Raw genomic sequence first — 113,432 nt, forward strand, 5'->3', positions numbered from 1 at the left:
CTCCGAGCCCCCCCCCCGCGCCCCGCCCCCCCCCCGCCCCCGGCCCGCCCCCCCCCGCCCCCCCCCCCCCCCCCCCCCCCCCCCCCCCCCCCCCCCCCCCCCCCCCCCCCCCCCCCCGCGCGGTGCGGGAGGAGGCCCCAGGCGCACGGTGAGGGACGACGCCGACCCGAGCCGGCAGGACGCCGTCAGAGCATCGACGGCGGGCGCAGCGCCTCCGGGACGACGGCGGTCTCGCCGGTCGCCGTCTTCGCGCTGGGCACGCCCTTGAACCGGTAGGGCACGGTGCCGACGCCGGGCTGGATGACGTAGGCCGCGCCCGCCTCGCCGGACTCCCACGCCATGACCATCGCGTCGGCGACCTCCGCGGCCGGGATGACCGGGAAGCCCGCGGCCTCGAACTGGTCGCGGATGCGGTCGATGATCGCGGTGTCGGCGAAGCCCGGGCAGATGGCGGAGATCGTGATGCCCTCGCGGGTCAGCCGCGGCGCCATCGACCGCACGAACGCGATTGCGCCGCTCTTGGCCACGCTGTAGCCGGGGTCGGTGGGCATGGGCGACAGGCCCGCGAGCGAGGCGGTCACCACGATCGCGCCGCCGCCGGCCCGCGCGATGGCCGGGCGGGCGGCGACCGCGCCGTAGACGACGCCGAACAGGTCGATGTCGACCACGCGCAGGAACTCCTCGAGGTCGAGCGCGTCGTCGCTCTTGGCCGCGGAGATGCCGGCGTTGAGGTAGGCGGCGTCGAGCCGGCCGTGCTCGGCCTCGACCTGCGCGACGACGGCCTCGTTGGCCGCCCGGTCGGTGACGTCGAGCGCGGCGAACGGGCAGCCGAGCTCCTCGGCGACCGACCGGTTGCGCTCGGTGTCGAGGTCGGCGAGGACGGCCGTGACCTCCCGCTCGCGCAGCTTCGTGGCGAGGGCGCGGCCGAAGCCGCCGGTCCCTCCGGTGATCAGGGCGACGGAACCGGGGCGCAGGCGCGTGGGAGAGGTCACCCCGGCATCACACCACGAGCGCCGACGGCGCCAGCGCGGCGTCGACGGCGGCGGTGGCGTGCAGCCGCGCGGAGGGCAGGAGCGGCACCGGCGAGTCCTCCGGCCGCAGCAACAGCTCCAGCTCGGTGCACGACAGCGCGACGGCGTCGGCGCCGCGTGCGGCCAGCCGGGCGGTCACCGCGCGCAGCTCCGCCCGGGTGCCGTCGGACAGCACGCCGCGGCACAGCTCGCCGAAGATCGCGTCGTCGACCCGGTCGACGTCGTCCTCCGGCGGCACCAGCACCGTGAGGCCGGCCGCCGCCAGCCGCTCCCGGTAGAACGGCTCCCGCACGGTGCCGGCCGTCCCGAGCAGGCCGACCACCGGTCCGGGCGCGGCCGCGGCCACCGCGTCGGCGATGTGCAGGAAGGGCACCGACAGGGCGGCCTCCAGCGCCGGGGCGACCTTGTGCATGTAGTTCGTGCAGAGCAGCACCAGGTCGGCGCCGGCGGACTCCAGGGTCCGCGCCTCGGCGGCGAGCAGCGCCGCGGCGTCGTCCCACCGGTCCTCCACCTGGCAGGCCCGGACCTCGCGGAAGTCGAGGCTGCGCACCAGCAGCGAGGCGCTGGCCAGGCCGCCGAGCCGGTCGCGGACCAGCTCGTTGGCGACGCGGTAGTACAGCGCGGTCGACTCCCAGCTCATGCCGCCGAGCAGTCCGATCGTCCTCATGGGTCCCAGCCTCGCCCCGGCCGACCTCCCCCACCAGACCGCGGGGTCGACCGGCGGACCCAAGCGCTGCTTGGATGTGGCCGTGGACTCCCGCCGCCTGCTCGTCTTCCGGGAGGTCGCCCGCGCCGGGTCGCTCGCCGGCGCGGCGCGCGCCCTGGGCTGGACGCAGCCGGCGGTGAGCCAGCAGGTCAGGCGGCTGGAGGCCGAGGCCGGGACGCCGCTGGTGGTGCGCGAGGGGCGCGGCGTCGTGCTCACCGAGGCCGGCCGGCGGCTGCTGCGCCACGCGGAGGCGATCGCCGACCGGCTCGCCGCGGCCGAGCAGGACATGGCCGCCCTGACCGGACTGGCCACCGGGGTGGTCCGGGTCGCCGCGTTCCCGACCGCGGCCGCGGTGCTCGTCCCCCCGGCACTGGCCGCGCTGCGCGACCGGGCGCCGGCGCTGGAGGTCCACTTCGCCGAGCTGGAGCCGCCGGAGGCCGAGGCGGCGGTGCGGGAGGGCGCCGCGGACCTCGCCGTCGTCTTCCGGCACGAGGACGACGACGACGAGGTGCCCGGCGACCTGCTGCGCGAGCCGCTGGCCCGGCACCCGGTGCAGGCGGTCGTGCCCGCCGGGTCCCCGGTGCCCGCTGCGCTGGCCGACCTGCGCGACGAGCCGTGGATCGCCGGGTGCCTCCGCTGCCGCCGGCACCTGCTTCGCTGCGCGCGCCGCGCGGGCTTCGTCCCCGACGTGCGGTTCGCCACCGACGACCACGTGGTGGTGCAGCGGCTGGTCGCGCGCGGGCTCGGGGTGGCGCTGCTGCCGGCGTGGGCGTTCGCGGTCGGCGCCCAGCCGGGCGTGGCCGCCGTCGAACTGCCCGACGTCGACGGGCGGGTGGTCGAGACCCTCGTCCGTCCCGACGCGCGGCGGGTGCCGGCCGTGGCCGCGGCGCTGGAGGCGCTGCGGGCCGCCGGCTGAGGATCAGACCGCGCGCAGGAACCGGTCGAGCACCCGGACGCCGAAGCGCAGCGACTCCACCGGCACCCGCTCGTCGATGCCGTGGAACAGCGAGGCGAAGTCGAGGTCGGCGGGCAGCCGCAGCGGGGAGAAGCCGAAGCAACGGATGCCCAGGCGCTCGAAGCTCTTGGCGTCGGTGCCGCCGCTCATGGTGAACGGCACCGGCCGCGCGCCGTCGTCCTCGCTCTTCAGGGCGGCGACCATCTGGTCGACCAGCGGGCCGTCGAAGGTGGTCTCCACGGCCTGGTCGTGGACGATCCACTCCCGCTGGATCCCCTCACCGATCAGCGAGGCGAGCTGGCGCTCGAACTCCTCGGCCTGACCGTGCAGGAAGCGGCCGTCGACGGTGGCACTGGCGGTGCCGGGGATGACGTTGGTCTTGTAGCCGGCGTCGAGCATGGTCGGGTTGGCGGTGTTGCGCAGCGCCGCGCCGATCATCCGGCTGATGCTGCCGAGGCGGGCGAGGGCCTCCTCGGGCTGGTCGGGGTCGATCTCGATGCCGTAGGCCTCCTCGACGGCGGCGAGGAACTGCCGCATCGGCGGGGTGAGCACGGTGGGCAGCCGGGTCGAGCCGATCCGGGCGACGGCCTGGCACAGCCGGGTGACGGCGTTGTCGTCGTGGACGAACGAGCCGTGCCCGGGCCTGCCGCCGGCGGTCAGCCGCATCCAGGCCAGGCCCTTCTCCGCCGTCTGCACCAGGTAGAGGCGCAGGTCGTCGCGGACGGTGATGCTGAAGCCGCCGACCTCGCTGATCGCCTCGCTGCAGTCGGCGACCAGGTCGGGGTGCTCGTCGACCAGCCACCGCGCGCCGAGGGTGCCGCCGGCCTCCTCGTCGGCGAGGAAGGCCAGCACGATGTCGCGGGGCGGCCGGACGCCGGTGCGGGCCCAGTCGCGGACCAGCGAGAGCACCATCGCGTCCATGTCCTTCATGTCGACGGCGCCGCGGCCCCAGACGTAGCCGTCGCGCTCCTCACCGGAGAAGGGGTGCACGCTCCACTCGGCGGGGTCGGCGGGGACGACGTCGAGGTGGCCGTGGACCAGCAGCGGCGGCCGCGAGCGGTCGGTGCCCTCGATGCGCGCGACCAGGCTGGCCCGCCCGGGCTCGGACTCGAGGATCTGCGAGCCGATGCCGACCTCGTCGAGCTTGCCGGCCACCCACTCCGCGGCGACCCGCTCCCCGGCGCTGGTGGCGGTGTCGCCGGTGTTGGTGGTGTCGATCCGGATGAGCTCGCTCAGCAGTTCGGCGACCTCGGCCTGGGCCTGGACGGGACCTTCGACGGGACCTTCGCTCTCCACCCGGCGAGCGTAGGGCTCCCCGGCCCCGACGCGACCCGGCGCCGGGCCCTCCTCCGGACCGGGCCGGTGGGTTGCTATCGTGGTCCCGCACTCGTCCGGGTGGCGGAATGGCAGACGCGCTAGCTTGAGGTGCTAGTGCCCTTTATCGGGCGTGGGGGTTCAAGTCCCCCCTCGGACACAGATCGGCGGCAGGGGGCGGCGGACCGTCGGCTGTGATCAGCGTGACACGCACGTTCGGGTCCTCCGACAGACGGGCCGCGATCACCGCACCAGCGGATCCGGCCCCGACGACGACGAAGTCCACGCTGCTCGGCACGCGGCGAACCCAGCGCCGGTGGACCAGCGAGGAACCTGACGGATCCCGGGCGGATCGGCACTGTGACGTGGGTCGACGGGTCAGCCCCAGACCTCGCCGGCGGTCTCCACGATCAGAGCCAGCTTCGCGATCTGCTGGTCGCGGGTGAGCGTGTTGCCCTCGACGGTCGAGGAGAAGCCGCACTGCCCCGAGAGGGCCAGCTGGTCCAGCGGCACGAACCGCGACGCGTCGTCGATCCGCCGCTTGAGGTCGTCCTTGGACTCCAGCTCCGGCCGCTTCGTCGTGACCAGGCCCAGGACGACGCGCTTGCCCGGCGGCACGAAGCGCAGCGGCTCGAAGCCACCGGACCGGGCGTCGTCGTACTCCAGGAAGAAGCCGTCCACCTCCAGCCCGCCGAACAACGCCTCCGCCACGAAGTCGTAGCTGCCCTCGGCCACCCACGATGACCGGAAGTTGCCCCGGCACATGTGCGTGGTGACGGTCAGCCCGGCGGGACGGCCCGCCAGCGCCTCGTTGATCTGGCGGATGTAGCGCTCGTGCAGGTGCTCGGCGTCGCGGCCCTGGGCGGCGATCTCGGCCCGCTGGGCCGGATCGTTGAGGTAGGCGAGGCTGGTGTCGTCGAACTGCAGGTAGCTGCAGCCCTGCGCGGCGATGCCCCGCACCTGCTGGCTGTACGCCGCCGACAGGGCCTCCCAGAACTCGTCCTCGTCCGGGTAGACCTGCGGATCGATCGCCGCGGCCCCGCCGCGGTAGTGGACCATCGACGGCGACGGGATGGTCAGCTTCGCCGTCTGCCCCTCCCCCACGACCGACTGCAGGAAGGCGAAGTCCCGCCCGAAGATCGGCTCGTCGATGCGCAGGGGACCGTCGACGTGCAGCCCGGCGGGCGTGAAGTCGATGGTGCCGTCCTGGTTCTTGAAGTGGACGACGATGTTCTGGTCGCTGACCTTGGTGATGCCGCCGATGGCGTAGATGAAGTCCATGTGCCACGAGGCTCGGCGGAACTCGCCGTCCGTGGCCGTGCGCAGGCCGACGTCGGCCTGCATCCTCACCACGTCGCGGATCGCCTCGTCCTCGATGCCCCGCAGCTCCTCGTCGTCGATGTCGCCGGCCGCGTGCTTCGAGCGGGCCTCCAGCAGGTTCGCGGGGCGCAGGAGGCTGCCGACGTGGTCCGCGCGGAAGGGCGGTCCGGACGCATCGCTCATGAGCACAGCATCGTGACTGCTGCTGCACGGCGCAGCCCCTGGGCCAGGACCGCGCACCATCGACAGTGGCCGAGCTCCCCCGCGAGCGCGGGGGACGAAGGCGTGTGCGGGAGTACCGTGTCGCCCCTCGGACCCGCGATCGCCCCAGTGCTCCTGCAGGTCAGGAGCCCCGGGCGGGTGCGTTCCCGGACCAGCACGGTCTCGCCGGGGATCAGCCGGCCAGGGTCAGCACGCGCTCCCCGCCCTCGGCCCGGAAACCGGTCCGGGCCAGGTAGGCGTCCGCGGCCCGCACGTCGCGCGGGGCGAGGACCCGGCGCACCCCGCTCACCGCGAAGGGACCGTCGGGGCGGTACACGAACTCGCCGGGTGTGAAGTCCCGGTAGCGCGGCAGCACGTAGTCCACGTCGATGCGCGCCGTCGCGGGCTCACCGGTGCGGTGTGCCAGGACGACGCCCGCCGTCTCCCCGTCCCCGTCGCCGACCGCCAGCACGAGGAACGCCAGCGGCTCCCCCTCGACCGGCGGCCACTGCACGTCGGGGTGGAAGCGCCGGATGTCCTCACCGTGGCGCTGCAGGACGTGGCGCAGGTAGGGCTCCTCCGCGCCGATCGGGACGACGTCGTACCGGCGCACGTCGTGCCGGCCGCGCTGCATCCGCCAGATGACCCCGGCGTTGATGGCCGCGATGACGACGTTCATCGCGACCATCGGCCACACCGCGATGACGGCGTTGTAGCCGACGAGGACCAGCGCCGCCAGCAGGTTGAGGATGCGGAAGCGCAGGACCCGCGTCTGCAGCAGCGAGTAGACGAGCAGCGCCGACCCGGACCAGCCCACGAGGTCGATCACACCCACGCTCAGAACCCCTCCGGCACCCTCAGGACCCCGGACGGGACCGTCACGGGGAGCCGCCGACTCGACGGGCGCGCGAGCGCGGACGAGCCCGGCGGGAGGGCCGGGACGCCCGGATCCCGCGGCGGACCGGTCGGACACCCCGCAGGGTAGTCGTGGCCCTCCGAGGTCCGTCGCGGCGACCGCACCCCGGTCCGGGGCGCGGGCGACCTCACTCGTAGTAGAGCTTCTGCGGGCCCGGGTAGATCCAGGACAGCGCGTCGCGGAGCCGGTCGCGCCAGTTCTCCCAGGAGTGGCCGTCCCGGGCCTCGGTGTAGCGGACCTGCATCCCGGCGTTCTCGAACACGTGCACCATCGACCGGTTGGGCACGATCAGCTGCTCGTAGACGCCGCAGGACATGAAGATCCGGTCGGCGACCGCACGCGGCTTCGCGCGGTAGCGGTTCACGAACTCCACGACGGGGTCGAAGACCGGCCCGCCGCCGTGGTCGCTGCCGATGTCGGTGAACACGAATGACCCCGACAGCAGCACCAGCGACCCGTACGTGTCGGGCGAGCGGTACGCGGCCGACAGCGACGCGACCCCGCCGAACGACGAGCCCAGCAGGCACCGCCCCGAGCGCTGCCCGACGAGCGGGAGCGAGGACTCCAGCTCCGGCAGCAGCTCGGAGGTCAGGAACCGGGAGTGGGCTGCAGAGTTCGCGTACTCCTCCAGCCGCTCCCCGGGGTGGGTGAAGGCGACCACGGTCTCGGCGACGTCGAGCCGGTGGATGAGGTTGTCGAGGACGGTCTTCATCGACGCGTACTGCAGGAAGTCCGCACCGTCGTGCACCACCAGGAGGGGGTACGACGCGGTCGGCCGGAACCGGGCCGGGAGGTACAGCGTCACGTGCGCGTCGCGCCCGAGGGCCTCGCTGGGCAGGACGAGATCCCTCAGCTCGCCCTGCCGGGCCTCGGGATCCGGGAGCACCCAGTCCGGGGTCCGGTACCCGACGCCGAAGGCCAGGGACGACGACCCGACGGGACCGTGCGACCGCTTCTCGTTGAGCGGGTCGTTGAAGCGGTCGTGGTGCTCACCGCGCCGGATCTCGATCTGGTACTCGACCCGCGAGCCCTCCGGCAGCTCGAGCACGAGGTACCAGAGGTCGGTGCCGTGCAGGCGGCGCATGGGGATCCGGTCGGGCAGCCCGACGATCCGCTGGCAGACCCACGCCTCGTCCGCCTCGCCCCGCCAGAGGAAGGTGCACCGCGCCCCCTCGACCACGGGCACCTCGTGCCGGTCGAGGAACGCCTGCACGGCCTCCGCGTCCAGCGGCTCCGTGGCCTCGAGCCGGTTGATCGCGAGCTCGCCCTGGGCGGCGGTCACGCCGTCGCCCAGGCGATCAGCCCGTTGGTACCGACCACCCGCGCGTCGGGCGGCAGGGCGCCGCCGGCACCCAGGTCGACCCGCACACCGTCGTCCAGGACCAGGCAGGGAGCCGGCGCGAACCGGCGGGCCAGCGCCGACATCCGGAGGACGTCGTCGGTCAGCAGTCGCCGCCGCGCGTGCGGCAGCAGGACCAGGCCGGGGATCACACCGATCCCGGCGTCGAAGACCTCGGTCGGCGAGGCGCCCTGCGCCGCCCGGTCGTGGAAGAGCACCACCCGGTCGGTCAACGCCATCGCGCCCGCCGACCACGCCACCACCGTCGGCGGCAGGTGCGGCGCCAGGTGGAACAGGTGCACGAGGCGCACCAGCTCGCCGACGTGCCCACCGGCGACGACCAGGCACTCCGCCGTCGACAGGAGGTCGCGGACCTCCGCGCGGTGCCCGGCGATCGGCCCGCGCGACTCGAGCTCCCAGGTGCCGTAGAAGGTGTCGTGGAGCTCCTGCACCCGGGCGAGGTGGGTCGCGTCGAGCAGCCGGACCGCCTCGAGCGCGTCGGTCGCCGCCATGGCCAGGGTGTGCGCGTGCCCGTCGGTGCGCGCGGTCACCGCGGCCTCCGCCTGCAGCGCGTGGTCGAGCCGGATCAGGTAGAGCTGCCGGAGCTCGTCGAGGAACTGCCGGTGCTCGCGCTCGGCCTCGGCGTACTCGGGGTCGGCCCGCAGCACGTCCACCCAGCGGGTGAACAACCGCAGGTTCGTCGCCCGCTCGCCGGCCAGCGCGAGGATCTCGGCGTCGTCGGACTCCCGCTCCTGCCAGCCGGCGTTGACGACGGCCACCGGGCCGGTGACGCCCAGGGAGGACAGCACCCGGTCGAGGGTCGGCCGCCGCTGCGGGCCGAGCAGGGTGATCGAGGGGGCCACGGGCGTCAGCCGGCGTGGACGTGCACGGTGCGCCCGACGTCGTCGAGCATCCCGCGCAGCGTGTCGAAGTCCGGGTGCCGCATGCGCACGTAGGCGTTGGCCATGTACCCGGCCGCCACCGGCTGGGTCGGCGTCCCGGGCGGGGGCAGGTGGGCGTCCAGGACCCACTGGCCGTGGCGCGCCTGGACCTCGTCGACACCGGAGTACCCCGAGATGGTGCCGTCACCCTCCGGGCGCAGCGCCACGATGCCGGCCGAGTACTGCCGCGACGGCCGCCCCCAGACCTGCCCGTGCACCACCGAGTCGGCCCACTGGCGGTAGACGTCGAGGTCGTTGGCCGCCGAGTAGAGGTCCCACGCGCCGACACCGGGCGGCCGGCAGCCGATCTCGCTGAACCGCAGCCCCTTGGGTCCGAAGAACCACTCCATGTGCGTGGCGCTGGTGCCGATCCCCAGCGCCTCGTTGACCCGCCGGCCCATGTCCCGCAGCTCCTGGTAGTCGGCCACGGCGTCGATCCGGTTGGTGGCGACGAACTGGGGCGAGATCCAGCGGGTGCGCATCGCCTCGAGCACGTTCGGGAAGTAGTGCGACACGAAGTCCAGCGCCGGGACGCCGTCGACCGACAGCGTGTCGTAGAAGCCCTCGTGCCCCTCGACGAACTCCTCGACGGCGATCGAGTCGACCTGCTGCGCGCCGAACGCCCCCAGGGCCGCCTCGAGCTCGCCGTCGCCGTCGACCCGGGTGGTGTCCAGCGCGCCTGCGCCCGTCCGCGGCTTGAGGATGAGCGGGTAGCCGATCTCCCGCGCGAAGGACCACACCTCGCCGGCGGTGGACGCCGCGGTGGACGCCGCCGTCGGCACGCCGGCCGCCCGGAGGACCTCCTTCATCGACGGCTTGTCCCGGCACAGCCACGCCGTCCGCACCGACGTCCCGGGGATCGTGCAGTTCTCCCGCACCTGCGCGGCGGCCAGGGTGTGCGACTCGATGGTCGCCTCGAGCCGGTCGACCCAGACCCTGTCCTGGATCCAGCGGACGGCGTCGGTCATCACGCCGACGTCGGTGACGCTCGGGACCTGGTGGTAGTGCGCCAGCCACGACCGCAGCTCGTCGTCGAGCCACTCCCCCGGGCGGTCCCCGACGCCGTAGACCGACGCCCCCACCTCGGCCAGGGCGCGCACGAAGTGGCGTTGCGTCGACGGGAAGGCCGGATCGACGAACACCACGTTCATGGGCGGGAGCCTAGGAGCGCCCCGGCCTCCTCGCTGGACTGCCCCTTCCGGCCGGTGGCAGTAGCGTCCGCGCATGGTCGTCGCCGCCTTCGTCGCGCCGTACCTGATGGAGGCCACCACCCGATTCGTCTCCGTCGCCGCGGAGCTGCCCGGCGTCCGGCTCGGGCTGGTCACCTGCGAGCCCGTGGAGCGGGTCCCGGCGCACCTGCGCGAGCGGCTGGCCGGTCACTGGCGGGTGGAGGACGCGCTCGACCCGCGGCAGCTGGCCTGGGCGGTGGCCGGCCTCTCGGGACAGCTGGGCCGGGTGGAGCGGCTCGTCGGGGCGCTCGAGCAGCTGCAGGTGCCGCTGGCGCAGGTGCGGGAGTCCCTCGGCATCGAGGGCATGGACGTGCGCACCGCGGTCAACGTGCGGGACAAGTCGCGGATGAAGGAGACGCTGCGGGCGGCCGGCATCCCCTGCGCCCGGCACGCGCTCGTGCGCTCCCCCGGCGAGGCCGTGGCCTTCGCCGAGCAGGTCGGGTTCCCGCTGGTGGCCAAGCCGCCGGCGGGGGCGGGGGCGCAGTCGACGTTCCGGCTGGACGACGGCGACATGCTCCGCGGCTGGCTGGCCGCGGTCCCGCTGGGCTCGCACGACCCGGCGCTGCTCGAGGAGTTCCTCACCGGCGAGGAGCACACGTTCGACAGCGTCACGATCGGCGGGTCGACCGTGTGGTCGTCGATCGCCGACTACCGCCCGCCGCCGCTGGAGGTGCTCCGCACCCCCTGGATCCAGTGGACCGTCCTGCTCCCCCGCGACACCAGCGGCCCCCGGTACCAGGGCATCCACCGCTGGGGGCCCGCGGCGCTGGAGGCGCTCGGCGTCACCGACGCGCTCACGCACATGGAGTGGTTCGCCCGGCCCGACGGCTCGGTCGCCGTCTCGGAGGTGGCCGCGCGGCCGCCCGGGGCGCAGCTGAGCTCGATGCACGGCTACGCGCACGACTTCGACCTGTACCGGGCCTGGACCGAGCTCGTGATCCACGGCCGGTTCGACCCGCCGGAGCGCCGGTACGCGGCCGGTACCGCCTACCTGCGCGGCATGGGCTCCGGGCGGGTGCGCGCGGTGCACGGCCTCGACGCCGTCCAGGAGCAGGTCGGGCACCTGGTCGTGGAGGCCCGGATCCCGCAACCCGGGCAGCCGGCCGCCACCGACTACCTCGGCGAGGGCTACGCGATGGTGCGCGACCCCGACACCGCGGTGGTGGAGGACGCGCTGCACCGGATCGTCAGCGGGGTGCGCGTCGAACTGGCCGAGGCCTGAAGGAGGTCCCCGTGGACGTCGTCGTGCTCTCCCCCGGCTACCCGGCGGAGATGGCGTACTTCACCCGGGCGCTGGCCGGGGTCGGCGCCCGGGTCATCGGGGTGGGTGACCAGCCGCCGGACGCCCTGCCCGAGGCCGCCCGCTCGTCGCTGGCCCACTACGAGCACGTGGACCTCGCCGACGAGGGCGCGGTGCTCGGTGCGCTGCGCGGGCTGTCGCGGCACGTCTCGATCGACCAGGTGGAGTGCCTGTGGGAGCCGTACATGCTCCTGGCGGCGCGCATCCGGGAGGTCTTCGGGTTGCCCGGCATGACGGTGGAGCAGACCCTGCCGTTCCGCGACAAGGAGCGGATGAAGCGGGTCCTCGACGCCGCCGGCATCCGGACGCCGTGGCACGTCAGCGCGCGCACGGTCGCCGAGGTGTGGGCGGCCGCGGAGAAGGTGGGCTACCCGCTGATCGTCAAGCCGATCGCCGGCGCCGGCTCGGCGGACACCTACCGGGTGGACTCGCCGCAGGAGCTGAGCGAGGTCCTCCCCCTGCTGCGGCACGTGCCCGAGGTCAGCGTCGAGGAGTTCGTCGACGGCGAGGAGTTCACCTTCGACACCATCTGCGCCGACGGCCGGATCCTCTTCGAACACGTCCTCTGGTACCGCCCGCGGCCGCTGCAGATGCGCATGCACGAGTGGGTCAGCCCGGTGTCGATCTCGCTGCGGGACCTGTCCGTGCCGCACCTGGCAGACGGACGGCGGATGGGCGAGGCGGTGCTGGCCGCGCTCGGCTTCCGGTCCGGCTTCACGCACATGGAGTGGTACCTCAAGGCCGACGGCGAGGCCGTGTTCGGCGAGATCGGTGCCCGCCCGCCGGGCGCCCGCGTCGTCGACCTGATGAACTTCGCCACCGACGGCGACACGTACGTCGGCTGGGCGCAGGCCGTCGTCCACGGGTCCATGCAGCCCCTGGAGCGCCGGTACAACGCCGGCGCGGTCTTCAAGCGCGCCCGCGGCTCCGGGCGGATCACGCACTCGGAGGGCCTCGACGCGCTGGTGGGCCGGTACGGCGAGCACGTGGCGCTCATCGACCTGCTCCCGGTGGGCGCGCCGCGCCGCGACTGGCGCTCGACGGTCACCGGCGACGGCATGGTCGTCGTCCGGCACCCGGAGCTGCAGCAGGTGATCGAGATGACCGAGGCGTTCGCCCGCGACTTCCAGATGTTCGCGGGCTGAGTCCGGTCGGCGAGGTCTCGCTCCGTCCTCCGACCGAGACGGGGACACCACGTGCGTTCGCGGTCACGTGACGCGGGATGACCGCATCGATGCGCCTCGGTGCGAGACCCGGTCACCGCTCCCATCGGCCGCCTCAGCCGGACGGACGGCGAGTGTCCGTGAGCGGCCCGTCCAGGGACAGCTGCCGCGCTGCTGACCGCACGGACGCTCGTGGGCAGGGTGGCTCGGCTCGTCACGTCGGCGGGCGCACCCGCTCGGTGTCCGGTGCCTCCACGATCCGCTCGAGCAGCCGGCACAGCGGTGCTGGGACCTCCTCGGGCTCCAGCGCTGCGGCGAGCGCAGCCGCCAGCAGGGCCTTGCGCCCGGACGCGATGCCCGCGAACCGGTGCAACTGGTGCTCCACGGAGCGGCCCCGCCAGGTCAGCTGGTTGCAGAAGGCCGCGAACCTCCCCCGCAGGCCCACCCGCTCCAGGACGTCGAGGACACGGTCCGGGCCGCAGGCACGGATGAGCTCGTCCTCCAGGTCGGCGTCGCAGACGGAGAACCCGTGGCCAGGCAGTTCCCGTGGGCCATCGAGGCCGAGCGCCCGGACGACGACGTCCGCCTCCCCGGCGTCGCACATCCCGACGACCCGGACGGGCACCGGCCGGGCCCGGGAAGCCACCAGGTGGCGGTGGACGTTGGTGACACCTCCCATGTCGACGAGCCGGTACCGGTGAGCGCTCTCGAGCAGGCCCCGAGCCGCCGCGACCGTCCGGACCGCGGCCACGTCGCTCCGGCCCTCGAGCAGGACGACCGTGTCGACGGTGTCGCAGCGGTCGGGCAGCATGCACGGACTGTCGCACCGTCGTCGTGGTCCCGTCGCCGCGATCGCGGCACCGGCGCGTGCGGCAGTCTCGTTCGCCCGGGTGGCCCCCGGTGTCGTCCGACGCGAACCGGCGTGTGCCGCGGCGGCCACACGCCGGTCGAGGCCGACGCGCCACGTCGGACACGTCAGCAGACGGGGCCGCCGGCGGGCAGACGGGCGCTCGACGCAGCTGACCGTTCGTCCGGAGGCCGCCCTCCGCGCGACGTAGGTCGCTCAGGTGCCCCTCGGGGACAGTCCTCGTTCTTGCCGGGATGGCCGTCCGTGATCCGAGTGGGGGCAGTGACGGTCCCCGTCGACGGCCCTGGACTCAGCAGAGCTCGTCGAGGTACTGCGGCAGCATCCGCTGCCAGGTCTGCCAGTCGTGCGGCCACTCCGGGCCCCAGACGTCGACCCGGTTGGGCACGCCCTTGCTGCCGAGCACGTCGCCGGCGTCCCAGGACGCGTCGACGTCCTCCCACGCCCCCCGGCCGGTGGCGATGACGGCGAACCGGGTGCGCAGCAGGTCGAGCTGCTCGCCCTCCAGCCCGGGGAGGAAGTCCAGCGGCGAGGCGAAGAAGAGGTCCGGCGAGGACCGGTGGTCGAGGAACTTCTGGATCCGGTAGGTGCCGCTCATGCCCACGGCGGCGCGGAACACGTCGGGGAACCGGCAGAGGACGGCGAGGGAGTTGAACGCCCCGATGGAGGCGCCGGTGACGACGATCGGCGACTCGTCCCCGCCGGAGTCGGCCCGGATGGCCGGGACCACCTCGTGCCGGATGGCGTGGTGGTACTGGTTGAACAGCCACATCCGGTACTCGGGCGGGCCTGCCTTCGCCACCATGGCCTGCCCGGGCACGCTGTCGCAGGAGTAGAGCTTGACCCGGCCGCTCTCGATCAACGGCCAGCAGGCGCCGACCACGCCGTTGCGCTCGATCTCCTCGGCGTCGCCGCCCGCCGTGGGGAAGACCAGGACGGGCGTCCCGTAGTGGCCCCACCGGGCCAGACCGATCGGCTGGTCCATCCGCTCGGAGTGCCAGCGGTCGGTCACCTTCACGCCGGGAACCCTGACACGGCCCCCCGCCGGCGACAAACGCGGCAGGCCAGCGCGTTCTGTGCCAACCTGGCCGCACGTCGGCACCGATGGGAGGCGACCGTCGTGGGGCAAGAGGTCGAGGCCCGGACGTTCTCGCGCGCGGACCGCCTGCGCTACCGGGAGAAGCTGCGCCGCTGCCTGGACGTCTTCGGCCGGATGCTCAACGAGTCGAAGTTCGACTTCGAGCGGCCGCTGACCGGCACGGAGATCGAGTTCAACCTGGTCGACGCGCAACAGGACCCGGCGATGCGCAACGAGGAGGTCCTCGCCGCGATCGCCGACGAGGTCTTCCAGGCCGAGATGGGCCAGTTCAACATCGAGATGAACGTGCGGCCGGCCACGCTGGCCGGCACGGCCGCCGCCGAGCTCGAGACGGAGTTGCGGGAGAGCCTCAACGCCGCCGAGGAGCGCGCGCGGTCGGTCGGCGCGCACATCGTCATGATCGGCACGCTGCCGACCCTCGGGCCCGAGCACGTCACCGGCGCGGCGATCACCGCGCACCCGCGCTACGCGCTGATCAACGAACAGATCTTCGCCGCCCGGGGCGAGGACCTGCACATCGCCATCTCCGGGCCCGAGCGGCTCGACGTGCACGCCGACACGATCGCGCCCGAGGCCGCCTGCACCAGCACCCAGTTCCACCTGCAGGTCAGCCCCCAGGACTACGCGGCCACCTGGAACGCCGCGCAGTGCATCGCCGGCGTCCAGGTGGCGCTCGGTGCCAACTCGCCGTTCCTGTTCGGTAAGGAGCTGTGGCGGGAGACCCGGATCGCGCTGTTCGAGCAGGCCACCGACACCCGCCCGCTCGAGCTCAAGGAGCAGGGCGTCCGGCCCCGGGTCTGGTTCGGGGAGCGCTTCATCACCTCCGTGTTCGACCACTTCGAGGAGAACGTCCGGTACTTCCCCGCGCTGCTGCCGGTCTGCGACGAGGAGGACCCGGTCGCCGTCCTCGACCGCGGCGACATCCCGCAGCTGTCCGAGCTGCGGATGCACAACGGGACCGTCTACCGCTGGAACCGCCCGGTCTACGACGTCCACCGGGGCCGGCCGCACCTGCGGGTCGAGAACCGCGTGCTGCCCGCCGGGCCCACGATCGTCGACGTCTTCGCCAACGGCGCCTTCTACTACGGCCTGCTGCGCGTCCTCGCCGCCCAGGACCGGCCGGTGTGGTCGCAGATGTCGTTCGCCACCGCCGAGGAGAACTTCGAGGAGGGCGCCCGCAACGGCATCAACGCGCAGCTGTACTGGCCCGGCCTCGGCACGGTGCCGGTCACGGAGCTGGTGCTGCGCCGGCTGCTGCCGATGGCCCGGCAGGGGCTGGCCGAGTGGGACGTCGACACCGCGGTCAGCGACCGGCTGCTGGGCGCCATCGAGCGACGCTGCACCGCCTACCGCAACGGCGCGGAGTGGCAGGCGGAGGTGTTCCACCGGATCGACGAGCAGCGGCAGCCGCTGGACCGCCGTGACGCGCTGCGGGAGATGCTGCGGCGCTACAGCGAGCTCATGCACGCCAACGAGCCGGTCGCGGACTGGCCGCTCGACTAGGGCCTGTCCTGCGGATCTCGTGCGCCGCCCACGTCCCTGGAGGCGGCCCATGGGACAGAGGATCTCTGCACCATGGCGGCAGCATGGCGACGGTGACCCGCGGCGCAGAACGCCTGAGCCACGAGCGCCCACCCGCAGCGAAGGTGGTCGGTCGGCGACAACAAGGACTCGTCGACTGCTTTGATGACGATCTCGTCATGGCTTGACTGCAGCGACCAACCTCCTGGGTCCCGTGTCTGTCATCGGGTCGTGGTGCCACACCTGTGTCAGCTTTCCATCCGCCACTTTGGCTATCACGCTTCCCAGCTCTGATCCGTCGCGTGTCTGGAGGCTGTAGACGGCGACCGCGTATTCGTCATCGGCCAGGACGGTGATGAGCCGCGTCGCCGGGTCCTTTGAGTGTCTGGGAGCCTCCTGGTCCAGTTCATGTAGCTCGGCGAACGTATTGCAAGGGATCCAGTCCTTCGCACCCTTGCCGAAGGAGTCACCTGATACGGGACCCTGCCCGTGGACACGCGCCCTGACGTCGTCGGCCTGGTTGTCCCAGAAGGTAGCGGTGTCACGCGCCATGACGGCTTCGGAGGTCTCGCGCATCACAGTTGCGTTGGATTCGGCGAGGTCGGTCACGGTGCCTCCACGTGCGAGAACTACGTGAGAGTCGGTGCCCGCCGGTACAGCAGGACCGCGTCATCGCTGCGTCATGGCTGCGTCACCCGCTGCGCCCGCGCGGGATCAACCTCCCATCCAGCGCTCACCCTCGAGGCGAGTAGCCCTGGACCCCACGTCGCTCGCCCCTCGGTGGGCCGCCGTGGGGCAGCACCTCGACCGACCGCCGTGAGAGGGGCCGAGGGACATCCGAGTGACGCTGCGGTGACGCCAGGCGGGTGTACTGAGGGAAACCGGCACAGAGGCCGGTGCAAGCGGGCCAACGGACTGAGGACCCGGATCGTGACCAACAGAATGATCGAGTCGCGGAGTCCGCATCTGGTGCTTGCCGGCGCGCCCGCTTCTCCGCTGACATCTCGAGGAGGGCGACATGCCAACTCTGAACCACTACACCTACGACTACTACGAGGGCGGCACCCTCTTCCAGCCGGGACAGACCAGGACGTACTTCTACGGCGGCCCCCTGGGTAGCGACCCGGACGGTCCCTGGTTCGACTGGTTCCGGAAGGCGGTCGTCGCGTCGGCCCAACCCTTCGATGCGACTGGCCAAGACCGGACATTGGTTGTCGAGCAGATCCGACACCGGTCGATCGACGCCGGTAAGCGTTACGTCTCCATCACCATCCGCAACGTCGGCGTCCATGCGGCCGTCATCTGGTACGTCACGCTCGGCGTCGTGTCCGCCTAGATAGGGAGAGCACCATGGCGACCTATGCCATCCGCACCACGAGCGGCACGCTCGTGGCGCTCGTCAAGACGCAGGACGACGCTCCGCCGCCCGCGGTTGGTGGCGAACCCGGATACGTCCTTGCGACGGTCGACGTGGGCGACGACGCGGTGGACATGTCCCAACAGCAAGCCGAGAGTGAGACCCAGAGGCTGTTCGAGGACCTCGGCGCTTCGGATACGTGATGACGATTTCGGCGCGGCCGCTGGCGACGGACGACCCAGGCCAGAGGCAGTCGCGATCAGCCGGTGTCCCTGGTGGGCCACTCTGAGACGAGCGGATGCCCCACCACGGAGTCGCTTCGAAGCCCTCGACCTCCAGGTAGGCGTTCCCACGGGAACGTCGTCAAGGGCACGGGCTTGCGCACGTTCCCGCGGGAACGCCTCCGCACCGAGCCGTCCCCGAGTACGCCGCTGAGGGACACCGGCCGACTCGCCTGGCAGGTGCGCCCGGCCTGGGCATCCACGTGGTCCTGGTCGACACGGCCACCGGAGGACCCCGCCGCTTCCCGGTGCCCCTGCTCGTCCTCCTGGAAGAGGACGACGTACCCGTGGTCGCCGTCGACGGACAGGTCCACCGCCGCCCGCTCGGTGGAGACGACCACCGCGTCGACTCGGGCGTCACCTGTCTTCGGCCAGTCGGACAGAGCGACGAGCGCCGGCTGCTGCCGCTCGGCACCACCGAGGTCGCCGCGGCCCACCTCCGGAGGCCATGGCGACCGTCGTCCGTGGGCCGGGCAGACCTGTCCCGTGGTGGGCCGATCGGGGATGCCGGCAGCCGTCGCGGCGCACGCGATCCGCAGGACAGCCCTAGGTGCGGCTGAGCCGGTTCTCCTCGTCGCGCGTCCACATCCCGAGCAGCCCGCGGTAGTGCCCGATGAAGTGGTCGTGCTCGTGCGGGGGGAACGTGGACCGCACCGTGTCGACCAGCAGCCGGTCGAAGTCGGCGCTCTGCACCCACTCGAGCACGACGGCGTCGAGGTGGGCGAGCCGGCTGGCGCAGAAGTCGGAGTAGGCCTCGACCTGGAAGTAGTCGTCGGCCAGACCCCGGTAGGCCCTGAGCTTCTCGTCGTAGCCCAGGTCGTCGCGGTCGGCGATGTCGAAGTACCGGCGCGTGTCGAGGTCGTAGCGCGGCCGTCGTCCGGTGGCGGTGCAGTACACCGACCACCGGACCAGCGCCTTCAGTGCCCACGGGAAGTAGTAGTGCAGGCTGGTCAGCGCGATGTCGGGGCAGGCGTTGGCGTAGTCGATGGGGTGGACGACGCCGTCCTTGATGAGCGTCTCGCAGGAGTTGAACTCCCAGCGGAAGAACGCGTTGACCAGCCGGCCGATGCTGACCGTCTCCTCGCCCGTGGCGGCGTCGAGGAAGCCGTGGGCGACCGAGTACCGGCCGTGCATGGGCTGGTCGGGGTCGAACTTCATCACCATGGTCTCGGGGCCGATGGACAGGCTCCGCGCGAAGACGTCGTACCCGGCGACGGCCTTCTGCAGGTGCATCAGCCGCTGTCCCGAGGCGTCGTAGGCCCGCTGCAGCTCCTCGGCGTCGCGGATCATCGTGACGCCGACCCACGCGCCGCCGTCGTAGGGCTTCATGAACAGCGGATAGCCCATCCGCTCGGCGATGGCCGTGAGGTCGAACGGCCGGTTGTACTTCTCCGCCGTGTAGGCGTACTTGGCGTGGTCCGGCGGGTTCTTGTACGGGATGAGCACCGTGTCGGGCACGCGCAGCCCCAGCCGCAGCATGGCGCAGTACGCCGCGTGCTTCTCCATGCTCTGGAAGGTGAAGGGGCTGTTGAGGAGGTAGACGTCGTCCATGAGCGCGGCCTTCTTCAGCCACTCACGGGGGTGGTAGTACCAGTAGGCCAGCCGGTCGATGACCAGGTCGTAGCGCGGCTTGGCGCACAGGTCGAACGGCTCGACCGTGATCCGCTCGACGTCGTAGTGGTGGGCGGCGCCGGCGCCGTCGTGCACGGTGCCGAGGCGGCGCACGATCGCCTCGAAGGCGGTGGGCCAGTCCTCCTCGGTGCCGAGCAGCAGCCCGATGAGGTGCCGGGAGTCGGACATCGACGCTCCTCCAACGATGGCAGGGCCTCCCGCGTCGCTCCGGTGACCTGGGCGGACGCGGACGGAGCCTATGACCGGCCGGGGATCCCGGCGAGTTCGCGCCACAGGTGCGCGGCGGCCTCGGCCCCGCGGTGCAGCATGGGCAGCAGCACCCGCTCGTTCGGTGAGTGGATCCGGTCGGTGGGCAGCATCGCGCCCAGGAACAGCAGGGGGGCGCCGAGCCGCTCGACCAGGGCCGCCTCCGGTCCGCTGCCGCCCTCGCGCAGGTGGAGCACCTCGTCGGGATCGCCGTCCCAGGCCCGGGCGAGCGCCCGCCGCAGGGCGCCCATGCCGGGCGAGTCGAGGTCGCTGGCGCACGGGGCGACGCCGGCCTTCTCGGCGCGCACCTCGGCGGTGATCCCCGCCGGCAGCCGCTGGTCGACCCAGGCGCGGACCTGGTCGGCGACGTCCGCGGGCGCCTGGTCGGCCACCAGCCGGAAGCTGATCTTCGCGTGCGCCTCGGCGGGGACGATCGTCTTGTGGCCCGGGCCCCGGTAGCCGCCCCACACGCCGTTGACCTCGGCGGTGGGCCGGGCGCCGATCCGCTCCAGGGTGCTGAACCCGGCCTCCCCGTACGCCGCGGAGCCCGCCGCCGGGCCGGCCAGCCACGCCTCCTCGTCGAAGGGCTGCCGGGCCATCAGCTCGCGCTCGCGGTCGCCGAGGGGCCGCACCTTGTCGTAGAAGCCGGGCAGGGTGACCCTGCCCTGTTCGTCGTGCAGGCCCGCGAGCAGGGTCGCCATCGCGTGCAGGGGGTTGGGGACGGCGCCGCCGAAGGACCCGGAGTGCAGGTCGACGTCCGGCCCGCGCAGGGTGATCTCCGCACCGGCCAGCCCGCGCAGCGAGACGACGGCGCCGGGCACGTCGGGAGCCGCCGTGCCGGTGTCGCTGACGACGACGACGTCGCAGTCCAGCCGGTCCCGGCGCTCGTCCAGCAGCGCGGTGAGGTGCGGCGACCCGGACTCCTCCTCACCCTCGACGAGCAGCTTGAGGGTCACGGCCGGGGTGGACCGGCCGGTGGCGGCGAGGTGGGCGCGCACGCCGAGCAGGTGCATGGCGACGTTGCCCTTGTCGTCGCTCGCGCCGCGGGCGTGCAGCTCCGGGCCGTCCGGTCCGTCGACGGCCGTCGGCTCGAACGGCGGGTGCACCCACAGCTCGAGCGGGTCCACCGGCTGCACGTCGTGGTGCCCGTAGACGAGCGCGACCGGGGCGTCGGCGTCGTCCGAGGGCCACTCGGCGAAGACCGCGGGCGCGCCGGGGGTCGGCCAGACCTCGACGGTCGGGAAGCCGACCCCGCGCAGTGCCCCGGCCAGCCACTGCGCGCTGCGGGCGACGTCGGGGGCGTGCGCGGGATCGGCGGAGATCGACGGGATGCGGAGCCAGGCGTCGAGATCGGCGCGCAGGTCGTCGCGGTGCGCGGTCACGAACGCGCGCTCGGGGCTGGTCACGACCCCCGACCGTAGCCCGCCGCCAGGGCGTGTCCGACGGACCCGTGCCGATGGGAGCGCCGGTCAGGTGCTTGCTCCGCGAGGCCGAGGAGCCGCCGCCGGACACCGGGTCGTGTCCGGCGGCGCCTCGAACGCAGCGGAGCGCCGCCTGGGCGGTGCTACCGAGGCTGGAGGTCCGTCGGACACGCCCTAGGACTGCCAGCGCGCGCGCACGTCGTCGGCGAAGGCGGCGTACTCCCGGACCGGGAGGACCTCCTCGAGGGTGAGGTGGTGGCTCATCGGCAGGGCACCCATCACGATCTGGTCGAGCTGGTCGTGCGACTCGACCTCCACGATGCCGATGACCCGGCGCTGCCCGGCGACCTTGTACAGGCTCTTGATGACCCCGGCCTCGATCGCGCCGAGCGCCGCCTGCGTCTCCCGCTCCCACTCGTCCCAGAACTCGTCGCGGTCGAGCCGGGTGTGTTCGACGCGGAAGCTGACGTGGAACAGCATGGGGGCGCTCCAGGGACTCGGGCGGCGCCCGCCGACGCCGCGGCTGGTCGATGGCCGACAGCGTGCCCGCGCCCCACCCGGGGGACAAGACGTCGCGGGCCCCGCAGGTGCCGACCGCGGGGCCTTCGGCGTTCCCCCGGCCGACCCGACGTCAGCCCTCCCTCCGGGCCGTCACCCCCCACCCCGCCAGGCGGTCAGGACCGCTCTGGCGGCCCGGTCGACGTCCGCCTCGGTCGTGGACCAGTTCGACACGGAGACCCGCATGAGCCGCATCCCGTGCCAGGTCGTGGCGCCCATCCAGCACTCGCCCGAGCGCTGCACGGCCGCCACCACGGCATCGGTCCTCGCGTCGTCGTCCCCGAACCGGACCAGGACCTGGTTGAGGACGACGTCGTTGACCACCGCGACGCCGTCGACGGCGGACACCTGGGCGGCGAACCGCCGGGCCAGCGCGCAGCAGCGCTCCACGAGGTCGGCGACGCCCGCACGCCCCAGCTCGCGGAGGGCCGCCCACGTCGCGAAGCCACGCGCCCGGCGGGAGGACTCCGGGACGTGGTCCCCGGGCGCGCGCAGGTCTCCCTGTCCCTGCCCGGTCAGGTACGCGGCCGTGTACGCCATCGCGGCCCGGTGCGCCTCCGGGTCGGCGCAGAACACGTAGCCGCTGTCGTAGGGGACGTTCAGCCACTTGTGCCCGTCGGTGGCCCAGGAGTCCGCGGCCGCGAGGCCCTCGACCAGGGACCGGGTGCTCGGGGAGGCCGCCGCCCACAGCCCGAAGGCACCGTCCACGTGCACCCAGGCCCCGTACCGGTGAGCGAGGGGGACGGCGGCGGCGAGGTCGTCGCAGGCGCCGCTGTTCACGTTGCCCACCTGCAGGCTGACGACGAGCGGTCCCGGGGGGCCCTCCTCCAGGGCACCGGCGAGAGCGGCCAGGTCGATCCGCCCCTGCTCGTCGGTCGCCACGGGGCGCAGGACGCCCGCACCGAGCCCCAGCAACCGCAGCGACCGGTCGATGGTCGCGTGCCGCTCCCCCGTCGCCAGCACCCGGATCGCCGGGGCGCCCCCGAGCCCGTCCTGCTCCACGTCCCAGCCGGCGTCGGCGAGCACGCGGTGCCGGGCAGCGGCCAGACCGACGGTGTTCGCTCCCTGGGCGCCGGTCACGAACCCGACGGAGGTCGTGTCCGGTAACCCGAGCAGGTCCTTGAGCCACGCGCCCGCCACGTCCTCCACGACCGCTGCCGCCGGCGACGTGACCGCGTTGAACGCCGGCTGGTCCCACGCCACGGCGAGCATGTCCGCGGCGGTGGCCGCGTCCAGGGCACCGCCCACCACGAAGCCGAAGTACCGCGGCCCCGTCGTGGCCACCAGCCCCTGCTCGACGGCCGCCGTCAGCTCCGCCAGGACGACCGCCGGGTCGGTGCCCTCCTCGCGCAGCCGGCCCAGCCCGGCGCGCACGGCGCCCGCCGCCTCCTCCCGGGGGAAGACCACGGCGTCCCGGACACCGGCCCGGTAGTCGGACGCCCGCACCGCCACGTCGCTCAGCAGGGTGTGCAGATCGGTCATCCCCGGATGGTCACAGACCACGACCCGGCGGACACCCCCCTCGCGGCCGGGGACCCCGCGGCCCGGCGGCCGGGCCGACCGAGGTCACCGGCTCCGACGGGACGCCTCCCTCACCGGTGCGACCGTGCGTCCGGCGCCAGGCCCTGCCGCAGCTCCTCGAGCGCCTGGGTGAGGCCCACCCGCGGCGCCCAGCCCCACCGGCGCGCGCGGTCGGTGCGCAGCTGCCCGGTCCAGACCGGCTCGTCGATCCACTCCGGCGCGACGCCCAGCGCGTCGGTGACCGTGCCGAGGTAGTCCCGCCACGTCGCGGGCTCCCCTGCCACGTCGACCGCGGTCGTCGCGCCGGCGACGGGGCCCTGCTCCGGGTCGTCGGCGGTCGCGATCGCGCCCGTGGCGAGGTCCGCGACGAAGCCCGCGAGGTCCTCGACGTGCACCCAGGCCCAGGTCTGCGCCGGGTTCGCGCGGCGGTCCCCGTCGCGGACCTCCCGCGGCCGCAGCGTGTTCCACACCGACGTCTCGCCGGCACCCAGGATCGCCGGCGGGCGCACCAGCACGGTCGTCAGCCCGCCGACCCGCGCCAGCGCGGCGTCGGTGGCGTTCTTGGTGTCGGCGTAGTCCCCGCTCCCCTCGGGCAGGAAGGGACCGTCCTCGGTCACGTCGCCGACGCCGGCCGAGCGGTCGTAGACCCCGGCCGTGGACAGGTGCACCAGGCGGGACACGCCGGCGTCCCGGGCGGCCCGGGCGAGGACCGGCGTGCCCTCGACGGCGACCCGGCGCTGCACCTCCCGGGGCGAGCCCATCGGGTGGACCGTCGTGACGACCGCGTCGGCGCCCCGGGTCACCGCGCGGGCGAGGGACTCGTCGGCGAAGTCGCCGACGTGCTCGGTGACCCCGTCGAGCGCCGGCGCGCTGCCGGCCCGGCGGACGACGGCGCGCACGCGCGCCCCGCGCTCGACGAGCGCCCGGCAGACGGCGCTGCCGACCAGTCCGTTCGCACCGGTCACCACGACGACGGGAGAGGAGTCGGCCACGCCGTCCACCCTGCCAGCGGCACCCCGACGGCGCCGCCGGGAGGCGTCAGCGGGACGGGTCGACGATCGTCATGCCGGCCACCGGTGCGCGGTCGAACGCCGGCAGGAGCGCCGCCGCCTCCTCGAGCCCGATGGTGCGCTCCACCAGCCGCTGGGGCTGCAGCGCGCCCTGCTCGACGAGCCGCACCATGCCGGGGTAGTCGGCCGCCGCCATCCCGTGGCTGCCCAGCACGTCGAGCTCCCAGCCGATCACCCGCTCCATCGGCACCCGCGGGTGACCACCGACGGGGGGCAGCAACCCGACCTGCACGTGCCGACCCCGACGGCGGAGGCCGAGGACCGCGGCGGCGCAGGTCTGCTCGCTGCCCACCGCGTCGACGGCGACGTGGCTGCCACCGCCGGTCAGGTCCGCGACGGCGGCCGGGACGTCGGCGCCGTCGGCACGGACCACGTGCTCGGCGCCGAGGGCGGAGGCGACGGCGAGGGCCTCGGGGTTGCGGTCCACCGCGACCACCCGACCGCCCAGCGCGCGGGCGATCATCACGGCGCTCAGCCCGACACCCCCGGCCCCCACCACGGTGACCCACTCCCCCGCGGTGAGCCGGGCGCGGGCCACCAGGGCGCGGTAGGCCGTGGCGAACCGGCAGCCGAGGCTCGCCGCAGCGGTGAGGTCGACCTGCTCGGGGACGGCGACCAGGTTCGCGTCCGCGGCGTGCAGCGCCACGTACTCGGCGAAGGACCCCCAGTGGGTGAAGCCCGGCTGCTGCTGGTCGGGACACACCTGGGCCTCACCGGCCCGGCACCACTCGCACCGGCCGCAGCCGCACACGAAGGGGACGGTGACCCGGTCGCCGACCCGCCAGCGGCCCACCCCCGCACCGAGCTCCGCGACCACGCCGGCGAGCTCGTGCCCCGGGACGTGCGGCCACGCGACGCCGTCGTCGTGCCCGGCCCAGGCGTGCCAGTCGCTGCGGCACAGCCCCGTGGCCACCACCCGCACCACCACGCCGCCGGGCGGTGCCACCGGGTCGGCCACCTGCCGGACCTCGGGCCGGGCCCGGACACCGTCGACGACGAGGGCACGCATCCCGGCATGGTGTCAGCCGCCGGCCGGCCGGGGCGCGCCCGGCACCGACCCACGTCAGGCCACGCCGTCGACGTCGCCGCACCGGACGGAGGCCGCCGCACCCGGGAGCAGCTGCGCCGTCGTCGTCCGCACCGCGGTCCGGAAGACCCGGCGGTGCCGGCCGGCGTCCATCCAGTCGGTGCCCATCGCCGCGAGGTCCTCGGGCGTCGGCGCCAGGACGCGGACGCTCGTCCCGGCCTCGATCAGCCGCCACACCTCCCAGCGCAGCCGCTGGGACAGCAGCGGGCGGCGCCAGTGCCCGAGCCGGGCGGTGGTGGACGACCGGGGAGCAGAGGCGGGCGGGGCCATCGGTGCGACGACCAGCACCTCGTCGAGGCCCTCCCCGGCCAGCAGGTCGGCGTTCGTGACGGAGACCGCGCCGCCGTCGACGTACCGGCGGCCCCCGATGGGCCGGGGCGGGAACCGGCCGGGCACCGAGCAGGAGGCCATGACCGCCTCCGCCGGTGTCGTCACCGGCTCACCCGGCGCCCCGAAGGCCACCCGCTGCCCGGAGTCGAAGTCCATCGCCACCAGCCAGGTGCGGGGACGGACGGGCCAGCCGCGGTCTCCCCAGAACCCGCCGACCAGCTCCCCCACCGGCGCGAGGTCCCCCCGGCCCCGGGGTGCGAGCGCCGCCGCCGCGGTCCGCACGGGCCGGCGGCCGGGCTGCCCCAGGGTCCGCGCCGCCAGCCGCAGGTTGCCCGGGAGGGGCACCGGCCGGGGGATGTCGCCGAGCGTGGCGCGCACCCGGCCCGACACCTCCGGCGGGACGGGGGCGGTGCCGTCGAGCGGGGACCCGTCGTCGGGGAACAGCCCGAGCATCTCGGAGGTCGGCACGCCGGCGGCGACGAGCACGGCGACCAGCGACCCGGCCGAGGTGCCCACGACGACGTCCGCCTCCGTCACCGGGAACGTCCCGGTCGCCTCCAGCGCGCACAGCGCGCCCGCGGCCCAGGCGCCGCCGACGGCACCACCCGCACCGATGACGAGACCCCGGCGCCGGGTGCCGCGGCGCGCGACGGGTCGGGGGTCGAGGTCGGGGAGACGGTGGTCCATGCCGGAAGGGTCGACCCGGGCTCGACCGCCGCGCCTCACCACCGGTGGGTGAACGCGGTCTCTGCCGGTCGCGTCAGGCGAGGGACTCCTCGATGTCCCGGCCGTGGACCAGCAGTCCGTAGATGACGAGGACGTCGAGGGCGAGGACGAGGATCGACGACGCCGGGTAGGCGCTCATGTAGGTGAACTGGGCGAGGGCGTTGATCCCGGCCAGGACGACCGTGCTCAGCCGGACCGCGCGCGTCGGCCGGGTGACCAGCAGGACGCCGAGGGCGAAGAGGGCCACCCCGAGGACGAGGTGCACCCAGCCCCAGACGGTGAGGTCCCAGACGAGCACGCGCCCGGTGCGGGTCACCGAGTAGTACGAGTCGTCGTAGATGGCGATGAGGCCGCTGATGGCGGTGGCGAAGCCGCTGAGCATCGCCATCGCGCCGGCGAACCACGCGACACCGACCCAGCCGGGACCGGTGGAGGTGCCGACCGGGGGCGGCCGCGTCGCGAAGGTGCCGGTGTCCGTCCGCGGGCCCGAGGGGGAACTGGTGGTCATGCGGCCCATCGTCGGGACCGGGGCCGCCGGCGCCTCACCCCGCGCGGGCGATCGCGCGCCGACGGCCGGGGACCTCAGCGCAGGACCGGCGGCTCCCCGACCGCGACCGCCTGCGCCACCCAGGCGCGCACCGGCGGTTCCATCGGTAGGCCCGGGATCTCCGCGACGGGGACCCACGCGGCCTCGCTGGTCTCGTGCCGGTCCCCGTGTGGCACCCCGTCGAGGTGGCGAGCCCGGAACAGCAGCGCGAACGGCTGGTGCACGTCGCCGTCCGCCGAGCGGACCACGTGCCCCGGATCGCTGAACAGGCCGGCGAACCCGGTGACCTCGACCCGGACACCGGCCTCCTCGGCGGTCTCGCGCACCGCGGCCTCGGCGGCGCTCTCGCCGACGTCGACGTGCCCGCCCGGCAGCTCCCAGGCGCCGCTGTCGCAGCGCCGCACGAGGAGCAGGGCGCCGTCGTGCCGGCGCACCGCGACGAAGACCGAGGGGACGACCCGGGTCGCCGCCGGGGCCAGGGGATCGTGGAAGTACACCTGCCGCGTCACTGCTGCGCGGTCGGTCGTGGTCATGGCGGTGCCCGTCTGCGTGGTCCGGAGCCTGCTCCGGACCAGCCTGCCGCGCCCGGGCGTCGCCGGCATCCTGCGCGCAGGGTGAGCCGGGGACACCCCCTGGTGCGCCCCGGCTCACCTCCGGCGGCGACGGCGCGGTCGGGGCCCACCGCTCACCGGCGACCACCGTCCGACGCCCCGGCGACGGCCGGGGCCTCCCACGCCGGGACCCGGCGCTGGTGCCGGAGCTGGAGGTACTCGTCGACGGCGACGACCGTCGGTGCGAGGAGGGAGAGGCCGAGCACGACCAGCCACTGCCCGCCGCTGAGGGACGTGGTGTCCAGCAGCCGCTGCAGCATGCCGAGCTCCCGGCGGCCCACGTCAGCACCCAGCCCAGCGGGGACCTGGCCACGGTGCGCGTGTGGTTCGAGTTCGGCGAGCCGGCGCCGACCCGGCAGGCGCTGGAGCTGGCCGTGGCGACGCTGCTCGGGATCGTCCGGGAGCTGCTCGGCCGCACGTGGGAGCCGCTGTCGCTGTGCTTCACCCACCCGGCCCCGGCGTCGCCGTCGGCCCACCTGGCGGTGTTCGGGCCGCGGCTGCGGTTCGGGCACGACTTCACCGGCCCGGTCTTCCACGCCACGGTGCTCGACGCCGCGAGCACGACGTCCGATCCGCTGCTGCGGCCCTACGCCCGGCAGCTCCGGCAGGCGATCGGCGCTCCCCCGGCGGAGACGGTGACCGGCCGGGTGACCCAGCTGGCGGAGATGCTGCTCCCGCTCGGCCGCTGCTCGACGCAGCAGGTCGCCCGGAGCCTGGGGATGACGCCGCGGACGCTGCACCGGAGACCGGCCGCGGAGGGGCACTCGTTCTCCTCGATCGTGCACGGCACCCGCGAGGCGATGGCCGAACGCCACCTCGCGACCGACCGCTACTCGCTGACCGACGTCTCCGAGCTGCTCGGCTTCACCGCGCCGAGCGCCTTCTCGCGGTGGTTCCGCCAGCGTCGCGGGGTGAGCCCGACGGAGTGGCGGGCGCGGGCCGGCCGCGCCGGCCCGGGGTGACCTCCCCGGCCGCCGGGGAACCGGCGCAGCACCGGGGCCCGGCTGCGTCGGCAGCCGGGCCCCGGGTCGCCGGAACGGTCAGCTGGTGGCGGTGGCCCGCTCCTCGTCCTCGGAGAAGACCGCGCGCAGCTTGTCCTCCTGCTCGTGGCTCAGGTTGGTCTCGACGAGCACCATCTGCTGGCCCTCGAAGGCCTCCCGCACCTTGTCGGTGACCGCGCCGGAGGACAGGACGAACAGCGCGGAGGTACCCGGCTGGATCTCGTCCCGCATGCGGCGGATGAACGAGTCGTCGATGCCGACGTCGGTCATGCTGCCGGTGAGTGCCCCCATGCCGGCGCCGATCGCCATGCCGAGCAGCGGCACGAAGAAGATCAGCCCGAAGAGCATCCCCCAGAACGCGCCGCCCAGGGCCCCGGCACCGGCCATGCTGGTGAGCTGACGGGTCTTCGGCTTCCGGGCGCCCTCGGGGTAGGTGACGATGGCGGCGTCGTGGATGCGGATCAGCTCCTTCCGCTGCAGGTCCTTGAGCGTCTCCTCCGCGATCGCGGCGCCGTTCGCGGTGGGGAACTTCCAGACGGTCATCGTGGCCATCGATCTCTCCTCGGGTGTGCTCGACCGAGCCGAACGGCTCGGGGTCCTGGGACGGGGGTCACGAGTTGAGGATCTGGCTCTTCTGCAGCTCGAACTCCGCCTCGTCGAGGACGCCGGAGTCCCGGAGCTGCGCCAGTTCGCGCAGTTGCGCCAGCTTCGTGTTGGTGTCGGTGCGCTGGGGTGCCGGCTGGCCGTACTGGGGCTGGCCGTACTGGGGTTCCGGCGGCGCGGCGGCCTGCTGCTCGGCCCAGCGCCTGCCCTGGCGGCGGGAGACGCGGTTGGAGACGGCGGTGGCCGTCCCGGCGACGATGGCGGTGCGGGCCATCCCGCGGAGCAGGGGCATGTCGACTCCTGTCTGGGTCGGTGGGGGGGGGGGGGGGGGGGGGGGGGGGGGGGGGGGGGGCGGGGGGGCTGGGGGGGGGTGTGGGGGGGGGGGGGGCCCGGGGGGGGGTGGGGTGGGGGCGGCCCTCCCGGGCCCCCCCCCCCCCCCCCCCCCCCCCCCGGGGACGGGTCAGCTCACGGCAGGGGTGGCCGCGCGCCCGCCGGGGTGCCAGAAGGCCGCGACGAGGAGCAGCACGCCGAAGATGGCGACCTGGGCGCCGAGCGCCAGGGAGAGCACCAGCACGGTGGCCTCGGGCCAGGAGACGGCGAGGACGCCGACGAACACGTTCACCGCACCGGCGAGGGCGAGCCACCCCCAGCCGGGGATCTCGTGGCGGCCGACCACGGCGACCCCGACCCGCGCGCCACCGTGGACGATCAGGGACAGCCCGGTGATGAGGGCCAGGGAGAACAGCGTGATGCCGGGCCAGGCGATCGCGAGGAGGCCGCCGACCACCAGGACCGCGCCGAGGACCACCGAGGACCACCGCCGCTGCTCGCCGGCCCACCCGAGGGCGGCCTCGAGCAGCCCGCCCAGGATGAACGAGAGCCCGACCAGCAGGGCCAGGGTGCGCGCGGCGGCGGCCGGCTGGAACAGCAGGACGACGCCGAGCACGACGGCGGCGAGGCCCAGCAGGCCGACCACGACGCGCACGCCGGTGTGCCTGCTGGGGGTCGCGCCCGCATAGCGGCTGGACACGTTCGCGGTCATGCCGGCTCCTCCCCCGGACCGATCCGTCCGGGCCGACCCTGCCGTCCGGGACCCCGGCCGACCTCATCCCCCGGGGATGACGCAGGGCGGGGCCGGCCACCGGCACCGTCTGCGGCATGAGCAGGTCTGGTGGCGGTTCGGCGGGAGTCGGGTCGAGGTGCGCGACGGCGGTGGTGGCCGTGGTCGTGGGAGCGGGACTGGCCTCCTGCTCCTCGGACGCGGAGTCCGGGACGGCCGCGGGGACCACCCCGGCCCCCGACGTGTGCGGGTCGGCCGACGCCCTCCGGACGTCACTGGCCGCGCTCGGGGACGTCCAGGTGGTCCAGCAGGGCACCGGCGCCCTGGAGGAGGCCTGGGCGACGGTCCAGGACGACTGGGCGCGGTTCGCCGACGCCGCCCGCGCCGAGTACCGCGACGAGGTCGACGGCGTGCAGGCCGACGCCGACGCGGTCGGGGACGCCGTCGACGCGGCGCAGGGCTCCCCCTCCGCCGACACGCTGGGCGCGGCGGCCACCGCCGTCGGGACCTTCCTGCAGGGGGCCGGTGCCCTCGTGGACGAGACGAGCTCGACGTGCTGACCGCCGAGCGCCCTGGACCGGCGGCTCCGGTCGACACCCCGCACACCCGGCGGCCGACCCCGCGGGAGCGGCGGGCCGCGGGCAAGGCCCTCCGGGCCGGTGCGCCGCTCGCCGCGCACGCCGTCCTCTCCCGCACCCCGGCCTCGCCGGACCCGCTGACGCTGCTGGAGGAGCAGGCCGCCGACCGGCTCCCGGAGCTCGCGCCGATCCGGTACGGGCGGATGCTGTCCTCCCCGTTCGCGTTCTACCGCGGGGCCGCCCGGGTCATGGCCGCCGACCTCGCCGGCGCCCCGGCGTCGGGCCTGACCGTGCAGATGTGCGGGGACGCGCACGTGTCGAACTTCGGCCTGTACGGCTCGCCCGAACGCCGGCTGGTGTTCGACGCCAACGACTTCGACGAGACCCTCCCGGGGCCGTTCGAGCACGACGTCAAGCGGCTCGTCGCCAGCCTGGTCATCGCCGCCCGCGGCAAGGGCATCGGCCGCCGGCAGCGGCGTGCCCTCGCCGTCGCGGCCGGCGCGCGCTACCGGGAGGCGATGACGCAGTTCGCCGGCATGCGCGACATCGACGTCTGGTACTCCCACATCGACGCCGACGACCTCCAGCAGCGACTGGCCCCGCAGCTCGACGACAAGCCGCGCCGTCGACTGGCCCGGGCGCTGGAGAAGGCGCGGACCCGGGACACGCTGCAGGCCTTCGGCAAGCTCACCGAGGTCGTCGACGGCCGGCTGCGCCTGCGCGCCGAGCCGCCGCTGCTGGTGCCCCTGCGCGACCTGGTGCCGGAGCCGGAGGAGCAGCAGCTCGCCGCGGCGTTCGGCGGGCTGATCGGCCAGTACCGCCGGTCCCTGCAGTCCGACCGCCGCACGCTGCTCGAGCGCTACGCGTTCGTCGACATGGCCCGCAAGGTCGTCGGCGTGGGCAGCGTGGGCACCCGCTGCTGGGTCGTGCTGCTCGTCGGCCGCGACGAGGACGACCCGCTGCTCCTGCAGGTGAAGGAGGCCGCGCCGTCGGTGCACGCGGAGTTCGTCGGCCGCAGCCGGTACTCCAACCAGGGCCAGCGGGTCGTCGCCGGGCAGCGGCTGATGCAGCAGGCCAGCGACGTGTTCCTGGGCTGGCAGCGCAGCGCCGGCATCGACGGGGTCGAGCGGGACTTCTACGTCCGGCAGCTGCGGGACTGGAAGGGCGCCTTCGAGATCGACGAGCTGCGCCCCGCCGGGCTGCAGAGCTACGGCGAGCTGTGCGCCTGGTGCCTCGCCCGGGCCCACGCGCGGTCCGGGGACCGCATCGCGATCGCCGGGTACCTGGGGTCCTCCGCGGCGTTCGAGGAGGCGCTGGCCGACGTCGCGGAGGCCTACGCCGACGTCAACGACGGCGACCACGGCCGGCTGGCCGAGGCCGTGAGCGCCGGCCGCGTGCAGGCGACCACCGGCGTCTGAGCTCACCCGGGCCGGATGACGCCTCGCGGGCCGGGCCGGGCGGAGCATGCCGCGCGTGGACGCCGCCTCCCGCGACAGGCCCGACCGGCACGGACCGGCGCGGGACGACCCGCGCGAGCCGCGGCTCGCGCCCGTGCCCGGCCGGCGGGCGCTCGTGGTGGCCCTCGGCCGGACGCTGCTCAGCGTCGCCGCCGTCCTGGCGCTGTACGCCGTCCTCCCCCTGACCAGCCGGCCCGGCCTGGAGACGCTGCTCGCGCTCGTCGCCGGCCTGCTGGCCTTCGGCCTGATCGTGACCTGGCAGGTGCGGGCGATCCTGCGCTCCCGCCACCCCGCGCTGCAGGCGGTGGAGGCGGTCGCGGTGTCGATCCCGCTGTTCCTGGTCGTCTTCGCCGGGGCGTGCCTGGTCGTGGCGGCCGGCGACCCGGACGCGTTCTCCGAGCCGCTGAGCCGGATCGACGGGCTGTACTTCGTGGTCACGGTCTTCGCCACGGTGGGCTTCGGGGACATCGCGCCGGTCAGCGACGCCGCGCGGGTCCTCACGACCGTCCAGATGGTGGGCGACCTGGTGCTCATCGGGCTGGTGCTCCGGGTCATCCTCGCCGCGGTGGACCGGCGCCGGCGGGAGGAGCCGGCGGGCGCCGGCCCCTCCTGATCCGGACGGTCACACGCCCAGGAGCCGGTCCTTCTCGCGGCCGAACTCCTCGTCGGTGAGGACGCCGGCGTCGCGGGCCTCCCCCAGCCGCACCAGCAGGTCCAGCCGGCCGCTCAGGGTCGTCATGGTCTCCGGCGTCAGGCCGGCGGGCACCAGCGGTGCGGTTCCGGGCGCCGCGGGGGCCACCGTGTCGACGAGGGTGGCGGTCGACGCGCCGTTCGGGCTGGCCTCCGGGGACGGCACCCCGACCGACCGCGGGGCCGGCACCGCGACGGGGACCTCCGCGGGCGGCACCGCCGCCGTGGAGCCGGCCACACCCGCGGGCGCCTCCCCCGGCTCGCCGGCGGCCGCCTCGGGGGCCTGGTCGACCAGCCACGACAGCGCGCCGAGGTAGAGGCCGACCAGCGCGGCGGTCCAGATGAGCACGGACAGCGTCGGCTCCGGCCAGAACAGCAGGAGGAGCACCCCGACGGAGATCCCCGCCCAGCGGGCCGCGACCAGGTGGTCGCGCAGCACCGCGCCGAGGCGGGCGCTGCGCCGGCGCAGCTCCAGGCCCTCGGTGAAGGCCCGCCACCAGGCCTCGACGCGCTGCGTCCAGGACTCCCGGGTGGCCGCGACGGCCTCGCCCGGTGCGGCGCCCTGGGCGGCCAGTGCCCGGGCCTCCTGGCGCCGGCGCAGCTGCGCCCGCGCCGACGCCAGGCCCGTCCGGATCCCGGCGACGATGCCCAGCCGCCCCCAGACCAGGGTCAGCACGAGCACCAGCAGGACGGCGGCCAGCAGCCACAGCGTCCAGGACCGCAGGCTGGCGGCCAGCACGTCGTACACCGCACCCACGGCGTCCCGGTTCTCCTCGCGCACCTGTGGGAGCAGCAGACCGCGGGTCACGCGCAGCGTGGCGAGCAGCAGCAGGAGGAGCACGGTCGTGGTCACCGCCCAGGCCCGCAGCGTGCCGCGGCGGCGCCGGGAGACCCCGAGCGCCCCGGCGAGCGCGGCCAGCGCGACGAGGCCGAGCCACCACCACGCCGAGTCCAGCAGGTCGATGGCCGTGTAGACCTGCGGGGCGTCGGCCGGGGTCAGCAGCGTGACGCCCGCGTCGTCCGGCAGCAGGTCCAGCACCTGGCCGGCGACCCCGTCGCGGGCGGAGGCGGGCACGAGGGCCTTCGCCTGTCCGAGGGTGTACTGCACCGGCTCCCCGGCGACGAGCTGCTCCTGCGCGGAGGTCAGCGCGGCCCGCGTGAGCGGCCGGAACGGGTCGTTGGTCAGCAGCCGCTGCACACCGGCGGCGACCACCGACTGCACACCGCTCTCCACCGTGGGCCCGAACCGCTGCAGCCTCTCCGGCAGCACGGCCACGGCCTCGTCGACGGCGTCCTGCACCGCCGGCTGGGCCATCACCGTCTCGGTCACCCGCTCGTTGACGCGGGACTCGACCTCCGGCAGGTCGACGATCGTCTCGACGTTGGACACGAACGCCTCGGTGTCGATCACGTTCTGGCGCGTCCACAGCGACACACTCGCCAGGACCAGCGCGACGGCGCTCACCACGATGAGCAGGCCGGCGACCAAGCGACGCATGGGTTCTCCCCTCCCGCGGCAGGCGGGCGCGGCGCCCAGCCGACGCCGGTCAGCCTGGTCCCGGGCGGGCAGCCGCTCATCATCCCCCGGGGATGAGGACCGGCGCCGTCCGCTCTCCGACGCTGGGCGCCGTAGCCACCAGCCCTCCAGGAGGAACCATGACCCAGACCGCCCCCGACAACGCCCTCGGCCGCATCGCCCAGGGTGAGGCCCCGGTCCTCGAGACGCTCCTCGCGATGAACCTCGACGCGCTGGAGCGCTCCGGTCTCGACGACGAGACCTACCTGCTCGTCCGGCTGGCCGCGCTGGTGGCCATGGACGCCCCGCCGGTCTCCTACCTGATCACCCTCGGGGTGGCCGAGGAGGCCGGGCTCACGGTGGAGAAGGCGCAGGCGGTCCTGGTCGCGATCGCTCCCGTGGTCGGCAGCGCCCGGGTCACCGCAGCGGCCGGCGCGATCGTGCGGGGCGTCCTCGGTGCCGCGGCCCTCGGCGACGGGATGATCCCGGAGCAGCGCAGCTCGTGAGGCGCCCGCCGTAGCCGCTGCGGCCGGCCCCGCAGGCGCAGCGCACCGCCGCCCCCCGTTCCCCGGTGCCACCGGGGGACGGGGAGCGGCGCTGTGGCCCACCGCTGGTCGGACCACCGCTGGTCGGACTACCGCTCGTCGATCTCCCGGCCGTGGACCGTGAGGGCGTGGACGGCCACGACGGACAGGGCGATCACGACCGTCGACCACGCGGGCGAGGCGGCGAGGAACCCGAGGTTCACGACGGCACAGGCCACCGCGAGGCCGATGCCCGAGAGCCGGGCCCACCGGTGCCCGCCCTGCAGGATCCCGGCCCCGGCCGCCACCGCGAGCAGCCCACCGAGCAGGTGCACCCAGCCCCACGCGGCGTACCCCTCCACGACGAACAGCTCGTTGGCCCGCTGGCCGAGGTCCTGCTCGTCGAGCAGGGCGACCAGCCCGAGGAGCGCCCAGGACAGGCCCAGCAGCACCATGAGCACGGCGCTGAACCAGACCCACTCCGGCGCCTCCGGCGACGGTGTCCGGGCCGGGGACGACGGGACGGTCCCCTCCGGCGCTCTGGGATCGGCCCGGGACGGGGACGGGACCTGGGACATGACGGGTCCTCCGGAGGCGACGGCGGGATCGGGACGGCCCGACGGGCGGGGAACGGGCCGCGCGGCCGGGGTCAGGCGCGCGGCGCGGGGACCATCTGCTGGTACTCGGCCGGCGTGACCGCTCCGCTCTGCAGCAGGGCCCGGGCCTTCTGCAGCTGCTCGGCCTCCGCGTCGGCCGCCACGGACCGGATGTAGGCCTCGGTGGCGCGCTGCTGCTGCTCCACGGCCCGGATCTGCCGCTCGGCCATCCCCCGGCCCTGCGCGATCAGGTAGACGAGCACGCCCACGACCGGCACCAGCAGCGTGACGACGACCCAGGCGGTCTTGACCCAGCCGCTGATGTCGCGGCGCGTGAAGAGGTCCCCGTAGACGCGGAACAGCAGCATGAACCACAGGACCCAGCCGAAGACGATCAGCGTGGTCCAGAACAGGTCGAGCAGGGGCATCGGTCCTCCTCGGGACGGGTGTGGGGGGATGGTGGCCAGGCGGCTCCCGGGCGCTCATCACCCCGCCGGGGTGACCGGGTCGCGACGAGGGGTCAGCCGTGCCCCCGTGGCGTGTCGGACGGCCGCGGGGGGCCGGCGGTGTCGCCGTGCCCCCGCGGCTCCTCTCCCGGGGCCGCCCCGACGACGCGGGGCGCCGTCGCTCACGCAGGGGTGGTGTCGGACGGCTCCGGACCCGCCGTGCGGACCTCCAGCAGGTCCAGGCCGAGGCTGCGCAGGCGTTGCAGCATGCCGTGCAGGCCGGGCTGGTCCGTCGGTTCGGTCCTGAGGATGGTCAGGGGTGGTTCCTCGCCGAAGTCCTCCGCGCCGATCTCCTCGAGGAGGTCGGCGGGGACTCGTCCACGCACTCGGAGTTCGTACACCCGACGTCCCATTCTCCGTGCTCCCTCGTGATCGGTGCGGACACCGTCCTGCAGGGGCCCTCCCCCGGAGCCACTCGACCGTCGACTCGCCCGGACGCCCGGGCCCCGAGACGCTCGGCGGGTCCGATCCGATGCGCCGAGCCTCGTCCTGCGCGGGCGCCCGCGGCCTCCTCCCCCCTGGATGAGGCGGGCACCGGCCGCCGCGTCGCCGCCGCGGGTCGCCGCCGGCGCCCGGCCGTCCCGTGCGGTCGCCGGGGTGGGAGGGGTGCACGCGCGTCCTCGCCGGGCCGGGCGCCGCCGTCCCGCCTGCAGTCATCCGGGCGGGGGGATGGGCCTCCCCGGGCCGGCCCCCACCCTGGTCCCGACGACTCCCCGCACGGAGGTGGGCCATGGCCGCGGCCGCCGACGACTACCCGCTGGTCGACCTGATGTGGACCTTCGTCCTCTTCTTCGCCCTGCTGGTCTTCTTCTGGCTGCTCATCACGGTCTTCGGGGACCTGTTCCGGCGGCACGACGTGTCCGGGTGGGGCAAGACCGGCTAGGTCGTGTTCGTCCTCGTGCTGCCGCTGATCGGCTCGATCACCTACCTCGTCACGCAGGGACGTGCGCTGGCCGACCGCGACGTGCGGCAGGCCCAGCACGCCCGGCAGCAGACCGACGACTACATCCGCTCGGTGGCGGCCCCCGGCTTCCGCGGGGTCGACGAGATCACCCGCGCCAAGCAGCTGCTCGACCAGGGCGCGATCAGCCAGGAGGAGTTCGAGCAGCTCAAGCGGCGGGTCCTGGTTTGACCCCGCGAGCCCGCACCCCGGTCCCGCCTGGCCCCACACCCACCCGACCACGGACCGGAGGGCCGCCGGATGACCGAGGAGCGGGACACCCTCGCGCGCCGGTCGCTGCGCCGCTTCACGCTCGGCTCGGGGCCGCTCAAGCGAGGCTCGGACCGGATCCAGGTCGCCGGCCGGATCGTCGTCGTCCTGTCGTTCCTCCTCGCCCCGCTGCTCGCGGTGGTCGTGTCGACCGCCACGGCGGCACACCTCTCCGCGGTCGCGGCGGCGGAGGCCGCCGAGCGCTCCCGGACCCAGGCCGTCCTCCTCGAGGAGGCGCCGGGACCGGTGCGGCGCGGCGACGGCACCGGGGGCGACGGCACCGGGGGAAGCACCCTCGCCACCACGGTCCCGGTCCGGGCGACGTGGCCGGCACCCGGCGGTGCGTCCCGGGTCGGGCCGGTGCCGGTGCCGCCCGGGACGCCGGCCGGCACCGCCGTGCCGGTGTGGGTCGACCGGGAGGGCGACCTCGCCGCGGCACCCCGCGACCGCTCGGGCATCCCGACCTCGGCGGCGACGGCAGGGGCCGTGCCGCTGGTCGGGGTGCCCCTGGTCGCCTGGACCCTCCACGTCCTGCTCGGCCACGTCCTGGACGTCCGGCGCGAGCGCGCGTGGGAGCGGGAGTGGGCCACGGTCGGGCCGGACTGGCACTCCCGGCTGCTGTAGGCACCCTCCGGCCCCGGCGGGGGATCCGGAGCCGGAGGGCGACCCTCAGCCGACCGGTGCGGCCGGCTCGGACGGGGACCCGGCGCGGGCGCCCTGCTCCTCGCCCTCGAGGGCCTCGAGGGCGTCGAGCGCGGCGACCAGGGCCTGGACCGGGACGTGGCCGGCTGCGACCAGCTGGCCGCCGGAGCGGCGCAGGGCGGTGGCGAACGGAGCTGCCCAGGCGTTCTCGTAGACCAGCACGCCGGCCGCGGTGCCGGGCTCGAGCGCGGCGGCCGCCTCGGCGACGTCGTCGGGACCCAGCAGGCCGGAGGCCGCGCCGTCGAACAGTGCCGCCTCCAGGACCCGCATGCGGTCCAGGTCGACCTGGGTGAGCGTCGTGACGGTGCCGTCCTCGTCCTTGCGCAGGAACACCAGGTCGAGGATGCGGATGATCCCCTGGTCGACGAGGTCGACCAGGAGCGGCAGCGCCTCACCGGTCATGCGGTCGGTCGGGAAGGCCACCACCAGGTAGTCGACGGGACCCATCTGGGCCAGGTCGGGGGCCTGCTCGAGGTCTGCGGTCACGGTCTCCCCCTGCGGGCGGTCGACGGGAACGGACACCGGTCACCGTCCCCGGTCACCGGGCGGTACACGTCACCCGGGGCGGACGATCCCGCCCGATCCCCCGAGAGCCCCTCGGGGGCGTGCGGTTCCCCGGCCGCGCGCGACGGCACCCGCCCGGACGTGCTCGACCGGGCGGGTGGGGCTCCCTCGTCCCCCGCTGGACGCCGGGGGTGCGGCGCTGGTCAGCGCAGTCCCTTGACCTCCCGGCCGTGGACGATGATCGAGAAGATCACGATGACGTCCAGGGTGATCATGATGGCCGACCAGATCGGGTAGGCCGAGATGAACACCAGGTTGACCAGGGCGCTCAGCGCGGCGATGCAGACACCCACCACGCGGGCCACCATGTTGCCCGCCAGCAGTCCCAGGCCGGTGAGGATCGCGACGACGCCGATCGCCGTGTGGATCCAGCCCCAGGTGTTGTAGTCCACGTCCACCACGAGCCCCTCCGACGTGACGGCGTAGAAGCCGTCGTCGAAGAGGGCCACCAGCCCCTGGACGATCTGGAAGGCGCCCAGCGTGATCAGCATGACGGCGCCGAAGACCACCCAGCCGGCCCAGGCTGTCGGCGGCTCGTCGTACGGGACGCCGGTCTGCGTGGATGAGCGGTGCGAGGTGTCGGTCATGAGCCTGTCCTCCGAGGTCCGCCCCCGGCTGCGGCCGCCCCTCGCGCGGGACCGGTCGGCGGGGTGTCCGATGGCGTGCGCCGCCATCGTGGGACCCGGCGGGCGGCCCGGCATCGTCCGTCCTGCATGAGACGGGCGGGGCGACGGCGGGCCGCGGCGGACGGCGGGCCCTCCGCCCGGGGGGATCCCCGCGGCCGTCCGGGGGTGTGGGCTGCACCCACGGCCGGGGCCGCCCAGCGGGGACGGTGCCCCCTGCGCAGGAGGACGGAGGCGGCCCGTGGCGTCCACCGATCCCGCGGGGCGACCGGGTGAGCCGGCGTCCGGCCCGGCCCCGGCGGGGCCGCCCCGGCGCCTGCCCGAGGTGCTGGCGCGTGCGGCCGTCGCCGCGGAGCGCGGGCGGGACCGGACCGCGGCCGTGGCGGAGCGGGCGCGGTCCGGGGACGTCGGCTCCGTGCGGACCCGGATCCGCGAGCTGGGGACGACGCACCACGCCCTCGTGTTCAGCGCCCTGGGCATGGTGCTCTTCGTGCCGGCGCTGATCACGCTGGCCGCCGCGGTGCCGATCGGCAGGGAGCACGGCCTCGCCGACCGGTTGGCCCACCACATGGCCCTGTCCGCGGAGGCGCGGGACGCCGTCCGCGAGCTCTTCGCCACCACCGACACGATCAGCTCGACGACGTCGGCGCTGGGTGCGGCGTGCACGGTGCTCGCCGCCTACGCCTGGCCGGCGGAGCTGCAGCGCTTCTACGCCAGCGTCTGGGAGCTGCCGCAGCTGGGCCGGCGGCACGTGTGGCGACCGCTGGTCTGGCTGGCGTCGTTCCTGGCGGTCGTGGCCACGGTGGCCGTCGTGGGCGGCCTCGCCGGCGGGGTCGCCGGTGCCGTCCTGACCGCCGTGCTGTGCTCCCCGCTGGTCCTGCTGTGGTCGTGGTGGACGCAGCGGCTGCTGCTCGCCGGGCGGGTGACCTGGTCGGCCCTGCTGCCGGCGGCGCTCGCGACCACCGCCGGGCTGGCCGCGGTCAGCGTGGCGACCAGCGTCCACCTCTCGGGCGCGGTGGTCTCGAACGCCGAGCGGTACGGCCCCATCGGCGTCGTCTTCGTGCTCATGACCTGGCTGACCTGGTTCAGCGTCGCGCTGCTCGGCGGTGCCGTGGTCGGCCACGCCCTGCACCGCCGGCGCGGCGGCTCAGCCGGCTGAGGGACCCTCCGCGGGACCCGCGCGCCGGCGCCGGCGCCGCGGTGGGTCCTCCCCGCGCCGCCCGGTCGCCGAGGCCGCCCGGAAGGGCACGACGACGCCGTCGCCGTCCGCAGGTCCGGTCCCCGCCGGGACCTCCGCCGGCGCCTCCGCCGGCCTGCCGGGCTCCGGTCCGCGGCCGCGGCCCGGCGGCTCCGGGCACTGGCGGATCTCCAGGACCTGCACGTCCCGGCTGATCAGCCGGTCGAGCACCTCGGTGAGGTCGCGGTCGGCGGGGACCCGGAACCGGTACACCGTCTCGCGCGGCACGGCGGTCGGCGTCACGGGGACGCGGAAGGTCGAGATCGCCGCCGTGCTCAGGTGGGTCCCCACGCGGACCTCGTACCGGTTCCGTGCCGCTGCCATGGCCATCGACCTCCTGACTGCTCTTCGGTGGCGGAGTCCCGGCCGGGGACCCTCCTGGATCGGGGTGTCGGCCGGACCCGGTCTGTCGTGTGCACTTCCGCGGAAGTGCCCCGCTCCCGACGCTGCCGGAGTGGGCCCGCGCCCGCCTCCTCCACCGCGCGTGATGCGCGGCGCTCACAGCAGCCCGCGTTCGCGCGCCCTCCTGACCGCCTGGTTGCGCCGGCTCACGGCGAGCTTGCGCAGGATGCTCCGGATGTGGGTGCGCACCGTGTTCACCGAGATGAACATGGTCGCCGCGATCTCGGCGGTCGAGAGCATCTCGGCGAGGTGGCGGAGGACCTCCAGCTCGCGGTCGCTGAGCTCCTGCACGACCTCGCCGGCCGCCGTCTCCCGCGGCCCGTCCTCGGCGACGGGCGCCCCGGCCCGGCTGGACGGGTTGAGCCACGCGCCGAGGGTCTGCAGCCGGGGGTGCGTGCGCAGCAGCCGGCGCGCCTGCGGCGGCGTGTCGACGAACGGCCACCGGAGCTGCTCGGGGCGGGCGCGGTCCAGCGCCACGGCGAGCTCCTCGGCCGCGACGTTCACCTCACCGCGCTCCAGCAGCTGACAGGCCCGGACGATCGTGGACTCGACGAGGTCCGACAGCGAGCCCGGGAACTCCTCCTCGGGCGGCAGCTCGGCGTCGGCCGCTCCTCCGGCGAGGTCCACCGCCGCCTGCAGGCGCCGGCTCCACGGCTCGTCGCGGCCCCTGTCCCGGAGGATCGCCAGGCCGTCGTCGACGTGCCCGCGCGCCACGGCCAGCCGCACCACCTCGGTCACCACCTGCTCGGCCACCCACCGCGGCAGGGGCGCCCCCTCCAGGTGGGGCCGCAGGACCCGCTCGGCCAGCCCGTACTCGTGCCGCATGCGGAAGTGCTGGCTCTGCAGGACGGCCTGCAGGGGCTCCGTCCCGACCGCCCCCGGGCCGGTCGGGCGTCCCCGTCCCCGGGCCCGGCCCAGCCACTCCCGCGACTCGACCAGCGCGTACCGCCGCAGGTGGACCCAGGCCAGCGCCGTCGCGGCGGCCGGGTCGCGCGCTGCCTCCTCCAGGCCCTGCTCGGCGAGGAGACCCTCGGCCTCCTGAGCGAGCTGGGCGGCCCGGCCCAGGTGCCCCTCGATCGCCTCGAGGAGCGCGAGGGAGCCGATCGCCCGGCACCGCAGCCCGCGCGACCCCGCGGCGTTGGCCGCCGCGGCCGCGGTCCGCAGGACGGCCACCAGCTCCCGGGTGGGGGCACCGGTCCGGAGGGCGGCCACCGCGCGCAGCTGCTCGACCACCGCCATCCCCTCGCTGCGCGCCCGGTGCTCGCCGTCCGGGAGCTCGGCCACGAGCGCGGCAGCGGCGTCGGCGCGGTCGAGGAGCGAGGCCGCCGCGGGATCGGACCGCGCGCTCGCCGTGAGGCAGGCCAGCGTCGCCGAGACCCGCAGCGGCAGTCGCGTGCCCTCCTGCGCGCTCGTCGCCGCGGCGAGGTCGGACGCGGCCGGGGTGCTCCCCGCGGCGAGGGCCACGACCGTCCGGACGACCGCGGCCTCGGCGCCGTCGACGCCCGGTGGCAGGGACTGCAGGCCGGGGACCGCCGCGCCCGCCCCGTGCACCAGCAGGCGGGGGACGAGCAGGTCGTCGACGAGCAGGCGGCTCACCGAGCCCCAGTCCTCGGCGGCGACGGCGTGCCCGACCGCCTCCTGGGCGCGGCCGGCCTCCGCGTACCACGCGGCGCACGTCCGGTGCAGGGCGGCGAGCTCGCCCGGGTGCTCGTACCCGAGCTGGGCCTGCAGCATCTCCCGGAACAGGGGGTGGACGCGGAACCCGCCCGGAGCGCTCGGGGACTCCTCGACGAACGCGTTGGCGTGCGCGAGGCCCGCCAGCACGCGCCGGGTGTTGCGGCGGCCGCAGAGCCGGTCGACGAGGTCGGGCCACAGCTCGGGGGTCACGCTCGTGCGGAGCAGGACGCGGCGGATGCTCGCCGGCTGGCGCTCGAGCACCTCCGCGAACAGGTACTGCGCCACGCTCCCGTCGTCGTGCGTCAGTGACGTCACCAGGCGCTCGGGCGGCACGCCCTGCTTGAGGGGTGCCGCGGCGAGCCGGAGGCCGACCGCCCAGCCCTCCGCCTCGGCGCACAGGGCCCGCGCGACCTCCGCCGTCACCGGGACGCCCATCGCCGCGAGCAGGTCGCGCGTCTCGTCCGGGGTGAAGGCGAGCTGGTCGCCGCGGATCTCCGACAGCGTGCCGGCGAGCCGGTACCGGTGCAGCGGGAGCAGCGGGTCGGCGCGCGTGCACAGCACCAGCCGCAACCGGCTGCCGGCGTTGCGGATGAGCAGGTCGAGGCCGGCGGTGATGGACCGGTCGGTGACGTGGTCGGCGTCGTCGAGGACCAGCACGACGGGGTGGGGACAGGCGGCCAGGTCGCCCGCCAGGCGGGGGATCAGCGAGGCCCCCGGCGGCTCCCCGGGGACCAGCTCGGGGATCTCCGACCACCGGACGCCGGCACGGGACAACGCCTCGACGATGTAGCCCCAGAACGTGGCCGGGTCGTCGTCGTAGGAGTCCAGGGTCAGCCAGGCGACCGGTCGCCCCGCGCCCTGGGTCTGCCGCCACGAGGACGCCAGCACGGTCTTGCCCGACCCCGCCGGGCCGCTGAGGAGCGTGAGCGGGGACCGCTGCACCTGTCGCGTCAGCAGGTCCAGCAGGCGCCGGCGGAGCACGGTCGCGTGGGCCGGTTCGGGAGGCGCGAGCTTCGACTCCAGCAGCGCCACACCGCGGTGTCCGGTCGGAACGGCCCGGCCCACCACCGGGACGGGAGTCCTCGCTGTCGACGATCTCGTCATACGTGGCTCCCGCGCTGTTCGAGCACCCGCGTCCGGACTGTCGTGGACGGCGGTCGGCGGTGTCTCCTGTCGTCCAGTTCCCCACTCCTCACCGCAGCCTGGCCGAGCGGACGTCACCGCGGTCAGGGGCGAAGGTCACGGCGCGCACGGACTCTCCCGGGGTGGCCGGCTCGGGCTCCGGGGTGATCGTGGCCCCGGGACCCCACGGCCCGGCTCACCCGCAGGGGATGAGGGCTGCCCGTCCCGGCTCGACGATGCTGGCGGCTCCGACGGACCGGGAGGCCGCATGAGCGAGTCACAGGCCGGCGGTCCCCCGTGTCCGTGAGCCGCCTGCCTCCGTCCGCGGGCGACCCCGCGGCGGGGAGCCCGCCCGACCTCCGCCCGCCGGCCGCGGGCGGCGCGGTGGAGGACACGGTGCACGCCGCCTTCGCCGTCCTGGCGGTCTCGGTCGCGCTGGGGAGGTGGGCCGCGGAGACGGCCGTCGTCGCGGGTCGCCGCGCCCTCCCCCGCCCCCCGTCCGGCCCGCCGGGCGGGCTGCGCCGGGCGGTGCGCGGGCAGGTGCTGCGGATGGTCACGCGCCCGGCGTCGGCCGCGGTGCGGGTCCTGTCCGCGGCGGCCGACGAGCTGGTCCCCGACGTGGCCCGGGCGGTGCTCGCGCGGCTCGACGTCCCGGGGCTGGTCCGCGACTTCGTCGACCTCGACCGGCTGGCCGGGATGCTGGACGTGGACGCCGTCGTGGCCCGGGCCGACCTCGACGCCGTGGCCACGCGACTCGACGTCGACGCCGTGGCCGCCCGCATCGACCTCGACGCGGTGCTGGACCGCATCGACCTCGACGCCGTCGTGGACCGGGTCGACATCGCCCGCGTCCTGGACCGGGTGGACCTGGACGCCGTGGCCGCGCGGCTGGACATCGACGCCGTGGCCGCCCGCATCGACCTCGACGCGGTGCTGGACCGCATCGACCTCGACGCCGTCGTCGACCGGGTGGACGTCGCCCGCGTCCTCGACCGCGTCGACCTCGACGCTCTGATCGACCGGGTCGACATCGGCCGGGTGCTCGACCGGGTGGACCTCGACGCCGTGGCCGCGCGGCTGGACGTCGATGCCGTCGCCGCCCGCCTGGACCTCGACGCGGTGCTGGACCGGGTGGACCTCGACGCCGTCGTGGACCGGGTGGACGTGGCGCGCGTCGTGGACCGGGTGGACCTCGACGCCGTCGTGGACCGGGTGGACGTGGCGCGCGTCGTGGACCGGGTGGACCTCGACGCCGTCGTGGACCGGGTCGACGTGGCCCGCGTCGTGGACCGCGTCGACCTCGACGGGACCGTGGACCGGGTGGACGTCGACCGCGTCATCGCCCGTGCCGACGTCGCCGGCCTCGCCCGCTACGTCGTCCAGGAGATCGACCTGCCGCGGCTGCTGCGCGACTCGACGGGCTCGGTCACAGACGAGGTGGTGCGCGGCGTGCGCGACCAGGGCGTGGACGCCGACCGCGCCGTCGAGCGGGTCGTGGACCGGCTGCTGCACCGCAGCGGCCGGCGCACCCGGACCGGACCGGTGGACGGCCGTGACCCGGGGAGGAACCCGTGACCCGCGCACCGGAACGCTCCCCCTACCCGTGGCACGAGCCCCCGCGCCCGGCGGGCGAGGCGGACGCGGTGCGGGCCGCGGTGCGCGGCCGCCGCGCCGGGGTGGTCACCCGCTGCCTGGCCAACGTCGTCGACGCCGCGGTGGTGCTGCTCCTGCTGGCCGGGGGCTACGCCGTCGTCGCGGCGACCCGGTTCCTGCTGTCCCCGACGAGCTTCCGCTTCCCCGCCCCCTCGCTGGGCCTCCTGGTCGTGCTGGGACTCGGGCTGCTGACCGTCTACTTCGCCGTCACGTGGGCGGTGGCCGGCTGCACCTACGGCGACCGGCTGCTCGGGCTGCGCGTGGTCGACGACACCGGTGCGCCTCTCGGCTGGCGTCGGGCGTGCACCCGGGCGGTCCTGTGCACCGTGTTCCTCGTCGGGGTGCTCTGGGTGGTGGTGAGCAGGGAGAACCGCTCGGTGCAGGACCTCGTGGTGCGCTCCTCGGTCGTCTACACCTGACCGACCGGGACCGGTGGCGCACGGCGTGGACGGCGGGGACGGACCGGCGCCCCGCGGCCCGCTGCCCATCTGGCTCACCGTGGTGCTGGGGGTGGCAGGGACCGCCGTCGCGCTCTGGGGCGTGCGCGCCGCCTCCCCGGTCCTCGGCCCGGTCGCCCTCGCGTTCGTGCTGGCCGTGGTGGTCCACCCGCTGATCGGTGCGCTGGTGCGCCGGGGGGTCCGGACGAGCGTGGCGGTCGCCGCCGCCGTCGTGGTCGTCGACGGCGGACTGGTCGTCTTCGCCGTGGCCCTCGTCGTCTCGCTCGGTCAGTTCGCCGCCGTGCTGCCGCAGTACGCCGACGAGTGGCGGGCGCTGCTGGACGACGTCCGCTCGCTGCTCGTCTCGGCGGGCACCCCACCGGAGCAGGCGGCGGACGTGGTGCCCCCGGTCGAGCTGCAGACGGTCCTCGACGCCGTCCGGACCCTCCTCGCGGGCGTCGCCGGCGCGCTCGGCGCGCTGTTCCTCGTGCTCGCCACCGCGGTGTTCATGACCGCCGAGGCCGCCGGGCTGCCGGAGCGCCTGGCGGCGGTCCCCGGGACGGCGCGCCTGCGGGCGGCGCTCGGGGACTTCGCGCGCAACACCCGTCGCTACGTCGTCGTGACGACGGTCTTCGGTCTGCTCGTGGCCGTCGTCGACACCGTGGCGCTGGTGGTCCTCGGGATCCCGCTGCCGCTCGTCTGGGGCCTGCTGTCCTTCCTGACCAACTACGTGCCCAACATCGGCTTCTTCCTCGGGCTGGCGCCGCCGACGGTGCTGGCCGTTCTGGTCGGGGGCCCCGGACTCGGGCTGCTCGTGGTGGTCGTCTACACGGTGGCGAACTTCCTGCTGCAGTCGGTCCTGCAGCCGGTGGTGGTCGGGAGCGTCGTCAACCTCTCGGTCACGGTCTCGTTCCTCTCCGTCATCGTCTGGACGGTGGTGCTGGGGCCCGCGGGGGCGATCCTCGCGGTGCCGCTGACGCTGTTCCTGCTCGCGGTGCTCGTCGCGCAGGACCCCGACCGCCGGTGGGCGAGGACCCTCCTCGCGGGCTCGTCCGGTGCCGCTCACCCCCGTGACCCGGCGGACGGGCGGCGGCCGGCGTGGCGCCGCCCCGGGCGGGAGGGCCGCCCCGGCGCGGGCACCGGCCCGGCGGGGTGAGCGGCCCGCCGCCGTCCCGTGGAGGGGCCCGGCCCCGGCGGGCACGACCGCACCGGTCGTCTGCCCGGGACGATGCCGCCGGTCCGGCGCGGCGGCACGCTCGGGTCCTGGGAGCGGCACCGACACGACGACCGGCGGGAGGCCCGCCATGACAGCGACCGCGCCACCCCTGGACGGCTTCGTCGTCCTCGACCGGCTGATCACGGAGGCCTTCACCGACCTCCGGGCGGCCCGTGCCGCGGCGGCGAGGACCGGGAACCGCGAGAACCTCGACCTCCTGACCCGGGCCGAGGAACACCTCAACGCGCTGCTCGAGTACCGCCACGCCGTCCTGCGCCGGTCGTCCCTGACGACCGCCGGCCCCGGGGGCCGGCCGGACGGCGGTCCCGGGTGGCCGCGGTGAGGACCGCAGGCGTGACCGTCCTCACCGCGAGGAGGGAGCAGCGGCCGTGAACGGGTCCACGCCCCACGGGATCGTGACGATGCCCGCGCCGGAGTCGATGCCCGTGCTGGGCCGGGGCAGGCACCGGAGCCCGTCGCAGGGCGCGTGCTTCCTGGAGTACACGGCCCTGCTCGCTGGTGAGGCGTTCACCGACCGGCCACGCTGCGTGGACGGCGAGCTGGCCGCCGTCCTCCGGAACGCCAACGACCGGCTCTCCGACGCCGACCGCCCCCTGCTGGTGCCGTTGCTCGGGCGGGCGATCGGCCTCGGGGTCGAGCCCCCGCCACCCGGCGACGGGGGCTTCCGGCGGGCCGCGCTCCGCCGCCGCCGCGAGCGGGCTCCGTACCGGGAGGGCGCGGCCCGGCTGCGCCGGGAGGTGACCCGGCGGTTCGTCGCTGCGCTGGGACCGGTGTCCGCACCGGCTCCGAGGGCGTGGTCGGGGCGCAGCGGGGAGCTCGCACAGCTCTTCTGGGACACGATGAGCGAGCCGACCCCGCTGTCCACGTCGCCGGCCTACGTCCGGCGGCTCGTCGAGCGGCTGTCCCTCCTGCACGAGTGCTACGAGCGGGCGATGGCCGAGCTCGGGGTCGTCCGCACGCCGTCGGCCGCGCCGCTGCCGGCCGTGCCGGGCCCGGTCACCGGGGCGTGAGGGCCCGCCCAGGACGCACCACGACCGGCGCCGGTGGCCCTACGCGGGTCCTGGGGCGTCCGGGTCCCCGCCGTGCCCGTCCCGGCCCCTGCGGCCGAGAGCACGGCGGTAGCGGGAGGCGAGGGGAGCGGCGGTGAGCCCGTGCGCGACGACGCTGAGCAGCACCGTGACGGCGATGACCGCGACGGCCCGGTCGGCGGCGTCCCCGAGTTCGTCGAGCGCGATGAGGGCGAAGACCAGCGAGGCCAGACCGCGGGGCCCGAACCAGCCCACGAACAGCACGGTGTCACGGTCGAGGCCGGACCCGGCGCAGGCGACGGCCACGGGCACCATCCGCACCACCGTCAGGCTCAGGACCGCGTAGAGCACGGTGACGAGGTCGACCCGCGCGACGGCGATCGGGAGGGCGAGCGCGCCGAACGCGAGCCAGACCAGCAGGGACACCAGCCCACCGGCCTGGTCGAGGAAGGCCCGCTCGGCCGGCCCCTGCCGGCCCGCTGCCGCGCCGAAGCCGAGGCCGCCGCAGAAGGCGGCGACGAAGCCGTTCGCGGAGACGGCCAGCGCGCCGGCGTAGGCGACGAGGGTGAGGGCCAGGACGGCGGCGCCGACGGACTCCTCGCCGGCCCAGCCCCGGCCGCGCGCCCACCGCAGCAGCCCGCCGCCGCCCAGACCGATCCCGGCGCCGGTGAGCACGCCGAGCCCCAGCTCGAGGAGGGCCTCCCCCAGCCACGAGCCGTTCCCGGCGGCCTGACCCGCCGTCGCGCCGGCGAGGGCGAACAGGACCACGGGCGTGACGATGCCGTCGTTGAGACCGCTCTCGACGGAGATCAACTGCCGGATGCGGGCCGGCACGGCGGGGTTGGTGACGACCGGGAGCCCCAGCGCGGAGTCGGTCGGGGCGAGTGCGGCGCCCACCAGCAGAGCCGTCCAGGCCCCGAGGCCGGGGACGAGCCCGTACGCCAGCAGCCACCCGGCTGCGACGGTCAGCGGCAGGCCGACGCCCAGCAGTCGCAGGTACCGGCCGAGGTCGCGGCGCACCCGGCCGAGGGGGACCGCCGAGGCGTCGGAGAACAGCACCCAGACCAGGGCGACCTCGACCAGCGGGAGGAGCGCGTCGGGCGCCGAACCGGCGTCGACCAGGCCGACGGCGGCCAGCGCTCCACCGACGCCCACGAGGACGAGAGGCGCGGTGAGGTCGGCGTGCTGGAGCCGGGCCGACGAGAGCCCCCACAGGAAGACCACCAGACCGGCGATCGCCACCGTCTCGACGGGCACGGGGCCTCCCGGAGCACCCGGACGGAGTGGCGCGAGGCGTACCCCGCGGCACGGGGACGGCGTCGACGGTCAGCCGGGTGCCGGGTCCCCGGGCCCGGTCTCCTCCCCGTGCAGCACGTGTCGGTCGAGGCGCAGGAGGGTCAGCGTGTGCCGGAGGGCCGGCGACGCCCCGCGCAGGGTGATCCGCCGGCCGTGGCGCACCGCCCGCCGGTACGCGCCGAGCAGGACGCGCACCCCGGCGTCGTCGACGTGGGTGAGCCCGCCGACGTCGACGGTCCAGGTCGTGTGGGGCGCCGTGAGCAGGGCCGAGACCGCGTCGTAGAGCAGGTGGGTGGTGCGCACGTCCAGCCGGCCGGTCATCACCAGACGCCCGGTGACCAGGTCGACGTGCACCTCCGAGACCGGCGGGTCCGACGCGGGCCGCGGGCGCGGGCGGGCGGCGGCGGACGCGGCGGTCACCCGGTGCCGCGGTCGGCGGGCGGTGGGACCACGAACGGTCGACCGCGGCCCGTCGCCGGGTGTCGCGTCGGGTTCGATCGCCACCATCGCCCCCTCGGTCCGCCGGCGGGACCGGCCCGCGGCGGCAGCTTGCCAGGGCAGACGGGCCGGGGCCTCCCCCGCGGGGGACGAGGTGTCCGGCGCGGGACCCGGGGACGACGGACGGGCGCGGCCGCGGGAGCCCCGCCAGGCGACCGCGCCACGGACCCGCAGGCCCTCTGTCGTCCGCCTGGCGGGGGTGCGGTCAGTGTGGCATCCGGAACTCAGCCGTGCGATCCGGCGGGACCGTCGGTGAGTGCCCCCAGGTCCCGGGCGGCCCGCACGGCCGCTCCCCGGTCCTCGACCCGCAGCTTGTGCTCCACGCGCCGGATCCTCGTGCGGGCGGTGTTGCTCGACACGGCGAGGACCGTCGCCACCTGGGCCGTCGACCCGCCGGAGGCCAGGCACGAGAGGAGCTCGAGGTCGCGGCCGTTCAGGACGGGGGCCGGGGTGCGGATCACCGGTCCCGGTGGGCGGCGGGGCACCGGCACCACGCCTCCTGCGAGCGCGGTGGGGGCGGCTGCGGGGTCACCGGTCATGTCGACCTCCGAGGGCCTGCGGCGGTACGCGTGCGGCTCGGCGTGTCCGCCACGTACCGGAACTGAGACGAAGCGTCTGCTGACGGAGCGTGACCGACGCTAGTGCGAGCGAGAGGGACTCGCTTTACCGATCCCGCCTGAGCCCTTACCTTTTCGCGCACGGTGGAGGAGACCGCGGTGCTCCCTCGGATCAGGACGAACTCGCTCACCGGCTACGCGCAGGTGGCCAGGTCATCCGGGCTGCGCCCCGAGGAGCTCACCGCGCAGGTGGGACTGGACCTCGCCGACCTCGCCGTACCCGACCGGTGGATCCCGGCCGCCCCCGCGGCCCGGCTGCTCGAGCTGTCCGCGCAGCGGGCGGACTGCCCGGAGTTCGCGCTGCGCCTGGCGGAGGTCCGCACCCTCGGCACCCTCGGTCCGCTGAGCGTCGTGCTCCGCGAGGAGCCGGACCTGCGCAGCGCCCTGGACCTGCTGACGAGGTACGAGCGGGCCTACAACGAGGCGCTGCACCTCCGCCTGCAGGAGGACGACGACGAGGCGACCGTCGAGGTCTGGCTCGAGCTCGGGGAGCCCGCGCCGCGCGACCAGGCGCTCGACCTGGTGATGGCGGCGCTCGTGGGGATCGTCCGGGCCCTGGTGCGCAGCGACTGGGAGCCCCTGTCCGCCTCCTTCGCCCGTCCCCCGCCGCCGGACGCCGGACCGTGGCGGCGCCACTTCGGTCCCCGCGTGGACTTCGGCCGCCGGTTCACCGGCCTGCTGGTCCGGACGCGTGACCTCGACGCCCGCGTGGTCACCGCCGATCCCTCGCTGCGGCCCTACGCCCGGCAGTTCCTCCACACGGTCGTGGTGCCCGCCGCACCCACGGCGACGGACGGCCCGACGGACGTGGCGGCGGCCGTGGAGCTCCTGCTGCCGCTGGGACGCCAGTCGCTGGCACGGGCGAGCCGGCTCCTCGGCCTGAGCGCCCGGGAGCTGCAGCGCCACCTGGCCGAGCGGGGCGACACGTTCTCCTCCGTCCTGAGCACGACGCGGGCGCGTCTGGCGGAGCGGTACCTCCCCGACGAGGGGATGTCGCTGACCGAGGTGTCCCGGCTCCTGGGGTTCACCGCACCCAGCGCCTTCTCGCGCTGGTTCCGGGAGCAGTTCGGCACGAGCCCCACCGAGTGGCGGCGGAGGGCCCGTACGAACGCGCCGTCGCCACAGCGCGACGACGCCGCGACGCCCGGGCCGCGCACGACCGTCCGCGGAGGGTGATCCCCGAGCGGCACGGGAGGGCCACGATCGGCCGACGCCGGGGACAGCCCGTCGGGGAGGTGTGCCGTGGACTCGATGGGTGCCCGGCGGTGGTGGGCCCGGGGTTCCTTCGCCCTCGTCGCCGCCGCCGTCGTCGTGCTGCTGGTCTTCGCCGGCCGGCGCGGCCTGTGGCTGGTCCTGCTCACCGCGGGGGCGGTCGTCGTGGTGGTCGCCGCCGCGTTCTGGTTCCTGCTGCACCGCGGGGTCCTGCGCTGGCTCGCCCTGGCGCTGGCGGTCGCCACACCGGTCGCGGTGCTCGTGCTCTTCGCCACCGAGCGGCTGCTGTGGGTCGCCGTCCTGGCCGCGGTCCTGCTCGCCGCGGCGGTCGCCGCCGCCCGCGCGGCACTGCGCCCCGACCGGTCGCGCTGGACGATGCAGGTCGCCGACGCGCCGGCTCCCCGGCACCCCTTCATCGTCATGAACCCGCGCTCCGGCGGCGGCAAGGTCGGCCGCTTCCGGCTGCGCGAGCAGGCCGAGGAGCTCGGTGCCGAGGTCGCGCTGCTCGACCGGCCCGGGACCGACGTCCAGCAGCTGGCGCGGGACGCCCTGGCCCGGGGAGCGGACCTCCTCGGGGTGGCCGGGGGTGACGGCACGCAGGCGCTCGTGGCCCAGGTCGCCGCCGAGCACGACGTGCCCTTCCTCGTCGTCAGCGCCGGGACGCGCAACCACTTCGCCCTCGACCTGGGCCTGGACCGCAGCGACCCGGGCCGGTGCCTCGACGCCCTCCGCGACGGCGTGGAGGCGCGGATCGACCTGGGCGACATCAACGGCCGCACCTTCGTGAACAACGCGTCCTTCGGCGCCTACGCGGAGATCGTCGAGAACCCGGGCTACCGCGACGACAAGCGCGGCACGACCCTCGACGCGCTCCCCGACCTGCTGACCCGCCGGCGCGGCGCCCACCTCGTCGCCGAGATCGGCGGCACGACGGTGGACGCCCCGCAGGCGGTGCTGGTGAGCAACAACCCCTACGGCGCCTCCGACCTCGCCGGCAGCGGGCGCCGGCCACGGCTGGACCGCGGGGTCCTCGGCGTCGTCGCCGTCCGCGTGGACGGCACCCGCCAGGCCGTGGGCCTGCTCAACAGCGCCCACCGGCGGGGACTCCGGCTCCTCGAGGGGCCCGAGGTGCTGGTCACCGCGGACGCCGCCGAGGTGCCGGTCGGGATCGACGGGGAGACCGTCCGGCTGAGCGCCCCGGTGCGCTGCACCATCCGTCCCGGGGCACTCCGGGTCCGGCTACCCCGCCACCGGCCGGGGGTCCAGCCGCCGCGGGCGCGGGTGGACTGGGCGGCGCTGTGGGCCCTCGCCACCGGCCGTCCGGCGGTGCCCGTCGAGCGGGCCGGCAGCTCCCGACCGGCGGCCGCGGGCGGCTGACGCCGCGCCCGGCCACGCCGGGGCAGGCGGTGGGCGAGGCGCCGGGCGACGGCCACGCCCTGCGGGCGTTCCTCGTGCTCTGCCCGTGCTGCTGCACCGGCAGAGCGCGAGGAACACCCGCAGAGTCGTCGTCGACACCCGGCTGGCGTGACCGCCGGGTCGAGCACACCGCCGGACGGGTCCGGTTCAGGACGGCTGGACCGGGTGCTCGCCGCTCGGGCTCACCGGCGTCGCCGGCGCGGGCAGCGGTGCCGCCGGTCGCGGCAGCACGGCCGGGTCGGGCGCCGGCCGCGTCGCGTCGGACCACCGGGCACCGGTCCGGGCGCGGAACGCCTCGACGGCGGCGTCGACGGTCGGGAAGAAGTGCTGCGGCTCGATCACCCGGTCGAGCCCGTACCGGTCGATCTTGGCGCGCACCGGGTCCTTGAGCTCGGCGAAGACCAGGGTCTGACCGCGCGCGTCGAGCAGGCGGTCGAGGTCGAGCAGCACGTCGGCGGCGGTGGTGTCGACGTCGGTGACCGGCTCGGCGGCGACGACGATCCAGCGGGGCGGCGGCTCGGTCCGGGCCAGTGCCACGACGGCGTCGCGGAAGGTCTTCGCGTTGGCGAAGAACAGCGGCGCGTCGAACCGGACGATGACCAGCCCGGGGAGCAGCTGCGCCCCCGGGTACGAGCGGACGTCGTGGTACCCGGGCACGGAGTCCACCCGGCCGAGCGTCGTCTGGTACGGCCGCCAGGCGCGGCGGAAGACGTTGAGGATCGACAGGCCGACCGCGATCCCGATCCCCGGCAGCACGCCGAGCAGCGCCACGCCCGCGAACGCGGCGAGCGAGAGGCTGAACTCCACCCGGCGCTGGTGCCACAGCCGGGCCACGGCCGGCAGGTCGGCCAGCGAGAGCGCGGCGGTGATGACCACCGCGGCCAGGGCGGCGTCGGGCAGGTTCCGGAACAGTCCCGGGAGCAGCACGATCATCAGCAGGATCAGCACGGCCCCGGTGACGCCGGTCAGCTGGGAGCGGGCACCGGCGCGCTCGGCCACCGCCGTCCGGGACGCGCTGGTGCTCACCGGGAAGCCCTGGAAGAAGCCCGCGGCGACGTTCGCCGCCCCGATCCCGGCCATCTCCTGGTTGCCCCGGACCTCCTGCCCGGTGCGCTCGGCGAACGCCGACGCGGTCGAGATGGTGTCCGCCAGCGCCACCAGCGCGATGGCCAGCGCACCGGCGACGAGCGGGCCGACGTCGGACCAGCCGACGCTCGGGATGGTCAGCGGCGGGAAGCCCCGCGGCAGCTCCCCCACCAGGCCGACCCCGCGCTCGCCCAGGTCGAACAGGGTCGTGGCGGCGATCGCCAGGACGACCATGACCAGCACCGACGGCACCTTGGGCAGCCAGCGCTGCAGGACCAGGATCAGCACGACGCCGCCGATCCCGACCGCCGCGGCCGCCGGCACGACGTCGCCGTCGACGACGCCCCGCACGAAGCCGGTGACCTCCCCGACCAGGCCGTCGGCGTCGACGGAGAAGCCGAGCAGCTTGGGCAGCTGGCCGACGAGGATGGTGAGGGCGAGCCCGTTGATGTAGCCGACCATCGTGGGCTTGGACAGCAGGTCCGCCACGAAGCCGAGGCCCGCCCACCCGGCCACGACCATGACGACCCCGACCATCAGCGCGAGCACCGAGGCCAGCGCGACCGCCCGCTCGGGGTCGCCGCCGGCCACCACGAGCGGCAGCACGGTCGCGGCGATCATCGGCCCGAGGGAGGAGTCCGGCCCGAGCACCAGGATCCGCGACGGGCCGAACACCGCGTAGCCCAGCAGGCAGGTGATCGACGTGTACAGGCCGGTGATCGCCGGCAGGCCGGCCAGCTCCGCGTAGGCCATGCCCTGGGGCACCAGCAGCGCGGTGAGCACCACCCCGGCCACGACGTCCCGGCCCAGCCAGCGCCGGTCGTACCCGCGCAGCGCCCGGACCCCGGGCGGCACCAGGCGCACGGCCCGGCTCACCGGGGACGGGGAACGGCGCCGGCCGGCGGGTCCGGCCGGACGTCGCGCCGGAGGCGGTAGGTCTCGCGCAGCCGCTTCTCCACGAGGATCGGGACGAAGGCCTGCACGGGGGCGCTCGCGAAGGTCCCCAGCACCTCCGTGGCGAGCGAGCGGATCTCGTGCCGGTCCACCCCGTACTCGGCGTGCAGCCGTCCGACGAGGAGCTCCACGACGGGGTCACCGACGGGTGCCGGGCCGCCGAGCGGGTCCTCGTCCTCGGCGGCGACCACCGCGGCGGTCACGGTCATCCGAGGCCTCCTCAGTCACTGCGTTCCTCCGGGGCCGGCCCGAGTGTGGCGGCGGCCCGCCCGGCGGCCCTCATCCGTGCCGGATGAGGACGCGCCGGCCCCGCCGGTCCCGGCGCCAGACGAGCAGCCCGAACAGCACGCCCAGGGCGTTGGTCGCCCAGTGCGCCCCGGCGGCGGCCAGCACGCTGCCGCTGCGCCGGCGCACCTCCCCGAAGACCAGTCCCCCGACCGCCGTGAGCGCGACGGTGCCGGCGACCAGGGGGGCGGTGCCGGTCCCGCCGACCGCCCGGGCCACCCCGTGGTTGGTCTCGCCGACGTGCAGCGCCGGGATCACGTGCCAGGACCCGAAGAGCGCCGACGTCGTGACCAGCACCTGCCCCTCCCGCAGGTGCCGGGCCAGCACCCCCCAGAGGACGGAGCGGAAGGCGAGCTCCTCGAGCGCCACGGTGCCCAGCGGGATGGCGACGAAGGCGGTGTGCAGGGCCTCGGGCAGCGGCAGGTCGTACCGGTCGTCCTGGAAGGCCGGCCGGGTCGGCGGCAGCAGCACGCCGACCGCGTAGACGCCGGCGACGACGCCGATCGCCCCCAGCGCCCACCGGCACCCGGCGCCGAGGCGGTCGCGGCCCAGCCCGAGGCCGGACCAGCCGAGCCCCGTGAGGCGCGCCCAGGCCAGCAGCCCGGCACCGGTCAGCGTGCGGGCCCACCACGGCGGGTGCCGCGTGTGGTCGACGACGTTGACCACGGCGAGCACGGCCACGACCGCGCCCGGGACGAGGCGCCCCCGCCGCGCGGCCGGCGTCGTCATCCCCTCCCCCGGTCACCCACCGCCGACCAGCGACCGCAGCCGGTCGGTGTCGGCGTCGGTCCACCCCGGCGGCTGCGCGACCTGCGCCCACGCGTCGACGTAGTCGGCCTGGTACTTGTGCCCGTGCCCGTCGGGGACCCCGGTCGAGAACACCAGGTCCGCGGTGACCTGCCAGAAGGTGACGAACGGCAGCCACACCACGTCGTCGGACACGTCGGGCCCGCGCTCTCCCCGCAGCCAGTCCGGGCGTTCGGACAGCAGCCGCGGCGACCACCACACGATCGGGTCGGAGGCGTTCTGCAGGTAGACCACGCGAGGGTCCTCCCACGGCCCCTCCGGCGCGCCGAGATCGGGCGCCTCGTCGGCGAAGCGCACGGTCCGGCCCTCCTCGTAGACCGGCAGCCACTCCGGCGAGCCCTCCTCGCGGTCGGCCACGAGGCCGCGCCACAGCTCGTTGACGTTCGGCGGCCCGGCCCAGACCACGCCGTCGGTGCGGTTCTCGACGTCGGCGAGCCCGCTGAAGGCGGCCTCCCCGCCGAACGTGCCGAGGCTCTCACCGAAGACGTAGAGCTCCGGCCGGTCGTCGGGGGGCAGCTGCGCCCAGGCGCCGTAGACGGCGTCGAACAGGGCGCGGCCGGCGTCGCGCGCCTTGACCTGGTCGACCAGGAACGACAGCCAGCTGGGCAGGTAGGAGTACTGCACCGCCACCATCGCGGTGTCCCCGTTGAACTGGTACTCCAGGGACGCGCTCGCCGCCGGGTCCACCCAGCCGGTCCCCGTCGTGGTGACCACCACGAGGACGGAGCGGTCGAGGCCGCCGGCCCGCTCGAGCTCGCGGACGGCCAGCTCGGCGCGGTCGCGCACGTCCCCGGCCGACGCCAGCCCGACGTAGGCGCGCACGGGCACCTGGGCCGGCCGGCCGGAGAAGGCGCTCAGTTCCTCCGGCGTCGGCCCGGCGCCGGTGAAGTTGCGGCCCTGCAGGCCGAGGTCCTCCCACGGGACCAGGGACTGCGGGCTGCCCGAGCGCTCGGGCGCCGTCGGCTCGACCGCGCCCTCCTCCGTGCCGTCGTCGCGGACGCTGAACGCGGAGTTCATCGCCTCGACCAGTCCCCGGAACAGCACGCCGTTGAGCAGGAAGACCACCAGCACGGTCACCGTGACGACGCCGAGGGGCCGGGCGATGCGCCCGGGCAGGACCCGCCCGAGCAGCCGGACCAGCCGGCGGGCGAGTGCCCGGATCCCGCGGCCGGCGGCCACGAGCAGGGCGAAGACGAGCACCGCCACGACGACGATGCCGGACGACGACCAGCCCTCGGGCGGGTCGAGCCCCATCAGCTCGTGGACGTCGCGCTGCCACCCCGCCCCGAGCCACAGCACCAGCAGGCTCAGCAGCGGGCCGGCGACCGCGAGGACCTGCCACGCGCGGTGCCGGGCGCGGGGCCGGATGCGGCGCTCGGTGACCTCGGCGACGAACCACGCGAGCGTGACCCCCACGCCGTAGCCGATCGCCGCGGTGATGCCGGTGATCAGCCCCTGCAGCACCCAGCCCCGCGGCAGCAGCGACGGCGTCAGCGAGGCCCAGCCGAACAGCAGGGCGCCCACCGTGCCGCTCCAGGTGTAGCGCGGCAGCCACCTCTGCCACCGGCGGGCGCGCTCCCGGGCCGGCGCCGCCGGGGCCGGGGCGGGCGCGGTGCCCGTCCCGCCCGGTGTGGCCTGCGTCCTCGGTTCCGCCGTCATGCCGCGCTCCGCTCCTCGGACGGCCGACGCTAGGAGCCGGCCGGAGCGGCGGACTCCTACGCAGCGGATGAACCGCCGCCCCGGCACACGGCCCACCATCCGGGCATGGGACGCGTACGACCGCCATCGGGACGACACGGCCGCGGGAGGTCCCGCGGCACCGACACCGCGCCCGGGGTCGGGCTGGTGGTGGCCGCGGCGATGGCACCGGGCACGTTCGCCCCCTCCCTCTCCCCCCGCAGCGTCGTGGACCAGGGGCTGGTGACCGGGCTGGCCACCGGCCTGCACCACCTGCTCACGGTCGCGACGCAGGACGCGGTGGAGGCCACCGCCCGGCTCCTCACCGGCGCGGCGGCGTCCCCGGCCGCGCGGCGCGCCGCCACCGTCGCGCTCGACTGCGCGGCGGTCCCCCTCGGGCTGGCCGTGCTCCGGGGCCTGCCGCCGCGGGTGGAGGACCCGCTCCGGGGGGTCGTGCGCCAGGTCGCCTGGCGGCTCGGGGCCGCGGGCCTGGCCGGCGCGCTGCTCGGGGGCGCCCAGCTCGGCACCCGCGCGCTCGACGACCGGCTGCGGCTCGGTGGCCGCCTCGCCGCCGTCCCGCTGTCGGTCCCCCTCGGCCTCGGGGTCGCCTACGTGCTCGACCGGGTGCGCGCCGGCGAGCACGCCGAGCGCACCGAGCACGCCGGGCACACCGGGCCCGCCGGGGACCCCGGACCCGCTGCGGCGCGGTCGCCGGTCGAGGCGCCCTCGCCGCTGGCGTCGGTCGGCGTCGCGGCCGGGATCGTCGGGTGCCTCGCCGGTGCGGCCTACGGCGAGCACGCCCTCGCCGACGTCGTCGCCCGCCGGCTGGCCGCGGCGCTGCCCGGGCCGCCCGAGCTGTGGCGGTCGGCCGGCCACGCGGGCTCCCTCGCGGCGCTGGGGGTCGGGGCGTCGGCGGTCTGGCAGCGGGCGATGCGGCGGATCGAGGCCATGACGTCGGCCGACGTCCCGGTGCTCGAGCCGGACGAGGCCGACCGGTGGGTGCCGGCGACGGTCAGCGGCGGCCCCGGCAGCCTGGTGTCCTGGCACGGGATGGGCCGCGACGGCCGGCTGCACGCGCTCGCCTCGGTGCGCCCGCAGCCGCTCCCCGACCTGCCCGACGGCGTGCCGGACCTGTCGATCGAGACGGTGATGGGGACGCCGGCGCTCGCCGACCCCGTGCAGGTCTACGTCGGGCTGGACAACGCGCCGACCCCGCGCGGACGGGTGGACCTGGCGATGGCCGAGCTGGAGCGCACCGGCGCCTTCGACCGGTCGCTGCTGGTCCTCGTCTCCCCCACCGGCACCGGCTACGTCAACTACGTGGCGACCGCCGCGCTGCAGTACCTGTCCCTCGGCGACGTCGCCACCGTGGCCCTGCAGTACTCCCGCCGTCCCTCGCCGCTGTCGCTCGGGATGGTGGCCACCGCCCGGGAGCAGAACCGGCTGCTGTGGCTGCGGATCCTGCAGCGCCTCCGCGAGCGCCCCGGTCCCCGCCCGCGGGTGGCCGTGTTCGGCGAGAGCCTCGGCGCGCACACCAGCCAGGACGTGTTCCTGCACTGGGGCACGCTCGGGCCCGACGCGATGGGCGTCGACCGCGCCCTGTGGATCGGGACGCCCTACGGCAGCGGGTGGATGCGCGAGGTCACCCGCGGCGACCGGCTCGACGTCGACCCCGACGCCCTCGCCGTCGTCAACGACCACGACCAGCTCACCGCGCTCACCCTGCAGCGCGGCAGCGCGCCGCGGTTCGTCCTGCTCAGCCACGACAACGACGGCGTGACGAAGTTCGGGCCGGACCTGCTGTGGTACCCGCCGGAGTGGCTGGGCCCGTCGCGGCCGCGGCCGGAGCCGGTCGCCGTCGGGAGCCCCCGGGGCATCCCGCCGGCCATGCGGTGGCGTCCGCTGACCACGTTCTTCCAGAGCCTGGTCGACATGAAGAACGCCCAGACGTCCGGGCCCTTCGGGGCGTTCCAGCACGACTACCGCGCCGACCTGCCCCGCTTCCTGAGCGACGTGTTCGGCCTGCCCGCCTCCCCCGATCAGCTGCGGCGCGTCGAGGAGGTGCTGCAGGTGCGCGAGTCGGTGCGGGAGCGGCTGTTCGCCGTCGTCCCCGGGGCCGTGGGCTGACCGGCCCCGGCATCCTCCGCAGCGGACGGTGCCCGGCCGCGCCGGCCCCGGGAGGCTGCCGCGCATGAGGACGAGCCTGGAAGCGCACCTGGGGTCGCGGCAGGTCAGCCGGGTGGTCTACGGGTCGATCATCGGGCTGGCGCTGGTCGTGGCGCTCGAGAGCCACCCGCCGGAACCCGGGGTCATGGCCGTGTGGCTGCTCGGGACGGCCCTGGCGGTGGGCCTGGCCGAGGTCTACAGCGAGGTCGTGGGCGCCGAGACGAGCACCCGGCGACGGGTCACCCGCCCGCAGCTGGGCCACATGGCCGAGGACGCCGCGGCGGTGGGTCTCGGCGTCGCCTTCCCCGCGGTGTTCTTCCTGCTCGCCGCGCTGGGGCTCCTCGCGGTCGGCACCGCGTTCACCGTCGCCAAGTGGTCGGGGCTCGGCCTCATCGGCTTCTACGGGTACTGGGCGGCCCGCTTCGCCGGGGCGTCCCCGCGCGGCGCGCTGCTCAAGGGCGCGCTCGTGGCCCTCGTCGGCGCCGGGCTCATCGGCCTGAAGGCGCTCGTCCACTGAGCCGCGCCGCCCGGCCGGACCGCGGGACGACGTCGACCCGCCACAGCCCCCACCCCACGGCCTCGCCGACGCCGGTGCCGATCAGCGCCCCGATGACCACGTCGCCCGGGTAGTGCACCCCCGTGTGCACCCGCGAGTAGCCCACCGCGGCCGCGAGCGCGCGCAGCGGCACGGCGGCCGCGGGCAGGACCTGGGCGACCGCGGTGGCGAACGCGAAGCCCGAGGCGGTGTGCCCGGACGGGAAGGACGGCGAGTGCGGCATCGGCACCCACCGGACCTCCGGGACGCCGGCGACGTCGCGGTCGGGACGCCGCCGGCGGGCGGCGACCTTGAACCCGGCGTTGACGACGGCGGAGTCGACGGCGACGGCGGCCAGCCCGGTCACGGCGGCCCGCCGGCCGGCGCGACCGCCCACCGCGGCGAGCACGCCCGCGACCCCCATCCACAGCCGCGACCAGTCCGCCAGCCGCGACAGCCGGCGCACCGGGCGGTCGAGCACCGGTGCGGGGGTCCCGGCCACGGCCCCGTACAGGGCCCGGTCGACCCGCCCCAGGTCGCCCAGCAGGCGGACCGCCGTCGCCCGCGCGGGCGCCGGCGGCGCACCGGCCGCCAGCCGCCCGGCCAGCCGCTCCTCGGCAGGTGGGGTCCGCGCCGGTGCCGTCTCCATGTGCCGTCCCTCCCGCGCGGTGGCCGACGGGCGCGCCGGCCCGTGCGGGCACCCTGTCCCGGGCCGGGCCGGGCGCACTCACCCCGGCCGGGTGATCCGCTGCCCGCACCCGCCGCGGCACTCCCCCGTGCCCGGTGCGGGCGGGCGGGTCACCCCGGGGGGATGAGGTCCCCGCCGCCCGGGTGCCGCACGGTCGCCGGCATGACCGAGACCGCCAGCCGCGAGACCGCCACGCGCGAGACCGCCATCGCCGAGCACGGCATCATCGGCGACCTGCAGACCGCCGCGCTCGTCACCACCGACGGGTCGATCGACTGGTTCTGCTCCCCCCGGTTCGACTCCCCCAGCGTCTTCGGCGCCGTCCTCGACGACGAGCGCGGCGGGCACTTCCGCATCCGCCCGGCCGGCACGGCGTACACGTCCCGGCAGATGTACCTGCCGGAGACCGCGGTCCTGGTCACCCGGTTCTTCTCCGCCGCGGGGCTCGGTCAGGTCGTCGACTTCATGCCGCCGGCCGGGGACACCGCGACCGACCGGCACCGCATCGTGCGGATCCTGCAGTGCGTGCGCGGCCGGATGACCTTCGACGTCGACGTGGCCCCCCGCTTCGACTACGGCCGGCACCCGCACCGCGTCGAGACCACCGACGACGGCGCCGTCTTCGTGTCCGACGGCTCGCGGCTCACGCTGCACGTCGTCCGGGAGCCCGGGGACGAGCGGCTCGCCGAGGTGCGGGGGGAGGACGCCGACCTGCACGCGACCCTCCCCCTGGTGGCCGGCCAGCTGCGCGGGGTGGTCCTGGAGACCGGCGCCGCCGGGCCGCCCCGCGAGCTGCGCCCCGCCGAGGTGCGGGAGCTCCTCGACGCGACCGTCGCGTACTGGCGCTCCTGGGTCGGCCGGTCGACCTACACCGGGCGCTGGCGGGAGGACGTCACGCGCTCGGCGATCACCCTGAAGCTGATGACGTACGCGCCCTCCGGCGGCATCGTCGCCGCCCCCACCGCGGCCCTGCCGGAGCAGGTCGGCGGGGAGCGCAACTGGGACTACCGATACACCTGGGTGCGCGACGCGTCGTTCTCGGTGCACGCGCTGCTCAAGCTCGGGCTGACCGACGAGGCCGCGCACTTCGGGTCCTGGCTGGGCGACCGGATCCGCGAGCGGCTGGACAGCGACAGCGGGCCGCTCAACATCATGTACCGGATCGACGGCTCCTCCGACCTCAAGGAGGACGAGCTCGACCACTGGCGCGGGTACCGGGGCTCGGCGCCGGTCCGCATCGGCAACGGCGCGGCCGAGCAGCTGCAGCTCGACATCTACGGCGAGGCGCTCGACGCGCTCTACGCCGGCGTCCGCGCCGGGCTGCCGCTGCCGCACCAGGGCTGGACGGCGACCAGCCGGGTGCTGGACTGGCTCGCCGACAACTGGGACCAGCCGGAGGAGGGCATCTGGGAGACCCGCGGCGGCCGGGAGGCCTTCACCTACGGGCGGGTGATGTGCTGGGTGGCCTTCGACCGCGGCCTCCGGCTGGCCCAGGAGCACGGCCGGCCGGCCGACGCGGACCGGTGGCGCGCCGAACGCGACCGCATCTACGAGCAGGTGCTCGAGCGCGGCTTCCACACCAGCCGCGGGGCGTTCGTGCAGCACTACGACACCGACGTGCTCGACTCGGCGCTGCTGCGCATGCCGACCGTCGGCTTCGTCGACGGCCGCGACCCGCTGTGGCTGTCCACCCTGGCGGCGATGGACGAGGAACTGGTCACCGACAGCCTGGTCTACCGCTACGACCCCGACGCCTCACCCGACGGGCTGCGCGGGTCGGAGGGCACGTTCTCGCTGTGCACCTTCGTCTACGTCGACGCCCTCACCCGCGCCGGCCGGCTGGAGGAGGCACGCACCGCCTTCGAGAAGATGCTGACCTACGGCAACCACGTGGGCCTGTACTCCGAGGAGATCGCCCTCACCGGCGAGCAGATCGGCAACTTCCCGCAGGCCTTCACCCACCTGGCCCTCATCGACGCCGCGGTGACGCTGGACGCGGCGCTGGACCGGCGCCGCCCGCGCTGACCCGCCGTGCCGCCGCGCCGCGCCGGCCGAGGAGGAGCACGGCGGCGGCGGCGAGGGAGACGGCCGGCACCAGCCCGAGCGCGGCCGGCAGCCCGAGCCGGTCGGCGAGCGCACCGGTGACCAGCGGGCCGGCGGCCAGGCCGAGCAGGTTGTTGGCCATGGCGAGCACGCCCAGGGCGCTGGCCCGGACCGACGCCGGCGTCAGCTCGGCCACCAGCGCCCCGGACGGGCCGGAGGTGCCCGCGGCGAAGAACGCGCCCGCGCCGAGCAGCACCAGCTGCACCGGCCCGGCCGGGAGGGCGAAGCCGGCGCCGAGCAGCACCAGCGACGCCAGCGCGTAGCCCGCCGCGCTGGTCCAGCGGCGCGGCGGCCGGGCGCGCGCCAGCCGGTCGGTGAGCGCCCCGCAGCCGATCATCCCGACGCCCACGAGCAGCAGCAGGCCGGCGGCGAGCCCGGCGGCGGTGCCGGCGGGCAGGTCGTAGGACCGGTTCAGGTAGCTGGGCAGCCAGGCGAGCAGGGACCCGGCGACGAACAGCTGCAGGCCGTTGCCGAGGTAGGCGCACAGCACGGCCGGCGGGGTCAGCACCGCCGACAGCGGCGCACGCCGGTCGCCCCCGGGCGTCCCGTCGGCCGCGTCGGGCTGCGCGTGGCGCCCGAGCCGCTCCTCGGTGACCAGCACCGCGAAGAGGACCACCAGGACCAGGCCGAGCACCGCCACCGCGGCCACGGCCCAGCGCCAGCCGAAGCGGTCGGCCAGCGCACCGCCGGCCGCGATGCCGAGCACGGCGCCGAACGAGGCACCCGCGGTGAACGCCCCGGACAGCGTCGCGCGGCGGGAGGCGGGGAACAGCGACAGCACGACGGCGAGGCCGACGCTGCCGTACGCGGCCTCGCCCACACCGACGAGCACCCGGGTGGCCAGGAGCTGTCCGTAGTCGGCGGCGAGCGCCGACGCCGCCGTCGCCAGGCTCCACAGGGCCGCCATCGCCACGATGGCCCGGCGGCGGCCGAACCGGTCCCCCAGCACCGACAGGGGCACCGTGAGCACGGCGACGGTGAGCGCGACGACGCTGGTCAGCGAGCCCAGCTGGGTGTCGGTCAGCGCCCAGTCGGCCTTCAGCTGGGGGAAGACGGCCGCCAGCACCTGGCGGCACATGAAGTCCGACAGCAGCAGCGCGAACGCCAGCGCGAAGACCACCCAGGGGAAGCGCGACCGGGTCGCCCCGGGCGCCGGTGGCCCGGCGGAGGCGTCAGCCACGGCCGGCGATCTCCTCCTGCCGGCGCGGCGCCGCACCCGACCGGACCCGCCGGCGCCACTCGGACGCGGTCGTGCCGAAGTGGCTCCGGAACCACACGGAGAACGCGCTGGGCGCGGCGAAGCCCAGCTGGTGCGCGACCTGGGTCAGGGAGTGGGCGTCGGTGGCCAGGTAGCGCTCGGCCCACCGGGCGCGGACGTCGTCCACGATCGCCGAGAAGCTCTGCCCCTCCTCCGCCAGGTGCCGGTGCAGGGTGCGAGGCGGGACGTGGAGCGCACGGCTGACGTGCGCCAGTGAGCACCTCCCCGCCGGCAGCAGGACCTCCACCATCGCGCGGACCTGCCCGGTCGCGGTCGCCGGAGGAGGGGGGAGCACGGTGTCGAGCAGCCGGCGGGCGTAGGGCCGCAGCGCCGGATCCGCGGTCACCGTCGGCAGGTCCAGGTCGCGCGCCGGGAAGACCACACCGGAGAACGGCTGGTCGAAGCGCAGGCCCGGCCCGAACACCTGCCGGAACACCCCGAGGTCGGCCGGCGGCCCGTGGTAGAAGACCACCGACAGCGGCTGCCAGTCGGCGCGCACGAGGAAGCGCAGCACCCCGACCAGGTTCGCCACGGTCAGGTCCACGCTCTGGCGGACCGGGACCGGCGCCTCGAACTCCAGCCACACCTGCACGGTCGCCAGCCCGTCGGCCTCGAGCAGCCGCAGGTCGAGGACGCCGGTGTAGGCCCGCTCGTAGCGGATCAGCAGGTCCAGCGCGCTGCGGAGGTCCGGCTCCTCCCGCAGCACCACGCTCAACGGCCCCAGGGCCGACAGCCGCCGCCGGCCCGACATCCGGACGGCGAAGTCCTCGAGCCCGGAGGCGGCCGCCGAGCGCTCGAGCAGCCGGGCGGCCGGGACGGCGGGGATCCAGGTGTCCTGCTCGGCCAGGCCGGCGATGTCCAGCCCCTCGTCGGCCATCAGCCGCGCCGGGTCCAGGCCGACGGAGCGGGCCACCTCCGGGTAGCCGCTCAGCGCGGCGTAGCGGACGAAGCGGTCCATGGGCGCTCCCTCGCCGGTGGCACGTACTCGGAAGATAGCGACCACATCGGGGAAGCCGTGCTCCATGCGGCTCCCTAGCGTGGTCGCACCGGGAGCCCGCCGCCCCTCGCGGCCCGCCGCCTCCCGGGTGCTGCAGAGCATCCGTCGCACGGGACCGGGAGCGGCCGGCCGCGGTGCGACCGAGGGAACGGAGCGCCGGCATGTCCGATCCACCGCCGCCCCCACCCGACCGGGGCCGCCTGGACGGGGTCCCGGCGCTGTCGGTGCGCGAGCGGCAGGCCCTGCGGCTGCTCGCCGAGGGCCGGTCGACGGCGCAGATCGCCGCGGCGCTGTCGATCTCCCGGAACACCGCCCGCGCCCGCATCCACCAGCTCCGCTCGAAGCTCGACGTCCCCGACCGGCACCAGCTGGTGCCCCGGGCCCGCGACCTGGGGCTGCTGTGAGCCCGGCGGTGGGCGGCCGTCCCCGACCCCGAGAACCCCTCCCTCCCAGACCGGCGGTGCCCGTGGTGCTCGACCAGTCCCCCGCAGCCCCGGCCGGCGGTGCGGTGCTCCCCGCCAAGCTGTCCCCGCCACTGCTGGGCTTCGCGCCGCTGTCCCGACCCCGGCTGCTGCGGGCGCTGTCCCACGGCGTGTCCGCCGGCCCGGTGACGCTGGTGGCCGGTCCGGCCGGGTCCGGCAAGACGGTGCTGGCGGCGTCCTGGGTGCAGGCGAACCGCGGCCTCCCGGTGGCCTGGCTGTCGCTGGACCCTGCCGACGACTCCCCGCCGACCTTCCGGGCCGCCCTGCTCGCCGCCCTCGACCGGGCCGGCGTCGACCTCCCGGGCGGAGCGGGGCTCCCGGCCCCCGGCGCGCCGGGGTGGCCGGTGCCGCTCGCCGCGGCGCTCGCGTCCCGGCGCCGGCAGGTGGTGCTGGTCGTCGACGACGCCGACGCGCTCACCTCCCGGGCGCTCACCGGCGCCCTGGACCTGCTGGTGCGGCACGCCGGGGCACGGCTGCGGCTCGTGCTGTGCGCCCGCGCCGACCCGCTGCTGCCGCTGCACCGCTACCGGCTCGACGACCGGCTCACCGAGATCCGCACCGACCAGCTGGCCTTCACCGCGGAGGAGACCGGCGGGCTGCTGGCCTCCCTGGGCACGCCCGTGCCCGCCGGCGTGGCCGCCGCCCTGCAGCGCGAGACCGAGGGGTGGGCGACCGCGCTGCGGTTGACCGCCGCCCCGCTCGCCCGCGGCGTGGACCCCGCCCGGCTGCTGACCGCGCTGACCACGGAGGACGGCGGTGTGGCCCAGTACCTGACCGCCGAGGTGCTCGACCACCAGCCGGCCGCGGTGCGCAGGTTCCTGCTGCGGGTCAGCGCCACCCGCGAGCTGTGGCCCGGGCTGGTCGACGCCCTCGCCGGCCGGCCCGGCGGCGGACGCGTCCTCGCCTCGCTGGCCGCGCAGAACGCCTTCGTCGAGCGCGCCGCCGGCGCCCCCGGTGGCTTCCACATCCACGCGCTGTTCCGCGAGCTGCTGCACGCGCAGCTGTCCTACGAGGCCCCCGCGCGGTTCACCGCCGGCCACCGCACCTGCGCGGACTGGTACGCCGCCGCGGGGGACGTGCCGGTCGCCGTCGAGCACGCGCGCGCCGCCGGGGACCCCGACCTGGCCGCCCGCCTGCTCGTCGACGACCTGGCGGTCGGCCGCCTGCTCGCCTCCGGGACCGCCGGGGGTCCCCTGCCGGTCGACGGCGGCGGGCCGGACGCGGCGGTGCTCCGCGCGGCCGCTGCGCTGGCCGGGGACCGCCCGGCGCCGCCCCGCGACCTCACCGCCGCCGCGGCGGCCGCCGTCGGTCGCGACACCCGTCCCGCCCTGCGGGTCAGCGCGGCCGTCGTCTGCGCCGTCGCCGCGGCCACCGGTCCTGCCGGCGACCTCGGTGCCGCCGCGGCGGGTGCGGAGTCCCTGGTCGCGGCGCTGCCCGACGAGCACGCCCGGCCGCGCGCGGAGCTGGCCGCGGTGCTGGCCGCCGGTCAGGCCGGTGCGCTGCGGCTCACCGACGTCCCCGAGCGGGTGGTGCGGGAGGCCAACGCCCGCGCCCTCGCCGCCGGCCGCGCGGCCCAGGCGCCCCGGCCGAGCGCCCGCTGCCTGGCCGACCTGGCCCTGCTCGAGGCGCTGGTCGGACGGCTGCGGCGGGCGACCGCGCTGGCCGCCGACCACGAGGCCCTCGCCGACGAGCGCGGACTGCCCGAGCCGGAGCGGTCCCCGGCCGCGGCGCTCGCGGCGGCTTGGGCGGCCCTCGACCGGCACGAGCTCGACACCGCCGCCCGCGGGCTGGACCGCGCGGCCCGGCGGGTCCCCGCCCCGTGGACCAGCGGTCCGCTGCTCACGGTGCTGGCGAGCCGGCTGCAGCGCGCCCGCGGCCGGCCCGACGCCGCACCGGAGGTCCTCGACCCGGTCCTGGCCACCGCGGGGCTCCCGGCCTGGGTCCGCGAGCACGTCCTCGCCGAGGCCGTGCGGGTCTCCCTCGCGCGCCGGGACGGGCCGGCCGCGCGGGAGCGGCTCGACCGGCTGCCGGCCGGCTCGCCGCGGGGCCGCGTGCTGCGCGTCACCGCCGCGGCGCTCGGGCTGCCCCCGCGAGCCGGCGAGGTCCTCCCCGCCTCCGACGCGGGCGGCCCGCTGCCGCTCGGCCTCGCCGTCGAGGACGCGGTCGCTCGGGCCTGCCTGCTGTCCGACGGCGGCGATCCCCGGGGAGCCGTCGCCGTCCTCGGGCACGCCCTGCAGCTGGCCGGACCCGAACGGCTGCGCCGGCCCTTCCTCGACGCGCCCCCGCGGCTGCGGTCGCTGCTGCGCGCCGCCCCGTCCCTCGCCGTCGCCGGCGCCTGGCTGGGCCCCACCGGCCCGGCCGTCCCGGCGCCGCGCCGCCCGGTCGACCCGCTCGCCGGGGCCCCGCCGGCGGCCATCACCGGGGAGCTCAGCCCGCGCGAGCGGGAGGTGCTGCAGCTGCTCGCCGGCATGCTGTCCACCGCGGAGGTCGCCGCCACGCTGTTCGTGTCGGTCAACACCGTGCGCACGCACGTCCGCAGCATCCTGCGCAAGCTCGGCGCGACCCGCCGCAACGAGGCCGTCCGCCGGGCACGCGAGCTCCACCTGCTGGAGGACACCGGCGCGCGGACCGGGTGACGTCCGTGCCCGTCCCCGCCGGGTCGGGCAGCATCCGGCCGTGGACCCCGAGCAGCTGCTGCGGACGGCGGCCGACCGGCTGGAGGCGCTGGCGGCCCGGACGACGCCCGGCGACTGGCGGACCGCCGGGCTGCTGGCGACCCGCCCCGAGGTGGTGGCGCACGCGCCCGACGGCGGCACTGCGCACGTGGCCGAGGCGCGGTCGGGGACCGGCGCGTGGATCGCGGCCGTCTCCCCCGCGCTGGCCGCACCGCTGGCCGGGTGGCTGCGCGCCGCGGCGGCGCACCGGCCTGTCGACCCGGCGGCCGCGGCGTTCGCCCGGGCGCTGCTCGCGCGGCTGCCGTGACCCGCCCGCGCTCACCCGGGGGTCGGCGAGCGCTCCTCCGCGAGCCGGGAGGCGAACAGCGGCGGCAGGTAGCGCAGCATCAGCGACGACCACACCACGTGGGTGAGCACCGGCGCCTGGATCCCCCCGGTGATCCGGCGCTGCTGGGCGAAGAGCAGCCCCATCGGCACGCTCGCCAGCACCAGCGCCGGGTTGCGGGTGGCGACCGTGGCCAGGCCGTAGACGGCGGTCGAGACGAGCACCGGGCGCCGGGCACCGGCCGCCGCGTACAGCGCGCCGCGGAAGAACACCTCCTCCGCGACGCCGTTGGCCAGCGTGGTGGTGAGCACCAGCGGGGCCGACCCCTGGTCGGCGTAGCGGAGCACCGAGCCGATCGCCCGCTCCAGCACCGGGATCCGCCGGGCGACCAGCGCCGCGGCGTAGAAGGCCCCGAAGGCGCCGACCCCCGACACGACCGGGGTCAGCACCGGCCGGCGCAGCCGGTCCCCGCGCCCGAACATCCGCCCCAGGTGCAGCGGCCCGGACGCCAGCCCCCCGACCACCCAGGTGCCGGCGACCCCGAGGGTCAGCCCGTAGAACCGGGGGGACCCCGGCGGCGTCGACAGCGACACCCCCAGCAGCGAGGCGCCGGCCACCGCGACGCCGCCGGTGACCCGCCGGCGGCGCCGGAAGGCGTCGTCGCTCTCCCAGTGGTCCCGCGGCACGCTGCGCAGCAGCGGCCCGGCCACCCGCCGGACCCGGGCCTCCAGCGCCCGGACCGCGCTCCGGCGGCTCACCGCCGCGCTCCCCGGCTCAGCCACCCGCCGCGCCGTTCCCCGACCTGCCGCCGGCGTTCCCGCGCTCGCTCGACCAGGGCCGCCACCACCATCTCGTCGTAGTCCACCGGGTCGAACGGGACGACCGAGCGGATGGCGTCGTCGGTGACGACGACCTCGTTGGTCATGGAGTCGATGAGCGACCGGCCGGTGGCCACGTCGACGTCGGTGACCAGGGCCAGCCAGCGCGAGGACAGCTGCGGGCTGAGCAGCGGCACCGGGACGACGAACAGGTGCCGGTTCTGGATGTCGGCGACCCGGGTGAGCATCTGCAGGTAGGTGAGCACCTCCGGCCCGCCGACCTCGAACACCCGGCCCGCCGCCTGCGGTGCGTCGAGGACACCGACCAGGTACCGGACGACGTCGGCGACGGCGATGGGCTGCGTCCGCGTGCTCACCCACCGGGGGGTGACCATGGCCGGCAGGTGCGCCACGAGCTGGCGGGTCATCTCCCACGACACCCCGCCGTGGCCGACGACGATGCCCGCGCGCAGGACCGTCACCGGCACGCCGGTCCCGCCCAGGAGCCGCTCGACCTCGCGGCGGCTGCGCAGGTGCCGGGACAGCCGGTCGCCGTCCCGGCCGAGGCCGCCGAGGTAGACGATCCGGTCGACGCCGGCCGCGGCGGCGGCCCGGGCGAAGGCGCGGGCGGCGTCGGCGTCCTTGCGCTCGAAGTCCGTGTCGCCGAGGGAGTGCACCAGGTAGTAGGCGGCCTCGCAGCCCTCGAGCGCCTCCCGCAGGGACGCCTCGTCCCCGACGTCGCCGGCCACGGGGCGCCCGGCCCCCTCGTAGCGCTCCGGCCGCCGGGTCATCGCGCGGACCTCGTGGCCTGCTCCTTCGAGCGCGGGGGCCAGCCGGCTGCCCACGAACCCCGACGCGCCGGTGACCAGGACCCTCACCGGCACAGCGTGACCCGGGCGGGCCGCGGGCGCGACCCGTCGGCGCGGCGGTCAGTCCGACCAGACCGGGGGCCGCCGGGCGAGGAAGGCGGCCGTCCCCTCGCGGAAGTCCGCCGTCGCGCCGAGCGCCACCGCCTCCTCCCGCTCGACGGCCAGGCCCTCCTCGAAGGGCAGGTCGACCCCCTCGGTGATGCAGCGCCGGATCGCCGCCAGCGCCCGCGCGGGCTTGCCGGCCAGCCCCTCGGCGTAGCCCTGCACCTCCTCGCGGAGCCGCTCGTCGGCCACCACGACGTCCACGAGGCCGATGGCGAGGGCCTCCTCGGCGTCGAGGAGGGTGCCGTCGTAGAGGAAGCGCAGCGCCCGCGGCCGGCCGAGCAGGCGGGCCAGTGCCTGCGTCGCGCCGACCGGCGGGATGAACCCGATGGCGATCTCCGGCTGCCCGAGCCGGGCGGTGCGCGCGGCGAAGCGGACGTCGCAGTGCAGCACCATCTCCAGGCCGCCCCCGACCGCGGTGCCGTGCACGGCCGCCAGCAGGGGTTTCGGCGACGCGCGCATCCGGCGCACCAGGTCGTGGCAGACGTCGACCCAGCGGCGCACGTCCCCGTCGTCCATGGCGGCGAGGACCCGCAGGTCCGCGCCGACGCTGAAGTGCGTGTCGAGGGCGCTGCCGATCGCCACCACCCGGACGGCGGGGTCGGCGAGGTGCCGCTCCAGCGCCTCGGGGACCTCCCGGAGCATCTCCCAGTGGAAGGCGTTGACCGGCGGGCGGTCGTACTCGATCCACCCCACCCGGTCCTGCTCGGTGACCCGCAGGAAGTCGGCCATGGACCATCCTGGCACCGCCTCCCACCCCGCCGGCTCGACCGGCACGGTGCGCCGGGGCCAGGATGGACGGGACGGAGGGGGTGGCGACGTGACCGATGAGCAGCCGGTCGAGCCGAGCGAGGTCTACCGGGCGGACGGGAGCCGGGTGCCCGACCGGCGTCCCGGGCGCGGCGCGCTGCCGGTCGCGGTGCGGTCCCTGCTCCCGGCCCTGCTGCGCGGCACGACCGCCGGGCCGCTGGTCGCCGCCTCGGCGCTCGCGGTCGCGGCGGCGGTCACCGCCCGGGCCGCCGAGGTGGCGCGCCAGGTGGTGGAGCAGGCGGCCCGGGAGGCGGTGACCACCCGTCCTCCCGGGCCGTGGATCGAGGTCTCGGTCACCCGCATCGAGGTGCGCTGGCCGCGCTGAGCCGCGTCGGCGCGCTCACTCCGGCTCCCCGCGGCCAGGGGGACCGGTTGCCGACCGACGATGTGCGCACACGCGCACATCCCGGCCTCTCACCTGCTCCTCAGCGCACACTGTCCGGCCCCTGGCAGGTGGGGAGCTCCGAGTTCCGCAGCAGGGCCCAGGCGGCCCGGCCGGTACCGCGGACTCCGGGCACGGGTCACGCCACGCACGTGGTCCGCAGGACGGGCCCTAGCCGGACCCCGGACCGCTCTCGGGCCGGGCCCGCGGCCGGACCGCGTGCCGGTTCGAGTCCTCGGTGAGGTAGCTGCGGACCAGCTGCTCGGCGGTCGAGGAGGTGGCGGAGAAACCGGTGACCGCCGAGACGAAGCCGGGACCGCTGAGCGCGGCCAGCTCGGAGTCCTCGAGCGCGCGCACGGTGGCCGTCCGCGGGACCGCGCGCAGGAGCGCGATCTCGCCGAACGCCTCGCCGGGGCCCAGCCTGCGGATCTCCCGCCCGCCGTCCAGCACGGCCACCGAACCGGAGGCGACGACGTAGAAGTCGTCGCCCGGGTCGCCCTGCCGGAACACGTCGGTGCCCGCCGCCACCCGGGTCCGGCGCACGCGCAGCGCCAGGCTCTCGATCGCCGGCACCGGCAGCAACCGGAGCATGCGGACCCGCCGGAGCAGCACGATCCGGTCCTTGCGGACCCCGATCTCCGCGTCGATCGCCCGCAGCGCCGCCCAGCGCGCCGCGACGGCGACCGGGAGGACCCCGCCGGTGACGGCGAGCGCGCCGGTGTCGCCCAGCGCGGAGACCAGGAGCGGGGCCACCAGCGAGCCGAGCGCCAACGCCAGCGCGAACACCGCCTCGGTCAGGGCGAGGACCCGCGCCAGCGTCTCGTCGGGGACGAGGCGCTGCAGCAGCGTGAAGCCGGTGACGTCGACGAGTGCGTTGGCGGCGCCGACGAGCAGGAACGCGCCGACCGCCACCCAGCTGCCCGTGAGCAACCCGACGACGACGAGCGGCGCCCCCCACAGCGCGATCCCGGCGCCGAACAGCGTCCCCAGCCGGGAGCTGCCGGCCGCGCCGATCGACGCCGTCGCCGCCACCAGGCCGCCCACCCCGAACGCCCCCCACAGCAGCCCGACCCCCGGGCGGCCCAGGTCCGTGACGTCCACCGCGACCACCACGGCCAGCACCGTCAGCGCGCCGCGGACCACGCACTGCACGCCGCCCAGGACGATCACCTCCGCGGCCCGGCGGCTCCGGCGCAGCTCGCGCAGGCCCTCGACGACGTCCACGAGCACCCGCGTCCGCCCGGTCCGCGAGCCGGCGGCCGCCGGTCGCGACGACCCGGGGCGCAGGCCGGCCACGAGGATCCCGGCGACGCCGGCGAGCAGGGCCACCACGCCGAAGGCGGCGGCCGCGCTGGCCCCGGCGAGCAGCGCGGCCGCGGCGAGCGGGCCGACCAGCGCCGCCACGCCGTCGAGGACGGACCGGACCGCGTTCACCCCGGCCAGGTCCTCCGGGGTGGTGCACAGCGCGGGGAACAGGGCGCCGAGCACGGGCCGGTAGGCGGCGTGGCAGACCGTGGAGGCGGTGAGCAGCGCGTACACCGCCACCGGCCGGTCGGCCGCGACCGCGACCGCGGCCCCCGCCGCGGTGAGCGCCCGGAGCCCGCACGTGACCACGAGCAGCCGGCGGCGGTCGACCCGGTCGGCCAGGGCGCCCAGCCAGGGCAGCGCGACCGTCGCGGGCAGCACGCGCAGGAACCCGACGACGCCGACGCCGACCGCGCCGTCGGTGTCGAACGCGTACACCGTCATCGCCGTGAGGAACAGGAACTCACCCGTCCACGCCGACAGCGACGACAGCTGGGCCAGTCGGAGGTCGCGGTTCCGGGCCACCGATGCCAACGCCTCGCGGTAGGCACCGGGCACGGCGCGGACGCTAGCAGCGACGAGGGGTCCCGGGGGTGGCTCCCCGCGGGGTCGCGGACGGGCCGCCCCCGATCCGCGCCGCGCTAGGGTCCGGCATGGCGACCGGCCGTGCGCTGCTCCTCATCGCCGACATCGGCGGCTACACCCAGTACATGCAGTTCCACCGCAGCGTCCTCGGGCACGCCGAGGCGGCCACGCGGCGGATGCTCGACCGGGTCGTCGCGGCGGCGCGGGACTTCGACCTCGTCGAGATCGAGGGCGACGCGGCGTTCCTCTCGCGGGACGCCGAGGGCCTGGACGGACCGGCCGCGCTGTCCGCCGTCGCCCGTGCGGTCGTCGACATGCACCGCGCCTTCCACGTCGAGCGCCGGTTCGTCGAGCTCAACATGTGTCCCTGCGGGAGCTGCACGCAGACCAGCGACCTGACGCTCAAGTTCGTCGCGCACGTCGGCGAGGTCGCGACCCAGACGATCCGGCGCCGCAGGAAGCTCGTCGGCATGGACGTCATCTACGTCCACCGGCTGCTCAAGAACGCCGTCGACGTCCCCGAGTACCTCCTCGTCTCCGACGACCTCGCCCGCGACGGCGGTGCCGCCTCCTCCGGGATGGCCATGCGGGAGCTCACGCAGGACCTCGAGGGGATCGGGCCGGTGCAGACGTTCTTCGTCAGCGTCGAGGACCTGGCCGCGCCGCTCCCGCCGCCGCCGGACCCCTCGTGGCCGCGGCGCCTCGGCAGCACCCTCGGGATGGTCGGCCGCGGCCTCCCGCACGTCCTCCCCCGGCGGCGCCCCCGGACGCTCGCCGCGGCCGGCTGAACCCCCGACGAGGACCGGCCGCGTGAGAGGTCCCGGCAGCGACCCTCCCGACGCGCGGGCCGTCGCCCGGCTCCGGGCGGTGACCGCGGACCTCGCGGCGGAGACCCGCTCTCTGCAGGAGGTGCTCGACGCCGCCGGCCCCGGCCGGTGGGCCACCCCCACGCCCGCGGCGGGGTGGACCGTGCAGGACCAGGTCCACCACCTGGCGTTCTTCGACGAGGCCACCGTGCTCGCGGCCACCGACCCCGGCCGCTTCCGGCGCGAGGCGGCCGAGCTGACCGCCCCCGGGGACGACTTCCCCGACCGTCTGGTCCGCGGCCAGCGCTCACTGACGCCGGAGCAGTCGGCCGCCTGGGCCACGCGGGCGCGCGCCGCCCTGCTCGACCTCGCGGCCGGCGCTCCCCCGGGCCTGCGCCTGCCCTGGTACGGACCGGACATGGGCATCACCTCGGCGCTCACCGCCCGGCTGATGGAGACCTGGGCGCACGGGCAGGACGTCGCCGACGCCCTCGGTGTGGTGCGCGAGCCCACCGACCGGCTGCGCCACGTCGCCCACCTCGGCGTCGCCACCCGGGCGTTCGCCTTCCGGCTGCGGGGGCTGGACCCGCCGGAGGACGACGTCGCCGTCGAGCTGACCGCGCCCGGCGGCGGGGTGTGGCGCTGGGGCGACCCGGGCGCCGCGCAGCGCGTGAGCGGCACCGCGCTCGACTTCTGCCTGGTGGTCACCCAGCGCCGGCACCCGGCCGACACCGCGCTCACCGTCACCGGCGACGTCGCCGCCCGGTGGATGGCGGTGGCCCAGGCGTTCGCCGGCGTGCCGGGGCCGGGGCGTCCGCCCCGGGGGAGCGACCCGGGGTGACCGGGGAGGTGCCCGTCGCGGCGGTCAGGTCGTCGTCCGCCGGATGAGCGTGCGGACCCCGGCCAGCCAGCGCTCGGGGTCGGCCGCCTTCTGCGCCCAGTAGGTGCCGACCTCCGGGTGCGGCAGGATCAGGAACCGGTCGGCGGCGAGCCCGTCGACGACCGACTGCGCGACGTCCTCGGGCGTGATGACCGTGCCGGAGGCGGCGACCACCGCGGCCGCCGAGCTGCCCTGCTCCAGCGGGTCGAGCAGCAGCGGGGTGGCCACGCCGAGCGGGCAGAGGACGCTCACGCCGATCCCCCGGTCGCCGTAGGTGACCGCCAGCCACTCGGCCAGCGCGACGGCGCCGTGCTTGGTCACCGTGTAGGGCGCGTCGCCGGGCGTGGTGAGCAGGCCGGCCGCGGAGGCCACGTTGAGCAGGTGCCCGCTGCCCCGCTCGAGCATCGACGGCAGGACGGCGCGGGCGGCGTGGACGTGGGCGAGCACGTTGACGGCGAAGACCCGCTCCCAGACGGCGGTGTCGGTCTCGATGCCGCCCCCGGAGAAGACGCCGGCGTTGGAGCAGAACAGGTCGACGCGACCGTGCGCGGCCAGCGTCCGCTCCACGAGCGCCGCGACGGCGGCCTCGTCGGTGACGTCGGTGGTGTCGGCGGTGGCGGAGGTGGTGTCGCCGATCCCGGCGGCGACCCGCTGCGCGGCCGCCCCGTCGCGGTCGCTGACCACGACGGCGGCGGCGCCCTCGGCGGCGAAGCGGCGGGCGAGCGCGGCGCCGATGCCGCTGCCCGCGCCGGTCACGACGGTGACGGCGTCCCTGAGGTCCATGCCGCGTCCCTACCCCGATCCGGCGCGGTGTGCTGCCCGGTGTGCTGCGTCAGGTCCCACCTCGCCGCGGCCGGGGACGCCTCAGGCCGGCGCCCGGTGCCCGGCGCCCCCACGCGGCCGTCATCATCCAGCACCGGGTCCAGGTGCCCGGGTCGTCCAGCAGGGCGGACGCGGCGTCCAGCGTCGCCGCGTCGAGCACCCCGCTGGCAAGCACCCGGTCCCGCACCTCCGCGAAGAAGAGCTGGAAGTAGCGCGCTCCGCGGTCCCCGCCACGGATCTCCTGCACGTCGGTCTTGGCCTGCGGCCGCACCAGGCCCAGTTCGCTGACCATGCGCGGCAGCCGGCGGCCGATGAGCCAGTCGACGCCGTTGTCGCGTCCCCACCGGAGCAGCGCCGTCCAGGTGGCGGCCCACGTCTCGGGTTCGGTCGTCGGCGCGAGGGAGAAGTCGGGCTCCTGGACGAGCAGCCACCCGCCGGGCCGGACGGCGGCGGCCATCGCGGCGAGCACCGCCGGGGCGTGCTCGGCGATCTGGTGCAGGAGGGCGCGGCAGGTGACCAGGTCGAAGGAGCCGACCGGCAGCCGGGTCCGGCGGACGTCGGCCTGCTCCACCGTGAGGTTCTGGGCGGGGACCAGGTCGAGCAGCACCGTGTCGACGTCGATCGCGGTGACGCTCCCGGAGGGGCCGACCTCCTCGCACAGCCACTCGGCGATGCTGCCGTTCCCGCCGCCGAGCTCCAGGCAGCGCCAGCCGGGGCCCACCCCGAGCGCGCGCAGGTACCCGCGGGTCCACGGGTCGAGGATCTTCGACATCAGGTCGAGCCGCTGGTACTCCGACGTCGCGGCGTCGTCGAGGATGTAGGGCTGCAGGGTCGCCATCGCCGTCCCTCGGTCCGATCGGGTCGCGTGCCGGGCTCCGGCTGCCGCGCGGCACGTCGATGGTCCTCCCGGCCCCCCACCGACGCGACCCCCTCGCGCCGCGGTGGCGCGTCCGGTCAGGAGTGAGAGCTCACGGCGGCGGCGGTGTCCACTCCAGCCACGCGGCGCTGGGGTGGCTGCGCCCGAGGACCGCCCCGTGGCAGGTCCCGTCCCGGTGGCCGAGCCTGCCGATCACCCCGAACAGCCCGCCGTCCCGGTTCTCGCGCAGCCAGTCCGGCGGCACGTCCAGTGCCTGCACCGTCCCCGTGGCCGCCGGGCCCAGCGGGACGAGCGGATCGACCGAGATCCACTCCACGTCCCTCGCCCGGCCGATCCGCGCGACGACGTCGCGGAAGACGGCCTGGCGCTCCGGCGTCAGGAACACGTGCGCGTAGGTGTCGACGAGGCAGAGCAGCGCGTCCGCGGGCACCTCCTCGACCACCGCCGGCAGGACGTCGACCAGGTCACCGCGGAGGGTCGCCGCGGGGTGTGCCCGGGCCACCTCGACGGCGGCGGCGAACCGGGTGACCGCGCCGACCTCGGGCGGCACGCACGCAGCGAGCCACGCGGCCGTGCCGGCGTCGGCCGGGTCGAGCGGCTCGACGTCGATCCCGAGCCGGTGGGTGATCAGGGGCAGCCGAGGGCGGGCCGGCAGGGGCGCCTGCCCGCGGACGGAGCAGGAGAGGGTGACCGGTGACCGTTCGTCGCCGGCCGTGCGGCGTGTCCCGTCCGGGAGCAGGTAGGTGTACCGGTAGCGGTCCAGGCGCAGGCCGAGCCCCGCACCGGTGCCCAGGTCGATCAGGGCGATCGGCCGGCGGTCCCCCTCGGTGACCGCCACGAGCGCGGCCAGCACGTCCAGGCACCGGCTCACCTCGGTCATCTGGTAGCGGTGCTCGCGGCACAGCCGGGCCAGCGCGGGGGCCTCGGCCCGGGCGAAGGCGCGCAGCGCCGGCCGGAACCCCGGGTCCGCCGGCGGCTGCGCGCCCCCGGCCCGCGGGTAGAAGGCGGCGAGCGGGTCCCCGCCGCGCCGCGCGAGGTGGAACCGGATGGCGGCGCTGAGGAGCAGCGGCGGCAGCCGGTCGAGGGGCACCGCCGCGGCGAGGTCCAGCAGCTCGTCGTCCTCGGCGACGGCGGTGAACGTCGCGGCGGTCAGCCACCAGCTCGTGGGCGCGTCCGGCGGCGACCAGGCGGCCGCGACCGACCGCGCCTGCTGCGCCACCGCCGTCCGGGGGTCGGGGTCCACGACGGCAGGCTCGTCACGCCGGCCCGCCGACGTCAACGGGGTGGGCCGCTGACAGGTCAGTCCCCGCCGTGCACCAGCTCGCGGGCGGCGCGCTCGACGTCGGCCTCGGAGACGAGCACGTGCAGGGCGGCGTCGCCGAGCGGGATGAAGCTGTCGGCGCTGGTGACCCGGGCCATCCTGCCGCGGAACCCGGCGTCCACCAGGCCCGCGAGCACGCCCTCGGAGACCCCGCCGGAACGGCGCGTCTCGTCCACCACCAGGACGCGGCCGGTCGCCTCCGCCTCCCGCACGACGTCGGCCATCGGCAGCGGGGCCAGCCAGCGCAGGTCCACCACCCGGCAGCCGATGCCCTCGCCGGCGAGGCGGGCGGCGACCCGGAGGCTCATGTGCAGGCCGTTGGCCCAGGTGACGATCGTGAGGTCGGTGCCGTCGCCGTGGGTGCGCGCCGAGCCGATCGGGACGTGGTGCTCGGCCCACTCCCCCGGCGGGCGGTAGGGCGCGGTCCAGCCGTCGTCGCCGTCGGCGTGCAGGTCCCGGGTGTGGTAGAGCGCGATCGGCTCCAGGAAGACGCACACCGCGCCGTCGACCGCCGCCGCGGCCGCGCAGGTGCGCAGCATCGCCGCGGCGTCGTCGGGCCGCCCCGGGGAGGCGATGACCAGGCCGGGCACGTCGCGCAGCACGCCGACGGCGTCGTCGTTGTGGAAGTGGCCGCCGAAGCCCTTCTGGTAGCCGTAGCCGGCGACGCGGACGACCATCGGGTTGCGGTACTGGCCGTCGGAGAAGAACTGCAGCGTCGCCGCCTCCCCGCGCAACTGGTCCTCGGCGTTGTGCAGGTAGGCCAGGTACTGGATCTCGGGGATCGGCAGCAGGCCGGACACGCCGGCGCCGAGCGCCAGCCCCAGGACGGTCTGCTCGTCGAGCAGCGTGTCGAAGACCCGGGCGGCGCCGGCCCTGCGCAGCAGGCCACGGGTCACCCCGTAGACGCCGCCCTTGGCCGCGACGTCCTCGCCGAAGACCAGGGCGCCGGGGTGGCGCGCCAGCACGTCGAGCAGCGCCCGGTTGATCGACTGCGCCAGCGTCATCGGCGGCTCGTCCTCGGGCAGCGTGCTCCCGAACAGGGCGGCGCGGCGCTCGGGCGGCGCGGCCCCGGCGGCGACCCGGGCCACCTCGTCCGGCGTGGCCGGCGCCAGGGGCCTCATCACCTCGGCGGCCGACTCCAGCCGGGGCAGGTCGGCGACCTCCCGGGCCAGGTCGAGCACGCGCGAGCGCGTCGCCTCGTAGCGGTCGAGCACCTCCGCCGGGGTGAGCAGCCCGGCGTCGACGAGCAGCCGGGCGGTGCCGAGCAGCGGGTCGCGGCGGAGGTCGGCGGCGATCCGGTCGGCCCGCCGGTAGGCGCTCTCGACGTCGGTGCCGGCGTGGCCCATCAGCCGGACCGTCCGCAGGTGGAGGAACGCCGGACGGCGGTGCCGCCGGACCCAGTCGGCCGCCCGCCGCGCCGTCCGCACGGCGTCGACCAGGTCGGCGCCGTCGGCGGCGAGGTACTCCAGCCCCGGGCGGCTGCCGTAGGCGTGCGCCACCCAGCCCTCCGGGGTGGGCACGCTGATGCCGAGGCCGTTGTCCTCGCACACCAGCAGCAGCGGCATGGGCAGCCCCCGGTAGCCGACCTGCACGGCGGCGTTGATCGCGCCGACCGCCGTGGAGTGGTTCGCCGAGGCGTCCCCGAAGCTGCAGACGGTGACGGCGTCGCGCGGGTACTCGCCCTCCAGCCCGAGCTTGCGGACGCGGTCGATCGAGAACGCGACGCCGAGGGCGCGGGGCAGGTGGGAGGCGATGGTCGACGTCTGCGGCAGGACGGCGAGGTCCCGGCGGCCGAAGACCTTGTGCCGGCCGCCCGAGATCGGCTCCTCGGTGGCCGCGACGATGCCGAGCAGCACGTCGCGCAGCGGGTCGGAGCCGCCGGCCACCTGGTTCGCCCGTTCGAGGAAGAACCCGCCGGAGCGGTAGTGCAGCAGCGCGGGGTCGGTCGGGCGCAGCGCGGCCGCCACGGCCGCGTTCCCCTCGTGTCCGGAGGAGCCGATCGTGTAGAAGCCCTCGCCGCGTCCCCGCAGCCAGCGGGCGGCCAGGTCCAGGTGCCGGCTGCCGAGCTGGGCGTCGAAGAGCCGGAGGACCTCCTCGGGCGCGAGCTCCGGGGGCAGGACCGCCCGGTCGCCGCGCGCGACGCCGTCGAGGCCCTTGACCGTCTCGATGAAGTGTTCGTCGACCTGCTCCACCGCCACACCTTGTCCCGCGGGGACGGCCCGGTCCAGCAGCCCCGGGACCGCGTGTCCGTCGGGTCGCCCCGGCCCCGTCCCTACCGCCGGCTCACCGGAAGAGGTCCCAGAGGCTGCCCGACGTGTCCCACGGCCGCCCCGCGCCGTCGCCCGGTCGGGGCAGGGCGTGCCGGACGAGGAGGACGCCGGCCAGGAACGGCAGGATCCCGGCCGCGAAGCCGACTCCGCCCAGCACGGCACGTCCGGGGTCGACGACGGCGACCACCATGCCGCCGACCGACACGGCCAGCCCCACCACGATCCACACGACGCCCCACACCGTCCGCGCCCGCATGCCGCTCCTCCCGTCGGAGCCGAGGACTGTCACACACCGGACGGCCGAACGGGCCGGATCCCTGCCCGAGTTGCACCGGCGCCCCGGCGGCGCTTCGGTGGACGGGCCAGCAGCTCGCCCTCGACGAAGCGGGGATCTCGTGGCGGACACCAGCACCGGAACCAGCACCGTCGACGACGAGGACGCCGGGCTGCGGAGGTCCATCACCGGCGGGCAGCTGTTCTTCTACACGCTCGGGGACGTCCTCGGATCGGGCATCTACGTCCTGATCGGCCTGGTCGCCGCTGCCGTCGGCGGGGCGTTCTGGATCGCGTTCGCCCTCGGCGTCACCGTCGCGGCCATCACCGGCGCCGCCTACGCCGAGCTGGTGACCAAGTACCCCCAGGCCGCCGGCGCCTCGCTCTACATCAAGAAGGCCTTCGGCAGCACGGCGCTGACCTTCCTGGTCACCGTGTCGTTCCTGTCGGCCAGCTTCGCGGCGACCGGCTCGCTGGCCACCGGGTTCGCCTCGTACTTCGCCACGCTGTGGGACGGCCCGCCGGCGCTGCTCGTGTCCCTCGTGTTCGTCCTCGCGCTGGTGGTCGTCAACTTCATCGGCATCACCGAGTCGGTGGTGATGAACATGCTGATGACCTTCGTCGAGGTCGCGGGCCTGCTCGTCATCATGGTCATCGGCATCTGGTTCGTCGTCCAGGGCGACGCCGACTTCGGCGTCCTCACCGACATCGACGTCACCGGCAACCCGGCGCTCGCGGTCCTGGCCGGCATCGCCTTCTCGTTCTTCGCGATGACCGGCTTCGAGAACACGGCCAACGTCGCCGAGGAGACGATCGAACCGCACCGGAACTTCCCGAGGTCCCTGGTCGGCGGGATGGTCGTGGCCGGCCTGGTCTACGTCCTGGTGTCCATGGCCGCCGCCCTCACCGTGCCCACCGACCAGCTCGCCGAGTCCGACGCGGCGCTGCTCGAGGTGGTGAAGCAGGGCATCCTGCCGTTCTCGACCGACGTCATGACCACGCTGTTCTCGATCATCGCGCTGATCGCGATCACCAACACCACGCTGGTCACGATCGTCACCCAGCCGCGGATCCTCTACGGCATGGCCAAGGAGGACGTCGTCCCGGGCGTCTTCGCGAAGATCCACGCCACCCGCCGCAGCCCCTGGGTCGGGCTGCTGTTCAGCGCCGCGGTGGTCGGGGCCCTGCTCGTCGCCGGCAGCATCGTCGTCAGTTCCGGCGGCATCGACCTGGTCAACACCCTCGCCCTGGTCACGGTCGTGCTCCTCCTGGCCATCTACGCCCTCGTGATCGTCGCCTGCCTCAAGCTGCGCGGGCGCGACGAGGACGAGCGCACCTACCGGGCCAACACGCCCCTGCTGGTCCTCGGGCTGCTCGGCAACCTGGCCATCCTCGGGTTCGCCGTCTACGACGACCCGTCGTCGCTGATCTGGTGCGCCGGGCTCATCGCCGTCGGCGTCGTGCTGTTCCTCGTCGAGTACGCGTTCGGGAAGCGCAACCGCCCCGCGGGCACCCGGCGCGGCGATCCCGAGGCCGTCTCCCGGACGGAGCGCTGAGGTGCACGTCGTCGTCGCCACCGACGGCTCGCCGCAGTCACTGGCCGCGGCCCGCCACCTCACGTCCTTCGCCGACCCCGCGAAGATCACCGCGATCTCGGTCGTGGCGGTCCTCCGGCCGCTGGCCTCGGTCGCCTTCGCCGACGAGATCTCCGAGGCCGAGCACCACGAGGTCGGCGAGGGGGCCGGCAGCTTCCGCGAGGCGGCGCAGCGCGCCGTCGACGCGGTGGCGGCCGTCTTCGACGGCTGGGGACCGGAGGTCGACCGGCAGATCCGCAGCGGATCGCCGGCCGCGGAGATCATCGGGGCGGCGACGGAGCACGACGCCGGGCTGATCGTGATGGCCGCCGGCGGGCGCGGGCTCAGCGACGTCATCCTGCTCGGCAGCACCGCCCAGCGCGTGCAGCACTACGCACCGTGCCCGGTGCTCGTCGTCCGCCCCGCCCCCCGGCCGAGGAGGGCCACCCGGCACGGGGAGTGACCCCGCGCCGGCCGCACCCGCGCCCGACCGGCAGGAGGGACCCGACGTGCCCGCCCCCGAGTTCTTCCTGCGGTCCTACCCGCTGCCCGACGACGTGCGCGCGCACGCCGCGGCCGCCGAGGAGGCCGGCTGGGACGGGCTGCTGCTCACCGACACGCAGAACCTCAGCATGGACGTCGTCGGCTCGCTGTACCTGGCGGCGTCGGTCACGACGCGGCTGCGGCTGGGCACCGCCGTCACCAACCTCGTCACCCGCCACCCCGCGGTCGTGGCCTCGACCTTCGCCACCCTGCACCACGTCACCGGGGGGCGGGCGCACCTGGGCGTGGGCCGGGGCGACACCGCGCTCGAGCTCGTCGGGCTCCGGCCGCCGCCGGCGCACGAGTTCGAGCAGCAGCTCGCCCGGCTGTGCAGCTACCTGCGCGGCGGCACGGTCGACGTCGACGGGTTCGGCAGCCGCATCACGTGGCTGCCGGTCGCCGGCGAGCAGGCGGTCCCCGTGGACGTGTTCGGCTCCGGCCCGCAGGTCATCGCGGCCGCGGCCCGGCAGGCCGACCGGGTCACCGTCACCGTGGGAGCGGAGCCCGAGCGGGTGGAGTGGGCGGTGCGCACGGCGCGGGAGGCGCGGGCGGCCGCCGGGCTCGACCCGCAGACCCTCGACGTCGGGGCGTTCGTCGTGGTCGGCGTCGGCACCGACGAGCACGCGCTGGCCGAGCTCGTGCGCGGCAACGCGAGCATCTCCGCCCACTTCCAGCGCGGCGCGCGCTCGTCCCTGTCGACGGCCGACGCCGCCGTCGTCGCCGACGTCAGCGCGCACTACGACACCTACCACCACGGGCTGGAGCACGCGGCGCAGGCGGAGTCGCTGTCCGAGGGGTTCCTGCGGCGGTTCTGCGTCATCGGCGGCCCCGACGAGTGCGTGCGGCGGCTGCGCGGGCTGATCGGGCTCGGCCTGTCCAACGTGACGGTGGTGGGCGGGTCCCGCGACGTCGACCCCGGCGTGCGCGAGCGCTCCGACCGCCTGGTCGCCACCGAGGTGCTGCCCGCGCTGCGGTCGCCGTAGGCGTTCCGCGCGTCCGGGCACCGTCACCCAGCCGACGCCGATCGGGGGGGCACGAGCACGTCAGGCCGTCACCCCGGCGGTCCTCGTCCCGAGCTCCCGCCTGCCGTGGACGTCGGTGTCATCGCCGGACCGTCCGCCGATCCCGGGCCGGACCGCCCGAGGTCGGTGCGCGGTCGCGTGGACCCGGTCGTGACGCCCGGGTGACGCCTGGCGGAGAGGATCGCCCTCCCGCCCAGCCGGCCCCGCCCCTCCTCACACGGGGGACCCGCTGCTCCCGGGCGCCGTCCACGGCTGTCGCGCCGGGCGACCTGTCGCTCCACGGACCAACCGGAAGGTGAGTCGCATGCAGGCAACCGAGTCCCTGCCACCCGCCGGCGACCTGGGCTCGTCGCCCGAGGCGGTGCCCGACCCGAGGTCGGACGACGCGTTGCCTCCGCCCGTCCACTACGACGTCGTCGCCCTGCAGATGACGATCTACTACAACCGGGAGGGCGACCACGACCACGACGGCATGCTCTTCGCGTTGTGCGACAACCTCCCGATCCTGCGGTACATCAGGGCGCTGGCGCAGGTCGGACTGCCGGGTCGAGCCTCTGGCGGCGAGGGGGACGACCCGGCGGATCTGTACTCGGAGGCGTGCGACCGCGCGAGCAGCATCGGGGTCGAGCTGCCGATGACGCCGGCACAGGCCAGGCAGCCCCATCCGCTGGTCCGTCCTCTGGTCCTCCGTGCCCGCCGCAGCGAGCAGGTGACCGTGACCCTGCACAACCACATCGACGGCCGAGCGGTGGGCCTGCACCTCGTGGGGGGCGGGTACGACGTCACCACCTCCGACGGCTCGCACGTCGGGGCGAACGCCCGGAGCCTGGCTGCGCCCGGAGGCACGTGGGAGTACACGTGGAGCTGCGACCACGAGGGCGTCTTCCCGTTCCACGACGGCGGCAACTACTCCGGCGGCGAGGACGGGACGAACGTGCACGGGCTCTTCGGAGCACTCGTCGTCGAGCCACCGGGGACGACGTGGCGGGATCCGAGCATCCTCACGACCACCGCCACCGCCACCGCCTCACACGGGCCGGACGGGACGGGGGACTTCCAGCAGGTCGACGGGCTCTACGTCGACGTGCTCGCTCCGGGACAGAGTCCGAGCGACACCCCGCCGTCGACGACGACACTCGCCGACCACCCCTGGCCGGCTCCGGAGCCGTATCCCTGCTTCGCCGAGCAGTCCTTCCGGGAGTTCGTCGTGTTCTTCCACGACGAGCCGGAGTTCGTGCCGCCGCACGGAGCACTGGAGCCCAGTCCGTGCACCCCCCACGGCCACCGCCACGGGCACGGACCCGACGACGGTCCCGCCGGTGGGCACCACGGCGGCCGGTGCTGCTGCGGAGACGACGGCCATCGCGGACGCGGGCACGGCACCTCGCCCGACGGCACGTCCGCGCACCGCCACGGGGCGACGGTGTCCCACCACCACGGCCGCCGGGACGGCGCCCACGGTGACGGCGGTGAGCACGACGACCTGCCCATCATGCCCATCTCCTACCGGGCGGAGCCGATGATCAACCGGGAGCGGACGCTGTGGAGACTGCTCCGCACGGGCCACGTCCTCGACAGCCCGGTGTTGAACGAGGAGCAGCACCACAGCTCGTGGATGTTCGGCGACCCCGTCACGCCGATCCTGCGCGCGTACATCGGTGACCCGGTCCGCATCCACCTGGTGCACGCCGCGGTCAAGGAGACGCACGTCTTCCACCTGCACCTCTACGAGTGGCACGCGATCCCGCAGGACCGCTTCTCCCCGCGCATCGACGCCATCTCCATCAGCCCTCAGACCGCGCACACCATCGAACCCGTCTGGGGCGCGGGCAACCGTCACCAGGTCGCCGGTGACGTGATCTTCCACTGTCACCTGTATCCCCACTTCCACGAGGGCATGTGGGGGATGTTCCGCACGTTCGAGACGCGGCAGGACGGCGAGGTCGGCGACTCCCTGGCGAGCGACGACCCGGTCTACGCCGGCCGCTCCATCGGGCGCTACCCGGACGGCACTCGCATCGCCAAGCTCCTCCCCCTCCCCGGGCGCGAGCCTCCTCCTCTGCCGACGCCCGAACAGCCCGGTTACCCGCTGTACATCCCCGGGACGCCATTGCAGAAGTCACCTCGGCCCCCCTGGCCGGACCGCCCGTTCGAGGACGACGAACGACCCTGCGACCCGGGGTACGAGCACCGCTTCGAGCTGCCGTGCGGGGTCTCCTCCCTCCGGGGAGCCGACATGCCCGACGACTTCGACTACCGCCGGGTCCCGACGGCCCTCGAGAGGGCGGCGTTCAACGACCGTCCGGTCCCCGGCGAACTGTTCACGCGCAACCGCCTCAGCAAGCAACAGGCGGAGCAGTGGGCCGAGGATCCCCAGTTCGGCAGGAACAGCTCCACCCAGGTCTGTCACGACATCGTCGTCGCGCGTCGCCGCATCGACTACAACAGCCACGGCTGGCACGACGACGACGGCCACCTCTACTACCTGGCCGCGGAGGGCGACCCGGCCGACCGCCCCGGACCCCTCGAGCCGCTGTTCTTCCGCGCCCAGCACGGGCAGATCGTCAACCTCACCCTGCGCAACGACACCCCCGAGGTGATCCCGGAGACGGAGTTCGACCACGCCTTCCCGCCGTGCCCGGCTCTGCAGTGGGAGGGCGAGTGCGCGCCGCACGTCCACATGGTGAAGTTCGACCCGATCTGCGCGGACGGCGCGAGCGTGGGCTGGAACTACATGAGCGGCGCCCGGCACGGGCTCAAGATGGTCTACCGCTGGTGGGCTGACCAGGAGTTCGGCACGATCTTCTTCCACGACCACCTGTTCGCGAACCACCGGCAGAAGCACGGCCTGTTCGGGGCGCTGCTGGTCGAGCCTGCGGGGTCGCGCTTCCTCCACCACATCGAGGCCGACCGTGCGGTCGTCACCGGCGTGCAGGCACTGATCGAGCGTCACCCCGACGACGACCGGGAGCCGCCGTGGTTCCGCGAGTTCTGCATCGGGATCGGGGACTTCATCCCCATGTGGGACCGGCACGGGCGGGCGCTCAACCCTCCTCAGCACCCTGGTGGTCACGGCGACCAGGGCGTGATGGGCCTGAACTACCGCAATGCCCCCATCCGGGAACGGGGCGGCGACCCGGCCTACTGGTTCAGCTCACGCGTGCACCGGGAGCCGGACACCACCATCTTCACCAGCTACCCCGACGAGCCCGTGTGGATCCGCCTCCTGCAGGGCTCGCACGAGGAGTCGCACAGCTTCCAGGTGCACGCGTTGCGGTGGCTGCGCTTCCGCGAACAGGTCGACTCGCTCATCCGCAACCAGCAGACCACCGGGATCGCCGAGGCCTTCACCTTCATCAACCAGGCTCCGCTCCACCGCGGGGACCACCTCTACAAGCTGTCCGGAGCCGACGACCTCTGGCTGGGCTGCTGGGGACTCATCCGCGTGCTCGACAAGCCCCCGGCCGGGTCACCCCTCGACGTCATCACACTCGGTGGCGCCTCGACCGAGGCGGCAGTCCTGCCGGGGGCAGCAGAACTCGAGGAGGGGGCTGGACAGCCGGCACCCGCTCGGCCAGAGCGGCGGTTCCGGGTCCGGGCCAGGCCGGCGAACCTGCGCTACCGGGACGACATCATCGACCCCCACGCCCTCCTCTACGAGGTGGTCGACTCCTTCACGGACCCCTGCCCGGCCTTCGACCTGACCACGCCGGAGGACCTCGAGCCCCTCGTCCTGTGGTGCCGGGAGGGCGAGGACGTCGTCGTCGAGCTGCAGAACTGCCTGCCCGAGGACCTCCGCGTCGAGCCGTTCGCCCCCGAGGTGCCGCTGGAGCGCCACGACCGGCCGGTGTCCCGGCAGGTGTCGCTGCACGCGGACCTCGTGACCTACGAGGTCGTCCAGCACGACGGCGCCAACGTCGGTGACAACCCACCACAGACGGTGCCGCCCGGGCAGGTCCGGGAGTACCGCTGGGACACCAGTCGTCCCGCAGGCAGCCAGGAGCCCCTCGGCCCGGTCCTGCTGCAGGACATGGCCGACGTCCGCCACCACCGCCACCACGGTCTCGTCGGGTCGCTCGTGGTCCTCCCCGCCGACGCCACGCCCCACCCCGTGCCGCACGGGCAGCCGACCGCGGACTCCGGGCCCGAGGGGTGGCACGGACCCCGGGTGACCGTCACACGGATCGGGGCCGACCTCCCCGAGGAGGACCGGGTGACCGAACAGATGGTGCTGCTGGTGCAGGACGGGCTGCGACTGTTCCTCAACGCCGACGGCAGACCGGGCTTCCCGCTCCCCGATCCCCCGGCGGAGGAGGCCGGGGACGCCGAGAAGGAGGACCAGGGCCAGAAGGGGTTCAACTACCGCACCGAGCCCATCGGGTCGGTCTTCGACCCGCGCGGCAGCGACTACTCGCTGGACAAGACGCCGGCCACGCCGGTCTGGCAGGTCCCGGCCGGACGGAAGGTCCGCTTCCACCTCGTGGGCGCGCTGGACAAGCCACGCGCCTACAGCTTCACCATCCACGGGGTGACGTGGCCCGAGCACCGCTTCCGGTCGGGCGGCCCGGTGACCGCACCCCTGGTCTCGGCCGAGTCGGCGATCACCTCGGGCAGTGTCCGGACGTTCGAGTTCACCCCGACCACCCCGGGCGACCACGCCTACCGCAGCGGCGTCCTCACGTGGGCGGTACCCCAGGGGATGTGGGGGATCCTGCGTGTCGAACCCGCGGTCGGCGCCTCTGGTGGCCGGACATAGCGCGCACCGGACGCCCCTCGGCAACCGCGTCTCGATGCGCCGGTGCACCGGTGGATCCCCCGGAGCGCGCCGGGTGGCCGGTGCCGCCCGCGGTCAGGACGGGCCTCGCTGGGGGCCGTGCGCGTCCAGCCAGCCGACCATCGCCGACCTGGTGGCGCCGGAGAGCCGGTGCCAGTCGGCCAGCGGCACCCGCGGCACGCCGGCGGCCCGGCAGGCGGCGGCCACCGCGCCGGGCGGCGCCTCGGGGTCCCAGGCCGGGTCCAGCACCACCGCGGGGCGGTCGGCCGCCGCGGCGAGCAGGTCGGCGAGGGTGTACCCGGGCCGGGCCCGCAGCAGCGGCTCCCCGCAGGTGGGGGCGGCGAGCGCCAGGCCGGCCGGCGGCACCGCGCCGACGGCGGACAGGTGCAGCGCCACCAGCGCGCCGGTGCCGTAGGCGGCGACCCAGGCCCGGTCGTGCCCGGTGGCCGATGCGGCGACCGCGGCCACGGCGGCCGCGTCGGCGGTCATCCGGCCCAGCGGCGAGGACCCCGGCCCGGGGCGCTCCCCGTGCCGGGAGCCGCTGCCGACCGGGTCGTGGCAGGCGACCACCCAGCCGGCCGCGGCCAGCAGTGCCGGCAGCGGCTCGGCCTGCTCGTAGCCGGCCCGCCAGCCGGTCGCCGCGCACGGCGGGCCGAGCCAGAGCACCAGCCCGCGGCCGGCGCCTCCGCCCGGCGGGGACAGCAGGGTGACCGCGACGCCGTCGGGAGTCCGCAACGGACCCTCCCCCGTTCCCCGCGGACGCGGGACGAGGCGCCCGGCCGGCCCGAGGGCGGCGCGGACGGCGGCGCGCAGCTCGGCACCGCGCACCGGCCGCGGGCCCGGGCGCACCCGGTCGGCCGGCCACGGGACCGGGGACGGCGCCGACGTCGTCCGGACGAGGCGGCGCGGCGGGCCGCCGAGCACCGACGCCGCCGAGTCCAGCTGGGCGGCCACCGCGGCCCCGTCGGCCCGGTGCCCGCCCGGGCGCAGCGCCAGCTCGAGGGCGTCGCCGCGGCCGAGCAGGGCGTACGCGTCGCGCGCGGCGTCGACGGCCGCGCGGGCGGCCGGGACGCGCTCGACCGGGTCCTCGACGGCCACCGAGACCAGCACCGGCCGCGGCGCGGCCAGCGCGAGCAGCTCGTGCGCGTCGGTGGGCAGCCGGTGCTCCCGGCCGGCGAACCAGCGCAGCCGCGGGTGGTACCAGCCCGGGTAGTGCCGGGTGAGCAGCTCCACCCCCTCGCCGAAGTGCCGGTCGGTGCACAGCCGGGCGGGGATGGCGCCGAGCACGCCGCTGGAGCTGGAGACCACTCCGGCGAAGCGGTCGTCGAACGCGGCGGCCAGCAGGGCGGTCTTGCCGTTGCGGCTGTGCCCGCCGACCAGCACCCGGCGGGCGTCCACCCCGGGCGCGTCCTGCAGCGCGTCCAGCACCCGGGACAGCGCCCACGCCCGCCAGGCCAGCCGGCCGGCGACGACGGCGGGATGGGCCCGCTCGACGGTCTCGGTGTCGTCGTCGCCGTCCGCGGCCGAGACCAGGCAGGCGCCCCACCCGCGGGCCAGCGCCGCCTCCGCCCACGGGCCGTGGCTGGACTGCAGCAGGTACACCGGCACGTCTCGCCGCACGCCGGCCGCGGGCACCGGCAGCAGCAGCCGCGCCCGCACCGACCAGCCCCCGCCGACCGTGGACCCACCGACCGTGAGCTCGCGGACCTCGACCCCGCCGTCGGTCCGCACGCGCTCGACGCGGACCGGCGTGCGGCGCGGCGCGGGTGGCAGCTCGCCGGTGAGCCAGCGGCGCCAGCGGGCGCGCAGCACGCCGCGCCGCGCCGCCCAGCCGGCGGCTCCGGCGGGCCCGGCCGGGAGGCCCTCGACCGGCGACCACAGGCCGGTGCGCGCGGGCAGCCGGGCGAAGTCCGGCGCGAGGTCGCCGCCGGCCGCCAGCCACGCCGAGAAGGGCTCGCTGGGCGGCAGCACGCCGGCCAGCTCGGCGGTGTAGCGCCGCCGCCGGGCCGCGGCCGAGCGCCCGTCCCGGGAGCGGTCCGCCACTGCCGTCATGCACCCGAACGCTAGGGCCCGGGGGACCCGCGCAGGTGTCGCGCGTGTTGCGTCCGTGCTCCCGCGGACGGGTGGTTCGCCGGCCGGTGGTTCGACGGGGCCGGGGCGCGGGCACTGCAGCCGCGTGCGCGTGCTGCTGGTGATCACCGACGAGGACTGGTACGAGGACGCCGGCTACGCGGCCGCCTGGGTGCGGGCGCTGGAGGAGCAGGGCGCCGAGGTCGAGCGGCTGGCCCGGGTGCCGGCCGACTGGCCGGTCACCGGCCCGCCACCGGGCCACTACGACCTGGCGATCGCGCACGTGCTGGTCGAGGAGGTGGTCGCCTACGCGCCCACCTTCGCCCTGGCCACCCTCCTCGAGGCGGCCGGCGTGCCGCTGCTCAACCCGGTGACCTCGCTGGTCGCCTCCGCCGACAAGCTCGTCACCCACGCCGTGTGGGCGGCCGCCGGCGTGCCGCAGCCCGCGGCGTGGGACCTGGCCCGGGTGCGGGAGTGGCCGATGCCCGGCCGGCAGATGGTGCTCAAGCCCTCCCTCGGCGACGGCGCCCGCTACATCGAGCTGGTCGGCGACCTCGACGCCGCCCGCGCGGTCGAGGCCGGCTGGCGGGAGCACGAGGCGGCCGGGGGCCACCGGCGCGGCACGTCGCTGCTGCAGGAGTGGATCGCCGAGCCGGCCTGCGCGCGCGTCTTCGCCACGCCGGGCGCCACGTCCCTGGTCTACGAGAAGTCCCGCGAGCAGGGCGCGCTGGTCACCCACGGGACGGTGTACCCGCGGGTGTACGAGGCGCCGCCGGAGATGGCCCAGCTCGCCCGGCGCATGGTCGCCGCGCTCGGCGGCGGACTGATGGGCGTCGACGTGCTCGTCGAGCCCGACGGCCGGCTGCTCGCGCTGGAGGCCAACGCGCCCTTCGGCTTCGACGTCACCGACCCGCAGCAGGGCCGGTGGGTGGCCCGCGCGGCGCTGGCCGTGGCGGAGCGGGCGGCGGCGCAGCGCGCGGCGGCCGCCGCGTGAGCCTCGCCGCCGGCCTCGACGAGGCGCTGCTGCCCGACGGCGGCGACCGGGAGCACGCGGCGGCGGCGATGGCCGCCGTCCGCGCGTACGGCCCGGGCGCGCTGGCCGCCGACGTCGCCCGCGCCGCCGCCGACCTGGACCTGCAGCACGGGCCCGCCGCCGAGTCCCACCTGTTCACCGTCGACCCGGTGCCGCGGGTGCTCGCCCGCGCGGAGTGGGAGGAGCTGGCGGCCGGCCTGGACCAGCGGCTGCGCGCACTGGAGGCGTTCGTCGCCGACGCGCACGGTCCGCGCGAGGCGGTGCGCGCCGGCGTCGTCCCGGCCGAGGTGCTCGACACCAACCGCTACCTGGCGCCCGGCCTGCCGGCGCCGCGGCGCTGGATCGGCATGGCCGGGCCCGACGTCGTCCGCGGCGCCGACGGGCGGCTCGTCGTCCTGGAGGACAACGTCCGGACGCCGACGCTGCTGGCCTACGCCCTGGCCGCCCGGGACCTGGTGGCCCCGCGCCTGGGGGTCGAGCCGGGACCGGCGCCCGTGCGGGAGGCCGCCGTCGCGGCGGTGCGGCGGATGCTCGCCGACGCCACCGACCGGCCCGACCCGGTCGTGGCCGTGCTCGGCGACGGCCCGCGCAGCGCGGTGGCCTGGGAGATCGACCGGCTCGGGGAGATGGTGGACGCGCCGGTCGTGCTGCCCGGGCAGCTGACGCTCCGCGGCGAGGAGCTGCGGCTGCCCGACGGGCGGCGGGTGGACCTGCTGTGGCGGCGCACCAGCGAGGAGCGGCTGACCGACGACGACGGCCGGCCCAACGAGCTCGGCGAGCTGCTGACGGGGCCGCTGCGGGCCGGCACGGTGACCGTGGTCAACGCCTTCGGCAGCGGCGTCGCCGACGACAAGCGCACCTTCCCCTACGTCGAGGACCTGGTGCGCTTCTTCCTCGGCGAGCAGCCGCGACTGCGCTCGCAGCCGGCCTACGACCTCGACGACCCGGCGCAGTGCCGGGCGGCGCTGGACCGGCTGCCCGAGCTGGTGCTCAAGCCGCGGTCCGGCTCGGGCGGCCACGGGGTGCTCATCGGCCCGCGGGCGTCCGCCGACGAGCTCGGGCGCGCCCGCGCCGCCGTCCTGGCCGACCCCGGGGAGTGGATCGCCCAGGAGCCGGTCGCGCTGTCGACCCACCCCACGGTCGTCGACGGCGCGCTCGCGCCGCGGCACGTGGACTACCGGCCCTACGCCTTCTGCACCGACGAGGGGACGACCGTGCTGCCGGGCGGCTTCACCCGGGTGTCGCTGACCGAGGGCGAGCTGGTGGTCAACGCCTCCCAGGGCGGGGGCGGCAAGGACACCTGGGTGGTCGGCTGAGCGTCCCGGCGGGCGGGCGGACGAGGATGGCCTCCGGTTCCGGAGAGGGAGGCGGCATGGCGATCGAGGACGGCGTCCGCGACCTGGAGGCGGGGGTGGCGACCGACTTCCACGAGCGGATGGACTACGGCGACTACCTGCACCTCGACGCGCTGCTGTCGGCCCAGCACCCGATCAGCGACCACCACGACGAGCTGCTGTTCATCGTCCAGCACCAGACCACCGAGCTGTGGCTCAAGCTCGCCCTGCACGAGCTGCGCGCCGTCCGCTCCCACCTCGACGACGACGACGTGCGCCGCGCGCGCAAGGGCCTGGCCCGGGTCAAGCACGTCTTCCGCACCATCACCGAGCAGTGGTCGGTGCTCGCGACCCTGACGCCCAGCGAGTACACCGAGTTCCGCGGCGTCCTGGGCAACGCGTCGGGTTTCCAGTCCTGGCAGTACCGCGCCGTCGAGTTCGTCCTCGGCAACAAGAACGCGCAGGTGCTGCCGGTGTTCGCGTCCCGGCCGCAGGCGCACGCGGTGCTGGCGGAGCTGCTCGACAGCCCGACGGTGTACGACGCCTTCCTGCGCTTCCTCGCCCGCGCCGGTCACCCGGTGCCCGAGCACGTCCTGCACCGGGACGTGCGCCGGGCGTGGGTGGCCGACGAGTCGCTGCTGCCCGTGTACAAGGCGATCTACGAGGACACCACGACCCACTGGGCGGAGTACGCGACCTGCGAGGACCTCGTCGACCTCGAGGACGCCGTCCAGCTGTGGCGCTTCCGCCACCTGCGCACGGTGCAGCGGACCATCGGCTTCCGGACCGGCACCGGCGGGAGCTCCGGCGTGGACTTCCTCCGGCGCGCGCTGGACCTGACCTTCTTCCCCGAGCTCTACGCGGTGCGGACGTCCATCGGCACCTGAGCGCCCGGGCCCCGGCCGGACCCGCCGGCGCTCAGAGCTGCAGGACCGACGCGGCGACCAGGTGGGCGGCGGCCACGGCCTCCGGGTCGTGCAGGTCCCCGGGGTGCTCGGCCACCGCACGGGCGCGGGCGCGCACGGCCGCGCCGGGGTCCTCGGCGACGAGGTCGCGGCACAGCGCGGCGACCACGGCGCGCGCGTCGTGCTCGTCGAGACCGTCGAGGGCCAGGCCGTCGTGCAGCAGGGTCGCCGCCTCGCGGAACACCTCGCGGGCCGCCTCCGGATCGACCTCGGGCCGGTCCCGGGCCACGGCCTCGGCGGTGGTCAGGAACGGCTCGAACACGGGGTCCACGCTCCGGGGTGGCATGCGGCGAACCTCCCAGCGCGCCTCCGCACGGGCAACGGGTTTCCCGCGACCGCCGGGCGGTGCGCGGTCAGGCGATCTGGGCGGGGATGCGCCGGCCCTCGACGAGCAGGCACAGGTGCTGCAGCCCCGCGATCGACACGGCCTGCAGCAGGGGCAGCCGCACGAACACCAGGCCCACGGGGCCGAGGAAGGCGGCGAGGAGCCACACCGAGGTCGCCAGGCAGAGCAGCCGCCGGCCGGACCTCCCGGCATCCGGGCCCCGCGGCGCGAGGGGCAGTGCGGCCACCGCGAAGGCGGCCGCCAGGGCGATCGTCAGCAGCGCGGCGCTGCGCGATCCGCCCAGCCAGTCGGCGGGGAGGCTCCCGACGACGGCCGCCGCGATCGCCGCGGACCACCACAGGCGGCCGGTGGCGCGTCCGGTCCCCCGGCCCGAGGGCTCGTAGCAGTCCAGCTCGGTCGGCGGGTGCTGGGCCAGCATCCGGGCCCGGTCGCGGTGGACGGCCACCGAGGGGTGGTTGCGCAGCACGCGCTCGACCAGCTCGTCCGGCACCGCGGCCGACAGCCACAGGGCCTCGATCCGGCAGTGCTCGGCGCGCAGGCCGCGGGTCCCGGCGACCACGTGCCCCCAGCAGGCGACGACGGCGAGGACGTGCCGGCTGCGCGGCTGGTCCCCGAGCCACTGCTCCCCGCCAAAGGCGTAGAAGCCGCACGTGCAGTCCGGGCCGGGGCTGGGGTGCGGCGGGCGGTCGGTCCGCAGGCACCGCGCGGTGTTGGCGCCCTCGTGCCACGGGTCGGCGGAGAACAGGGGGTAGAGCAGACCGTCCGGCCCGATGCGGAAGGTGCGCAGTGCCCTGATCTCGCCCACCTGTGGCTCGAAGCCACCGTAGGGGTCCACCGCCCTACCTCGACGGGGACGGTTCCCGCTGCGGCTCGGGTCGCTCGGGCGAGGCCGGCCCGGGGGTCGGCTCGGGCACGGGCAGGACCTCGATGCGGCGGACTTCCTTGCCGATGTTGCCCACGTCACGAGGGTAGGGGCCCGACCGGCGATCCGCGCCCCTCCCGTCGCGCCGGTGTGGTGGGCGCCCGGCGTCCCGGCGACGATGGCGCACCGGGAGGTCCGGACGGCGAGGGTCGCCGCGCTCCCGCCCCAGGAGGACAGGATGCCGGCACCGCTGCCCCCGCTGCCGACGATGGTCGTCGGCAGCCTGCCCCAGCCCGACTGGCTCATCGACCGGGAGCGGCTGGGTCACCGCTTCCCCCCGCGGGTGCGCGCCCGGGAGCTGTGGCGCATCCCGCCGCAGCACCTGCAGGAGGCCCAGGACGACGCCACGCTGGCGGCCGTGCGTGCCCAGGAGGAGGCCGGGCTGGACGTGGTGACCGACGGGGAGATCCGCCGGGAGTCCTACTCCAACCACTTCGCGACGGCGCTCGGCGGGCTCGACCTCGACCCGCCGGGGACGGTGCGCAACCGGTCGGGGATCGAGATCCCGGTGCCCCGGGTGACCGGCGAGATCCGCCGGCCGTCCCCGGTCCAGGTGGACGACGTCCGGTTCCTCCGCGCGCACACCGACCGGGCGACCAAGATCACCGTGCCCGGGCCCTTCACCATGGCCCAGCAGTCGCAGGACGAGCACTACCGCGACGACCGGGCGCTGGCGATGGCCTACGCCGACGTCGTCCGCGAGGAGATCGCCGACCTGTTCGCCGCCGGTGCCGACGTCGTCCAGGTGGACGAGCCGTGGCTGCAGGCGCGTCCGGAGGTGGCCCGCCGCTTCGGCGCCGAGGCGGTGACCCGGGCCGTGGCCGGCGCCGCCGGCCCGGTGCACGTGCACCTGTGCTTCGGCTACGCGGCGATGGTCTCCGAGCGGCCGGCGGGCTACTCCTTCCTGCCCGAGCTGGCCGACACCCCGGCCGACACGATCTCGGTCGAGACGGCGCAGTCGCGACTGGACCCCGCGACCCTGCGGCCGCTGCGGGGCAAGGGCATCGCGCTCGGCGTCCTCGACCTGTCGACCCCCGCGGTGGAGACCCCGGAGACGGTCGCCGAGCGGGTCCGGCGGGCGCTGGACCACGTCGACGTCGACCGGCTCGTGCTCTCCAGCGACTGCGGGCTCAAGTACCTCCCCCGGGCGGCGGCCGCCGGGAAGATGCGGGCGCTGGCGCAGGCGGCGGCGATCCTGCGGGCCGAGCTGTGACCGGGGTGCCGGGCGCGCACGACGAGGACGTGCGCGCGGTGCTGGCCGCCGAGGACCGCCGCTACCGGGCCATGCAGGACGCCGACCTGGCGGTGCTCGCGGAGCTGTGCGCCGACGAGCTCAGCTACGCCCACTCCAGCGGTGCCCGGGACACCAAGGACGAGTACCTGGGCAAGGTGCGCTCGGGCCACTACGTCTACCGCCGCATCGACCACCCGGTGGAGCGGGTGGCCGTCGTGGGCGACAGCGCGCTCGTCGTCGGCCGGATGACCGCGGACCTCGACGTCGACGGCGTGCCGAGGACGATCGACAACCTGGCCCTCGCCGTGTGGACGCGGGCCTCGGGGCGGTGGCGGCTGCTGGCCTACGCGCCGACGCCGCTGCCCGCCTGAGCCCCGGCCTGCGCCGTCGGCTGGAGCACGAAGTCGTACCGCGCCTCGAGCCACGGCTCGGCCGAGGTGCCGCCGTCCGGGGTCTCGCCGGGCTCCCGCTGCTCGAAGCGGACGACCAGCTCGGCCTTGGTGCCGAAGACGACGTCGCTGTCGAGGTACTGCGCGCCCTCCTGGAACAGGTGGGTGATCAACGGCTCGTAGCCCGGGACGTTCAGCAGGAAGTGCACGTGCGCCGGCCGGAAGTGGCTGATCGCCGTCTGCGCGATGAGCTCGCCCACCGGCCCGTCCATCGGGATCGTGTAGCCCAGCGGCGCGACGGTGCGCAGGCAGTAGCTGCCGTCCTCGCGGGTCCGGTACTTCGCGCGCAGCCGGGCCTCGTCGACGTCGGCGTGCTGCGACTCGTAGAGCCCCTCGTCGTCGGCCTGCCAGACGTCGAGCACCGCCCCCGGCACGGGGGCGCCGTCGAGGTCGGTCACCACGCCGGAGACGAACAGCGGCGTGCCGGGCAGGCCCTGGGACATGTCGGCGCCGTACCCGAGCTCCGGCGAGCCCTCGACGTGGAACGGGCCCAGCACCGTGGCGGGCGTCGCCCGGGGGTCGAGCCGGTGGTTCATCTGGACGACCAGCATCGACAGGCCGAGCACGTCGGAGGCGAGGATGAACTCCTCGCGCTTGGCGTCGCTGATCTGCCCGGCGCGGGTCAGCCACTGCACCGCCGCCATCCACTCCGCCTCGGTCAGCCGGACCTCGCGGGCGAAGGCGTGCAGGTGCCGCACGAGCGCCGTCAGGAGCTCGGCCGTGCGGGGGTCCCTGGCCGTGGCCCAGCGCTGCACGGCCAGGTCGGTGATGTTCTCCTCGGTGACCAGCTGCACGGTCGCCTCCTCCTCGGGGCCGCGGGCGGCGGGCGCCGCCCGCGCGGTGGGTGGTTCAGGGCGTGAGGACCAGCCGCACACCCGCCTGCCCGGACGCCTGCCGGTCCCAGGCCTCGGCGACCCGGGCGAGCGGGAGCACCTCGTGGGCGACGGCGAGCCGGCCGGCCGCCGCGTGGCCGGCCACCGCGGTGACGGCGTCGCGGCGCTCGCCGGCGGTCAGGTGGTTGTTGGTGTAGCCGAGCACCGACGCCGAGCGGCTGCGCAGGTCGGCCGAGGAGAACCGCGCGACGTCGCTCCCGGACCCGCCGAGGTTGACCAGCCGCCCGCGGACGGCCAGCACCCGCGCGGCGGCGGTCGCCGCGGTGCCGAACACCGGGTCGACCACGACGTCGGCCCCGGCCCCGACGGCGTCGCGGAGCCGGGCGGTCAGCTCGTCGACGTCGCCGCCGGACGCGAGCACCTCGTCGGCGCCGGCGCGGCGGGCCCGCTCCCGCGCCTCCGGCGACCGGGCCACGGCCACCACCCGGCCGGCGCCGAGCAGCCCGGCCGCGCCGATCGCGGCCTGCCCGACCGCTCCCCCGCCGCCGAGGACGAGCACGGTCTCCCCCTCCCGCAGCCGGGCCCGCTCGGTGAGCACCACCCAGGCCGCGATCCCGGACGTGCCCAGGGCGGCCAGCGCGGCGTCGTCGACGTCCGCGTCGATCGGCACGACGTCCTCGTCGGGGACCGCGCACTGCTCGGCGAGGCTGCCGTCCCCCGGCCGCATGCCGGCGGTGGTCGAGACGAACACGCGGGTCCCCTCGGCGAGCACCGCCGAGCGCCGGACCACCCCGACGCCCTGGACGCCGGGGACGTAGGGGGTGGCCGGCCGCCCGAAGTACGAGGTCCCCGACGCGCACAGCTGGTCGAGCGGGACGATCGGCGCCGCGGTCACCGCGACCAGCGTCTGCCCGGCCGCCGGCACCGGGTCGGGGTGCTCGGCGTAGGCGGGCGTGCCGCCCGGTTCGGGGAGGACCGCCGCGTTCATCCCGGTGGCTCCCGGTCGCCGGGGCCGTCGGGGTCGACGTAGGTCGCGTTGCGGTCGACCGCGAGGTAGGCGTCCATGCCGATCGGCCGGCGGCGCTCCTCGGCGATGTGCCCGAGCAGGCCGGCCGCCCGGGCCAGCAGGGCGACGCCGCGCAGCATCTCGACCGGCAGCCCCAGGTCGGCGAGCGCGGCACCGCAGACGCCGGCACCGTTGAGCGGCAGCCGCCGGCCGAGGACCTGCTCGTGCACCCGGCCGACCGCCTCGAACAGGCGCAGGTGCGGCCCCCGCAGCCCCTCCTCCTCCGCGATGCCGACGAGCACCGCGGTGCGCGGGTCGCGCACCTTGTGCACCGGGTGGCCGAGGCCGGGGACGAGGCGGCCGGCCGCCCGCGTGGCCTGCACCGCCGCCAGCGCCAGCGCGTCCCAGCCGTCGTCGTCGGTGGGCAGCGGCCCGTCCTGCGCCTCGAGGACCGTGTGCAGGAACACCCCGCAGTCCTCGGTGACGCCGAGGAACCGGGAACCGCCACCCAGCAGCCCGGCGGCCAGCGCCCCCTGCAGCGAGTCCGGCGCCGACAGGTAGGTCAGCCGGGCGGCGATCGCGGTGGGCGTGAAGCCGTGGTCGGCGAGGGCGACGAGCACCGCCTCGAACACGCGGGTCTCGGCCGGCGTGGGACGGCGGGTGCTCAGCAGCCAGAACGCCAGCTCGCCGAAGCCCACCCGGCCCATCAGGTCGGCGGTGAGGTCCCGGCCGAGCAGCCGGATCTCGTCGGCGGTCGACGTGCCGAGGGACGTCGGGAACGAGAGCCCGTCACCGCTCATGCCGACGCCTCCTCACCGGCCGGCTCCGCCAGCCACCGGCGGATCTCCGCGCCGTGCTCGTCGACGGCCGGCGGTGGCAGCCGGTACTCCGCCGCGGTCGCCGAGAACGTGATCGGGTTGCGCACGGAGGGGACGGCGGCCGGGCCCTCCCCGGCGTGGACCACCGGGGCGAGGCCGATCTCCTCGGCGAAGGCCACGCCCTGGTCGATGGTGTTGATCGGTCCGCACGGCACCCCCGCGCCGATGATGTCGCGGAACCAGTCCGCCTTCGAGCGGGTGCGCAGCCGCTCGACCAGCAGCGGGCGGAGCTGGTCGCGGTTGGCCGTCCGGTCCTCGTTGCGGGCGAACCGCGGGTCGTCGACGAGCCCGGGCACCCCGAGCACCTCGCACAGCCGGCGGAACTGCCCGTCGTTGCCCGCCGTGACGATGAGCTCCCCGTCGGCGCACGGCAGGGGCTCGTAGGGGAACAGGCTGGGGTGGCTGTTGCCCATGCGGAAGGGGACGACCCCGCCCGCGACGAACGCGCTGGTCTGGTTGACCAGGCCCGACAGGGCCGACGAGAGCAGGTTGACCTCCACGTGCTGGCCCTCCCCCGTCTCGCGGCGGTGGTGCAGCGCCGAGAGCACCCCGATCGTGGCGTGCAGACCGGCCATGACGTCGAAGAGCGCCACGCCGGCCCGGTACGGCTCCCCCTCGGGGTCGCCGGTCAGGCTCATGAACCCCGAGATGGCCTGCACGATGAGGTCGTAGCCGGGCAGCGACCGTCCCCCGGGCGCGCTGCCGAACCCGCTGATGGACGCGTAGACGACCCGCGGGTTCTCCGCCGCGACGCTGGCGTGGTCCAGCCCGAAGCGGGCCAGTCCGCCGGGCTTGAAGTTCTCGACGAGCACGTCGGCCCGCCGCGCCAGCTCCCGCGCGAGGGCGGCGTCGCCGGGGTCCTTCAGGTCCAGCACGACCGAGCGCTTGTTGCGGTTGACGCCCAGGTAGTAGGTCGACACGCCGTCCCGGACCGGGGGCTGCCAGGTGCGGGTGTCGTCCCCGCCCGGCCCCTCGACCTTGACCACCTCGGCGCCGAGGTCGGCCAGCAGCATCGTGGCGTACGGGCCGGCGAGGACCCGGGAGAAGTCGGCCACGAGCAGGCCCGCGAGCGGCCCGCGGGGCGCCGGGTCGGGGGGTCTCGACGTCATCGGGCGGGCTCGCCTCTCGTCCGGGGACTCCGCGATGCGGACGTGCGTCCGGGCCGGAGTCTGCGGGCCGCGACCGGTCCTGTCAACGACCGGTCGCCGTCCGTGATCGTCGTCCGCCGACCTTGACACGTGGTCTGCATCACACCAGAGTGGCGCCGCCCGGACCAGTGGCCGTCAGGCGGACAGCGGTCCGGACGACACCCGCCGTCCGAGGAGGAGACGATGAGCATGTCCGGTGCTGCCAGCGGCGACGGGGCCGGTGCCCCCGTGGCCGGCCGTCCGCTCGTGTTCCGCGGCGGCACCGTCCTGACCGTGGACGACGCCGCGACGGTCCTGCGGGACGCCGACGTGCTCGTCGTCGACGACCGGATCGCCGCGGTGGGCCACCGGCTGGACGTCCCCGAGGGCACCGCCGAGATCGACGCCTCGGGCGGCATCGTCATGCCGGGCATGATCGACACCCACCGGCACATGTGGCAGACGGCGATGCGCGGCTACGGCGCCGACTGGACGCTCACCCAGTACTTCGTCTGGTACTACCTCGAGCACGGCAGGAAGTTCCGGCCGCAGGACATCGCGGCGGGCAACCGGCTCGCGGCGATCGAGTCGCTCGACGCCGGCGTGACCACCACGGTCGACTGGTCGCACAACCTGCACACCACCGACCACGCCGAGGCCGCGATCGAGGCGCTCCGGTCGGTGCCCGGCCGGTTCGTCCTGGCCTACGGCAACATCCAGGCCGGCCCGTGGGAGTGGAGCGCCGACCCGGCCGTCCGCTCGATCCTGGAGCGGCTGCGCGACGCCGGCGACGACCGGATGGGCGTGCAGATGGCGTTCGACGTCACCGGCGACCCGGCCTTCCCGGAGCGGGCGGCGTTCGAGGTGGCCCGCGACCTCGGGATCCCGGTCACCACGCACGCCGGCGTGTGGGGCGCGACGAGCGACACCGGCATCCAGCAGATGTACGACGGCGGGTTCATGACGCCGGAGACGACCTACGTGCACGCCTCGACGCTGACCCGCGACAGCTACCAGCGGATCGCGGCCACCGGCGGGTCGATCTCGGTGGCGACCGAGTCCGAGTGCAGCGCCGGCCAGGGCCACGCGCCCACCGAGCAGGTGCTGCAGTACGGCATCCCGGTGTCGCTGTCGATGGACACCAGCGTCTGGTGGAGCGGCGACATGTTCTCCGCCATGCGCGCCACGCTCAACGCCGACCGCATGGCCGAGCACCTCACCGCGCACCTGCAGGGCGAGACCGTCACCCACCTGCGGCTGCGGGCGGCGAGGGTCCTGGAGTGGTGCACCCGCGGCGGCGCGCACACCATCGGCCGCGACCGCGACCTGGGCAGCATCGAGGTCGGCAGGAAGGCCGACGTCGTCCTGGTCAAGAACGACGACTCCCCCGTCTCCTTCCCGCTGCTCAACCCGGTCGGCCACGTGGTGTTCCAGGCCCAGCGCGGCGACGTGCACACCGTCGTCGTCGACGGCCGGGTGGTGAAGTCCGACGGCAGGCTGGTCGGGATCGACCTCGCCGCGGTGCGCCGGGAGGTCGAGGACACGATCGGGTACCTGCAGGCGGAGTGCGGCGAGGAGGTCTGGGAGGCCGGGATGTTCCCGGAGGCGCCGGAGGCCGAGCAGTCGATCCTGGAGAACCCGTACCAGTACACCGACTTCAAGGACGAGTCGAAGCGGGCCGGCGGCGAGGAGCGCGTCCTCGGGCGGTGACCGGCCCGGACCGGTGACGCGCCCGGCGGGGCGCGCGCCGCCGCCCGCGGCCCGTGTCATCCTCGCGAGGGGGGAGGGATGTGCGATGGCGGGGCGCGGCACGGGACCGGACTTCGTGGAGGCCCTGGCCCGCGGGCTGGACGTCCTGGCCTGCTTCGACGCCGACCACCGCAGCATGTCGCTGACGGAGGTGGCGACCGCGGTCGGGCTCGCCCGGCCCACCGCCCGCCGGCTGCTGCTCACCCTGGAGGAGCTGGGGTTCGTCCGGTCCTCCGGCGGGGCGTTCCAGCCGACCCCCAAGGTGCTCACCCTGGGCATGGCCTACGTCGGCGCGCTCGGCCTGTGGGACATCGCCCGCCCGCACCTGGAGGCGCTGGTCGCCCGCACCGGCGAGTCGTCGTCGATGGCGCAGCTCGACGGGTCCGACATCGTCTACGTCGCCCGGGTGTCGGTGCCCAAGCTGATCGCGCTGCGGGTCGACATCGGCACGCGGTTCCCGGCGGTGCTGACCTCGCAGGGCAAGGTCCTGCTGGCCGCCCTGCCCCCGGACCGGCTCGCCGCGACGCTGGCCGAGCCCAGCCGGTCGGGCCTGCCCGGGCGGACCCACCGGACGCCGGAGCAGCTGCACGAGGAGCTGACGGAGGTCCGCGCCCGGGGGTGGGCGCTGGCCGACGAGGAGCTGGCCCCGGGGGTGCGCTCGGTCGCGGTCCCCGTCCGCGACCGGGACGGCGTCGTGCAGGCCGCCATGAACGTCACCGTGCACGCGGCCGAGACGACCATCGACCGCTTGCTCGGGGACCACCTGCCGCTGCTGCTCCGCACGGCGGGCGAGGTCGGTGCGGAGTGGGCGCTGTGGCAGTCCCGGCCGCACGTCCAGCTGCCCCGGCCGGCGGGCTCGGCCACCGCGTAGCGGGACCTCCCGATCCGGCAGCCGTCGCCACGGGGACCGTGCGCTGCTTGACTACCGGCATGGTCGCCCCGCTCCCCGAGCCCGGTCCGGAGATCGACCCCGACGAGCCGGTCCCCGACGACCCGGGCGAGCTGCTGCCCGACGCCCCCGAGCCGCTGCCGCCCCCGCCGATCGAGGCCAGCCCGGACGACCCCGGCGGCGACCCCGGCGGCGTGCCCGAGCCCGCCTGAGCAGCGCACCGGTGGCGGGTCAGCGGCGGGCGAGGACGGCCATCGCCACCGCGCACCCCCACCCGACCGCGACGGCCGGCGTCTCGAGGGGGTCGAACCCGCCCGGCCGGACCCGCACCCGGTTCCACCGCTCGCTCGGGTAGCCCAGCGACAGGCCCGTCCCCAGCCACCGGAGCACCCACCGGGCGCGGTCGTCCGGCCCGCGGAGCAGCCGGCCGACCGCCCACAGCTGCGGCCCGAGCAGGTACGGGGGCGCGCTGTAGGCGGTGCCGAACCACAGCCAGTCCCGCACGAGGTGCTCCGGCTCCCCCGCCATGAACGGGACGTCGAAGGTCCGGCGGCGCCGCAGGGCGAGGACGTGACCGACTCCCTGGGCCGCCAGCTGGGTCGCGGCGACCGCTGCGAGCGCCGTCCGGTGCGTCATGCCGCCGCACCGTAGGCCGGCGCCGTGCGCCCCGGGCCCGTCAGAGCTCCAGCGTCGAGGCGATCGGCACGCCCGGGCGGTAGGCCAGGTGCACGGAGCTCGGCGCGGCGAGGACGGCGAGGTCGGCCCGGGCGCCGACCGCGAGCGTCCCGACGTCGGTCCGGCGCAGCGCCCGCGCGCCGCCGGCGGTGGCCGCCCACAGCGCCTCGGCCGGCGTCAGGTGCATCTCCCGCACCGCCAGGGCGATCATGAACGGCATCGAGGAGCTGTAGCAGGTGCCCGGGTTGCAGTCGGTGGCCAGCGCGACGGTCACCCCGGCGTCCAGCAGCGCGCGCCCGTCGGGGTAGGGCGAGCGGGTGGCGAACTCGACGCCGGGCAGCAGTGTCGCGACGGTGTCGCCGTCGGCCAGGGCCGCGACGTCGGCGTCGGACAGGTGCGTGCAGTGGTCGACGCTGGCCGCTCCCAGCTCGACCGCCAGCTGCACCCCGGGGCCGGGACCGAGCTGGTTGCCGTGCACCCGCAGCCCCAGGCCGGCCGCCCGCCCGGCCGTGAGCACCGCGCGGGCCTCGTCGCCGTCGAACGCGTGGGCACTGCCCGGCTCGCAGAACACGTCGATCCACCGCGCCAGCGGCGCGCACGCCCGCAGCATCTCCCCCGTGACCAGCGCGAGGTACTCCTCACGCCCGGCGCCCGGCGGCACCACGTGGGCACCGAGGAACGTCGTCTCGGAGGTGGCCGCCGCGGCCGCGGTCAGCGACGCGACCTCGTGCTCGACGCTGAGCCCGTAGCCGCTCTTGACCTCCACGGTGGTGGTCCCCTGCGCGCGCGTCTCCGCGACCCGCGCGGCGACCAGCCCGCGGAGCTCGGCCGCGGAGGCGGCACGGGTGGCCGCCACGGTGGTGGCGATGCCGCCGCCGTCGTAGGGCTCCCCCGCCATGCGGGCGGCGAACTCCGCGGCCCGGTCGCCGGCGAAGACCAGGTGGCTGTGGGAGTCGACGAAGCCCGGCACCACCGCCCGCCCCTCGACGTCGACCCGGCGGTCGGCCGCCGGCGCGGCCACGGCCGGCCCCGTCCACCGCACGCGGCCGTCCTCGACCACCACGGCCGCCGCGCGCAGGACGCCCAGCGGCGACCCGTCCCCCACCGCGGGGTCGTTGGTGACCAGCTCGGCGACGCCCGTGACGACGGTGCTGCTCACGGCGCCCACACCCGCGCCACCGCGGCGCCGAGCAGGGCGCCGACGTCGCCCAGGCGGTGCCGGCCGCCCTCCACGACGGGGACGCCGTCGACCCAGACGGTGTCGACGTCGGCCCGCGAGGCGGTGAGCAGGACCTGGTTCGGCAGGGCGCCCGCGGTGCCCACGGTGTCGGTGCGCAGCGCCACCAGGTCCGCCCGCGCGCCGGGCTCGATCCGGCCGGCGTCGTCCCACCCGAGGCTCGCGTGCGCGGTGAGCGCGGCCAGCAGCTGGGCGGGGGTGAACCGGCCGCGGCGCAGGGACACCAGCCGCTCGTGCGCCTCCATCGCCCGGGCCTCCTCCAGCAGGTCGGCGACGGCGTGCTGGTCGCTGCCCAGGCTCAGCGCCGCCCCGGCGTCGAGCAGCGCGCGGGCCGGGCCGATGCCGTCGGCGAGGTCCCGCTCGGTCGTGGGGCAGAGGCACGCCGTCGCGCCCGCGCCGCCGAGCAGGGCGACGTCGGTGCCGGTCAGGTGGGTCGCGTGCACCGCCGTCGCGGCGGCGTCCCAGACCCCCGCGTCGGCCAGCAGCCGGGTCGGGGTGCGGCCGTAGAACGCCCGGCACGCCTCGTTCTCGGCGGGCTGCTCGGACACGTGCACGTGCAGCGGCGAGCGGTCGGCCCCGCCCAGCCCGCCGCGGGCGGCCGCCACGACCACCGGCAGGTCGGCGGCCGGCACGGCGCGGACGGAGTGCACGGCCGCCCCGACCCGGAAGCCGGCCGACCCGCGCAGCGCCGCGACCCGCTCGGCCCAGCGGTGCACGTCGCCGTCGCCGAACCGCAGCTGCGCCCCGGCCAGGGCGTCGTGCCCCGCCCCGGACAGCCCGCCGGCGAGGTAGGCGGTGTCGAGCAGGGTGAGCCGGACGCCGGCGTCGGCCGCGGCCTGCCGGAGCGCCTCGGCCATCGCGTTGGGATCGGCGTAGCGCCTCCCGCCGGGCGCGTGGTGCAGGTAGTGGAACTCCCCCACCGTGCTCACCCCCGCCAGGGCCATCTCGGCGTAGGCGGCGCGCGCCAGCTCGAGGTACCTGTCGGGGTCGATCCGCCCGGCGACGTCGTAGGCCGCCTCCCGCCAGGTCCAGAACGTGCCGCCGCCGGCGGGGGTGCGGCCGCGCAGCGCCCGGTGGAACGCGTGGCTGTGGGCGTCGGCGAACCCGGGCGCGACCACCCCCGGCAGCCGGCGCGCGCCGGCCGGCACCTCGGCCGGGGGCACCCCGGGCCGCACCGCGGTGAACCGGCCGCCGTCGACCTCCAGCAGCACGTCGGCCCGCACGCCGCCGGGCAGGTGCGCGTGCGGCGCGAACAGCACGGTCACCGCGCGAGGGAGGCGACCACGGCGGCCAGGGCGTGCACCCCGCGGTGGCAGTCGTCGGGCTCGGCGAACTCCCCGGGCGAGTGCGAGATCCCGGTCGGGTTGCGGACGAAGAGCATGGCGGCCGGGACGCCCGCGGCGGCCAGGACCCCGGCGTCGTGCCCGGCACCGGTGGCCAGGCGGGGCACGTCACCCCCGCCGAGCACCGTGGCGATCCGGTCGGCCAGGGGCGCGTCGAAGGACGTCGGGTCGGTCCAGGACTCCTCGGTGAGGGTCCCGCCGAGGTCGGCGGCCGACGCGGCGAACTCCCCGACCAGCGCCCGCACGGCCGCCGGGTCCTCGCCGCGGGCGTCGAGCCAGCCGGTCACCGACGAGGGGATCGCGTTGACCCCGTTGGGCCGGACGACGACCTTGCCGCAGGTGGCGAGGACGCCGTGCCGCACCGCGAGCGCGCGGGCCCGCTGCACGAGCTCGGCGAGGGCCAGCACCGCGTCGTCGCGGTCGGCGAGCCGGGTGGTGCCGGCGTGGTTCGCCTGCCCGGCCAGGTCGAACCGCCACCGGCCGTGCGGCCAGATGCCGGTGCCGACGGCCACCGGCCGGCCCAGCCCGGCGAGCCCGTACCCCTGCTCGACGTGCAGCTCGACGAACGCGCCGACGCGGGCCAGGGCGCGGTCGTCGCGGCCGAGCCCACCGGGGTCCCGCCCGGCCGCGGTCAGCGCCTCGGCCAGGCTCGTGCCGTCGCCGTCGACGAGGCCCAGCGCCCGCTGCGCCGGCAGCGCGCCGGTGAGGACCCGGGAGCCGGCGCAGGCCACCCCGAAGCGGGCGCCCTCCTCGTCGCCGAAGGCGACCACCCCGACCGGCCGGGACGGGGCGACACCGGCTGCCCGCAGCCCGTCGACCGCGGCCAGCGCCCCGACGACGCCGAGCGGGCCGTCGAACGCCCCGCCGTCGGGCACGGAGTCCAGGTGCGACCCGACCACCACCCCGGGGCGGCCGGCGGCCACCGCGGCGTCGGGGTCGCCCCACCAGGCCCACTGGTTGCCCGCCCGGTCGACGTCGAGGTCCAGGCCGCGCTCGGCGCAGGCCCCGGCGAACCACTCCCGCAGCGCGGCGTCCTCGCGGGTCCAGGCGAAGCGGGAGTAGCCGCCGGTCGCGCCGGACCGGCCGACCGGCGCCAGCTCCGCCCACATCCGGTCGAAGCCGGCGGAGGCGGCCCGCTGCGCGTCCGGCGCGGTCACCGGCCCGCCGTCGGGACCCGCACGCCCCCCTCGGGGTGCTCGGCGAGCGGACCGGTGTCGTTGCCGTACTCGGGGGCGTCGCCGGAGTCGATGTGCCGCAGGACCCCCGTGCCGGGGTCGTTGGTGAGCACCCGCTCGATCTTCTGCCCGGCGAGCGCGGTGCCGTCGGCGACGGTGACCTGGCCGGCGTGGACGGAGCGGCCGATGCCCACGCCGCCGCCGTGGTGGATCGACACCCAGGACGCGCCGGAGGCGGTGTTGACCAGGGCGTTGAGCAGCGGCCAGTCGGCGATCGCGTCGGAGCCGTCGGCCATCCCCTCCGTCTCGCGGTAGGGGGAGGCGACCGACCCGCAGTCGAGGTGGTCGCGGCCGATGACCACGGGGGCCGACAGCTCGCCGGAGGCGACCATGTCGTTGAAGCGCACCCCGGCCTTCTCCCGCTCGCCGTAGCCGAGCCAGCAGATGCGGGCCGGCAGCCCCTGGAAGGCGACCTTCTCCTGCGCGGCGCGGATCCACCGGTGCAGGTGGTCGGCGTCGGGGAACAGGTCGAGGACGGCCTCGTCGGTGGCGCGGATGTCGGCGGGGTCGCCGGACAGGGCCGCCCACCGGAACGGCCCCTTGCCCTGCGTGAACAGCGGCCGGATGTAGGCCGGCACGAAACCGGGGAAGGCGAAGGCGCGGCCGAAGCCGCCCTGGCGGGCCTCGTCGCGGATGGAGTTGCCGTAGTCGAAGACCTCGGCGCCGGCGTCCAGGAAGCCGACCATCGCCTCGACGTGCCGGGCCATCGAGGCCCGCGCCCGGTCGGTGGACTCCTCGGGCTTGGTGCGGGCGAGGTCGGCCCAGTCGGCGAGGTCGATCCCCTCGGGCAGGTAGGAGAGCGGGTCGTGCGCGGAGGTCTGGTCGGTGACGACGTCGGCCGGCACCCCCCGCCGGAGCAGCTCGGGGAGCACGACGGCGCAGTTGCCCACCAGGCCCACCGACAGCGGCACCCGGTCCCGCCGGGCCCGCTCGCAGCGGGCGACGGCCGCGTCGAGGTCCTCGGCGACCTCGTCGAGGTAGCGCTGGGCGACCCGGCGGTGCAGCCGCGCGGGGTCGACGTCGACGACGAGGCAGACGCCGCCGTTGAGCGTCACCGCCAGCGGCTGGGCACCGCCCATGCCGCCGCAGCCGCCGGTCACCGTCAGGGTGCCGGCGAGGGTGCCGCCGAAGCGCTTGGCGGCCACCGCGGCGAAGGTCTCGTAGGTGCCCTGCAGGATGCCCTGGGTGCCGATGTAGATCCACGACCCGGCGGTCATCTGCCCGTACATGGTCAGCCCGAGCTGCTCCAGCCGGCGGAACTCCGGCCAGGTGGCCCAGTCGCCGACCAGGTTGGAGTTGGCGAGGAGCACCCGCGGCGCCCACTCGTGGGTGCGCAGCACCCCGACGGGCTTGCCCGACTGCACGAGCATCGTCTCGTCGTCGCCGAGCTCGCGCAGCGTGGCGACCATCGCGTCGAAGCTCGCCCAGCTGCGGGCCGCACGCCCGGTGCCGCCGTAGACGACGAGGTCGTCGGGCCGCTCGGCCACCTCGGGGTCGAGGTTGTTCATGAGCATCCGCAGCGGCGCCTCGGTCTGCCAGGAGCGGGCGGTGCGGGTGGTGCCGCGTGCGGCACGGACGGGGCGGGCGCCTTCCACGGTGGTCGTCCTCTCGGGTCGGGGGCGGGTCAGGCGAGGGGGCCGGTGACCGACTCGGCGGCCGCGACGGCGCCGCCGCCGGCGACGAGCGCGACGACGGCGTCGATCTCGGGGGCGAGGAACCGGTCGGTGCCCGGTCCGGCGACGTGCTCCCGGACGGCGGCGAGCACCGCGGCGGTCGCCGGCGCCGGGGTCAGCGGCGCGCGCAGGTCGAGCGCGCGGGCGGCGGTGAGCAGCTCGACCGCCAGCACCCGGGTCAGCCCGTCGAGGGCGCGGCGGAGCTTGCGGGCCGCCGACCAGCCCATCGAGACGTGGTCCTCCTGCATGGCGCTGGAGGGGATGGAGTCGACCGACGCCGGGACGGCCAGCCGCTTGAGCTCGGAGACGATCGCCGCCTGGGTGTACTGGGCGATCATGTGCCCGGAGTCGACGCCCGGGTCGTCGGCCAGGAACGCCGGCAGGCCGCCGTTGCGGGCGACGTCGAGGAGGCGGTCGGTGCGCCGCTCGGCGATCGAGGCCAGGTCGGCCACGGCGATGGCGAGGAAGTCCAGCACGTAGCCGACCGGGGCGCCGTGGAAGTTGCCGTTGCTCTCGACCCGCCCGTCGGCGGTGACCACCGGGTTGTCGACGGCGCTGGCCAGCTCGCGGTCGGCGACCGCCGCGGCGTGGGCCACGGTGTCGCGGGCGGCGCCGTGCACCTGCGGCGAGCAGCGCAGCGAGTAGGCGTCCTGCACCCGGGTGCACCCGGGGCCGCGGTGGCTGGCCACGATCGGGGAGCCGGCGAGCAGTGCCCGCAGGTTCGCCGCGCTGTCGGCCTGGCCCGGGTGCGGGCGCAGCGCCTGCAGGTCGGCGGCGAAGACCGCGTCGGTGCCCAGCAGCGCCTCCACGCTCATCGCCGCGGTGACGTCGGCGACGCGCAGCAGCCGGCGCAGGTCCGACAGCGCCAGCACCAGCATGCCGAGCATGCCGTCGGTGCCGTTGATCAGCGCCAGGCCCTCCTTCTCCGCGAGGACGAGCGGCGCGATGCCGGCGGCGGCCAGCGCCTCCGCGGCCGGGCGACGCCGCCCGTCGGCGTCGCGGACGTCGCCCTCCCCCGTGGCGGCGAGCGCGCAGTGCGCCAGCGGCGCGAGGTCGCCCGAGCAGCCCAGCGAGCCGTACTCGCGGACCACCGGGGTGAGGCCGGCGTTGAGCATCGCGGCGTACGTGCGCACGGTCTGCGGCCGGACGCCGGTGCGGCCGGTGGCGAGCGTGGCCAGCCGCAGCACCATCAGCGCGCGCACCACCTCGCGCTCCACCTCCGGGCCGGACCCGGCGGCGTGTGAGCGCACCAGGCTGCGCTGCAGCTGCGCCCGCCGCTCGGCCGGGATGTGCCGGGTGGCCAGCGCACCGAAGCCGGTCGAGACCCCGTAGTGCGCGACGACGTCGTCGGCCAGAGCCTCGACCACCCGGCGGCTCGCGGCGACCGCCCGCTCGGCGTCGGGGTGGAGGGCGACGGCGGCACCGTCCCGGGCGACGGCGACGACGTCGGCGGCGCTGAGCGGGCCGGTCCCGACGCCGATCGGGACGGTGGTGGTCGTGCTGGCGGTCACCCCGTCATGGCACGCCACCGCGCCCGTCCTCCGACAGACTCGCGCGGGAGATACCGTCTGGGATCACAGACGTTGCGACGAGGGGGTGCCGGTGACGCAGGTGCCCGCGGCACGGCAGGTGCTCGAGATCCTGCGGTTCCTGGCCGACCAGGCCGGGCCGGTGCCGGCGGCGGCGCTGGCCCGCGAGCTCGGGCTGCCCCGCTCGACGACGTACCACCTGCTCGGGGAGCTGACCGCGACCGGCTTCGTCGTCCACCTGCCCGACGAGCGCCGGTACGGCCTGGGGGTCAGCGCCTACGAGCTGGGCAGCGGGTTCACCCGGCAGGCGCCGCTGCAGCGGCTGGCCCGGCGGCCGCTGTCGGAGCTGACCGACCGCACCGGGCACACCTCGCACCTGGCGGTCCTGCACGGCCGCGACGTCGTCTACGTCATCGAGGAGCGGGCCCGCGGGCGCGCGCCGCTGGTCACCGACGTCGGCGTCCGGCTGCCGGCGCCGCTGACCGCCAGCGGCCGGGCGGTGCTCGCCGCCCTCCCGCCGGCCGCCGTCCGCGCGCTGTTCCCCACCGCGGACAGCTTCGTGCTGCGCAACGAGCGCGGACCCGACTCCCTGTCGGCGCTGCGCCGCCTGCTGGCCGAGACGCGGCGCCGCGGCCACGCGCTGGAGGAGGGCGAGGTCACCGCCGGCTTCGCCTCGGTGGGCACCGCGGTGCTGGACCACTCCGGGCACCCGATCGCCGCCGTGGCGCTCACCTTCCCCGAGCACGAGGTGCCCGACGAGGACGGGCGGCGGCCCCTGGCCGCCCAGGTCGCCCGCACCGCGGGGACGATCAGCCGGCTCATCGGCGGCTGACCGGCTGCCCCTCCGGCGCGGGAGCCCGTGCGGTCGTCCACGGCGCCGGGGACCGACGGCGACCGGTCGCTCCCGCGAGGACACCGGCGTGACGCACCGGTGACGCCACCCCTCCTACGCTCCCCGCCACCCCGCCGCCGGTGACGCGGCGGGGCGGATCAGGTCCCGGCACGGACGGGCGTCCGCCCGTCGGCGGGACCGGCCCCCTGGCAGGTGAGGAGACCGATGATGGACACCCCCTCGGACGACCCCCGGGACGGGACGGCCGGCGCCCCGGACGCGTCGGACGCCGTGGTGTTCTTCGACATCGGCGACACGCTCGCCGCCGTCCGGGTCGCCCCCGGCGGGGAGGAGATCGAGAGCATGACCCCCTTGCCGGGGGTGCTGGACGCCATGGCGACGCTGCATCGCGCCGGGGTGCGGATGGGCGTGCTCTCCGACCGCGGCCGGGTGAGCGAGGCGGAGGTGCACGCGGCACTCGAGCGGGCGGGGCTCGCCGCCTTCCTCGACCCGGCGCTGGTCCTCTACGGCCGGAAGGACTCGACCCGCGTCTTCGAGCAGGCCGCCGCCGCGGCCCGGTCGACGGTCGGCGGGAGGCTGCGGCGGCTGCTCTTCGTGGGCGAGGACGCGACGGAGCGCTCGCACGCCGCGGCGGCCGGCTTCCGCGTCTGCCCCTACGTCGTCCTCGCGCCCCGGGTGCTGCTCGCCGGCTCACCGCTGCGCTACACCCGGATCACGGTCCCGCCGGGCACGACCGGCTGGCAGGACCTGCTCCGCCACCACCCCGTCGTGCCGCTGCACCTGACGGGCGGCAGCAGGCCGCAGCTCTACGCGGTCACCGACACCGGCACCGCGCTGGCCCTGGACGACCTCGGCTTCCGCGTCGACCGGCTCGGCGGGGACGAACCGGCGACGAGCGACCTCTACCTGCTCCGCGACGACGGCCGCGACCCCGGCTCCCCGGGCGGGGGCGCGGGGTCGGTGGCGGAGCTCTTCGGGCAGGAGCGCGACGACGGCCTGGTGCTGTCCTCCACCGACGAGGGCCTGGTCGTCGCGCTGCCCGCGGGTCGTTCGGTGGAGCACCTGCACGTCGGGCGGCCCCGCCACGGGCACAACCTCAAGCTGACCGCCCAGCCGTTCCTGCTCGCCGACAGCGGGGACCGGCCGGCTGCCGAGTCCGCTGCCGAGTCCGCTGCCGAGTCCGCTGCCGAGTCCGCCGCCGAGCCGGCCGGTCCGGAGCCCGCCGGGGCCCG

The 113,432-nt window shown here is 76.0% G+C and carries 109 protein-coding genes and 1 tRNA gene (1 of these 110 running past the window's edge); 46 read left to right on the plus strand and 64 right to left on the minus strand.

Annotation, left to right across the window (positions count from 1 at the left end; translation table 11 throughout):
- Positions 1–185 precede the first annotated feature (185 nt).
- Both ACI780_RS11685 and ACI780_RS11690 read right to left on the minus strand, forming a co-directional pair.
- Entirely contained in the window at positions 186–992 is an 807-nt protein-coding gene (locus ACI780_RS11685; protein WP_456872454.1) for an SDR family oxidoreductase, read from the minus strand.
- A gap of 7 nt (positions 993–999) precedes the next feature.
- Positions 1,000–1,698 carry an aspartate/glutamate racemase family protein gene (locus ACI780_RS11690; RefSeq protein ID WP_457003071.1) on the minus strand — a complete coding sequence of 233 codons (699 nt, stop codon included), beginning with the start codon at positions 1,696–1,698 and terminating at the stop codon, positions 1,000–1,002.
- Between the two features lie 82 nt (positions 1,699–1,780).
- Between ACI780_RS11690 and ACI780_RS11695 the strand changes: the two genes are divergently transcribed.
- The gene (locus tag ACI780_RS11695) at positions 1,781–2,653 is read left to right on the plus strand and encodes a LysR family transcriptional regulator (protein WP_457003073.1); all 873 of its coding nucleotides are present in this window, start codon (positions 1,781–1,783) and stop codon (positions 2,651–2,653) included.
- A 3-nt stretch (positions 2,654–2,656) separates the two neighbouring features.
- On the opposite strand, the gene ACI780_RS11700 is transcribed toward ACI780_RS11695, so the two are convergent.
- Entirely contained in the window at positions 2,657–3,988 is a 1,332-nt protein-coding gene (locus tag ACI780_RS11700; protein ID WP_456872457.1) for a M20/M25/M40 family metallo-hydrolase, read from the minus strand.
- A gap of 93 nt (positions 3,989–4,081) precedes the next feature.
- Between ACI780_RS11700 and ACI780_RS11705 the strand changes: the two genes are divergently transcribed.
- Positions 4,082–4,166: transfer RNA gene (locus ACI780_RS11705), tRNA-Leu, on the plus strand.
- A 218-nt stretch (positions 4,167–4,384) separates the two neighbouring features.
- Here the strand turns inward: ACI780_RS11705 and ACI780_RS11710 are convergent.
- From ACI780_RS11710 to ACI780_RS11730, 5 genes are all read right to left on the minus strand, one after another.
- Positions 4,385–5,509 (minus strand): 5-methyltetrahydropteroyltriglutamate--homocysteine S-methyltransferase, encoded by a 1,125-nt coding sequence (locus tag ACI780_RS11710; protein WP_457003075.1) that lies wholly within the window; start codon positions 5,507–5,509, stop codon positions 4,385–4,387.
- Between the two features lie 211 nt (positions 5,510–5,720).
- Complete coding sequence (locus ACI780_RS11715) at positions 5,721–6,362, minus strand: hypothetical protein (protein WP_457003077.1); 642 nt, start codon at positions 6,360–6,362, stop codon at positions 5,721–5,723.
- Between the two features lie 208 nt (positions 6,363–6,570).
- Positions 6,571–7,725, minus strand: a complete 1,155-nt coding sequence (locus ACI780_RS11720; RefSeq protein WP_457003079.1) for an alpha/beta hydrolase-fold protein — start codon at positions 7,723–7,725, stop codon at positions 6,571–6,573.
- Entirely contained in the window at positions 7,722–8,645 is a 924-nt protein-coding gene (locus ACI780_RS11725; RefSeq protein WP_457003080.1) for a hypothetical protein, read from the minus strand. The genes ACI780_RS11720 and ACI780_RS11725 overlap by 4 nt, the downstream gene beginning before the upstream one ends.
- Positions 8,646–8,650: 5 nt before the next feature.
- A complete protein-coding gene (locus ACI780_RS11730; RefSeq protein ID WP_456872462.1) occupies positions 8,651–9,874 on the minus strand; it encodes an ATP-grasp domain-containing protein in 1,224 nt (407 codons plus the stop codon).
- A gap of 73 nt (positions 9,875–9,947) precedes the next feature.
- Between ACI780_RS11730 and ACI780_RS11735 the strand changes: the two genes are divergently transcribed.
- Positions 9,948–11,174, plus strand: a complete 1,227-nt coding sequence (locus ACI780_RS11735; RefSeq protein ID WP_456872463.1) for a hypothetical protein — start codon at positions 9,948–9,950, stop codon at positions 11,172–11,174.
- Between the two features lie 11 nt (positions 11,175–11,185).
- Positions 11,186–12,397 carry an ATP-grasp domain-containing protein gene (locus tag ACI780_RS11740; protein WP_457003083.1) on the plus strand — a complete coding sequence of 404 codons (1,212 nt, stop codon included), beginning with the start codon at positions 11,186–11,188 and terminating at the stop codon, positions 12,395–12,397.
- A gap of 232 nt (positions 12,398–12,629) precedes the next feature.
- Here ACI780_RS11740 and ACI780_RS11745 read toward each other — a convergent pair whose 3' ends face one another.
- Both ACI780_RS11745 and ACI780_RS11750 read right to left on the minus strand, forming a co-directional pair.
- Positions 12,630–13,226: a hypothetical protein gene (locus tag ACI780_RS11745; RefSeq protein ID WP_457003085.1), complete on the minus strand. Its 597-nt coding sequence runs from the start codon at positions 13,224–13,226 to the stop codon at positions 12,630–12,632.
- Between the two features lie 346 nt (positions 13,227–13,572).
- A complete protein-coding gene (locus ACI780_RS11750) occupies positions 13,573–14,298 on the minus strand; it encodes an esterase family protein (RefSeq protein ID WP_456872466.1) in 726 nt (241 codons plus the stop codon).
- A 102-nt stretch (positions 14,299–14,400) separates the two neighbouring features.
- Here ACI780_RS11750 and ACI780_RS11755 point away from each other — a divergent pair, with 102 nt between their 5' ends.
- Positions 14,401–15,882 (plus strand): hypothetical protein, encoded by a 1,482-nt coding sequence (locus tag ACI780_RS11755; RefSeq protein ID WP_457003087.1) that lies wholly within the window; start codon positions 14,401–14,403, stop codon positions 15,880–15,882.
- Positions 15,883–16,077: 195 nt separating this feature from the next.
- On the opposite strand, the gene ACI780_RS11760 is transcribed toward ACI780_RS11755, so the two are convergent.
- The gene (locus ACI780_RS11760) at positions 16,078–16,509 is read right to left on the minus strand and encodes a hypothetical protein (RefSeq protein ID WP_457003089.1); all 432 of its coding nucleotides are present in this window, start codon (positions 16,507–16,509) and stop codon (positions 16,078–16,080) included.
- Positions 16,510–16,918: 409 nt separating this feature from the next.
- Between ACI780_RS11760 and ACI780_RS11765 the strand changes: the two genes are divergently transcribed.
- Positions 16,919–17,236: a hypothetical protein gene (locus tag ACI780_RS11765; protein ID WP_457003091.1), complete on the plus strand. Its 318-nt coding sequence runs from the start codon at positions 16,919–16,921 to the stop codon at positions 17,234–17,236.
- A 14-nt stretch (positions 17,237–17,250) separates the two neighbouring features.
- The gene (locus ACI780_RS11770) at positions 17,251–17,460 is read left to right on the plus strand and encodes a hypothetical protein (RefSeq protein ID WP_457003093.1); all 210 of its coding nucleotides are present in this window, start codon (positions 17,251–17,253) and stop codon (positions 17,458–17,460) included.
- Between the two features lie 624 nt (positions 17,461–18,084).
- On the opposite strand, the gene ACI780_RS11775 is transcribed toward ACI780_RS11770, so the two are convergent.
- From ACI780_RS11775 to ACI780_RS11820, 10 genes are all read right to left on the minus strand, one after another.
- A complete protein-coding gene (locus tag ACI780_RS11775; RefSeq protein ID WP_457003095.1) occupies positions 18,085–19,338 on the minus strand; it encodes an ATP-grasp domain-containing protein in 1,254 nt (417 codons plus the stop codon).
- A gap of 68 nt (positions 19,339–19,406) precedes the next feature.
- A complete protein-coding gene (locus ACI780_RS11780; RefSeq protein WP_457003097.1) occupies positions 19,407–20,822 on the minus strand; it encodes a M20/M25/M40 family metallo-hydrolase in 1,416 nt (471 codons plus the stop codon).
- A 189-nt stretch (positions 20,823–21,011) separates the two neighbouring features.
- Positions 21,012–21,317 (minus strand): muconolactone Delta-isomerase family protein, encoded by a 306-nt coding sequence (locus tag ACI780_RS11785; protein ID WP_456872472.1) that lies wholly within the window; start codon positions 21,315–21,317, stop codon positions 21,012–21,014.
- Between the two features lie 171 nt (positions 21,318–21,488).
- Positions 21,489–22,877, minus strand: a complete 1,389-nt coding sequence (locus tag ACI780_RS11790; protein WP_457003099.1) for a pyridoxal phosphate-dependent decarboxylase family protein — start codon at positions 22,875–22,877, stop codon at positions 21,489–21,491.
- 110 nt (positions 22,878–22,987) lie between these two features.
- Complete coding sequence (locus tag ACI780_RS11795) at positions 22,988–23,908, minus strand: NAD-dependent epimerase/dehydratase family protein (protein WP_457003101.1); 921 nt, start codon at positions 23,906–23,908, stop codon at positions 22,988–22,990.
- Positions 23,909–23,954: 46 nt separating this feature from the next.
- Complete coding sequence (locus ACI780_RS11800) at positions 23,955–24,995, minus strand: alcohol dehydrogenase catalytic domain-containing protein (RefSeq protein ID WP_456872475.1); 1,041 nt, start codon at positions 24,993–24,995, stop codon at positions 23,955–23,957.
- Positions 24,996–25,049: 54 nt separating this feature from the next.
- Positions 25,050–26,090, minus strand: a complete 1,041-nt coding sequence (locus ACI780_RS11805; RefSeq protein ID WP_457003103.1) for a patatin-like phospholipase family protein — start codon at positions 26,088–26,090, stop codon at positions 25,050–25,052.
- Positions 26,091–26,163: 73 nt separating this feature from the next.
- Positions 26,164–26,637, minus strand: a complete 474-nt coding sequence (locus ACI780_RS11810) for a DUF7144 family membrane protein (protein WP_456872477.1) — start codon at positions 26,635–26,637, stop codon at positions 26,164–26,166.
- Between the two features lie 74 nt (positions 26,638–26,711).
- Positions 26,712–27,209 carry an NUDIX domain-containing protein gene (locus ACI780_RS11815; protein ID WP_457003106.1) on the minus strand — a complete coding sequence of 166 codons (498 nt, stop codon included), beginning with the start codon at positions 27,207–27,209 and terminating at the stop codon, positions 26,712–26,714.
- A gap of 152 nt (positions 27,210–27,361) precedes the next feature.
- A complete protein-coding gene (locus ACI780_RS11820) occupies positions 27,362–27,547 on the minus strand; it encodes a hypothetical protein (protein WP_457003235.1) in 186 nt (61 codons plus the stop codon).
- Between ACI780_RS11820 and ACI780_RS11825 the strand changes: the two genes are divergently transcribed.
- On the plus strand, positions 27,539–28,249 hold the full coding sequence (locus ACI780_RS11825; protein ID WP_457003233.1) for a helix-turn-helix domain-containing protein: 711 nt from the start codon (positions 27,539–27,541) through the stop codon (positions 28,247–28,249). The two genes, ACI780_RS11820 and ACI780_RS11825, sit on opposite strands and share 9 nt — an antisense overlap.
- Positions 28,250–28,327: 78 nt before the next feature.
- Here ACI780_RS11825 and ACI780_RS11830 read toward each other — a convergent pair whose 3' ends face one another.
- The 3 genes from ACI780_RS11830 to ACI780_RS11840 form a co-directional block, all read right to left on the minus strand.
- Positions 28,328–28,840: a DUF1269 domain-containing protein gene (locus ACI780_RS11830; protein ID WP_457003108.1), complete on the minus strand. Its 513-nt coding sequence runs from the start codon at positions 28,838–28,840 to the stop codon at positions 28,328–28,330.
- 58 nt (positions 28,841–28,898) lie between these two features.
- Positions 28,899–29,183 (minus strand): SHOCT domain-containing protein, encoded by a 285-nt coding sequence (locus ACI780_RS11835; RefSeq protein WP_456868474.1) that lies wholly within the window; start codon positions 29,181–29,183, stop codon positions 28,899–28,901.
- Positions 29,184–29,351: 168 nt separating this feature from the next.
- A complete protein-coding gene (locus tag ACI780_RS11840) occupies positions 29,352–29,933 on the minus strand; it encodes an HdeD family acid-resistance protein (RefSeq protein WP_456868475.1) in 582 nt (193 codons plus the stop codon).
- A 116-nt stretch (positions 29,934–30,049) separates the two neighbouring features.
- On the opposite strand from ACI780_RS11840, the gene ACI780_RS11845 reads away from it, so the two are divergent.
- From ACI780_RS11845 to ACI780_RS11855, 3 genes are read left to right on the plus strand one after another with little or no spacing between them, the layout of a single operon-like run.
- Positions 30,050–30,511: a hypothetical protein gene (locus tag ACI780_RS11845; protein ID WP_457003110.1), complete on the plus strand. Its 462-nt coding sequence runs from the start codon at positions 30,050–30,052 to the stop codon at positions 30,509–30,511.
- Positions 30,505–31,947 (plus strand): DUF2252 domain-containing protein, encoded by a 1,443-nt coding sequence (locus tag ACI780_RS11850; RefSeq protein ID WP_457003112.1) that lies wholly within the window; start codon positions 30,505–30,507, stop codon positions 31,945–31,947. Before ACI780_RS11845 ends, ACI780_RS11850 begins: the two co-directional genes overlap by 7 nt.
- A gap of 55 nt (positions 31,948–32,002) precedes the next feature.
- Positions 32,003–32,599 carry a potassium channel family protein gene (locus ACI780_RS11855; protein ID WP_456868478.1) on the plus strand — a complete coding sequence of 199 codons (597 nt, stop codon included), beginning with the start codon at positions 32,003–32,005 and terminating at the stop codon, positions 32,597–32,599.
- A 9-nt stretch (positions 32,600–32,608) separates the two neighbouring features.
- On the opposite strand, the gene ACI780_RS11860 is transcribed toward ACI780_RS11855, so the two are convergent.
- Positions 32,609–34,174, minus strand: coding sequence for a hypothetical protein (locus ACI780_RS11860; RefSeq protein ID WP_457003114.1), 1,566 nt, complete (start codon positions 34,172–34,174; stop codon positions 32,609–32,611).
- Between the two features lie 158 nt (positions 34,175–34,332).
- Between ACI780_RS11860 and ACI780_RS11865 the strand changes: the two genes are divergently transcribed.
- Entirely contained in the window at positions 34,333–34,698 is a 366-nt protein-coding gene (locus ACI780_RS11865; RefSeq protein ID WP_456868480.1) for a carboxymuconolactone decarboxylase family protein, read from the plus strand.
- 128 nt (positions 34,699–34,826) lie between these two features.
- Here ACI780_RS11865 and ACI780_RS11870 read toward each other — a convergent pair whose 3' ends face one another.
- The 3 genes from ACI780_RS11870 to ACI780_RS11880 form a co-directional block, all read right to left on the minus strand.
- The gene (locus ACI780_RS11870; RefSeq protein ID WP_457003117.1) at positions 34,827–35,294 is read right to left on the minus strand and encodes a DUF7144 family membrane protein; all 468 of its coding nucleotides are present in this window, start codon (positions 35,292–35,294) and stop codon (positions 34,827–34,829) included.
- 71 nt (positions 35,295–35,365) lie between these two features.
- On the minus strand, positions 35,366–35,740 hold the full coding sequence (locus ACI780_RS11875) for a PLDc N-terminal domain-containing protein (RefSeq protein WP_456868482.1): 375 nt from the start codon (positions 35,738–35,740) through the stop codon (positions 35,366–35,368).
- A gap of 200 nt (positions 35,741–35,940) precedes the next feature.
- Positions 35,941–36,144: a hypothetical protein gene (locus ACI780_RS11880; RefSeq protein ID WP_456868483.1), complete on the minus strand. Its 204-nt coding sequence runs from the start codon at positions 36,142–36,144 to the stop codon at positions 35,941–35,943.
- 404 nt (positions 36,145–36,548) lie between these two features.
- On the opposite strand from ACI780_RS11880, the gene ACI780_RS11885 reads away from it, so the two are divergent.
- From ACI780_RS11885 to ACI780_RS11895, 3 genes are all read left to right on the plus strand, one after another.
- Positions 36,549–36,701: a hypothetical protein gene (locus ACI780_RS11885; protein ID WP_457003119.1), complete on the plus strand. Its 153-nt coding sequence runs from the start codon at positions 36,549–36,551 to the stop codon at positions 36,699–36,701.
- A 3-nt stretch (positions 36,702–36,704) separates the two neighbouring features.
- A complete protein-coding gene (locus ACI780_RS11890; RefSeq protein ID WP_457003121.1) occupies positions 36,705–36,950 on the plus strand; it encodes an SHOCT domain-containing protein in 246 nt (81 codons plus the stop codon).
- A 69-nt stretch (positions 36,951–37,019) separates the two neighbouring features.
- Positions 37,020–37,652: an Rv1733c family protein gene (locus ACI780_RS11895; RefSeq protein WP_456868485.1), complete on the plus strand. Its 633-nt coding sequence runs from the start codon at positions 37,020–37,022 to the stop codon at positions 37,650–37,652.
- Positions 37,653–37,697: 45 nt separating this feature from the next.
- Here the strand turns inward: ACI780_RS11895 and ACI780_RS11900 are convergent, their stop codons facing one another.
- Positions 37,698–38,216, minus strand: a complete 519-nt coding sequence (locus tag ACI780_RS11900) for a DUF6325 family protein (protein ID WP_456868486.1) — start codon at positions 38,214–38,216, stop codon at positions 37,698–37,700.
- A gap of 221 nt (positions 38,217–38,437) precedes the next feature.
- Positions 38,438–38,881, minus strand: coding sequence for a DUF7144 family membrane protein (locus ACI780_RS11905; RefSeq protein ID WP_456868487.1), 444 nt, complete (start codon positions 38,879–38,881; stop codon positions 38,438–38,440).
- A gap of 451 nt (positions 38,882–39,332) precedes the next feature.
- Between ACI780_RS11905 and ACI780_RS11910 the strand changes: the two genes are divergently transcribed.
- Positions 39,333–40,076 (plus strand): YhjD/YihY/BrkB family envelope integrity protein, encoded by a 744-nt coding sequence (locus ACI780_RS11910; RefSeq protein ID WP_457003124.1) that lies wholly within the window; start codon positions 39,333–39,335, stop codon positions 40,074–40,076.
- Here the strand turns inward: ACI780_RS11910 and ACI780_RS11915 are convergent.
- The gene (locus ACI780_RS11915; protein WP_457003125.1) at positions 40,065–40,478 is read right to left on the minus strand and encodes a hypothetical protein; all 414 of its coding nucleotides are present in this window, start codon (positions 40,476–40,478) and stop codon (positions 40,065–40,067) included. The genes ACI780_RS11910 and ACI780_RS11915 overlap by 12 nt on opposite strands.
- A 174-nt stretch (positions 40,479–40,652) precedes the next feature.
- Positions 40,653–43,265, minus strand: coding sequence for a LuxR C-terminal-related transcriptional regulator (locus ACI780_RS11920; RefSeq protein WP_457003127.1), 2,613 nt, complete (start codon positions 43,263–43,265; stop codon positions 40,653–40,655).
- A gap of 393 nt (positions 43,266–43,658) precedes the next feature.
- On the opposite strand from ACI780_RS11920, the gene ACI780_RS11925 reads away from it, so the two are divergent.
- From ACI780_RS11925 to ACI780_RS11945, 5 genes are all read left to right on the plus strand, one after another.
- Positions 43,659–44,930 (plus strand): hypothetical protein, encoded by a 1,272-nt coding sequence (locus tag ACI780_RS11925; protein ID WP_457003129.1) that lies wholly within the window; start codon positions 43,659–43,661, stop codon positions 44,928–44,930.
- The gene (locus ACI780_RS11930) at positions 44,927–45,427 is read left to right on the plus strand and encodes an RDD family protein (RefSeq protein WP_456868492.1); all 501 of its coding nucleotides are present in this window, start codon (positions 44,927–44,929) and stop codon (positions 45,425–45,427) included. Before ACI780_RS11925 ends, ACI780_RS11930 begins: the two co-directional genes overlap by 4 nt.
- Before the next feature lie 25 nt (positions 45,428–45,452).
- Complete coding sequence (locus ACI780_RS11935) at positions 45,453–46,601, plus strand: AI-2E family transporter (RefSeq protein WP_457003131.1); 1,149 nt, start codon at positions 45,453–45,455, stop codon at positions 46,599–46,601.
- A 148-nt stretch (positions 46,602–46,749) separates the two neighbouring features.
- The gene (locus ACI780_RS11940; RefSeq protein WP_456868494.1) at positions 46,750–47,004 is read left to right on the plus strand and encodes a hypothetical protein; all 255 of its coding nucleotides are present in this window, start codon (positions 46,750–46,752) and stop codon (positions 47,002–47,004) included.
- Positions 47,005–47,050: 46 nt separating this feature from the next.
- Positions 47,051–47,692, plus strand: a complete 642-nt coding sequence (locus ACI780_RS11945) for a hypothetical protein (protein ID WP_457003133.1) — start codon at positions 47,051–47,053, stop codon at positions 47,690–47,692.
- 39 nt (positions 47,693–47,731) lie between these two features.
- On the opposite strand, the gene ACI780_RS11950 is transcribed toward ACI780_RS11945, so the two are convergent.
- From ACI780_RS11950 to ACI780_RS11960, 3 genes are all read right to left on the minus strand, one after another.
- Positions 47,732–48,967 (minus strand): cation:proton antiporter domain-containing protein, encoded by a 1,236-nt coding sequence (locus ACI780_RS11950; RefSeq protein WP_457003135.1) that lies wholly within the window; start codon positions 48,965–48,967, stop codon positions 47,732–47,734.
- Between the two features lie 69 nt (positions 48,968–49,036).
- Positions 49,037–49,426 (minus strand): STAS domain-containing protein, encoded by a 390-nt coding sequence (locus ACI780_RS11955; RefSeq protein ID WP_456868496.1) that lies wholly within the window; start codon positions 49,424–49,426, stop codon positions 49,037–49,039.
- Between the two features lie 302 nt (positions 49,427–49,728).
- Positions 49,729–50,043 carry a LuxR C-terminal-related transcriptional regulator gene (locus ACI780_RS11960; protein WP_457003137.1) on the minus strand — a complete coding sequence of 105 codons (315 nt, stop codon included), beginning with the start codon at positions 50,041–50,043 and terminating at the stop codon, positions 49,729–49,731.
- A 177-nt stretch (positions 50,044–50,220) separates the two neighbouring features.
- On the opposite strand from ACI780_RS11960, the gene ACI780_RS11965 reads away from it, so the two are divergent.
- Both ACI780_RS11965 and ACI780_RS11970 read left to right on the plus strand, forming a co-directional pair.
- Positions 50,221–51,297: an AraC family transcriptional regulator gene (locus tag ACI780_RS11965; protein WP_456868498.1), complete on the plus strand. Its 1,077-nt coding sequence runs from the start codon at positions 50,221–50,223 to the stop codon at positions 51,295–51,297.
- Positions 51,298–51,372: 75 nt separating this feature from the next.
- Complete coding sequence (locus ACI780_RS11970) at positions 51,373–52,710, plus strand: diacylglycerol/lipid kinase family protein (RefSeq protein WP_456868862.1); 1,338 nt, start codon at positions 51,373–51,375, stop codon at positions 52,708–52,710.
- A 186-nt stretch (positions 52,711–52,896) separates the two neighbouring features.
- On the opposite strand, the gene ACI780_RS11975 is transcribed toward ACI780_RS11970, so the two are convergent.
- From ACI780_RS11975 to ACI780_RS11990, 4 genes are all read right to left on the minus strand, one after another.
- On the minus strand, positions 52,897–54,711 hold the full coding sequence (locus ACI780_RS11975; RefSeq protein WP_456868499.1) for a SulP family inorganic anion transporter: 1,815 nt from the start codon (positions 54,709–54,711) through the stop codon (positions 52,897–52,899).
- Positions 54,708–54,998 carry a three-helix bundle dimerization domain-containing protein gene (locus tag ACI780_RS11980; RefSeq protein WP_456868500.1) on the minus strand — a complete coding sequence of 97 codons (291 nt, stop codon included), beginning with the start codon at positions 54,996–54,998 and terminating at the stop codon, positions 54,708–54,710. The genes ACI780_RS11975 and ACI780_RS11980 overlap by 4 nt, the downstream gene beginning before the upstream one ends.
- A 70-nt stretch (positions 54,999–55,068) precedes the next feature.
- Positions 55,069–55,803: a CPBP family intramembrane glutamic endopeptidase gene (locus ACI780_RS11985; protein WP_457003140.1), complete on the minus strand. Its 735-nt coding sequence runs from the start codon at positions 55,801–55,803 to the stop codon at positions 55,069–55,071.
- Positions 55,804–55,815: 12 nt separating this feature from the next.
- On the minus strand, positions 55,816–57,540 hold the full coding sequence (locus ACI780_RS11990) for an alpha/beta hydrolase (protein WP_457003142.1): 1,725 nt from the start codon (positions 57,538–57,540) through the stop codon (positions 55,816–55,818).
- Between the two features lie 105 nt (positions 57,541–57,645).
- Here ACI780_RS11990 and ACI780_RS11995 point away from each other — a divergent pair, with 105 nt between their 5' ends.
- Positions 57,646–59,685: an alpha/beta-hydrolase family protein gene (locus tag ACI780_RS11995; protein ID WP_457003144.1), complete on the plus strand. Its 2,040-nt coding sequence runs from the start codon at positions 57,646–57,648 to the stop codon at positions 59,683–59,685.
- Between the two features lie 64 nt (positions 59,686–59,749).
- Positions 59,750–60,241 carry a hypothetical protein gene (locus tag ACI780_RS12000; protein WP_457003146.1) on the plus strand — a complete coding sequence of 164 codons (492 nt, stop codon included), beginning with the start codon at positions 59,750–59,752 and terminating at the stop codon, positions 60,239–60,241.
- On the opposite strand, the gene ACI780_RS12005 is transcribed toward ACI780_RS12000, so the two are convergent.
- Positions 60,213–60,908 carry a phosphatase PAP2 family protein gene (locus ACI780_RS12005; RefSeq protein WP_456868505.1) on the minus strand — a complete coding sequence of 232 codons (696 nt, stop codon included), beginning with the start codon at positions 60,906–60,908 and terminating at the stop codon, positions 60,213–60,215. The genes ACI780_RS12000 and ACI780_RS12005 overlap by 29 nt on opposite strands.
- A gap of 201 nt (positions 60,909–61,109) precedes the next feature.
- Here ACI780_RS12005 and ACI780_RS12010 point away from each other — a divergent pair, with 201 nt between their 5' ends.
- Positions 61,110–62,972: a glycoside hydrolase family 15 protein gene (locus ACI780_RS12010; protein WP_456868506.1), complete on the plus strand. Its 1,863-nt coding sequence runs from the start codon at positions 61,110–61,112 to the stop codon at positions 62,970–62,972.
- Here ACI780_RS12010 and ACI780_RS12015 read toward each other — a convergent pair.
- Complete coding sequence (locus ACI780_RS12015; protein ID WP_457003149.1) at positions 62,917–64,230, minus strand: MFS transporter; 1,314 nt, start codon at positions 64,228–64,230, stop codon at positions 62,917–62,919. The genes ACI780_RS12010 and ACI780_RS12015 overlap by 56 nt on opposite strands.
- Positions 64,223–65,266: an AraC family transcriptional regulator gene (locus tag ACI780_RS12020; RefSeq protein WP_457003151.1), complete on the minus strand. Its 1,044-nt coding sequence runs from the start codon at positions 65,264–65,266 to the stop codon at positions 64,223–64,225. Before ACI780_RS12020 ends, ACI780_RS12015 begins: the two co-directional genes overlap by 8 nt.
- Positions 65,267–65,466: 200 nt before the next feature.
- On the opposite strand from ACI780_RS12020, the gene ACI780_RS12025 reads away from it, so the two are divergent.
- The 3 genes from ACI780_RS12025 (at position 65,467) to ACI780_RS12035 (ending at position 68,769) form a co-directional block, all read left to right on the plus strand.
- Positions 65,467–65,709, plus strand: a complete 243-nt coding sequence (locus tag ACI780_RS12025; protein WP_457003153.1) for a response regulator transcription factor — start codon at positions 65,467–65,469, stop codon at positions 65,707–65,709.
- Between the two features lie 62 nt (positions 65,710–65,771).
- Positions 65,772–68,423, plus strand: coding sequence for a LuxR C-terminal-related transcriptional regulator (locus ACI780_RS12030; RefSeq protein ID WP_457003155.1), 2,652 nt, complete (start codon positions 65,772–65,774; stop codon positions 68,421–68,423).
- A gap of 40 nt (positions 68,424–68,463) precedes the next feature.
- On the plus strand, positions 68,464–68,769 hold the full coding sequence (locus tag ACI780_RS12035; RefSeq protein ID WP_457003157.1) for a hypothetical protein: 306 nt from the start codon (positions 68,464–68,466) through the stop codon (positions 68,767–68,769).
- Positions 68,770–68,780: 11 nt separating this feature from the next.
- Here ACI780_RS12035 and ACI780_RS12040 read toward each other — a convergent pair whose 3' ends face one another.
- Genes ACI780_RS12040 through ACI780_RS12050 form a run of 3 tightly spaced genes read right to left on the minus strand, consistent with a single transcriptional unit; the run spans position 68,781 to position 71,308 of the window.
- On the minus strand, positions 68,781–69,545 hold the full coding sequence (locus ACI780_RS12040) for a CPBP family intramembrane glutamic endopeptidase (protein WP_456868512.1): 765 nt from the start codon (positions 69,543–69,545) through the stop codon (positions 68,781–68,783).
- A complete protein-coding gene (locus ACI780_RS12045; RefSeq protein WP_457003159.1) occupies positions 69,542–70,483 on the minus strand; it encodes an NAD(P)H-binding protein in 942 nt (313 codons plus the stop codon). The genes ACI780_RS12040 and ACI780_RS12045 overlap by 4 nt, the downstream gene beginning before the upstream one ends.
- Positions 70,484–70,534: 51 nt before the next feature.
- The gene (locus ACI780_RS12050) at positions 70,535–71,308 is read right to left on the minus strand and encodes an enoyl-CoA hydratase/isomerase family protein (RefSeq protein WP_457003161.1); all 774 of its coding nucleotides are present in this window, start codon (positions 71,306–71,308) and stop codon (positions 70,535–70,537) included.
- An 88-nt stretch (positions 71,309–71,396) separates the two neighbouring features.
- Between ACI780_RS12050 and ACI780_RS12055 the strand changes: the two genes are divergently transcribed.
- A complete protein-coding gene (locus tag ACI780_RS12055) occupies positions 71,397–71,711 on the plus strand; it encodes a hypothetical protein (protein ID WP_456868515.1) in 315 nt (104 codons plus the stop codon).
- 228 nt (positions 71,712–71,939) lie between these two features.
- Here the strand turns inward: ACI780_RS12055 and ACI780_RS12060 are convergent, their stop codons facing one another.
- Positions 71,940–73,631, minus strand: a complete 1,692-nt coding sequence (locus ACI780_RS12060) for an MFS transporter (protein WP_457003163.1) — start codon at positions 73,629–73,631, stop codon at positions 71,940–71,942.
- A 95-nt stretch (positions 73,632–73,726) separates the two neighbouring features.
- Between ACI780_RS12060 and ACI780_RS12065 the strand changes: the two genes are divergently transcribed.
- Together ACI780_RS12065 and ACI780_RS12070 are read left to right on the plus strand one after the other, a co-directional pair.
- On the plus strand, positions 73,727–74,446 hold the full coding sequence (locus tag ACI780_RS12065) for a DUF2652 domain-containing protein (RefSeq protein ID WP_457003165.1): 720 nt from the start codon (positions 73,727–73,729) through the stop codon (positions 74,444–74,446).
- Positions 74,447–74,468: 22 nt separating this feature from the next.
- Complete coding sequence (locus ACI780_RS12070; RefSeq protein WP_457003167.1) at positions 74,469–75,305, plus strand: TIGR03084 family metal-binding protein; 837 nt, start codon at positions 74,469–74,471, stop codon at positions 75,303–75,305.
- 24 nt (positions 75,306–75,329) lie between these two features.
- Here ACI780_RS12070 and ACI780_RS12075 read toward each other — a convergent pair whose 3' ends face one another.
- From ACI780_RS12075 to ACI780_RS12095, 5 genes are all read right to left on the minus strand, one after another.
- Positions 75,330–76,127 (minus strand): SDR family oxidoreductase, encoded by a 798-nt coding sequence (locus ACI780_RS12075; RefSeq protein ID WP_456868520.1) that lies wholly within the window; start codon positions 76,125–76,127, stop codon positions 75,330–75,332.
- 49 nt (positions 76,128–76,176) lie between these two features.
- Entirely contained in the window at positions 76,177–77,004 is an 828-nt protein-coding gene (locus tag ACI780_RS12080) for a class I SAM-dependent methyltransferase (protein ID WP_457003170.1), read from the minus strand.
- Between the two features lie 130 nt (positions 77,005–77,134).
- On the minus strand, positions 77,135–78,286 hold the full coding sequence (locus ACI780_RS12085) for a DUF2332 domain-containing protein (protein ID WP_457003172.1): 1,152 nt from the start codon (positions 78,284–78,286) through the stop codon (positions 77,135–77,137).
- A 56-nt stretch (positions 78,287–78,342) separates the two neighbouring features.
- Positions 78,343–80,556 carry a thiamine pyrophosphate-dependent enzyme gene (locus ACI780_RS12090; RefSeq protein WP_457003173.1) on the minus strand — a complete coding sequence of 738 codons (2,214 nt, stop codon included), beginning with the start codon at positions 80,554–80,556 and terminating at the stop codon, positions 78,343–78,345.
- Between the two features lie 91 nt (positions 80,557–80,647).
- Complete coding sequence (locus ACI780_RS12095; protein ID WP_456868524.1) at positions 80,648–80,890, minus strand: hypothetical protein; 243 nt, start codon at positions 80,888–80,890, stop codon at positions 80,648–80,650.
- Between the two features lie 139 nt (positions 80,891–81,029).
- Here ACI780_RS12095 and ACI780_RS12100 point away from each other — a divergent pair, with 139 nt between their 5' ends.
- From ACI780_RS12100 to ACI780_RS12115, 4 genes are all read left to right on the plus strand, one after another.
- Positions 81,030–82,463 (plus strand): APC family permease, encoded by a 1,434-nt coding sequence (locus ACI780_RS12100; protein ID WP_456868525.1) that lies wholly within the window; start codon positions 81,030–81,032, stop codon positions 82,461–82,463.
- 1 nt (position 82,464) lies between these two features.
- Positions 82,465–82,944, plus strand: a complete 480-nt coding sequence (locus ACI780_RS12105; RefSeq protein ID WP_457003176.1) for a universal stress protein — start codon at positions 82,465–82,467, stop codon at positions 82,942–82,944.
- Between the two features lie 46 nt (positions 82,945–82,990).
- Positions 82,991–84,007 carry an LLM class flavin-dependent oxidoreductase gene (locus ACI780_RS12110; protein WP_457003178.1) on the plus strand — a complete coding sequence of 339 codons (1,017 nt, stop codon included), beginning with the start codon at positions 82,991–82,993 and terminating at the stop codon, positions 84,005–84,007.
- A gap of 343 nt (positions 84,008–84,350) precedes the next feature.
- Positions 84,351–88,802, plus strand: a complete 4,452-nt coding sequence (locus tag ACI780_RS12115) for a multicopper oxidase domain-containing protein (protein WP_457003180.1) — start codon at positions 84,351–84,353, stop codon at positions 88,800–88,802.
- Positions 88,803–88,895: 93 nt separating this feature from the next.
- Here the strand turns inward: ACI780_RS12115 and ACI780_RS12120 are convergent, their stop codons facing one another.
- Positions 88,896–90,872, minus strand: a complete 1,977-nt coding sequence (locus ACI780_RS12120; protein WP_457003182.1) for a glucuronyl esterase domain-containing protein — start codon at positions 90,870–90,872, stop codon at positions 88,896–88,898.
- Positions 90,873–90,996: 124 nt separating this feature from the next.
- Here ACI780_RS12120 and ACI780_RS12125 point away from each other — a divergent pair, with 124 nt between their 5' ends.
- The 3 genes from ACI780_RS12125 to ACI780_RS12135 are packed head-to-tail and all read left to right on the plus strand — an operon-like array spanning position 90,997 to position 94,144.
- A complete protein-coding gene (locus ACI780_RS12125) occupies positions 90,997–91,884 on the plus strand; it encodes an ATP-grasp domain-containing protein (RefSeq protein WP_457003184.1) in 888 nt (295 codons plus the stop codon).
- Positions 91,881–93,239 (plus strand): circularly permuted type 2 ATP-grasp protein, encoded by a 1,359-nt coding sequence (locus tag ACI780_RS12130; RefSeq protein WP_457003186.1) that lies wholly within the window; start codon positions 91,881–91,883, stop codon positions 93,237–93,239. Before ACI780_RS12125 ends, ACI780_RS12130 begins: the two co-directional genes overlap by 4 nt.
- Positions 93,240–93,295: 56 nt before the next feature.
- Positions 93,296–94,144 carry a tryptophan 2,3-dioxygenase gene (locus ACI780_RS12135; protein WP_456868532.1) on the plus strand — a complete coding sequence of 283 codons (849 nt, stop codon included), beginning with the start codon at positions 93,296–93,298 and terminating at the stop codon, positions 94,142–94,144.
- Between the two features lie 31 nt (positions 94,145–94,175).
- Here ACI780_RS12135 and ACI780_RS12140 read toward each other — a convergent pair whose 3' ends face one another.
- A complete protein-coding gene (locus tag ACI780_RS12140; protein ID WP_456868533.1) occupies positions 94,176–94,484 on the minus strand; it encodes a hypothetical protein in 309 nt (102 codons plus the stop codon).
- A gap of 91 nt (positions 94,485–94,575) precedes the next feature.
- A complete protein-coding gene (locus ACI780_RS12145; RefSeq protein ID WP_456868534.1) occupies positions 94,576–95,403 on the minus strand; it encodes a hypothetical protein in 828 nt (275 codons plus the stop codon).
- Between the two features lie 265 nt (positions 95,404–95,668).
- Between ACI780_RS12145 and ACI780_RS12150 the strand changes: the two genes are divergently transcribed.
- Both ACI780_RS12150 and ACI780_RS12155 read left to right on the plus strand, forming a co-directional pair.
- Positions 95,669–96,703: a uroporphyrinogen decarboxylase family protein gene (locus tag ACI780_RS12150; protein ID WP_456868535.1), complete on the plus strand. Its 1,035-nt coding sequence runs from the start codon at positions 95,669–95,671 to the stop codon at positions 96,701–96,703.
- Positions 96,700–97,095, plus strand: coding sequence for a nuclear transport factor 2 family protein (locus tag ACI780_RS12155; protein ID WP_456868536.1), 396 nt, complete (start codon positions 96,700–96,702; stop codon positions 97,093–97,095). The genes ACI780_RS12150 and ACI780_RS12155 overlap by 4 nt, the downstream gene beginning before the upstream one ends.
- Here the strand turns inward: ACI780_RS12155 and ACI780_RS12160 are convergent.
- The 4 genes from ACI780_RS12160 to ACI780_RS12175 are packed head-to-tail and all read right to left on the minus strand — an operon-like array spanning position 97,068 to position 100,999.
- On the minus strand, positions 97,068–97,967 hold the full coding sequence (locus tag ACI780_RS12160) for a dioxygenase family protein (RefSeq protein ID WP_456868537.1): 900 nt from the start codon (positions 97,965–97,967) through the stop codon (positions 97,068–97,070). The genes ACI780_RS12155 and ACI780_RS12160 overlap by 28 nt on opposite strands.
- 55 nt (positions 97,968–98,022) lie before the next feature.
- The gene (locus ACI780_RS12165) at positions 98,023–98,994 is read right to left on the minus strand and encodes a zinc-binding dehydrogenase (RefSeq protein WP_456868538.1); all 972 of its coding nucleotides are present in this window, start codon (positions 98,992–98,994) and stop codon (positions 98,023–98,025) included.
- Complete coding sequence (locus tag ACI780_RS12170; protein WP_457003190.1) at positions 98,991–99,812, minus strand: citryl-CoA lyase; 822 nt, start codon at positions 99,810–99,812, stop codon at positions 98,991–98,993. The genes ACI780_RS12165 and ACI780_RS12170 overlap by 4 nt, the downstream gene beginning before the upstream one ends.
- Positions 99,809–100,999, minus strand: coding sequence for a CaiB/BaiF CoA transferase family protein (locus ACI780_RS12175; protein WP_457003192.1), 1,191 nt, complete (start codon positions 100,997–100,999; stop codon positions 99,809–99,811). Before ACI780_RS12175 ends, ACI780_RS12170 begins: the two co-directional genes overlap by 4 nt.
- 228 nt (positions 101,000–101,227) lie before the next feature.
- Between ACI780_RS12175 and ACI780_RS12180 the strand changes: the two genes are divergently transcribed.
- The 3 genes from ACI780_RS12180 (at position 101,228) to ACI780_RS12190 (ending at position 103,867) form a co-directional block, all read left to right on the plus strand.
- The gene (locus tag ACI780_RS12180) at positions 101,228–102,727 is read left to right on the plus strand and encodes an amidohydrolase family protein (RefSeq protein WP_457003194.1); all 1,500 of its coding nucleotides are present in this window, start codon (positions 101,228–101,230) and stop codon (positions 102,725–102,727) included.
- Positions 102,728–102,812: 85 nt separating this feature from the next.
- On the plus strand, positions 102,813–103,637 hold the full coding sequence (locus ACI780_RS12185; protein ID WP_456868542.1) for an IclR family transcriptional regulator domain-containing protein: 825 nt from the start codon (positions 102,813–102,815) through the stop codon (positions 103,635–103,637).
- A 59-nt stretch (positions 103,638–103,696) separates the two neighbouring features.
- Entirely contained in the window at positions 103,697–103,867 is a 171-nt protein-coding gene (locus tag ACI780_RS12190) for a hypothetical protein (protein WP_456868543.1), read from the plus strand.
- Positions 103,868–103,886: 19 nt separating this feature from the next.
- Here the strand turns inward: ACI780_RS12190 and ACI780_RS12195 are convergent, their stop codons facing one another.
- Genes ACI780_RS12195 through hutH form a run of 6 tightly spaced genes read right to left on the minus strand, consistent with a single transcriptional unit; the run spans position 103,887 to position 111,329 of the window.
- Positions 103,887–104,291, minus strand: a complete 405-nt coding sequence (locus tag ACI780_RS12195) for a hypothetical protein (RefSeq protein WP_456868544.1) — start codon at positions 104,289–104,291, stop codon at positions 103,887–103,889.
- A 40-nt stretch (positions 104,292–104,331) separates the two neighbouring features.
- Complete coding sequence (gene hutI / locus ACI780_RS12200; RefSeq protein WP_456868545.1) at positions 104,332–105,489, minus strand: imidazolonepropionase; 1,158 nt, start codon at positions 105,487–105,489, stop codon at positions 104,332–104,334.
- Positions 105,486–106,832: a formimidoylglutamate deiminase gene (locus ACI780_RS12205; protein ID WP_456868546.1), complete on the minus strand. Its 1,347-nt coding sequence runs from the start codon at positions 106,830–106,832 to the stop codon at positions 105,486–105,488. The genes hutI and ACI780_RS12205 overlap by 4 nt, the downstream gene beginning before the upstream one ends.
- On the minus strand, positions 106,829–108,067 hold the full coding sequence (locus ACI780_RS12210) for an allantoate amidohydrolase (protein ID WP_456868547.1): 1,239 nt from the start codon (positions 108,065–108,067) through the stop codon (positions 106,829–106,831). The genes ACI780_RS12205 and ACI780_RS12210 overlap by 4 nt, the downstream gene beginning before the upstream one ends.
- Positions 108,064–109,740, minus strand: coding sequence for a urocanate hydratase (hutU, locus tag ACI780_RS12215; protein WP_457003198.1), 1,677 nt, complete (start codon positions 109,738–109,740; stop codon positions 108,064–108,066). Before hutU ends, ACI780_RS12210 begins: the two co-directional genes overlap by 4 nt.
- 29 nt (positions 109,741–109,769) lie before the next feature.
- Positions 109,770–111,329, minus strand: a complete 1,560-nt coding sequence (gene hutH / locus ACI780_RS12220; protein WP_456868549.1) for a histidine ammonia-lyase — start codon at positions 111,327–111,329, stop codon at positions 109,770–109,772.
- A 91-nt stretch (positions 111,330–111,420) separates the two neighbouring features.
- Here hutH and ACI780_RS12225 point away from each other — a divergent pair, with 91 nt between their 5' ends.
- The gene (locus ACI780_RS12225; protein WP_456868550.1) at positions 111,421–112,179 is read left to right on the plus strand and encodes an IclR family transcriptional regulator; all 759 of its coding nucleotides are present in this window, start codon (positions 111,421–111,423) and stop codon (positions 112,177–112,179) included.
- A gap of 228 nt (positions 112,180–112,407) precedes the next feature.
- Positions 112,408–113,432, plus strand: partial view of a M28 family peptidase gene (locus tag ACI780_RS12230; RefSeq protein WP_457003201.1) — the 5' portion only. The gene runs 967 nt beyond the window's last position; 1,025 of the gene's 1,992 nt are visible here — the first part of the coding sequence; the start codon lies at positions 112,408–112,410; the stop codon falls past the right edge of the window.

The sequence above is a fragment of the Geodermatophilus sp. SYSU D00814 genome (assembly GCF_054050055.1).

Coding starts and splice junctions, on each gene's coding strand:
- ACI780_RS12195 (WP_456868544.1), bottom strand. CDS start 104,291: ATGACGCACCGGACGGCGCTCGCAGCGGTCGCCGCGACCCAGCTGGCG.
- ACI780_RS12010 (WP_456868506.1), top strand. CDS start 61,110: ATGACCGAGACCGCCAGCCGCGAGACCGCCACGCGCGAGACCGCCATC.
- ACI780_RS12005 (WP_456868505.1), bottom strand. CDS start 60,908: ATGGAGACGGCACCGGCGCGGACCCCACCTGCCGAGGAGCGGCTGGCC.
- ACI780_RS11885 (WP_457003119.1), top strand. CDS start 36,549: ATGGCCGCGGCCGCCGACGACTACCCGCTGGTCGACCTGATGTGGACC.
- ACI780_RS12180 (WP_457003194.1), top strand. CDS start 101,228: ATGTCCGGTGCTGCCAGCGGCGACGGGGCCGGTGCCCCCGTGGCCGGC.
- ACI780_RS11870 (WP_457003117.1), bottom strand. CDS start 35,294: ATGTCCCAGGTCCCGTCCCCGTCCCGGGCCGATCCCAGAGCGCCGGAG.
- ACI780_RS11990 (WP_457003142.1), bottom strand. CDS start 57,540: ATGACGGCGGAACCGAGGACGCAGGCCACACCGGGCGGGACGGGCACC.
- ACI780_RS11980 (WP_456868500.1), bottom strand. CDS start 54,998: ATGACCGTGACCGCCGCGGTGGTCGCCGCCGAGGACGAGGACCCGCTC.
- ACI780_RS11915 (WP_457003125.1), bottom strand. CDS start 40,478: ATGGCAGCGGCACGGAACCGGTACGAGGTCCGCGTGGGGACCCACCTG.
- ACI780_RS11785 (WP_456872472.1), bottom strand. CDS start 21,317: ATGCTGTTCCACGTCAGCTTCCGCGTCGAACACACCCGGCTCGACCGC.
- ACI780_RS11860 (WP_457003114.1), bottom strand. CDS start 34,174: ATGCGTCGCTTGGTCGCCGGCCTGCTCATCGTGGTGAGCGCCGTCGCG.
- ACI780_RS12115 (WP_457003180.1), top strand. CDS start 84,351: ATGCAGGCAACCGAGTCCCTGCCACCCGCCGGCGACCTGGGCTCGTCG.
- ACI780_RS11775 (WP_457003095.1), bottom strand. CDS start 19,338: ATGTCCGACTCCCGGCACCTCATCGGGCTGCTGCTCGGCACCGAGGAG.
- ACI780_RS12170 (WP_457003190.1), bottom strand. CDS start 99,812: ATGAGCGGTGACGGGCTCTCGTTCCCGACGTCCCTCGGCACGTCGACC.
- ACI780_RS12150 (WP_456868535.1), top strand. CDS start 95,669: ATGCCGGCACCGCTGCCCCCGCTGCCGACGATGGTCGTCGGCAGCCTG.
- ACI780_RS12025 (WP_457003153.1), top strand. CDS start 65,467: ATGTCCGATCCACCGCCGCCCCCACCCGACCGGGGCCGCCTGGACGGG.
- ACI780_RS11840 (WP_456868475.1), bottom strand. CDS start 29,933: ATGACCGCGAACGTGTCCAGCCGCTATGCGGGCGCGACCCCCAGCAGG.
- ACI780_RS12135 (WP_456868532.1), top strand. CDS start 93,296: ATGGCGATCGAGGACGGCGTCCGCGACCTGGAGGCGGGGGTGGCGACC.
- ACI780_RS11815 (WP_457003106.1), bottom strand. CDS start 27,209: ATGACCACGACCGACCGCGCAGCAGTGACGCGGCAGGTGTACTTCCAC.
- ACI780_RS11845 (WP_457003110.1), top strand. CDS start 30,050: ATGAGCAGGTCTGGTGGCGGTTCGGCGGGAGTCGGGTCGAGGTGCGCG.
- ACI780_RS11895 (WP_456868485.1), top strand. CDS start 37,020: ATGACCGAGGAGCGGGACACCCTCGCGCGCCGGTCGCTGCGCCGCTTC.
- ACI780_RS11970 (WP_456868862.1), top strand. CDS start 51,373: ATGGGTGCCCGGCGGTGGTGGGCCCGGGGTTCCTTCGCCCTCGTCGCC.
- ACI780_RS12190 (WP_456868543.1), top strand. CDS start 103,697: ATGGTCGCCCCGCTCCCCGAGCCCGGTCCGGAGATCGACCCCGACGAG.
- ACI780_RS11735 (WP_456872463.1), top strand. CDS start 9,948: ATGGTCGTCGCCGCCTTCGTCGCGCCGTACCTGATGGAGGCCACCACC.
- ACI780_RS12000 (WP_457003146.1), top strand. CDS start 59,750: ATGAGGACGAGCCTGGAAGCGCACCTGGGGTCGCGGCAGGTCAGCCGG.
- ACI780_RS11940 (WP_456868494.1), top strand. CDS start 46,750: ATGACAGCGACCGCGCCACCCCTGGACGGCTTCGTCGTCCTCGACCGG.
- ACI780_RS12080 (WP_457003170.1), bottom strand. CDS start 77,004: ATGGCGACCCTGCAGCCCTACATCCTCGACGACGCCGCGACGTCGGAG.
- ACI780_RS11800 (WP_456872475.1), bottom strand. CDS start 24,995: ATGCGTGCCCTCGTCGTCGACGGTGTCCGGGCCCGGCCCGAGGTCCGG.
- ACI780_RS11820 (WP_457003235.1), bottom strand. CDS start 27,547: ATGCTGCAGCGGCTGCTGGACACCACGTCCCTCAGCGGCGGGCAGTGG.
- ACI780_RS11875 (WP_456868482.1), bottom strand. CDS start 35,740: ATGCCCCTGCTCGACCTGTTCTGGACCACGCTGATCGTCTTCGGCTGG.
- ACI780_RS11710 (WP_457003075.1), bottom strand. CDS start 5,509: ATGAGCGATGCGTCCGGACCGCCCTTCCGCGCGGACCACGTCGGCAGC.
- ACI780_RS11805 (WP_457003103.1), bottom strand. CDS start 26,090: ATGGACCACCGTCTCCCCGACCTCGACCCCCGACCCGTCGCGCGCCGC.
- ACI780_RS11790 (WP_457003099.1), bottom strand. CDS start 22,877: ATGACCGATCTGCACACCCTGCTGAGCGACGTGGCGGTGCGGGCGTCC.
- ACI780_RS12020 (WP_457003151.1), bottom strand. CDS start 65,266: ATGGACCGCTTCGTCCGCTACGCCGCGCTGAGCGGCTACCCGGAGGTG.
- ACI780_RS12175 (WP_457003192.1), bottom strand. CDS start 100,999: ATGACGTCGAGACCCCCCGACCCGGCGCCCCGCGGGCCGCTCGCGGGC.
- ACI780_RS12120 (WP_457003182.1), bottom strand. CDS start 90,872: ATGACGGCAGTGGCGGACCGCTCCCGGGACGGGCGCTCGGCCGCGGCC.
- ACI780_RS11865 (WP_456868480.1), top strand. CDS start 34,333: ATGACCCAGACCGCCCCCGACAACGCCCTCGGCCGCATCGCCCAGGGT.
- ACI780_RS11690 (WP_457003071.1), bottom strand. CDS start 1,698: ATGAGGACGATCGGACTGCTCGGCGGCATGAGCTGGGAGTCGACCGCG.
- ACI780_RS11730 (WP_456872462.1), bottom strand. CDS start 9,874: ATGAACGTGGTGTTCGTCGATCCGGCCTTCCCGTCGACGCAACGCCAC.
- ACI780_RS12050 (WP_457003161.1), bottom strand. CDS start 71,308: ATGGCCGACTTCCTGCGGGTCACCGAGCAGGACCGGGTGGGGTGGATC.
- ACI780_RS11905 (WP_456868487.1), bottom strand. CDS start 38,881: ATGACCGACACCTCGCACCGCTCATCCACGCAGACCGGCGTCCCGTAC.
- ACI780_RS11770 (WP_457003093.1), top strand. CDS start 17,251: ATGGCGACCTATGCCATCCGCACCACGAGCGGCACGCTCGTGGCGCTC.
- ACI780_RS12065 (WP_457003165.1), top strand. CDS start 73,727: ATGGCGACCGGCCGTGCGCTGCTCCTCATCGCCGACATCGGCGGCTAC.
- ACI780_RS12185 (WP_456868542.1), top strand. CDS start 102,813: ATGGCGGGGCGCGGCACGGGACCGGACTTCGTGGAGGCCCTGGCCCGC.
- ACI780_RS11765 (WP_457003091.1), top strand. CDS start 16,919: ATGCCAACTCTGAACCACTACACCTACGACTACTACGAGGGCGGCACC.
- ACI780_RS11995 (WP_457003144.1), top strand. CDS start 57,646: ATGGGACGCGTACGACCGCCATCGGGACGACACGGCCGCGGGAGGTCC.
- ACI780_RS11835 (WP_456868474.1), bottom strand. CDS start 29,183: ATGCCCCTGCTCCGCGGGATGGCCCGCACCGCCATCGTCGCCGGGACG.
- ACI780_RS11960 (WP_457003137.1), bottom strand. CDS start 50,043: ATGACCGGTGACCCCGCAGCCGCCCCCACCGCGCTCGCAGGAGGCGTG.
- ACI780_RS12165 (WP_456868538.1), bottom strand. CDS start 98,994: ATGAACGCGGCGGTCCTCCCCGAACCGGGCGGCACGCCCGCCTACGCC.
- ACI780_RS11810 (WP_456872477.1), bottom strand. CDS start 26,637: ATGACCACCAGTTCCCCCTCGGGCCCGCGGACGGACACCGGCACCTTC.
- ACI780_RS12075 (WP_456868520.1), bottom strand. CDS start 76,127: ATGGACCTCAGGGACGCCGTCACCGTCGTGACCGGCGCGGGCAGCGGC.
- ACI780_RS11745 (WP_457003085.1), bottom strand. CDS start 13,226: ATGCTGCCCGACCGCTGCGACACCGTCGACACGGTCGTCCTGCTCGAG.
- ACI780_RS12095 (WP_456868524.1), bottom strand. CDS start 80,890: ATGCGGGCGCGGACGGTGTGGGGCGTCGTGTGGATCGTGGTGGGGCTG.
- ACI780_RS11830 (WP_457003108.1), bottom strand. CDS start 28,840: ATGGCCACGATGACCGTCTGGAAGTTCCCCACCGCGAACGGCGCCGCG.
- ACI780_RS11985 (WP_457003140.1), bottom strand. CDS start 55,803: ATGACGACGCCGGCCGCGCGGCGGGGGCGCCTCGTCCCGGGCGCGGTC.